This window comes from Methylobacterium brachiatum (genome assembly GCF_900113845.1).
Lineage (GTDB): Bacteria > Pseudomonadota > Alphaproteobacteria > Rhizobiales > Beijerinckiaceae > Methylobacterium > Methylobacterium brachiatum.
Window position 1 is genome coordinate 56608 of record NZ_FOQW01000014.1, and the last position, 108632, is coordinate 165239.

A 108632-nucleotide genomic window follows, 5' to 3' on the forward strand; every position below is an offset into this window, starting at 1 on the left:
CCTCGACGGGCTCGGCGTGCTGCGCCGGCTGCGGGTGGCCGAGGTGGCGCTGCCGGTCCTGATCCTCACCGCCCGGGACGGGTGGCGCGAGCGGGTCGAGGGCATCGATGCCGGCGCCGACGATTATCTGGTCAAACCGTTCCGCATGGAGGAGCTGGTCGCGCGCCTGCGGGCGATCCTGCGGCGCACCGCCGGCCACGCCTCGCCGGTGCTGCGGGCCGGGGATGTGGAGCTCGACACCCGCAGCCGGGCGGTGAGCGTCGCGGGACGGCCGACCGAGTTGACCGCCCTCGAATACCGGCTCCTGGCCTTCCTGCTGCACCGGCAGGGCCAGGTCGTGCCGGCGGGCGAGGTTCTGGACCATCTCCACGGGGTCGGCACCGAGCGGGAGGCCAACGCGCTGGAGGCGCTCCTGACCCGCCTGCGCCGCAAGCTCGGGCCCGGGGTGATCGAGACCCGCCGGGGCCAGGGCTACCGCGTCGCGGACGCGCCGTGAGGCGCGACTCCCTGCGGCTGCGGCTGGGGCTCGCGGCGGCGGCGCTGATCGCGCTCGCCCTGCTGCTCGCCGGCATCGGCCTCACCGTGATCCTCGACCAGGTGCTCGATGCCCGCACCGTCGACGAGCTCGACCGGACCGCCAAGCTGATCGCCGGACGGGTTGGAATCGCGCCGGACGGGCGCCCGACCATCTCCCGGGAGCCGCCGGACTCCCGGTTCTCCACGCCCTATGGCGGCCTGTACTGGCAGGTCGAGGCGGGAAGCGAGGTCCTGCGCTCGCGCTCGCTCTGGGACAAGCGCCTCGATCTGGGGCCGGGCGCCGGCGACGCCCCCGCCACCGTCGAGGCCACCGGCCCGGATGGCGGCCGGCTGATCGCCGTCATCCGCCCCCTCGCGATCGGCCCGCAGGGTGCCGAGACCGGGCTGCGGGTGATCGTGGCCGAGGACCGGCGCGGCCTGGCCGCCAGCCGAGCCACGTTCCTGCGCCTGCTGGTCCCGGCGCTCGCCGCCCTGTTCGTGGTGCTGACCCTCGCCCTGTGGCTGTTCGTGCACCGGGCTTTGGCGCCGTTCCGGGTGCTGCAGCAGGATCTCGGCGCCGTCCATGCCGGGACGCGGACCCGGCTGCCGGAGCAGTTCCCCGACGAGGTCCGGCCGCTGGTGGCCGACCTCAACCGGCTGCTCGACGCGCAGGAGCGCGCCCTGGTCCGGGCCCGGGCCGCGGCCGCCGACATGGCCCACGGCCTCAAGACCCCGCTCGCGGTGCTCGACGCCCTGGCGCGCCGGACCGGGCCGGCCGATCCCGGCCTGTCGGGGGAGATCGCCGAGCAGGCCCGGGCGATGGCGGGCCAGGTCGAGCGCGCGCTCGCCCGGGCCCGGATCGCGGCGGCCGGCGACCTGCGGCGGCGGACCTGCCGGGTCGCCCCGGTGGCCGAGCGCCTGGTCGCCACCATGCGCCGGCTGCCGGAGGGGGATTCGCTGGCCTGGGAGGTGGCCGTGCCGGACGGGCTCGCCTATCCAGGCGACGAGGGCGAGCTGATGGAGGTCCTGGGCAACCTCCTCGACAACGCCCGCAAATGGGCCCACCGGCGGGTCCGGGTGGCCGGGATCACGGGGCCCGGGGGCTCGCGGCTCACGGTCGAGGACGATGGTCCCGGCATGAGCGACGCGGCGATCGCCGGGATCGGCCGCGGCCAGCGCTGGGACGAGAGCCGCCCGGGCACCGGCTTCGGCATCGCCATCGCCCGGGACGTCGCCGAGGCCGCGGGCGCCCAGCTCGCCTTCGGGCGCTCGGAGCGGGGCGGGCTGCGGGCCGCGCTGACCTGGACGGAATCGGCGGAGGCCGGAAAGCCGGGGCGCTAATCCGCCCCGCGCCGGAGCAGGAACACGCCCTGCGCGCCGAACAGGTTCCAGACCCACCAGGGCATGGAGAAGCGCATCGGCCGGCCGCTGGCGTCGAGCGCCGTGGCGGTCTCGATCCGGGCGCCGATCAGGCGGCACAGGCCGACGAAGTCCCGGATCGTGCAATGGTGGATGTTGGGGGTCTCCCACCAGGCATCCGGCATGATCTCGGTGACCGGCATCCGGCCGCGCAGGGCGAGCTCCGACCGGACCCGCCAATGCCCGAAATTCGGGAACGAGATGATCACCTGCCGGCCGATGCGCAGCAGGTGCTCCAGAACGATCCGGGGATTGCGGGTCGCCTGGATGGTCTGGGACAGCACGACCACGTCGAAGGCGTCGTCGGGGTAGTTCGCCAGGTCGGTGTCGGCATCGCCCTGGATCACCGACAGGCCCCGGGCCAGGCAGGCATTCACCCCGTCGCGCGACAGCTCGATGCCCCGGCCGTCGATGCCGCGCCGGTCGCGCAGCAGCGCCAGCAGCGAGCCGTCGCCGCAGCCGATATCGAGCACCCGGGCGCTCGGCGGCACGAGGCCCAGGACGACGATGTGGTCGACCCGGGCGCCGTTGCCCTCGGCGGTGCGGGGCAGAGCGTCCGTGGTGTCCCAGGGCGCGCCGTGGGTCCGGCGGAGGGTGGGGTTGCTCACAGGCCGCGGGCCCGGGCGGCGGCGTCGATGAAGCCGCGGGCGGCGGAGAACATCGCCGGCTCGTCGAGCAGGAAGGCGTCGTGGCCCTTGTCGGTCTCGACCTCCACGAAGGCGACGGGCGCCGCGGCGGCGTTCAGCGCGTGCACGATCACCCGGGAATCGGCGGTGGGGAACAGCCAGTCGGAGGTGAACGAGATCACGCAGAACCGGGTCTTGATGCCCCGGAAGGCGTTGGCCAGCGCGCCGCCATGGTCCTCGGCGAGGTCGAAGTAATCCATCGCCCGGGTCAGGTAGAGATAGGCGTTGGCATCGAACCGCTCGACGAAGCTGAGGCCCTGGTGGCGCAGGTAGCTCTCGATCTGGAAGTCGGCGTTGAACGAGAAGGTCGGCGCCGAGCCGCCCTGGAACCGCCGGCCGAACTTCCGGTGCAAAGCCGGCTCGGACAGGTAGGTGATGTGCGCGCCCATCCGGGCGACGCCGAGCCCCTTTGACGGCCGCGTGCCCTCCTCGAGGTAGCGCCCGTCGGCCCAGGCCGGATCGGCCATGATCGCCTGCCGGCCGACCTCGTGGAACGCGATGTTCTGGGCCGAGTGGCGGGGGCCGGTGGCGATCGGCATCGCGGCGAAGACCCGCTCCGGGTACAGCGCCGCCCATTGCAGCACCTGCATCCCGCCCATCGAGCCGCCGATGCAGAGGAACAGGTCGCGCACGCCGAGCCTCTCCAGCAGCATCGCCTGGGCCCGGACCATGTCGCGGATCGTCACCAGCGGGAAGTTCAGCCCGTAGGGCCGCCCGGTGGCGGGATCGATCGAGGCCGGGCCGGTGGAGCCCATGCACGAGCCGATCACGTTCGAGCAGACGACGAAGTAGCGGTCGGTGTCCACCGGCTTGCCGGGGCCGACCAGGGTCTCCCACCAGCCCGGCTTGCCGGTGACCGGATGCGGATGGGCGAAATACTGGTCGCCGGTGAGCGCGTGGCAGATCAGCACCGCGTTGGTGCCCGCGGCGTTCAGGGTGCCGGCGGTCTGGTAGGCGATCTGGAAGGGGGCGAGCTCGACGCCGGCATCGGTCAGAAGCGGCGTGTCCGCGCCGAAGCGCATGACCAGGCTCTTGGGGTCGAGCGCCTGCGACGGCTCCGCCAGGCGCCCGGCCGTCTCGTCGATCGGGTCCGGCCGCAGCGCGGTCTCGGGTTGGGTATCCATGCGGGACTTGACGACCGTGTGTCGGCGATCCCGGTCCGCGGCAGGGAAGCGCGGGATCGCGTGACGCGCCGCACTCGCCCGACGCGGCCAGCGAGACCGGGAGGTAATGCTCAAGGGGACGAGCGTCAACGCAGGGACCGGTGCAAGAATGCCCAGTCCGCCCGGCTTGGGCCGGCCTGTCCGGCCTCGGGCCTGCGCTCCGCGGATCGCCCTACGGCGTGTCGCTCCGCGCGGGCGCCGCGGCAGGGGCTGTCCCGGTGGGCCCGAGAACGTCGCCCGCCGCCGTCACCACGGCTTCCACCGCGGAACCGGTCAGCTCCAGCCCGGTCTGGGCGGGTACGGCCTGCAGCACGCCTTCAAGCGCCGCATGCGCGGCCCAGGCCGCGCCTTCCAGGATGACACCAGCGATGAAGTCCATGATCCGTCCTCGGTTCTCGATGACGGGATCTAGGTCGATCAACCACGCTTCGCGGTGCGCCGAGGCACGTCCCCGGGGCTCGGCCCGGCTCAGGCGATCGGGGCCGCCATCAAGGCCAGCCCGAGGGCCGGGAGCCCGAGCGCCAGGGCGGCGCGGGCGTCGAGCCGGTCGGCGCGGACGCCGCCCCGCCAGCTCCGGCTCGCGAGATTCTCGACGCAGAGCCCGGACAGGACGAGCGCGCAGCCGACGATCGCCTGGATCGAAATCATGGAAACCTCACCGAGCCGGCCGCACCACGGAATGCGGCCCAGGATCACGGCTGGGGAAGTGCGTATCGGGGCCGCAGGTTCCTCCGGAGGCCCATCCGGGACGCGGGTTGTGGCTTCCGGGCGTTCAGCGGATCGCGACGGCGCAGGCGACGAACACCATGGCGGCCCCGACGGCGGTGATGCAGCCGTTCGACCAGGCCGAGGCCTCGGCCCGGCGCATCCGGCAATCCGCGGCCACGGAGGTGAGGATCCCGATCAGGAACAGGCTGCAGGGGATCAGGTCACCGGGCATATGGATCCGTCCAGGGGCATGCGGGGCGCGACGCGCCCGACGCGGCCCCTTCTCCGGATCAACAGGCCGAAACGTGGCGAGTGCCCCGCGGCATTTGCGCGTCGCCGCGGGGCGGGAGCTTGCCCCTCAGAGCGTGGCCGCGCCCGGCGGCGTCGTGAAATCCTCCGGGCCCATGTCGAGCAGGTCGTTGGGCGTCGCGGTCTTGTCGTAGGCGGCGCTGGCGGCGGCCTCGATCGCCGCCTGGTTTTTCGCGAACAGGTCGAGGGGGGCGAGGTCGGCCCCGCCGAAATGCTGGCGCAGCACCGGGATCGGCACGTCGATCCCGATCACCCGCTCGCCGTTGGTCATGGCGAACCGGATCAGGCTGTCGTCGGCGGGCAGGATATGGGCGCCGCCATCCAGGTAGCGTGTGAGGGGCATAGGATCCGTCCTTGTCGCAAGCGGGATCCGGGGGAACATAGCGAAGCTCCCCCGACCAACCAGGGCGTGTCCAATCCCGGCAGGCACTTAAACCTCGAGGCGCAGCCCCTGCCCTCCGGCTTCACCCAAGGAGGAAATGCTGTAGACGGACCCGGCAAACGAAACTCCCGCCCGCGCATCCGAGTCGCAGAGCCATGTCCGCCCCCAAACCCGTCCGCCCGGAACCGCGCCCCGGAATCCTGGCGATCGACACCTACGTGCCCGGCAAGAGCGGGCGGCCCGGCGGCGGCAAGGTCCACAAGCTCTCGTCCAACGAGACGCCGCTGGGGCCGAGCCCGGCGGCGCTGGCGGCGCTCCACGAGGCCACCGCCAAGCTGGAGACCTACCCGGACGGGCGGGCGACGGTTCTGCGCACGGCCATCGCCAAGCGCTACGGGCTCGATCCTGAGCGGATCGTCTGCGGCGCCGGCTCCGACGAGCTGCTCTCGCTGCTGGCCTACGCCTATGGCGGCCCCGGCACCGAGGGCATCTATTCCGAGCACGGGTTCCTAGTCTACCGGATCGCGATCCTGGCCTCCGGCGCGACGCCCGTGGTGGCGCCCGAGCGCGACTACACCACCGATGTCGACGCGATCCTGGCCCGGGTCACCGAGCGGACCCGGATCGTCTACGTCACCAACCCGAGCAACCCGACCGGCACCTACCTGCCGTTCGACGAGATCCGCCGCCTGCACGCCGCCCTGCCGGCGAACGTGCTGCTGGTGATCGACGGCGCCTATGCCGAATACGTGCGGGCGAACGACTACTCGGCCGGGCTCGAACTCGCGCTCGAAGCCGAGAACGTGGTGATGACCCGGACCTTCTCGAAGATCTACGGGCTGGCCGCCGTGCGGATCGGCTGGATGCTCGCCCCTTCCCACGTGGCGGATTCGGTCAACCGCATCCGGGGGCCGTTCAACGTCTCCGGCCCGGCCATCGCGGCGGGCGCGGCCGCCATCGCCGACGAGGCGCACATGGCGGCGGCCGCCGCCCACAACGCCGAGTGGCTGCCGAAACTCACCGACGGCGCCCGGGCGCTCGGCCTGAAAGTGACGCCGAGCGTCGCCAATTTCGTGCTGATCCACTTCCCCGACGAACCGGGGCGCTCGGCCGCCGACGCCGACGCCTTCCTCACCGAGCGCGGGCTGATCACCCGCCGGGTCAGCGCCTACGGCCTGCCCAACGCCCTGCGGGTGACGGTGGCGGGGGCCGAGGCGAACACCGCCTTCCTGGCGGCGCTCGGCGACTTCGTGCGGGGCGCGCATGCCGGAGGGGATTTTGCCTGAGGCCGCGACCCCGCCCATCGGGCGCCTCACCATCGTCGGGCTCGGTCTGATCGGCTCCTCGATCGCCCGGGCCGCCCGCCGCTACAATCTCGCCGGCACGATCGTCGCCCTGGACCGGGACGCGGCCGTGCGCGAACGGGTCGCCGAGCTCGGCATCGCCGATGTCGTCACCGGCGATCCGCGGGAGGGCGCCTCCGAGACCGACCTGGTGATCCTGTGCGTGCCGGTCGGCGCCATCGGGGCGGCGGCGGCCGAGCTGGCGCCGTACCTGAAGCCCGGTGCGATCGTGTCGGATGTCGGCTCGGTCAAGGGCGCCGTGGTGGCCGCGATCCGGCCGCACCTGCCGGAGGGCGTCGCTTTGGTTCCCGGCCACCCGATCGCCGGCACCGAGTTCTCGGGGCCGGATGCGGGCTTCGCGACCCTGTTCCAGAACCGCTGGTGCATCCTGACGCCTCCCGAGGGCACCGCCCCCGCGGCGGTGGAGCGGGTCCGGGCCCTGTGGGAGGGCATGGGCGCCAATGTCGAGACCATGAGCGCCGAGCACCACGACCACGTTCTGGCGATCACCAGCCACCTGCCGCACCTGATCGCCTACAACATCGTCGGCACCGCCGCGGACCTCGAAGAGGCGACGCAATCCGAGGTGATCAAGTTCTCGGCCAGCGGATTTCGCGATTTCACCCGCATCGCCGCCTCCGACCCGACCATGTGGCGGGACATCTTCCTGAACAACCGCGAGGCGGTGCTGGAGATGCTCGGCCGGTTCAACGAGGACCTCTCGGCGCTGGCCAAGGCGGTCCGCTGGGGCGATGGCGACGCGCTCCACGCGATGTTCACCCGCACCCGGGCGATCCGGCGCAGCATCGTGGCCCAGGGCCAGGAGACCGCCGCCCCCGATTTCGGCCGCCCGCGGCCGCCGGAGGAGTAGGGCGACAGAGGGCTTCTCCAATTCACCCCCTCATCCTGAGGCGCCGCAGCGCAGCGGAAGCCTCGAAGGAGCCCTTCAGGGATCGCGCGGTCGGCTGGAGGCCTCCTTCGAGGCTCGCTCGCGCTCGCACCTCAGGATGAGGGTGTTGGTGGGATGGACGGTGCCGGAGGCCGGTTCACCAGCACCGGCTGCGGCACCGTCCGCTCCGGAAACAGCTGCTTCAGCGCCTCCAGCTTCGGCGCGTCGTTGACGGCGCTGTAGGGATGGCCCGGGTGCTGGGCCATGAAGTCCTGGTGGTAGGCTTCCGCCGGGTAGAACGCCGCGCCCGGCTCGATCCGGGTGACGATCGGCCGGGCTTCGGGATGGGGGTTGAGCCCGGGCGCGATGCCGAACGGTCCAGTGTCGGGGCCGAGCAGCCCCGGCTCGTGGGGCGACTGCCGGGACGATGATGCAAGCTATCGCGCACAGATCGGACGGCGCGGGCGGTAGTCCTTAGAAACCTATAAAGTTAGCAGGATTGATTTTTTATACAATTTTCTGCATTATAAAACTGGTTCGATTATACCGTATACCGGTACAGGGATTGTCCCTCATGAGCGGCACCAGGAAGCCGGGGACCCAGACCTTGCTGACGCTCGCCGACATTCTCGGCATCCCGGTCGACCGCTTCTTCGACGGCGAGAACGGCTCGCCCGCCACCGCCGACATGCAGGAATGCCTGCGCCTCTGGTCCTGTATCAGGACCGACGCGGGCCGGGAACGCGCCCTCACCGCCCTGCGCGCCATCATCGCGAGCGAGCAGCGGTAAGCGGTGCGAGCGCTGGTCGAGCGCGCGGTTCCGTCTGCGGATGAGGGCCGCGACTGACGCGCGCCTTCCCTCCCCCGGAGAGGAGGGAGATGCGCCGGCATCGGATGCGTGACCATCGCACCCCGCGCCGCGAACGCCCGGCTCCCTACCGCGCGCCGCGGTGCAGATCCCCGTCGATCAGCAGGGCGCTGCGGCCGTCCAGGCGGGAGCGGTAGACCTGCAGGTTCTCCATCACCCGCTGCACGTAGTTGCGGGTCTCGGTGAACGGGATGCGCTCGACCCAGTCGATCACGTCCACGTCGCCCTTGCGCGGGTCGCCGTAGGCGTCGATCCACTTCTTCACGTTGCCGCCGCCGGCATTGTAGGAGGCGAAGGCGAGGACGTAGGAGCCGCGCCAATCCTCCATCAGCTCGCCGAGATGGGCCTGGCCGAGCTTGGCGCAATAGGCCGGGTCGCTGGTCAGGCGGTCGACGTCGAAGGACGTGGCGACCCGGCGGGCGGTGCGCTGGGCGGTGGCCGGCATCATCTGCATCAGCCCGCGGGCGCCGACCCCGGACTGGGCCCGGGGGTCGAACTGGCTCTCCTGCCGGGCGATGGCGTAGACCATGGCCCGCTCGACCTGGGGCACCGCCGTGAAGGTCTCGTAGGCCGGGATCCCGATGGTCGGGTAGGCGTGGGCGTCGAGCGGCAGGCCGCGCTGCACCGCGAGCTTGCCGATCGCCACCAGGGCGCGGGCATCCTTCATCTCGGTGGCGAGGTCGCCGAGCGCCTGGATCTCGCGCGGGTCGGTGAGGTCCCGGGCGGCGTCGATGTAGAGCGGCAGCGCCAGGTCCTTGAGCCCGGCCTCGCCGAGCATGCGCAGCGCCCGGATGTAGAGCCTGTCCTCGAAGGCCTGCCGCTCGACGCCCTCGAGATCGGCCGGCGCGCGCAGCGGCAGGCTGGTCTGGCCGAGCCGGGCCCGGGCGACCTGGCCGTAATAGGCGATCGGCTGCAGGGCGGCCCGCTCGTAGAAGCCCTTGGCCGCCTCGCGCTGGCCCAGCGCCTCGGCCGCCCGGCCCTGCCAATAGGCGGCCCGCGCCAGCGAGACCGGGCTCTCCGCGATGGTCGCCATCTGGGCGAAATGCTGCGCGGCGCTCGCCGGGTCGCCGGCGAACCGCAGGGCGATCCAGCCGGCGTGGAACTCGGCCTCGAGGCGCTTCTCCGGGGTACGCGCGGCATGGCCGCTCGCCACCGTGAAGGCGGTCTTGGCGTTGCCGAGGTCGAGGAGCTTGCGCGCCACGATCCGGCGCTCGATCCACCACTCGTCGCCGTCGACCAGCACGTCCGGGTTGGTGGGCGCCGCGGCCAGGATCGCGGCGGCCTCCTCGGGCTTGTCGGCCCGGCGGAAATACTGCGCCCGGGAGAAGATGTAGGAGGCGTCGCCCCGCAGGGAGGGCGGCACCGCGGCGAGCGCGGCCGGCGCGCCGGTCTTGTCCTCCACGGCCCGGCGGGCGCGCACGAGGCTGGCATACGCGCCCCCCGCATAGCCCGCCGCCCGGCCGGCGCTCTCCCAATCGTCCTTCAGGAGCGCCCGCTCCATCCGGTAACGGTGGTCGATCCGGGTGAGCACGCCCGGGAAGGCATCCTGGACCTTGGCCTCGAGACTCTTGCCGAAGGTCTCGGTGCGCCACAGGTCGCGCACGATCTCGGCGGCGTCGGTGTCGTATCCGTCGGCCCGGAGCGCCAGCGCCAGGGCGAACTTGCCCGGCGCGCTCACCGGCTTGGCGGTGGCAAAATAGGCCCGGACCACGGCCGGGGGCTTGCGCTCGGAGAGCAGCGCCTCCTCGGCCCGGCGGCGCAGCAGCGGCCCGGCCGGCCAAGTCGGGTTGGCGCGGGTGAAGGCGACCGTTCGGGCGAAGCCGATGCCGGCGCCCGCGCGGATCGCCACCCATTCGAGCAGCGCCCTCGCGGCGGGATCGGTGAAGCCGTCGCGCATCCGGTCGCCGTCGGCGACCCGGCCCTTGCGGTAGAGGTCGATGGCGCCGCGCAGCAGCGTCGGATCGGTGTCGCCCGAGATCTTGGGCTTGCCCGGGTCCGGGACCTCGGGCACCGGCGCGGCCGGCGTCAGCGCGGCGTCGGGCAGCGGGAAGACCACGGGGGCGTCGGGATCGGCCGAGGCGTAGGCGGTGGCCGCCGCCGGGATCTTGCCCGCGGCCTCCTCGCCCCGGTCGGAGCCCTTGGCGGTCTGGGCCGGGTCGAGCTTGAGGGCGTCGGCGGTGACCGGATCGGCGACCGCCTCGGCCTCGGTGCTCCGGGTCTGGGCCGGGGACAGGGCGGCGTCGCTCGCGGGCGGCGTCGGCTGCGAGGCCGGCGCGTCGGTGCCGACCTGGCCGGCGAGCGCGACCCCGAGGGTCGTGACCAGAGCCGCCGCCGCCAGGGGCGTGCGCGTCGAGGCCAGCGCGCGGATCACGGGACCTCGGATCGACTGGGCTCGGATCACGTTTCCCCCCTTCTCGCGACCGGAGTGGAAAGAAATGAAGATCGGCGCGGGGGCATTAAGAACCCGTAAACCCTCGCCACGATCTGTTTGCGCACCGTGGCGCGACCGCCTATGTCTGCCCGTCCGCGGCCGAACGGCGCGCGGGACGCACGGCGCCGAGAGCGCCGGGACCAGCCCATCCGCCGAGACCCCAGCTGAGCCTCTTTGGGACGCCTGAGATGACCGAGATGACCGGGAGCCGCCTGCGGGGCTCGCTCACCGCGCTTGTGACGCCGTTCCGCGACGGCGCCTTCGACGAGGCCGCGTTCCGGAAATTCGTACGCTGGCAGATCGAGCAGGGCAGCCACGGCCTCGTGCCGACCGGCACCACCGGCGAGAGCCCGACCCTGACCCATTCCGAGCACGACCGGGTGGTCGAGGCCTGCATCGACGAGGCCGGCGGGCGCGTGCCCGTGGTGGCGGGGGCGGGCTCCAACTCCACCGCCGAGGCGGTGGCCCGGGCGCGCCACGCCGAGCGGGCCGGCGCCGACGCCGTGCTGGTGGTCACGCCCTATTACAACAAGCCGACGCAAGAGGGACTCTACGCCCACTTCAAGGCCGTCAACGACGCGGTCGGCATTCCGATCATCATCTACAACATCCCGCCGCGCTCCGTCGTCGACATGAGTGTCGAGACGATGGCCCGGCTCTTCGAATTGAAGAACATCGCCGGCGTGAAGGACGCGACCGCCAAGATCGACCGCGTCAGCCAGCAGCGACAGGCCATGGGGGCGAACTTCCTCCAGCTTTCGGGCGAAGATGCGACGGCGCTCGGCTACAATGCCCAGGGCGGCCACGGCTGCATCTCGGTGGTGGCCAACGTGGCGCCGCGCCTCTGCGCCGACCTGCAGGAGGCCTCGCTCGCCGGCGACTACGCCAAGGCGCTGGCCCTGCAGGACCGGCTGTTCCCGCTCCAGAGCGGGCTGTTCGCCGAGGCCAATCCGGGCCCGACCAAGTACGCGCTGGCCAAGCTCGGCCATATGACCGAGGACCTGCGCCTGCCGCTGGTGCCGGTCTCGAACGCGACCCGGGCGATCGTCGACGCGGCCTTGCGCCACGCCGGTCTGCTCGAAGGCTGAGGAGAGTCACACACACATGGCCCCGAAACCGGAGCCCAGTCGGCGCGTCGTCGCCGACAACCGTGCCGCGCGCTTCCACTACACGATCGAGGACACGCTCGAGGCCGGCATCGCCCTGACCGGCACCGAGGTGAAGTCCCTGCGCGGCGGCAAGGCGACGATCGGCGAGGCCTATGCCGGCCCCTCCGGCACCGACCTGATGCTGTTCAACGCCTATATCCCTGAATATCTGGAGGCGAACCGCTTCAACCACGAGCCCAAGCGCCCGCGCCGCCTGCTGCTGCATCGCCGCCAGATCAACAAGCTGATCGGCGCCACCCAGCGCCAGGGCTATACGGTGGTGCCGCTGAAGATCTACTTCAACGACAAGGGCCGGGCGAAGATCGAGCTCGGCCTGGGCAAGGGCAAGCAGGCCCACGACAAGCGCGAGGCCGCCAAGGAGCGCGACTGGCAGCGCGACCGGGCGCGGCTGCTGCGGGACCGGGGGTAGATCGGTTCACGGCCCTTCCGTCATTGCGAGCGCAGTGAAGCAACCCAGGGCAGCGCGCGATCTCCGGATGTCGCGCTGCCCCGGGCTCACGTCGCTCCGCGCGCGATGACTGACAAGGCGAAGTCCAAAACTGGCGATTCACCTTCGGCCCGCGGCGCTCTAGGCTCGCGCGATCCGAGGAGCCGCCCATGCAGCCCAGTCCCGACGCCTTGCCCGCCGACCTCCCCGCCCCCGTGGATGACGGCGCTGCCGATCACCTGCGCGGGATGACGCTGCCCGACGTGGCGCTGACGGCGACCGACGGCACGACCGTGTCGCTCGCGCGCCTGACCGGTCGCACGGTCGCTTATGCCTACCCCCGCACCGGCGAGCCGGGACAGCCGGCCCTGACGCCGGATTGGGACGCGATTCCGGGCGCCCGGGGCTGCACCCCGCAGGCCTGCGATTTCCGGGATCACCACGCCGCCCTGCGCGAGCGCGGCGTCGCCCAGGTCTACGGCCTCTCGACCCAGACCAGCGCTTACCAGCGGGAGGCGGCCGAGCGGCTGCGCCTCACCTTCCCGCTGCTGGCCGATCCGCATCGGGCCTTCGCGATGGCCGCGCGCCTGCCGGTCTTCGAGGCGGGCGGGCAGGTGCTGCTGCGCCGCCTCACCCTGGTGATCGACGACGGCGTCGTCAGCCAGGTGTTCTACCCGGTCTTCCCCGCCGATCGCGGCGCGCAACAGGTGATCGACTGGCTCGACGGCGGCGCCTGACGTTTGGCCCCGGTCTCAGCCCTCTTCGGATTCCGGCTGGCGGATGCCGTAGCGGTTCTCGAGGGCCGGGCTCGGGCGGGCTTCGCCGCGGTAGCGGCTGGCGGTCTCGCCGGCAGCCCGGACCGGGCGCTCGCTCGGCTCGCGGCCGATGCGGTTCGAGAGGCTCGCGAGATCCACGAACTCGTCGGCCTGCCGCCGCAGCTCGTCTGAGATCATCGCCGGCTGGGTCTGGATGGTGGAGATCACCGTCACCTTGACGCCGCGCCGCTGCATCGCCTCGACCAGCGAGCGGAAATCGCCGTCGCCGGAGAACAGCACCATGTGGTCGATATGCGGGCTGAGCTCGAGGGCGTCGATCGCCAGCTCGATATCCATGTTGCCCTTGTACTTGCGCCGGCCCATCGAGTCCGTGAACTCCTTCACGGGCTTGGTCACGACGCGGTAGCCGTTGTAATCCAGCCAATCGATCAGCGGCCGGATCGAGGAATATTCCTGATCCTCGATCATTGCGGTGTAGTAGAACGCGCGCAGCAGGTTGTCGCGAGCCTGAAATTCCTTGAGCAGCTTCTTGTAGTCAATATCGAAGCCGAGGGCTTTGGTGGTCGCGTAGAGGTTGGCGCCGTCGATGAAGAGGGCGCTGCGCTGCGGTGCTGCCATGGATGAGTCGAATCCTGAAAGAATATGGGTTGCCGGAAATCGTGTGCTGAAACGGCTGCTCGAAATCCGGGCGGAAAACCCAGGCCGTATCGTCGTGAACGAATGACGAGATAGAAAGAAATCCGGGACGGAAAAGCGTGGTCCCCTTCCGGGGTGACCGTCGCCCGGGCGTTTCAACCATTCGGGCGAAACACATCCCTGTCAAGTCAACCGGAAGGAATGCGGCTCCCGATAGCGCGGTTTCCCTGGGACGTCGAGAAAAAAGTCGTATCGCGACGTATCGCGCCGCGTCCTTGGGATGAAAGACCTGAGTTGATCCGATAAACCTTAGGTCTATTGCGTGTTCGAGCGACCGGTCATCTTGCGCGCGCCCGATCGCCTCGCTGCCGGGCCCTAAAGATCAGGCGGGCTGGCGCCGTCCCGGGATCCGATCCGGCGGCCGGGCACCCTAGCCGTTCACGCGCTCGACGCTGTTGACCGGGCGCTTGCCGCGCAGCTCCGCAATGATCGCGGTCAGGTGCTGGAGATCCCAGACCGACAGGTCGATGGTGATGTCGGTGAAGTCCTGGGTGCGGCGCTTCATCGAGATGTTGTCGATATTGCCGTCGTGGTCGGCGATCACCTGGGCGATCTGGGCGAACACGCCGGGCTCGTTGATCGACTTCAGCGCCAGCCGGGCCGGGAACCGCTCGCTGCCCGAGGCCTCGGTGTCCCAGCGGACGTCGAGCCAGCGCTCGGGCTCGTTGTCGAAGGCCGCGAGCGCCGCCGACTGGATCGGGTAGACGGTGACACCGACGCCCGGGGTCAGGATGCCGACGATCCGATCGCCCGGGACGGCGCCGCCGTTCGGCGCGAAGGTCACCGGCAGGTCGCCTGTGAGGCCGCGGATCGGGATCGCGTCGCTGCGGTCCTCGGCCTTGCCCTCGGCGCCCGGGAAGGTCAGCCGCATGGTCTGGTCGGCCGAGCGCACGAGGCGGCCGGCGCCGTTCAGCGCGCCCTGCGGCGTGGACGGCCGGCGCTCGTCGCGATGGTCGGGATAGACCGCCCGCACCACGTCGCCGGAGAACATCTCGCCGCGCCCGACCGCCGCGAACACGTCCTCGGTGGTGGCCCGGGCGAGCCGCGGCAGGGCGCCCCGCAGCTTGTCCTCGGAGAAGGTTTTGGCGGCGCGCTCGAAGGCCCGGTCCAGGATCTGGCGGCCGAGCCCGGCATATTGCCGCCGCACCGCCGCCCGGGTCGCCCGCCGGATCGCCGCCCGGGCCTTGCCGGTCACCACCAGGGATTCCCAGGCGGCCGGCGGCGAGGCGCCGTCCGAGCGGCTGATCTCGACCTCGTCGCCGTTGGCGAGCTCGTGCAGCAGCGGCGCCATCCGGCCGTTGATCTTGGCGCCCACCGCCGAGTTGCCGACATCGGTGTGCACCGCGTAGGCGAAGTCGATCGGCGTCGCCCCCCGCGGCAGGGCGATCAGCCGGCCCTTCGGGGTGAAGCAGAACACCTGGTCCTGGAACAGCTCCAGCTTGGTGTGCTCCAGGAACTCCTCCGGGCTGTCGCCCTCGGCCAGGAGCTCGATGGTCCGGCGCAGCCATTGATAGGCGCCGCTCTCGGCCGCGAGCTTGGGATGCACGCTGCCCTCGCGGGCCGCCTCCTTGGCCGAATCGATCCCGAGCTCCTTGTAATGGGCGTGGGCAGCGATGCCGTACTCGGCGATGTCGTCCATCGCCCGGGTGCGGATCTGCAACTCGACGCGCTGGCTCTTTGGCCCGATCACCGTGGTGTGGATCGAGCGGTAATCGTTCTGCTTCGGGGTCGAGATGTAGTCCTTGTACCGGCCCGGCACCATCGGCCAGCTGGTATGGACGATCCCCAGCGCGGCGTAGCAATCCTGGACCGTATCCACGATCACCCGGAAGCCGAAGATGTCGGACAGCTGCTCGAAGGCGACCGACTTCCGCTCCATCTTCGACCAGATCGAGAATGGCCGCTTCTGCCGGCCGCTGACCTCGGCGGTGATGCCCTGGGCGGAGAGTTTTTCGGTCAACACCTGCGCGATGGTCTCGACCACCCGCTCGGACTTGGCGGTGAGGCGGGCGAGCCGCTGGGTGATGGTGGCGTAGACCTCCGGCTCGATGTTGCGGAAGGCCAGGTCCTCCAGCTCCTCGCGCAGCTCCTGCATGCCCATCCGGCCGGCGAGCGGCGCGTAGATGTCCAGGGTCTCCTGGGCGATGCGGTGGCGCTTGTCCTCCCGCATGTGCTGGAGCGTGCGCATGTTGTGCAGGCGGTCGGCCAGCTTGACCAGCAGCACGCGCACATCCGCAGCGACAGCAAGCAGCAGCTTGCGGAAATTCTCGCCCTGGGCGGCCTGCTTGGAGACGAGGTCGAGCCGCTTCAGCTTGGTCAGGCCGTCGACCAGCGCGCCGATCTCCGGCCCGAACAGCCGGCGGATCTCCTCCAGCGTCGCCTCGGTATCCTCCACGGTGTCGTGCAGGACCGCGGCCACGATGGTGGCGTCGTCGAGATGCAGGTCGGTGAGGATCGCGGCGACTTCGAGGGGATGGGCGAAGAACGGATCGCCCGAGGCGCGCTTCTGCGTGCCGTGCGCCTGCATGGCGTAGACATAGGCCCGGTTGAGCAAGGCCTCGTCGGCGGCCGGGTTGTACCGCTTGACCCGCTCGACGAGCTCGTACTGGCGCATCATCCGCCGGGCCGTCGTCGGTTCCTGGATGGCGCGCGGGGTCGGGGTCACGTCCGACTCTCCCGCAACGGGCGTGCCCGCGCCAGCCCCCGGCGGCGGAAAAGCGCCGGTTGCGACCGTATCGCCGTCCGAACGAGAGAACCCGGCGTCTCCGCCGGGTCCGGTCTCGTTCAAGTCGTGATCATCCAGACCCACGTCGTGCGGCTCGCTCGGTGGCTTACTCGCCCTCGTCGTCGGTCTCGACCGGCGGAGCGAGGTTCTCGAGGCCGCGCAGCAGGTCCTCCTCGCTCATGCGGTCGAACTGGACCGCCGAATCATCGCTGGAGGATTGCGGGGCCACGGCGGCGGCGGCCGGCGAGCTCGACAGCAGGGGCACGGTCTCGGCCTCCGGCTCGTCCACCTCGACGTATTTCTGCATCGAGTGGATCAGCTGCTCCTTGAGGTCGTCGGCCGTGATCGTCTCGTCGCCGATCTCGCGCAGGGCCACGACCGGGTTCTTGTCGCGGTCGCGGTCGATGGTGAGCGGGGCGCCCGCGGCCAGCAGGCGCGCCCGGTGGCTCGCCAGCAGCACCAGCTCGAACCGGTTCTCGACCTTCTCGATGCAGTCTTCGACGGTGACGCGCGCCATGCGGGGCGGCTCCTCAGCTTAAGCGACGGGTGATGTCGGGTGTGGCACCACTCTACACGGAATGCCGTTGTGCAACAAGCACAGCGGGTTGCGCCCGGCGCGCGTCTGGCGGGCGGTGACCGGGGCGGCGGGCCTCGCGGATTGTGCGACGCATTGTTGACACTCGCGCCCTCGGGTGCGAGTGCGCGCCGCGCAATCCAGAATTCCGGCCGACAGGGGCCGCGTGTCGCACGGCGACCGCGACGAGACGAGAGCGACAGGACCGACCATGCGCGCACTCATCTTTCCCGGCCAGGGCAGCCAGGCGGTCGGCATGGCCAAGGGGCTGGCGGAGGAATTCCCCCAGGCGAAGGCCGTGCTCGACGAGGTCGACGACGCCCTGTCCCAGCCGCTGTCGCGGCTGATGGCCGAGGGGCCGGTGGAGGAGCTGACCCTCACGGCCAACGCCCAGCCGGCGCTGATGGCGGCGAGCCTCGCGGCCCTGCGGGTGCTCGAGGCCGAGCGCGGCCTGGACCTCGCCCGGGACGTGTCCTGCGTGGCCGGGCATTCGCTCGGCGAATACGCGGCGCTCGCGGCCGCCGGCAGCCTGTCGATCGCGGACGCGGCCCGGCTGCTGCGCCTGCGCGGCGAGGCCATGCAGGCGGCGGTGGCCCCGGGCGTCGGCGCGATGGCGGCCCTGATCGGCACCGATGTCGAGGCCGCGCGCGGCATCGCCGAGGCGGCCTCGCTCGAATCCGGCGGCGCGGTCTGCGATGTCGCCAACGACAATGGTGGCGGCCAGGTGGTGCTGTCGGGGGACCGGGCGGCGGTGGAGCGCGCGGTCGGCATCGCCACGGAGCGCGGGGTCAAGCGCGCCGTGATGCTCAACGTCTCCGCCCCGTTCCATTGCCGGCTGATGGCGCCTGCCGCCGACGCGATGGCGGCGGCCCTGGCCAAGGTCGACCTGAAGGCGCCCCGGGTGACGCTCTACGCCAACGTCACGGCCGCCCCGGTGGCCGAGCCCGAGGCGATCCGGGCGGCCCTGGTCGAGCAGGTCACCGGCACCGTGCGCTGGCGCGAGAGCGTCGCCGCCATGGCGGGCGCGGGGGTGGACCAGTTCTACGAGCTCGGCGCCGGCAAGGTGCTCACCGGCCTGGTCAAGCGCATCGCGCCCCAGGCGCGGGCCACGGCGATCGGTACGCCCGCGGACGTGGCGGCCTTCGCGCTCTAACGTATAAGGGATACCCGCATGTTCGATCTCACCGGCCGGAAAGCCCTCGTGACTGGCGCCACCGGCGGCCTCGGCCAGGCGATCGCCCGGGCTTTGCACGCCCAGGGCGCCACGGTGGCGCTCTCGGGCACGAAGCCGGCGGCGCTCGAGGCCTTCGCGGCGGAACTCGGCGAGCGGGCGAGCCCGGTTGCGGCCGACCTCTCCGACAAGGATTCGGTCGAGGGCCTGGTCCCGGCCGCCGAGGCGGCGATCGGCCCCCTCGACATCCTGGTCAACAATGCCGGCATCACCCGGGACAACCTGTTCATGCGGATGAAGGACGACGAGTGGGAGCAGGTGCTCGCCGTCAACCTCACCGCGGCCTTCCGGCTCTCGCGGGCGGCCGTGAAGGGCATGATGCGCCGCCGCTCCGGGCGGATCGTCAATATCGGCTCGGTGGTGGGCTCGACCGGCAATCCCGGCCAGGGCAACTACGCCGCCGCCAAGGCGGGGCTGGTCGGCATGACCAAGGCGCTCGCCGCCGAGGTCGCCTCGCGCGGGATCACGGTCAACTGCATCGCGCCAGGCTTCATCAGCTCGCCCATGACCGACGCGCTCAACGAGAAGCAGCGCGAGGGCATCCTGGCCCGGGTGCCGGCCGGGCGGCTCGGCGAGGGCGCGGAGGTCGCCGCCGCCTGCATCTACCTGTCGTCGGCGGAGGCCGCCTACGTCACCGGCCACACCCTGCACGTGAACGGCGGCATGGCGATGTTCTAGGCCCCGACACCCCCGTCCGACACGCGCGTGCCACACCCGTGAAGGGAATCTGAACGGCTCTCGCCAGGGCGGGAACCCTGTGCTACCACGCCCCGCAGCCGTACAGGGGGTTGACGGTTCAGCGGGTTTTCAGTCCAAGGCCCCCCGGCGGGGCCGTCCCGGTTCACCTCGAAACACGCGCGATCGACACCGGCCCGCCAACAAGCCCGAAGGGGCGCGGCGCGGCCACGGCACCACCCCGAGACGACTGACAGACCAAAAGGACGAGGACGGAAGACCGATGAGCGATATCGCTGAGCGCGTGAAGAAGATCGTCGTCGAGCACCTGGGCGTCGAGCCCGAGAAGGTGGTCGAGAGCGCCAACTTCATCGACGACCTCGGTGCCGACAGCCTCGACACGGTCGAGCTGGTCATGGCCTTCGAGGAGGAATTCAACGTCGAGATCCCGGACGACGCCGCCGAGACCATCCAGACGGTCGGCGACGCGGTGAAGTTCCTGGAGAAGAACTCGGCCGCCTGAGGCGCCGGATTCGGTTTCACGCGGCGCGGGTGAGGCGAAGCAGCCCCCGCGCCGTTCTGCGTTTCGCGGTCGGGCGGGCACGGATCCGGCCGCAATCGGTTGTTCAAGATGCGCTCCGGTGGCAAGCCGGCGTCGATGGCGGCGGGGCGCGCTTCCCAAGACGGTCTTGAGACGGGACAGGTAGCATGCGGCGGGTGGTGGTCACGGGTCTGGGGATGGTCACGCCGCTCGGCAGCGGGGTGCAGCACACCTGGAGCCGGCTGATCGCGGGCGACAGCGGCGCCGGCCCGATCCGGGGCTTTGAATCCGCCGACCTGCCCTGCCGGGTCGCCGCCCAGGTCCCGTTCGGCGACGGCACCGGCGGCACCTTCAACCCCGACGCGGTGATGGAGCCCAAGGAGCAGCGCAAGGTCGATCCGTTCATCGTCTACGCGATGGCGGCGGCCGACGAGGCCCTGAAGGACGCGAACTGGCTGCCTAAGAGCCACGAGGACCAGTGCGCCACCGGCGTGCTGATCGGCTCCGGCATCGGCGGCATCGGCGGCATCTACGACGCCTCGGTCACCCTTCACGAGAAGGGCCCGCGCCGGATCTCGCCGTTCTTCATCCCGGGCCGGATCATCAACCTCGCCTCCGGCCAGGTCTCGATCGCCTACGGGCTCAAGGGCCCGAACAACGCCGTGGTCACGGCCTGCTCCACCGGCGCCCACGCCATCGGCGATGCGAGCCGCCTCGTGGCGCTGGGCGATGCCGACGTGATGGTGGCGGGCGGGGCCGAATCGCCGGTCAACCGCCTCTCGATCGCCGGCTTCTCCGCCTGCCGGGCGCTGACCACCGGCTTCAACGACACCCCGGAAAAGGCCTCCCGCCCCTACGACCGCGACCGCGACGGCTTCCTCATGGGCGAGGGTGCCGGCATCGTCGTGCTCGAGGAATACGAGCACGCCAAGGCCCGCGGCGCCAAGATCTACGCCGAGGTGGTCGGCTACGGCCTCTCGGGCGACGCCTACCACATCACCTCCCCGTCCCCGGACGGCGACGGCGCCTTCCGCTGCATGAGCGCCGCGGTGAAGCGCGCCGGCATCTCCCCGGCCGAGATCGGCTACATCAACGCCCACGGCACCTCGACGCCCATGGGCGACGAGCTGGAGCTGAAGGCCGTGGAGCGCCTGCTGGGCGACGCCGCCGCCAACGCGACCATGTCGTCGACCAAGAGCTCGATCGGCCACCTGCTCGGCGCCGCCGGCTCGGTCGAGGCGATCTTTTCGATCCTCGTCCTGCGCGACGGCGTGATCCCGCCGACCCTCAACCTCGACAACCCCTCCGTCCAGACCAAGATCGACCTCGTGCCGTTCGAGGCGAAGCGCAAGCAAGTGGACGTGGTGCTGTCGAATTCGTTCGGGTTTGGCGGGACGAATGCCAGCTTGGTGATGCGGCGGGTCGCCTGACAGGCGAAGACTTTTTCCATCTTTCGCAAGCCACGGTCTGATGTGCTGATCGTGGAAGACTGTTAGGCGGCGCGCGTCCAACGCTCCACCTAATGAGGGCGCGGGTGGGAAACATCGGTGTAAAGAGGCTTTCAGGAGCCTAATAGCCTTCAGCCTGATCTTCGGAAACGGGGCGGTTGCGCAATCCCGGCGCGCGCCTATCATGCCGCCATGACGCTGGAATTCGCCTACCAGTTTCGGCAGGACGCAGCGCGGTCGGATCTGCGGGATCTCGACCGGGTCGCGTTGATGACGGCTGCGACCAGCGATGACGGCGATGTGCTGGCGCCCGGCACGGAAGGGACGATCGTCAGCGTCTATCGCGGCGGTGAGGCCTACGTGGTCGAGTTTCCGACACCTGTCGGCGCGCTGGCGACGGTTCGGCCCGGGGACATCAGACTGGTCGAGCGCGCGCCGGTGTGACCGACGACGTCGAAGCGATCGTCTGGACCGTCGCGTGGCCCAAGATCGTCAGCTACCTGCTCAATCCGGCGCACACGGATGGCGCATCGAAAGCCAAGTATCTGCTGGCCTTCGGGTATGCGGCGGCGGAGCCGGAACGGCTCGCCGGTGATCTGGTGAAACACGCGGTCGATCATTGGCCGGGGCGTGCCGTGGTGCTTCCGCTCGGTCTACCGCGTCGCGTGTTCGAAGGACCCGTGGAAGCGCCGGATCGACGCGTCATGTCGCTTCGCAGCGTTTGGGAAGTCACGAACAACACCCATTTGCGGTTCCTGACCGCTTACCCTTGGAAATCCTGATGGGCGATGCGTCTCTTGCAGGACAATGACTGCCGAGCACGCAGCAAAGACGTTGAACAATGCTCCTGCCCTACCCCTCATCCTGAGGTGCCGAAGCGTAGCGGAGGCTCCGAAGGAGCCCTCCAGGGATCTACTGTGACCTCTGGAGGGCTCCTTCGAGGCTGCTGCGCAGCACCTCGGGATGAGGGAGAGTCGACGAAGTCTACTGGTAAGACTTGCTATTCGATCAAGATACCAGATCGAAGAGCTTGCAGCCTTTGAGTTACGGTGCTTGGACGCCGCGGTTCACCACCCCCGCCGCTCCTCAGCCCCCGGCAACCGTCCCTGAGGCGTGAGCGCGTGCACCACCTCCGGCAGGGCCTGGGCCAGTTGCGAGAGCAGCGCCTCGCGGTCCATGCCGGTCTGGCTCTGGAGGGTGTCGAGCGTGTCGGGGCCCAGCGCCTGGGCGAGCTGGGCCGGGGCCACGGGGCGGTTGCTGCCAGGGCCGATCCAGGATTCGATCACGTCGCCGAGGCCCCCCTGGCGGAACCGGTCGACCAGGCCGTCGAGGCCGCCGAGATCGCCCGCCCCCGGATCGTTCTGGCGCTCGGGGGCGGCGCGGCTCTGGGCCGGGCCGGGCTCGCCCGGGCCGTCGAGCATGCCGGACAGGTCCGAGAAATCGCCGGGCGGCAGGGTCGGGTCGGACGGGCCGGCCTCGCGGCGCTGGCCGGACTGGTCCCAGCCGCCGATATCGCCCGGATCGCCGCGCCCGCCGGCATCGGCCGGGTGGTGCCCCGGATCGCGCCCGTAGGGGCCGGCGCCGCCGGACCGGTCGGCCTCGGGGCCGGGCTCACGCCCGCGTCCCTGCCCGAAGATGTCGCCGAAGCCGCCGCTCGCGCCCTTGGCCAGCAGAAGCATCAGCAGGGCCTTCACCAGGGGCGACATCCCCCCGGATCCCTGCTTCTGGCCGCCGAACACCTGACCGAGCACGCCGCCGATCGCCGATTCGAGCAAACCCATGCGCATCCCTCCGGGGCGGACGCCGCCCGGCGTGACAACGGCGGGTGGGGGATGGGGGTTGCAGCGGGTGATGTGCCGTCGTGGGGCGCGCTGCTTCATCCCTTGGCGGATGCGGCGCGGATCCCCCCTCCCGTGCGGGAGAGAGACAGGGTCTTCCGGAAACGTCGCCTCCCTCACCCCAACGCCCTCCCGCACCGGGGAGGAGAGCACGTCGGGGTGGCATGACGGGCGGTCGCATGTCCGGCCCGCCCTCCCCCGCCGAGCCTCAGCGTTCCAGCGAGGCCTGGGCGGTGCTGGCGGTGGTCGGCTCGACCAGCGGGACCGTCGCGGCGGACAGCGCCAGGGCGGCCAGGAACAGGCCGGTGGCGGCGGCGCCGGCCCGGGGGCGCGGCAGGCGGAGGGCGTAGCGGCGGGCGGAGCGCGTCAGGTTCGGCATCGGATCGCCTCTTCTGGTTGTAGGCCGCGGGGGCCATTCTCGCAGAAGCAACGTCGCCGGGGGGAGGATCGGTTCCCGTCTGGATGCGGGCCGCAGCCCTAGGGACGGGCGACCCGATGGCGCGCCAGGGCGCCGAGCGCGCAGCCCAGGAGATAGGCCGGCAGGAGCAGGCCGGCGCCCTCCAGCCAGAGGCCGAGCAGGCCCGGCACGATCCCCGCCAGGGCCACGGCCGCCAGCAGGGCCGCGAGCCCGCACAGGGCCAGCGGCACGGCCGGCCGGGCCGGCCAGCCGGCGAGCCCTCCGACCACCAGGCCGAGCGCCCCCGCCCCGGCGAGCCCCGGCCAGAATCCGGTGAGCAGCAGCATCACGACCGTCCGGCCTCCCTGGCGGCGCTTCGGCGGTGCTGTCCCACCCGCGCCCTCATCCTGAGCGGCGCTGGACGCATCAGGGTCTGTGTCGGTTTCATACGGGTTCCGTTTCGGGTTCCGTTTGCTTGGCCCGGCCTGTCACCCCGCGCCGTGATCGCGCGCGCAGCGCAGCGACCCGGGGATCCGCCGCGTTCCGCGATCGTGCGCTGCCCTGAGTTGCTTCGCTGCGCGCGCAATGACGGGAGGGCGGCGACCATAGACCCAAAACGGCGCGGGCGCGCGGCCCGGGCCTCACGGCAGCAGCGCGAAGGCGATGGGGCCGGCCGGCGCGTCCGGCCCGGCGCTGACCTGGTCCGGCCGCATGCCGGCCTGGAGCAGATACTCGATGACCGCCTGCGCGCGCAGGCGCGGCAGGTCGAGGGGCGATTCGTCGGCGGCCTCCTTCGGCTTTTTTTCGGCTTTTTGGGTGGGGGGCGTCTTGGTGCCGGCGGGTTTCGCGGCCGCGGGCTTGGCGGGCTCGGCCTTCTTCGCCGCGGCGTGGGGCTCGGGCGCCGGAGGCAGCTTCGCGGCGGGCTTGGCGGACGATTCCTGGGGATCGGGCTTGGGGTTGGGCTTCGGGGCCGAGCCGGTGGCGGCGGGCGCCTCGTGCGGGGCGGCCATCGCGGTCGGCGGGGTCTCGGTGGGTGCGGCGCCCTCCCCCGGGGCCGGCTTCGGCTTGGCCGGGTCGGCGGGGGCCGAGACCGCGATGCGCAGGGTCGGGCAGGCCTTGGCCAGGGCCGCCAGGGCATCGAGCACCGGGTAGAAGGCCGGCGCCAGCGTCGCGCTGCCGGCCGGGAAGCGCAGGGACGCCCGGTCCAGCGTCGCGGCGGCCTCGGCCCGGCAGGCGGCCGGGTCGCGGGTCTCGGCGGGCTGGCGCGCGGAAACCGCGGCCTGCCCGGTCCAGCCGGCGGGCAGCACCTCGGCCAGCCTGTCCGGCAGCCGGGCGGCGGCCTCGCGGTAGAGGCTCTCGCCGGTGAGCGTCAGCGCCCGGTCGGACACCGTGACTTCCCCGATGGCGAGGTTCACCACCAGGGGGGCGGCCGCGGCCAGCGCCGTGCCGAGATCCGGCGGGGCGCCGTCGGCCAGCCGGGTGCGGTCCACCACCGGCTCGCGGAACAGGCGCGGCCGTAAGGCAGCGAGCACCCGCTCCCGGGTCGCGTCGTCGGGCAGGTGGCCGGTCAGCGTCACCGCCTCCGGGGTCCGGCGGATCGCCACCCGGTAGGGCGAGAGCGGCCGGGCCGCGAGCGCCACCCGCCCGGCCTTCACCCCGGCGGGCCGGGCCTCGCGCATCAGCGCGGCGGCGTCGGGAATCGCCTGGGCGTCGATGGCGTCGCCGGTGACCGCGATGGTGTCCTCCGCGAAGGTGACGGTGCCCGCCTGGATCAGCTCGGCCAGCTTGAACGCGAAGCCGATCAGGGCCTTCGGGTCGATCGCCGGGTCGAGCCCCCGTGCGGTGAGCAGCCGGTCCTGCACGGTGCCGCCGGGCACGGCCTCCGCGGCGGCGCGCAGGGCCGTCTCCCGGTCCGCCGCGGAGGGCGCGAAGCCGTCGAGCACGATCCCCCGGGCCGATTTCTCCACCGCGAACCGGAACTGCGCCACCGCGGGCGGCACGATCTCGATCCGCCCGATGCTGAACCCCGCGGGCGGGTTCGCCAGGGCGGCCCGCAACGCCTCGTAGGCCGGCACGTCCAGGGCCTCGCCGGACAGGTTGAGCACGGTGTCGCTCACCGCCGCCCGCCCCCCCTTGGCGAGCCCCGACAGCCGGGCCGCCAGGAACGCCGCCGCGCTGGCGAAGTCCGGGGGCGCGCCCCGCGCCGCCCGGGCGGTGTCGTCGAGATAGGTCCCAGGCGCCAGCGCCCCGGTGATCCGCGCCTCCAGGGCCCGCCGTCCGATCTCCACCGGGCGGCTGCCCTCCAGCGCCACCCGGGTGGTCCCGGTGCGGATCGCCGCCCATTGGAACGGCGTGGCCGTCTCAACCAGCCCGACCTCCGAGACGATCCGCCGGGGCCCCTCCAGGGCGGCGAGCTTCGCCAGCACGGTCTCGCGCTCGCCGACATCGGGCGCCTCGCCCTCCGCCGCCAGGTCGCGCCCCCGCGCCTCCAGCCGCAGCCAGGGCTCGCCGGTGGTGGTGGCGGTGCCGGCGGCGACGCGCGCCCCGGCAGCCTCGATGGTCTCGGCGATCTGCGGGGCGGCGTAGAGGGTCGCGCTCGCCCAGATCAGCGCGAGCGCCGGCAGCCCGGCGAGCCAGCCGGCGCTGCGCAAGCCTTGAGCGAACACATCTGGCAAGGGCACAATCGTTGGTTAAAGCGGATCCGGACCGCGAGACCATACCGTCAATCCGGCAGGATGAAGGCCGATTCTTCGGCGGGACGGGGCCGAATTCTTCGCAGGAACGCCGATCCGGTCGCCGAAAAAGCCGCTGCCTTCGCGGGATCCGCCTCAAAAATGCACGGCGCTTGCATCATCCCCGCAACCACCGCGAGACTACGCCATGGAGTTCGTCGCTTGGCCCGGACCGTCTGCCCGCATGATTGCCCCTCCGCCTGCGGCCTCGACGTGCAGGTGGCGGACGGCCGCGTCGTCTCGGTGAAGGGCGGCGACAACCCCTACACCGCCGGGGTGATCTGCGCGAAGGTCAGCCGCTACGGCGAGCGGGTCCATCATCCGGACCGGATTCTGCAGCCGCTGGAACGGGTTGGCCCCAAGGGCAGCGGCCGGTGGCGCCCGATCGCCTGGGACGCCGCCCTCGACCGCCTGGCCGGCGCCTTCACGGAGGCCGCCGAACGCCACGGTCCGGAGGCGGTCTGGCCGTACAATTCCGGCGGCACGATGGGGCTCGTCCAGCGCGACAGCATCCACCGGTTGACCCACGTGATGGGGTATTCCCGGCGCAAGCGCACCATCTGCACGTCGATCGCCATCGCCGGCTGGTGCGCCGGTGTCGGCCGCGTCGCCGGCCCGGACCCGCGGGAAATGGCGCTCTCCGACCTGATCGTGGTCTGGGGCGGAAACCCGGTGAGCACCCAGGTCAACGCGATGAGCCACATCAGCCGGGCCCGCAAGACGCGGGGCGCCAAGCTGGTGGTGATCGATCCCTATCGCACCGGCACCGCGGCGGCGGCCGACCTCCACCTCGCGCCGCGGCCCGGCACCGACGGCGCCCTGGCCTGCGCGGTGCTCCACGTGCTGTTCCGCGATGGCTACGCGGACCGGACCTATCTCGCGGCCCATGCCGAGGACACGGCGGCCCTGGAGGCCCATCTCGCGACCCGAACCCCGGACTGGGCGGCGGCGATCACCGGCCTCACGGTCGCCGAGATCGAGGCCTTCGCGGCGCTCTACGGCGCGACGCCGCGCAGCTACATCCGCTGCGGCTTCGGCTTCACCCGGACGCGCAACGGCGCGGTCAACCTCCACGCGGTGACCTGCCTGCCGACGGTGACCGGCGCCTGGCAGCACGAGGGCGGCGGCGCCCTCTGGCAGAACGCCGCGATCTTCAACTGGGACAAGACCCTGACCGAGGGTCTCGACGCCAAGGCCCCGGGGGTGCGCGAGCTCGACATGAGCCGGATCGGCGCGATCCTGGCCGACGATCCGGACGCCCTCCAGGGCGGGCCGCCGGTGCGGGCCATGCTGATCCAGTCGGCCAACCCGGCGGCCTCCGCCCCGGACAGCAATCGCGTGCGCGCCGGCCTGATGCGGCCGGACGTGTTCGTGGCCGTGCACGAGCAGTTCATGACCGAGACGGCGGCGCTCGCCGACCTCGTGCTGCCGGCCACGACCTTCCTGGAGCATGACGACATCTACGGGGCCGGCGGCCACAGCCACATCCAGTCCGGGCCGGCGCTGCTGGAGCCGCCGGGGGAATGCCGCTCCAACCACGATGTGATCGCCGCCCTCGCCGGCCGGCTCGGGGCCGCCCATGCGGGCTTCGCCTTGAGCGCCCGGGGCCTCGCCGACGCGACCCTGGCCCGATCCGGCTGGGGCGGCCTCGACAGGCTGGAGCAGGAGCGCTGGATCGACGCGCAGCCGAGCTTCGCCGAGAGCCACTTCCTCACCGGCTTCGGCCATCCGGACGGGCGCTTCCGGTTCAGCCCGGACTGGTCGGCACTGGGGCCGCGCGCCGCCGGCATGCCGGCCCTGCCCGACCATTGGGCGGTGTCCGAGCCCGGCGATGCCGAGCGTCCATTCCGGATGGTGGCGCCGCCGGCCCGCCAGTTCCTCAACACCACCTTCACCAACAGCCCGGAATCGATCCGGCGCGAGGGCCGCCCGACCTGCCTGCTCCATCCGGCGGACGGCGCCCGCCTCGGGATCGCCACCGGCGACGCGGTGGAGATCGGCAACACCCGCGGCCGGGTCCGGCTGCATGCCCGCCTCGCCGAGGGGCAGCCGCCCGGGATCGTCATCGTGGAGAGCCTGTGGCCGTCCGCCGCCTTCTCGGGCGGGCGCGGCATCAACGCGCTGATCGGCGACACCCCGGCCGCCCCCAACGACGGCGCCACCTTCCACGACACCGCGGTGTGGGTCCGGGCGGCCTGAACCGGTCGGAACCCGCCAGAGGCGCCAGGGTTGGCCACGGACACACCGTCTCGTGGAAGCCGTCAGCCATGCGCGCCCTCCTCACCGCCGCCATGCTGCTCCCGTTCGCCACGTCGGCCTGGGCGCAGAACCTGTCCGCCACCGCGACCGCACCCTCGGCGGCCTCGCTGGAGCCGGTCACGGTGATCGCCAATCCGGGGCAGCTCAGCCTCGGCGGCGGATCGACCACAGGCCCGTTCCCGAGGCTCTCGGCGCAGGGCGGCGGCCTGGCGAATGCCGGACAGCTCAGCTTCGGCGGTGGCGGCTCGGGGGGCGGCAGCATCGCGCCGCCGACCAGCGCGAGCACCAGCACGCGTCAGCTCGGCCTCACGGGATCCGGAACGACCGGTGGCGCCGGCATCACCGGTACGACCTCCCGGTCGGGCGGGACCGCGAGCACGATCGGGGCGACCGGGGCGCGCAGCGGCCTCAACACCGCCTCGCGTTCGGCCTCCGGGTCGATCTCGGGCAATGCCGTCTCGTCTTTCGGTCTGGGCGGGATCGGCGGGGGGGCGGCCATCGCCACCGGTCTCAACACCAACGCCAATGCGGCCGCGTCGGTGGCGTCGTCCGGGACGGGCGGCTTCGGCTTCGCCAGCGGCGCCGGGATCGGTGCCAGCGCGACGGGCCTCAACGTCGATCCGGCTGCGTCCGCGACGGCCATCGCCGGCGCGGGCGGAGCTGCTGGCGGCGGCGCCGGCATCGCTGGCAGCGCGAGCGCGGCGACGGGCCGGGATCTCGACGCGGTCGACGCCGCCGGGGTGGCCCGCGGTGGCGGCGGGGCGGTCGGAGGCGCCGGGATCGCGGCCGGTGCCGGGCAGGTCGATACGGCCTGCAACGGGCCCCTGGCAGTGGCCTGTCTCGGCGGGGCGAACATCTTCTGACGGCCCTGCCGAAGCGGGCGGAACCGGGTTGGAGCGGTGCCGTTCCTTGTGTTCCGGCACCTCGGCCGGGGCAGGAGGCGACGATGCAGAGAGCCATGAGACCCGTCATGCTGGGCCGCGTTTCGCTCGCGGCTGTTCTGTTCGTGGGGCTGTCGAGCGCGGCTCTGGCGCGCGATGCGGGCGCACCGGCGCAGGGCGCCAAGGGCCGCGCGGGGAGCCTTCACGGCATCGGGTTCAACGCGCCGAAATTCGGCGCCGATATCCGGACCGGCAAGGACCAGCCCTATACCTGGCCGGTGAGCGACCGCTATCACCCGGTATCGAAGCCGTTCTACGGCCGGGCCTACTAGAGCGCTTGCCGCCGAAGTCGGTACTGGTCCGACGGAAGCGGGCACGTCACTCTGAGAGCCCACACGGTCGGCGCGGGACGGCGCGCCGGCTGCCATCGAGCGGAGAGCCGCGGAGAGAGCGTCATGCCGGTGCGGTGTCGGCCGATCGTCTTAGCCCTGGTCTGCATGCCCCTGCAGGTTCAGGCGGGCGAATTCGCTCAAGTCCCGCCGGCTCAGGGGATGGTGATGCCCCTCCCCGATCCCGGCATGGCGAACAGCGCGCCCAGTCCGGCTCAGGAGCCCGAAGCGGCCCCGCCCGCTGCGCCGCCTCCGGTCGTCGATCCGGCCGGCGGTCGGCGTCGGTATCAGGCGCTCGGCAGTGGCTTCCCGTCGACCGATGGCCGGCTGCCGAACCAGCGGACCGGTCCCCGCCGGGAGCATGTGGTGCACGACATCTGCATCGGGTGCTGAGCGGGCCGCCCCGAAGCGGCGGGCAGGCCGGACCTTCCGATCACTGCAGCGCGTGGGACTCGGTGTTCGCCCGGATCCAGCGCGGCGACAGCACGTCACCCGCCTCGGTGATGATCCAGGGCTGCGCGTCGTCGGCGGCGATCGCCTCGGCTGCGGCGGCGAGCGCCTCCCGCAGCGTCGCGAACGGACGTCCCTGGGCGGATCGACCGAGCGAGCGGCTCGGCCACACGGTCAACTCGGCACGCTTGTCGAGGTCGGCGGGCGTCATGGTCGCGCTCCGGGCATTTGAAGATTGGATTCCGTCTAACCCACCTATGTGACGTGGGGCTGGCGATCGTGTTGCTGATTCGTGTCAGCGGGCTCGCGCGGTCGATCCGGGGGCGTCGGCCGCTTCGGCGAGGCGCCAGCCGCCCTTGCGATCGCATAGAGGCGGCTACGGACCTTCGGCGCAGTCGTCAGGCCGGTTTTACCGCCGGGGTGGAAAATTAAATCTCGATGCAGCGCAATTTATATTTGAGAGTTCATCGGATGAAATTTAGTTCATTTGCTGGGAACGCATAGCGCAAATCGTGGCGGGACTGTTTTTTCCCTGCGCAGCACGCGCGAGAACTGCAAAACTTTGCCGACGTAGCGGTATGTTGCAATGCGCAATCAGCATGCCGCAGCGCACAAATCCATGGTCTCATGCGCTCAGCGATTGCATCCCGCGATCGAACCGGAGTCGCACCATGCGCACGATCCTCATCCTCGCGTCGGCGGCGCTCACCTCCGCCGCCATCTTCACCGGCCCCGCCGCCGCCGACGACAGCCTGCACCTGACGCCGCCGCTGTACCGGGAGCAGGCCCGCGCGACCACGCAGGCCCGCGCCGTCGGCGACCTGACGACCACGCCCCAGCCGGTCTCGGCCGCCCGTCCCGGCAGCCGCCCGGTTGCGGCCCTTCCGCGCTCGATCGTCCAGGCATCCGCCGACACGACCCGCTGAAGCCCGATAGCGGCGCTACGGTCGGCCCCCTCTCTCGGGGCCGTTTCAGACGATGTGCAATTCCTGGGCGGCGACGCTCGGGGAGACGCCGCGCTGGATCAGGCGGCGGGTCCGGGCCTGGTGCCCGAGTTCGCTGCTCACCGCAGCGCCCGTCGCGCGATAGCCTTCAAGGTACAGGTCCAGCCAGGCGTATTGCACCGCGACTGCGAGAAGGGCGGCATTCTCCGCCTGGCGGATGCTCAGCCGGATGGTCTCGTCCATTAGACGGCCCACCTCGCCGTACATCATCGGCAACTCCACATCCCGGCTGGGCCGGCGGCACCAGGACACGTCGCCGGCCCAGGACCGGAGGCACCGGCTCCGAAGAACCCGCGCCTCAGGTCCGTGCGCTCAGTGCGACGCCTGATCGGCGGCGTGCTGCGTCTCCTGACCCATCTGCTGGGCCGCGTCCTGGCCCTGTTTTACCGCCTTGCGGGTCTCCTCGACACCCTGCTGCATCGCGGCCTTGGCGCGCTCGGCACCCTGCTGGAACGCGCCCTGGGTGAGGCCGCCGAGATCCTTGGCCTGCGCCTGCATGGCGGCGAAGCGCTCGCGCACGTATTCGGCCTGAAGCTGCATCGCCTCCGGGAAGGACTTGGCCGCGGCGAGCTTCTGCGCCAAGTCGAACGCCGCGCGGACGTTCTGCTCCGCATAGTCCAGGCTGCGCGCGTAGATGTCCTGCGCATTGGTCCGGGCCACGTCCGTCGAGCCCTGGAGGGTATCGGTCGCGCGGCGGGCGGAGCCGATGAAGGTTCCGAACGCCTTGCGGGCCTGCTCGACGCTGGTTTCGGCCAGATCGCGCATCTGCGGCGGGACCTCGAAGCTGGGAATATTCGCCATGACTGGTCTCCTTCGGCCGCACGTCTGGCCGCGGCCATCGCCGTTGTGCACTGCACAAGCGAGAAGGTCCAGGGATCGACGGGTGACGGGAACCCGTCTCTGTCAGATCTCGGTCTCGCGCCGGATGATCGCATCCTCATCGCTGCCCTTTTGCGACAGGCCGACCTCCGGCTCGTCCTCTCCGGTCGGCAGTGGCTTGGTGGAGGGTCTCGACGCGATGTCCGCCAGCCCGGCCTCCGAAACCCGATCGATCGGAGCAAGGGGCGGTTCCGGAACAGTCCTGGGCTCGCGCGACTCTGTCATTCGAGGCCTCCCTGTCCCAGAGCAACGCGGCGCCAGCCCTGCGGGTCCAGGGGGCTCAGTATCGGTAGAGCGCGATCGCCTGCGCCGCGCTATATGCGGGCGTGAAAGCTAAGGAGAGCGTCGTGTTCACCGTTAAGGGGATCGATCCGTCCGGCCGCGTCATGACCTTCGCGTGCGGGACCGACGAGCAGGCCATGGAGAAGACCTGGGAGCTCGCCCGCCGCGGGTTCCGGGAGATCATGGTGGCCGATCCCAAGGGCAAGGAGATGTCCGCGGCCGCGTTCGAGCGGTCGCTGGACATCGATTGGGGCGAGTGAGCCGCAGCCGGGTTCGTCGCAGTCGACTGATGATTCGGCGCCCTCGCCCGCGCCGAATCGGTATTCGCGCCCGCAGCGTGCGCTTTAGCGGTTGCCGAGCGCCGGACCGCCCGCGGTGCCGCCGGTGCCGGGCGGCCCGCTCGTCGGGGTGCCGCCGATATTGACCCCCGGCGTCGTCCCCGGGACGGAGGAGTTGCTGGGGTTGGCCGTCGTGCCCGTGGTGATCTGGGCGTTCGGGCCGTTGCCCACGGTGCCGGCTCCGACGCCGCCCGTGGTGGGCGGTGCGGTCACGCCGGTATTGCCGGCGCCGCCGGTGGTCACCTGCGCGGTGGCCGAGCCGGCCAGCAGGAGGGTCAGGGCGCCCGAGAGCACCAGCGTCATGCGTGTCATGGATCCGTCCGTTGTCGGGAGTCGGACGCCAACGGATGCGAGCCGGCGAAGTTCACGGCGGCACGGCCGCGAACGAGCTCAGTGCAGTGCGTAGCAATTCGTGATGACGCGCGGGTTGCGCGTCACGTCGTACAGGATCGAGCACTGGACGAGGTATTTGGTGTCCTTCTTCCGAAACAGGATCAGGGAGGACCGATTGTCGAACGTGCCGGTATAGCCGGCGATCTCCCAGCCATCGGCGCTCAGCCGTTCGATGGTGAGCGGCTCGGCGGCGGAGGCCGCCAGGACCGCGCCCAGGGGGAGCGCGAAACCAAGGCTCCAGCGCACGGCCTTCACGGACCCGGCACCGCGGCGATGTCCGGTGCGGGGTCGGGCTGCGGCGACCCGGAATCGTCCTCGGGCGGGGACGGGAGTCGCGGCGGCGGCATCTCGCCGGTGTTCGGCGGCGTCGGCAGGCCCTGGGGCAGATCGGGCACGGGCGCGTCGTCGGCGCTGGGCGATCGTTGATCCGGCATGGATGTCCCTCGCAGCGGCGCCGCAACCGGGATGGAGCGGGCCCGGCACGGGAAGAACACGCGGTGCGGTCGAAGGTGCCCCATCGGCCGCCGCAACCGTTCGACGGCTACGCGGTTCTGTCCCCACGTGGCCGATCCCGGCTACGCCAGCATGAGAGCCCCCGTGACCCGCTGCCTCGTTCCGTTCCTGACCGCCACCCTGATCGTGGGTGTCCTCTCGCCAGCCGCTGCGGTCACCCGGAAGGTGAAGGTGCCGAACCGCTACGACGGCGCCTGGACCATCGTGGCCACCACGTCCGAGGGGCCCTGCGCGGCGCAGACGAGCTACCAGGTCCAGATCAAGGACAGCGACGCCTCGATCCCCGGGGACGAGGTCGATATCGACGGCGGCGTGTCGTCGAGCGGCAGCGTGCAGGCCACGATCACCAGCGGCTCGAACACGGTTCCGATCGCCGGCAGCCTCGACACCCAGGGTGCCGGCAGCGGCACCTGGCGGACGACCGGCGGCGCGATCAGCTGCAGCGGCCGGTGGAGCGCGCGGCGCTCGAGCTGAGTCGCGGCGGGCGCGTCAGGCCGAGGTGATGCCGCGCCGGATCCGCGATCGGGCCGACCGGTCGGCCTCCGGCTCGTTCGTCGCCGCGCCGATCTCCTCCGCCTTGCGCCAGACCGAGCGGCAGACCAGGATCTCGTTGCTCGCATCGAGGCTGAGGACAAACCTGTCCGGCACGATCTCGGCGTCCGGCAGGGCGACCCGAACGCCGCCCAGGGAGCGATCGTAGACGATGCAGGGCAGGCTGCGATGCTCGTCGATCGAGATGCTGCCGGTCTCGTTCAGGACCGTGCGCGGCGCATTCCGTCGATCAAGCATCGCCGTCTCGTGAACCTCGAAGCGCACAGCTTCGGCGTTGCGGGTTCAGATGACGTGTCGGAAACCCATCGGATTGTCCGCAATCCGGGCCTGCAGGCCGGCGCGCTATCCGGTGACCACCTCGACCAAGGTCGCGAGAAAGCCGAGCGCGACGGCGCCGATCCCGCTCATGAACATCACGTCCCAGCCCGCGAAGTCCTTCGACCGGGGGGCGCGGGTGAAGGCGAAGGCCGTGAGCGCAGCACCGCACACGACGAGCGCGACGGCGATGGTGATCGGTGTCGACATGGCGCAATCCTCCGACGCCGGTCTTCTGGCCCTTGGGGCTCTTGTCGGAACGATCACAGCCGGCGTGATCTGCTTTCACTCGTCCGCGCTCGAAACATGACAGACGTTCCCAGTGCGAACAAGGAGATAATCTGTTCTGCACTGCAGAACGGATGTTGAGGCCGGCACCGATATCTCGTCTTCGGCGCAACTCTGTCTCGGGCCCGTCTCGGATATCTCGAACCGTGCGTTGCGACGGCCGGAGAGCATTGGGCGCCTCAATCGACGAACACCCGGACGCCGTCGGTGTTGAGGATGTCCCGCTGGTCCGCGCACCATTGGTCCGCGCCGACCTCAGCGATCGTCCTGGCGACGCGCTGGCCTTCCTCGGCGATGGCGGCCTTCGCCTGACGACGGCCGATGGCGGAATCGAGCGCCCGTCGGACGGTCCGGGACAGGCCTTCGGAGACCGTGTCGTCCACGGCGTAGAGCTTGCGGCAATAGAGGACGATGCCGGCCTGGGCGCCAACGATCCGGACCAGCCCGTCGATCGTCTCGGTCCGCTTCGCGTCCTGCGCGGTCGCAGCTCCCGGAACCAGGATCGAGGCGGCCAGCGCGGCGGCGAGCAGGGCGCGTCTCATGGGCGGGCGGATCCTCTGTGCTGGGGCCGGACCCGCGCCTGCCGGCACCGGTCCGCGACAGAGAGATAGGGCCGACAGCCCCGGATGCCGCCCCGGTCGAGGGCCCGGCGAAGCGACATCGGATCGCGGTTCGGCCGCTGCGCCGCGCGAGGCCCGTCGCGCCCGACCATGGCCACGGCCCGCGGGGGCGATCGCAACAGGCGGTCGCTTACTTGCGGGCCGACATCATGTCGTGGGTGAGCACGGTCAGCTTGCCGATCAGGCTGGTGATGTCGGCGCCCTTACACGACCATTGCGTGCCGATCGCCTCGCCATCCGTGGAAACCGAGACGACGGCCACCGAGCGCAGACGTCCCTCGCGGGCGAGGGCCAGTTGCTCCTGCAGCACCGCGATCACCGATGCGGTGTCCTCGTCGGTCACGGTCGGGGCGATATGCGCCGGAAAGGCCACGACGGAGTTCGGGTTCGTCTGCTCACGCTTCATCATGCTTCGATCCCGCGCCTGTCACTCTCGGGATCCGGCGTGGGCATCTGCTTTGTGCAGAGTGTGGCAGCTTGTCCGTGTCACGCCACGTGCCGGACGTGTGTGGCCGCGCGGCAACGTTCGGGGGCGTCGGCAGGGTCGGGTTATCCACCGCGGCGGTTCATCGGCAGGGACGGCGGCACGCGGTCGACGAATGAGGGGGCCGGATTGCGTGCGCGCCGGTCCAAGCGCGCGGCGGAACGACCTCGGCGGCGCCTGCCGCCGGAGGCGTTCAGGTGGTTCAGGCGGCCTTGCGGCCCTTGCGCTCGCGCTCGGCCATGGCACCGGGCTGACCCAACCCGATCGCCTTGGCGAGGGCGGAGCGCTGCTCGGCATAGCTCGGTGCGACCATCGGATAGTCGGCCGGCAGGCCGTAGCGCTCGCGGTAGCTCTGCGGGCTCAGACCGTTCGCGGTCAGGTGCCGCTTCAAGGTCTTGTAAGTCTTGCCGTCGATGAAGCTGACGATCCCGTCCTGCTGCACCGACTTGCGGATCTGGGCCGGGCTCGGCTTGTCGACCGTCTCGCGCGGCGCCGTACCGGCCGGAGCCGTGCCCGTACCGGAGGCGAGACCGGCGATCGCACCGTGCACGCGGGCGATCAGTGCCGGCAGCTCGGAGGCCGGAACGGGGTTGTTCGACACGTAAGCGGCGACGACGTCGCCGGCCAGCCCGATCAGATCTGGCGTGTGCACAATCGTTTCTTCTGTCACTTCATGGTTCCCAATGTGCCCCTCACGCGCGATTTGCTACCTCTCAGGGCCGAATGCAAGTTACAAAACCCTACAACGGGGTGCATCTCGGTCATGATCGCTGCGCATGCTCAAGCGCCGAGTCGGGAAATTCTGGCACAACCGCCAGGTGAACTGTCCTGATAGGCGGAGGTTTTGATAACCACTGCGCCAGTGTTTCCAGATCGTGGCCGCGGGCTCGCCGGTTCGTGGATCGAACCAGACGCCGGCACGGCGGGTGATTCGGCCCGTGCGCGGGTACGTACACGCGGCGACGATCTAGCGGAGCATCGCATAATTTGGCGACGCATGCGCCGTTCTTCGACATGAAATAGTGTGTTCGTCCGGTTTAAGACAGATATCGCCGACGGTGCGACACATTTGTTCCGTGTTGTTCCAGTCCTCGACCGAGAGCCACGGTGGAGGCCGGGCGGTCGTCGTCGAGCGTGCCGCGGAAAACCGAATCCTGACACGCCGTCGGAGGCTGCGATCGCGATCGGCAGCCCGATCAAGACTTTGATCCGTCAGCGGATCTCGATCCTGCCCGAACTCGGAACATGCGTAACCGGGTAACGGGGCTGTCCCCAAGTTCTCAACTTTCGAGCGAATAGCTTGGGCGGGTCGTGCCCCGCGCGCGGTGACGCGCGGGCGCGGCCATGGCATTGCGCGCGGATGCTGCTGCTCGCTCTCCTTCTCGCCCTTCTGGTCGTCCTGGCCGTCATGATCATTACGCGGCGCTGGACCGGCCGACTGGCCTCGCTCGCCACCTTGATCGCAGGGGCGATCATGGCGCTGTGGCTGGCCCAGGTCGGGCTGTTGCCGGGCTCCACCGGACCGCTGACGCCGGACCGGCCCCGTGTCCCGGGGCTCGACCGGTAACGCGCCGGTAACCGTCCCGGCGCGAGCATGGGCCATGCCCACGCTGTCAGCCCCGCGCCTGCTCACCTTCCTGGTCTCGGCCGTCCTCATCGGCCTGGCCATCGCGAGCCTCTACACCCGCATCCCCATGGTCGGACGGACCGTGGTGGCGCACCGGCAATGGTTCTTCATCGGCGCCTACGCGCTGCTGGCGCTCGGGGTCACGACGCGCAGCCTGTGACCGACGCGGCGCCGTGAAGCCGGCCCGCCTTCGAGATGCCGGCGGCCTTTGATCGCACGGCATCGGTTTCCGAATGCCGGCCACCACCTCTTGCGGTGATGCTCTATCGCAACCGTGCGGCGTGCTTCAGAGGTGGCGGTATGGCGATGAAGACGACATTCGTGGTGCAGCCGTTCGAGCTGCACCGGAAGCGGCTGCGGCCGGCTCGACAGGAGCCCGCCCAGAGCGAGTTCGGCGCCCTCAAGAAGGCCGAGGCCTTGGCCGGACGCATGCCGGGCGCGGCGGCCTTGAAGGTGGTCGCCGACGACGAGACCGGCGAGCTCGAGGGCGTGACGATCCTGGGCCAGTTCGGCGAGGTGCCGGAAGACTTCGCCGAGAGCCTCCAGGGCGGCTGAGGCGATCGGGCGCTCGCGCCCGGGTGCGACACAGGCGACGCCGGCTGGACACTACGTAGAAACAACGTAGCACGAAGCTGGCGAGCGAACGCGCGTCCAGAGCCACAATCCGTGCCCCGATACTTTATCGATCTCCATGACGGCACCAATCTGGTTCGTGATCAGACGGGTGTCGACCTGCCCGATCTCGCCGCCGCGCGTGACCAGGCGGTTCGTATGATGACCCGGATCGCGCAGGGGCTCTCGGATCCGCAGGTGCGGCAGGATTACGTGATCGCCGTCCGGGACGAGCAGGGAACCGTCCGCCTGCGGCTGCGCCTGTCCTACGATGTCGAGCCCGGTTGAAAGCCGGGGCGCCGGATCGCGACGGAAGCAATCCTGCGCGCGTTGGTGCCGTATCGGTTCGCTCACGATCAGGAGGCTGTATGGGACGCTCGAGGATCACGACCGGAGCGGCCCTGGCGGCCCTCGTCCTGCTGGTGTCCGCCGCCGGGCCGGCCGCGGCCCAGACGACGCCGCCACCGCAGGCCGGCTCGGCCGTGGCGACGCCCGACAACGGGATCCTGCTGACGGTCTTCCTGCGGCACGACCAGTCGCGGCCCCTGGCCGAGCTGAACGAGCAGCTCGCCAAGCAGGGCTTCTACAAGGCCTTCCCGCCGCCCGGCATCGAGGTCGTCTCGTGGAACGTCGTCATGGGGATCGGGCAGATCATCACCCTGCGGCTGCCCGCCACCCGGCTGCGCGAGATCAATCGCGTCCTAGAGGACACCGCCTGGGGCGCCTACCGGACCGAGTTCTACCCGACCTACGATTACAAGGCGGTGGGCCTCGCGGAGCACGACAAGGCCCGCTGAGCCGCATCGCCGGCGTTCACACCACCCCTTCGGCAACCCGGACCGAGCCGGAGGCCAGCGCGTCGCTCCACAGGCAGGGATGGCCGAGCCGCTTGGCCCGGTACATCGCCGCGTCGGCCTGCTCGAACAGCGCCTGCGCCTGGCAGGCGTGCTGCGGCGCGCGGGCAATGCCGATCGCGGCCCCGATCAGCACCGGCTGCCCGGCGCCGACATCGTAGGGTTCGGTGAGACGTGCGTGGAGACGCTGCGCCCGATCGAGCACGGTGGAGGCCGGAGCCTCGTCCAGGAGCAGGACGAACTCGTCGCCGCCGAGGCGTGCGGCGGTATCCCGGTCGCCGAGACCCTCCTGGAGCCGCCCGGCCATCTGCCGGAGCAGCGCGTCGCCGGCGGCGTGGCCGTAGAGGTCGTTGACCGGCTTGAACCCGTCGAGGTCGATGCACAGCAGGGCGCAGCCCCGGCCGGTGGGCTCGGCCGTGGCCTGGTCGAGCCGCGCCTCGAACAGGTAGCGGTTGGGCAGGCCGGTCAGGGGGTCGTGATGGGCCCTGTGGCGCAGCAGCGACTCCGCTTTTCGGCGCTCGGTGACGTCCTCGTAGAGGGCGAGCCAGCCCCCGCCCGGTTGCGGCTGAAGCGCCAGGGCGATCTGGCGCCCGTCCGTGAGCGTCTGCAACTCTGTGCCGGGGTCGCGCCGGGCCAGGGCCCGGGACCGCTCCGCCCAGATCTGCGCCGGATCCCGCTCGGCCTTCAGGCCCTTGGCGGCGTTGAGCGCGATGAGCGTCCGGGCGTGCATGCCGGGACGGAGCTGCCCGGCGGGCTGGCCGAAGATACGCCGGTAGCCGTCATTGGCGAAGAGCAGGCGGTCTCCGGCATCGAACAGGCAGAAGCCGTGCGGCAGGCTGTCCAGGGCCCGCATGATCCGGGTGCCGAGCCGCCGGTCCCGGCAGAGCCCGTAGGGACGGGGGATGACGATCGCCTCCCGCTCGCGCCGTGGCAGCCGCGCCGAAACCCTGTTCGCTCGCGCCATGATGGCGAACCCCCTTCAGGCGCCCGGCCGAGCCCAAGCCCCGCTCACGGCCGAACGCCCCGCCGAAGACTGCTCCTGCGCGGTCATAGAATGGGATTCCTTTCGCCAACCTTGACGAGATTGTGTTTCGCTCAAGGAAGCTCGGTCATCGAGGCAGCCTCGTCCATCGCGGCACGAATTCCTGCCGGCCTCGGGAAGTTCGCTCCAAAGAAAACCCCGCGGTTCGGCACCGCGGGGCTGGGGTCGTCTCTATCGGCGCGCCGCCTCCTCTCGGTGCGGCGGCGACCGTCGGCGTCTGTAGCCTTAAGGGGCGTCGTGGACGCCGTGATGCCCGTCGAGGACGGTGTCGCTGGTCGGGACCGTGTCGGCCACGGCTTCCGCCCGGCGGCGATCCGGGGCGGTGGCCTCGTCGACGAAGGCTGCCACCGCCTCCGTGAGCGGCAACGTCCGGGTCTGCTGGCTCCCGAGCCGGCGGATCGAGACCGTGCGCTCCTCGGCCTCGCGGCGGCCCAGCGCCAGCAGCACCGGCACCTTGGCGAGGGAGTGCTCCCGGACCTTGTAGTTGATCTTCTCGTTGCGCAGATCGGCCTCGACCCGCAGGCCGGCCCGTTCCAGGGCACGCACGACATCCCGGGCATAGGCATCGGCCTCGCCGGTGATCGTCGCCACCACCACCTGGACCGGCGACAGCCAGAGCGGGAAATGCCCGGCGAAATGCTCGATCAGGATGCCGGTGAACCGCTCCATCGAGCCGCAGATCGCCCGGTGCACCATCACGGGCGGCTTCCGGGCGCCGTCGGCATCGATGTAGAAGGCGCCGAACCGCTCGGGCAGGTTGAAATCCACCTGCGTGGTCCCGCATTGCCAGTCGCGGCCGATGGCGTCGCGCAGGACGTACTCGAATTTGGGCCCGTAGAACGCGCCCTCCCCCGGATTGACCTCCGTGCGGATCCGGCCGGCCGACTGCGCCTCGATCTGCGTCAGCACCCGGGTCATCACGTCCTCGGCGTGGTCCCAGAGCGCGTCCGAGCCGACGCGCTTCTCCGGCCGCGTCGAGAGCTTCACGACGATCTGGTCGAAGCCGAAATCCGCGTAGGTCGAGAGGATCAGGTCGTTGATCTTCAGGCACTCGTCCGCGAGCTGGTCCTCGGTACAGAAGACGTGGGCGTCGTCCTGGGTGAAGCCGCGCACCCGCATCAGCCCGTGCATGGCGCCGGACGGCTCGTAGCGATGCACCACGCCGAATTCGGCGAGCCGCAGGGGCAGGTCGCGGTAGGACTTCAGGCCGTGCTTGAAGATCTGCACGTGGCCCGGACAGTTCATCGGCTTGAGGGCGAACCAGCGCTTGTCCTCGGCCTCATCGCCCGCCGATTGCGCGGCGAACATGTTCTCCCGGTACCAGCCCCAGTGGCCGGAAGTCTCCCACAGGGCCTTGTCGAGGATCTGCGGGGCGTTGACCTCGGCGTAGTCGCCCCGCAGCCGCCGGCGCATATAGGCGATCAGCTCCTGGAAGATCGTCCAGCCCTTGGCGTGCCAGAAGACGACGCCCGGCCCCTCCTCCTGGAAGTGGAACAGGTCCATCTCCCGGCCGAGCCGGCGGTGGTCCCGGCGCTCGGCCTCCTCGAGCCGGTGCAGGTAGCCGTCGAGATCGGCCTGGTTCGCCCAGGCCGTGCCGTAGATGCGGGTGAGCATCGGGTTGTTCGAATCACCGCGCCAATAGGCGCCCGCGACCTTCATGAGCTTGAAGGCGGTGCCGACCTTCCCGGTGGAGGTCATGTGCGGGCCACGGCACAGGTCGAACCATTCGCCCTGCCGGTAGATCTTGAGATCCTCGCCGGGCGGGATCGCGTCGACCAGCTCGACCTTGAACTTCTCCTGCTTGCCCTCGAACAGCCCGCGCACGTCCTCGCGCGTCCAGACCTCCTTGGTGAAGGGCGCGTCGCGAGAAATGATCTCGCGCATCTTCGCCTCGATCTTCGGGAAGTCCTCCGGCGTGAACGGGGTCTCGCGATAGAAATCGTAGTAGAAGCCGTTCTCGATCACCGGGCCGATCGTCACCTGCGTCTCCGGCCACAGGCTCTGGACGGCCTCGGCCAGCACGTGCGCGCAATCGTGGCGGATCAGTTCCAGGCTGCGCGGGTCGGTCCGATCCAGGAACTCGATGCGGGCATCCTGGGCGATCGGATCGTCGAGGTCGGTGACGGTGCCGTCGAGCGCCATGGCCACGGTACGCTTGGCCAGCGACTTGGCGATGCCCTCGACCACGCTGCGGCCGGTGGTGCCGGCGGCGACCTCCCGCGTGTTGCCATCGGGGAAGGTGAGAATCGGCATGGCTCAGGCTCTCCAGGCTCAGTCCTGCATACGCAGCAGGTAAGCGTCGTCAGGGTCCGTCTTCGGGGAGCGGCCGTGTAGACCGAATTTTTTTCCTTGGCGAGGGAATGGCGCGTAGTGCAGCCTCCCCTGTGGACGCCATCCTCCGGCGTCGTCCGGGGCGGGCCAAGCCGGCCCTCAACCGAGACGGCTCCAAAGCCCCATTCAGCGCCGTGCTCTTACAATCGGCCGCCGCATCGTCCTGGACGGGCCGGCGCGGGACCGTCTTCCCGTGTGATCACGCGAGCGGCATCGGTAAGCGGATCACGGCGGGCACGGACAAATCCGGAACCTTGTCCAGGTTGGGCGTGGGGGATTTGCGCGAACATCCGGATCCCCGCCCGCCGATACCGTGGCTGCGCTGCAAAGCTCGGGACCCCGAAAGCGCCCACGGATCAAAATCTTGGACGCCCTGTGGCTTCGAAGTACGGGCGGGCCTGCTGCACCTCGAACTGACACGGCGTTTTGTCCTGCGGCCGTGACAGCGCGGATCGGCGATGGGACGCGGCAACGCCGGCTTCGGTAACGCCCCTCGGCTTCCCTAGAGGCCGGCCCACCTCACCCCACGCGTTCGAGCCGGCTCGCGAAGAAGCCGTCCAGGCCGCCGCGGGCGCCCGGGACGTCCGGCAGGTGGCACGGCAGGGTGCGCAGGTCGCCGTTGCCGTTGATCATCTCGGCCGCGCCGCCGACCTCCTCCGGCTGGACCGGCACACGCCGGTATCGGGCGTCGCGGGCCAGGAAGGCCGCGATCTGGGCCTCGCCTTCCTCGGGTTCCAGCGAGCAGGTGCAGTAGACGAGCCGTCCGCCCGGGCGGACCAGTCCGGACGCGTGGTCGAGGAGCTTCGCCTGGAGCGTCGCCAGCCGGGCGATGTCGGCCTCGGACTTGGTCCAGGCCACGTCCGGGTGGCGCCGGATCGTGCCGGTGGCCGAGCAGGGCGCGTCGAGCAGCACGGCGTCGTGGTCCTGCGCCTCCAGGGCCAGGGCGTCGGCCACCGCGACGGTGACGTCGAGGCCGAGCCGGGCGACGTTCTCGCGCAGGCGCTCCAGCCGGGGCGCCGAGCGGTCGACGGCCGTGACCTGTGCGCCGGTGGCGGCGAGCTGCATCGTCTTGCCGCCGGGGGCGGCGCAGAGGTCGAGGACGCGGGTGCCGGGCTGCGGGGCGAGCAACCGGGCCGGGATCGCCGCGGCGGCGTCCTGCACCCACCAGGCGCCCTCCTGGAATCCCGGCAGGTCGGGGATTGCCGGGCCGTTCTCCGGCAGCCGCAGGGAGCCGGTCGGCAGCCGCACCGCGCGGAGCGGCTCGACCCAGGCGGCGGCGTCCCCGCGCGGGGTCAGGTCGATCGCCGCGCCCGTGAGATGCGCCCGCGCGATGGCGGCAGCCCGCTCCGGCCCGTAGGCCGCGGCCCAGCGGCGGGCGAGCCAATCGGGCGTGTTGACGGCGAGCGCGTCGGCGGAATCGGCCAGGATCGCGTCGCGCTCCCGGGCGACCCGGCGCAGGACCGCGTTGACCAGTCCGGCGAGATGGGTGGTGCGATTGTCCCCCTTGGCGAGCCGCACGGCGCAATCGACGGCGGCATGATCGGGGACCGCAAGGTCGAGGATCTGAGCGGTGGCGGTGGCGAGCAGCGCCGTGAGCCGCGGCTTCTCGACCGGCAGGCCGCGCTCCAGCCGGGCCGCTAGGGCGGCGCGGATCAGCCCGTAGCGCCGGAAGGTCGCCACCGCGATGGCTCGGGCCAGGGCCGCGTCGGCCGGGCTCAGGGTCTCCGCCCGGATCGCCAACGCCAGCGTCTCCTCCAGGGCCGGGGGGCGCTCCTGGCCGATGATCTCGGCCACCGCCTGCAGGGCGGCCCGGCGCGCGCCGAGGCCCGCCGTGTCGGGCGCGCTCGTGCCCGTCGATGTCTCGCCCCGCGTGTTGCGACCTGTGTCCCGCGATGCCACTTCTACTCCTGACCCGATTGCCTTCAGACTCACGCCCTCACACCCGAGCGACCGCGATGCAAGACCCGAACGGACATGACGTGACCGAAGACGCGGCCACCCCGCGCACGCTCAGCCCCGCGGCGGAGCGCGCGCTGGCCGAGGCGGCCGAGCGCCGCGCCGCGATCGACGCCCGCGCGGCCGAGATCCGCGCGACCCCGGAGCGCCTGGGTCGCGGCGGCCTGGAGCCGGTCCGCTACCAGGATTGGGAAGTGAAGGGCCTCGCGGTCGATTTCTGAGGCCGCCGGCCGCCCTACTCGGCCGCGACGCCGCCATAGACCACCGGCGGCGGCTCGGGCCGGGCCTCCGCGGCGCCCGCCCCGAACCGTCGGTACCAGAGCCCGGTCAGGATCGGCACGAGGATCGAGGTGACGATGATGCAGATCGTCACCAGCACGGTGGCGGTCTGCGCCACCGGAGCGAATTGCGGTGCCACGGCCGCGATCGCCAGCGGGTTGGCGGCGGCCGCGCCCGCCGTGGACGAGGCCGCGAGCCCCGCCGTCCCGGTGCCGCCGCCGATGGCCTTGTCGGCCAGGATCAGCGGGATGCCGGTGAGCACGATGACGGCCAGCGCCAGGACGATCCCGAGCCCGGCCAGCGGCGAGAGCAGGTTGTTGAGATCGACCGTGTTGCCGAGCGCGAAGGCGAAGAACGGGATCATCAGCTGGCTGCCCGGCGCGAAGAAGGCGCGCAGCTTCGGGTCGAGATTGCCCAGCAGGAAGCCGACGAGGAACGGCAGCACCGCGCCGATGAAGATCTGCGGCTCGAAATGCGCCGCTCCGGAGGCGCCGAGGATGATCATGCTCATCAGCGGCCCGGACTCGATCGAGGTCAGGATGAAGGCGCCGGCCTCCTCGCGGCTGCCGTAGGTCTGCATCAGCGAGGCGTAGAGGCCGCCATTGGTCATATCCATCGCGCACACGATCGCGAGGATCGACAGGCCCGCGAAGAACCCGGTCTGGATGCCCTCGGGCGGGATGAACAGCGACGCGACCAGCACGATCACCCAGGCGGAGAGCAGCTTGGTCACCACCAGGGTGCCGGATTTGCGCAGGACCGTGCCGGTGGCCTTCAGGCTGACCGACGCCCCCATGCAGAAGAACCAGACCGCCAGGATCGGGATCACGCCGGTCATGATGCCCTGCGTGAAGCCCTTGAAATAGGCCGGGGCACCCGGCGTGAACGTCTTGCACAGGGCGCCGAGCAGGAGTGGGACCAGCATCAGGCCGCCGGGAATCCTGTCGATCGCCGCCTTGATCTGCATGGCGCGTTCCCTCCGGTTGGTTCGCCGACGCGCCGGATCCTGGGCGTCGCGCCGGCCCACGCCTCTGTCGGGCGCCTGTTTGGGCCGGTGCGACATCCTGTTGCTGCGAGCCGCAGGCCGTCAAGCGGCGGTCCGGGCCGTGGCCGCGACACCGGGCGCGGAACGTCGCGCGGCGGGCGCCGTTGGGCTCGTTCATCACCAGGAGGCTCAGATGGCGACGAAGGTATCGGCTCACGGCGCGGCCGCGGGACCGCATGGCGAGATCGCGCTCGCCCGCGGCGAGCGGCTCGGGATGCGGATGTGGCGGGCCGAGGAGCCGAACGCCGACAAGCCGATGACGTCCTCGCCGCACGAGACCGTTGGCTACGTCATCAGCGGCCGGGCCGAGCTGGTGGTCGGCGGCGAGACGGTCGCGCTCGCGGCGGGCGATTCCTACTGCGTGCCGGCCGGCGCGGAGCACACCTATCGGATTTTGGAGACCTTCACGGCCGTGGAGGCGACTGCGCCGCCGGCCAAGTAGGGCGCAGCGGCCGCCCGATCTGCGCGCGCCGTGGCCCGGGCGTCGGCGCGCGCCTGCGCATCGGCGCCGCAAGTCGTACATCACGCATCATGAGCTGCGCCCTTGCCCGGGACAGGCTGTCGAGGCCGCTCGCCGCGGCGAGCGCGTGATCCTCTGTTCGGAAGCCGGGCGCGCGGGGACCATGACGCGGACGGCGACTGGGATCTGTGCGTCCTGCTGAACGACGACATCCCGCCGGGCCGCTATACGCCGGGCTTCCTGTGGGAGGCCGTGCGCGACCTCGGCGCGTCGATCCAGGTGTGCCGATGCGCAGGAACGTATTCGAGGCCACCCGTCGCGACGTCAACGCGCTCGGCGCGACGCCTGCTGCTCGATCCGCCCGAACTCGAGGGCGTCGCGTTCCACGTCCATCAGGCCGTCGAGAAGGCCGCCGAAGCGGTCTTGCGGCGGAGGGCATTCGGTATCCGCGCGGCCGTGGGGCCGGCCCTGATCCCGACGCTCCGACCAGGCTGATACCGATCGCCAATCCGTTCCATGAACAGGCGAGGCCGCTCGCGGGTCTGACGCCGTGGGCGACCGCCTTCCGTTACCCGACGGATGATCGCCTCGCGGCCGAGCCGCTACCCTCCAAGGCGGACCTCGAACGCCATCTCGACGGTGCGGAGGCTCTCGTGGAAGCCGTGGCGCGCCATGTCACCGCGGCGACCTGATCACGCCGTTGCTCCGATCCTCACTGGGTCACGTAGACCTGCGCGCCGACATCGACCCGGGCGTAGAGATCGACCACGTCCTGATTGTACATCCGGATGCAGCCGTAGGAGGCGTAGGTGCCGACCGAGCTCGGCCGGTTGGTGCCGTGGATCGCGTATTCGCCGCCGGCCAGCGTCATGGCGGCGGCGCCCATCGGGTTGTTCGGCGAGCCGCCGGCGATGAGGTTCGGCAGCCGCGGGTTGTCGCGCTTCACTTCGGCCGGCGGCGACCAGGCCGGGGCGACGTACTTGCCGTCGATGGACGCCGTGCCGAACCATTGCTTGCCGGGCCGGCCCACCGCCACGGGATAGCGGATCGCGGTGCCGTCGCCGTTCACCAGGTAGAGCTTGCGCTGGGACACGCTGATCACCACCGAGCCCGGTGCGACGCCGTTCTGGAACGGCACCACCTCCCGGGCCTGTGCCGTCCCGAAGCACCCCGCCAGCATCGCGCCGGCCATCCCGAATAAAGCCGCCACCCGACCCGACATCACCGACTTCCTCGACAAGCAAGAGATCATGCGGGCCAGTAATCCACGGTCGCGCTTGCCGTTCCACGAAAAGCTATGGTTGATGCGGCGTTGATCCCGGGAAGTCTTGGGGAGGGTAAAGGAGTAGCGTAAATCCGGGATCTCGACGGATCAGCGCTCAATCAACGCTGCGCCGCGTGGGTCTTCGACCTGCCAGCCGTGCCGCTCCAGTTCCGGATCCAGATGCTCCTCGACCGGGTGGCCGACGCAGAGATAGGCGACGAGCCGCCAGGTCGCCGGCACGGCCAGGATCTCGGTGACGCAAGCGGGCTCCAGGATCGAGACCCAGCCGACGCCGAGCCCGCGCGCCCGCGCCGCCAGCCAGAAGCACTGCACCGCCCCGACCACTGAATAGGCCAAGGTCTCCGGCATGCTGGCCCGGCCGAGACCCAGGCCGGTCTCGGTGGAATCGTCGCAGAACACCGCGAGATGCTCCGGTGCCTCGTTCAGCCCGGCGAGCTTGAGCGTCCGGTAGCGCGCCGCCCGCGCGGCGTCGTAAACCGCGGCGGCGGCGGCGTTGCAGCGGGAGAAGTTCTGCGCGACGGCGGCGCGCCGGGCCGGGTCCGATACGCGGACGAAGCGCCAGGGGCGGCTGTTGCCCACCGAGGGCGCCCGATGGGCCGCGGCCAGGCAGGCGTGCAGATGATCCGGATCGACCGCGTCCGGCCGAAAACGGCGCACGTCGCGGCGCCACGCGAACAGCGTGTCGAGAGTCTCGATGAAGGCGTCGTCGAAGGCGGGCGGACCCATGATGCGGCTCGCCATACCTGTATCCCGCGGTCAACGGGAGACGGAAAGACGGCCATCCGGTCCGGCGGCCGGGAGAATCATAAAAAAGGCCGCCCGGAGGGGCGGCCTGAAGTCATTGGGTCTCGAAACCTCGGAGTGCCGAATTCTGGGATCCCGACCGGTGACCGAAGGCTGGGGAGCTGGGTTACGGTCGCCGGCCGGGCAAAACCCGGCGAGGTTCAGCGATTGTTGTGCCGCCGCAACGCGGCTCGCAAAAGGCACAAATCGGGCGGAACCGTGTTTTTTGCCGCTGGCCTGTGTCTCACGCGACACGGAGACCCGCCGCGACCACCCTTGCGGGGCGCGGCGGCGGGGGCCATCATCCGGCAAAGCATGAGCGCCACGGAGTGATGATGACGGAGCGGACGAGCGCGGGGTCGCGGCCCGACGATGCGGCGGGCCATGTCATTCCGTTTCCCGCCCGTGCGGAACCCCCGCAGATCGCCTTCAACCGGGACGAGCTGCGCACGATCTTCAACCTCTACGGCCGGCAGGTCGCCGCCGGCGAGTGGCGCGACTACGCGATGGATTTCCGCCGGGACAAGGCGGTGTTCTCGATCTACCGCCGCAGCTCCGAGATGCCGCTCTACCGAATCGAGAAGGATCCGAAGCTCGCCCGCCGCCAGGGCGCCTACGCGGTCATCGCCGCCAGCGGCTTGGTCATGAAGCGCGGGACCGAGCTGGCCCGGGTCCTCGCCGTGCTGGAGCCGCCGCCGCGCGCCGTCTGAGGTCTCACGCGAGGTTCAAGGTCCGGACGGTGGCGACGATCTCGTCCCGGATCGCGAGCGCCAGCGGCAGGATCGGCCGCGGCGGCTCGGCCCGGCACAGGCCGAGGGACTCGGCGAGCGCATAGGCCACCCGCAGGCTCGAATGGGTCTGGAACAGCGCCCAGAGCGGCGCGAGTTCCGCGTTCAGCGTCCGGGCCTGCGCGATGTCGCCGGCCTGGACCGCGCGCGTAATCGCCAGGCAGGTCTTGGGGAACAGGCCGCCCGCCACGCTGAACCAGGCCGTGCCGCCGGCGATCAAAGCCGCGGTCGCATTCCAGTCGCCGCTGACCCCGAGGGGAAAACCGGCTGGAACCGCGTCCCTGAGAGCCTTAACCCCGGCCGCGGCAGCTTCCGGCGCCGGCGCGGGACATTTGGCCGCCACGACACCGGGCAGGCGCGCGATCCGGCCGATCAGGTCCGGGGAGAAACGGAAATGCGTGGTCGCCGGGTTGTCGTAGATCACCAGAGGCAGGCCGCCCTCGCCTGCCACGGCCTCGAAATGCCGGAACACCTCGTCGTCGGTGAGCGGCGTGTAGGAGACCGGGGCCAGCAGCCCGGCATCGGCGCCGGCTGCCCGGGCGTCCCGGGCCAAGCGGATCGACTCGTCGGTGCGCAGAGCCCCGATTCCCACCAGGATCGGCACCCGGCCGCCGACCACCTCGGCGGCGATGGTCACGGCGCGGCGGCGCTCGTCCCGGGACAGGTAGGCGTAGGTGCCGGTGCTGCCGAGCAGCCCGACCGAATCGACCTGCGCCTCCGCGAGCCGCTCTAAAAGCCGGCGCAGGCCCGTTTCATCGACGCGGCCCTCGGCGTCGCTGGGGGTGATCGGGAAGGCGGAGAGGCCGGAGATCGACAGCATGCCGGCACGTTAGCGGCTGGCGACTGGCAGTACAGATAAAAAGAAACCCCGGCGGTTTCCCGCCGGGGTTTCCGATCAAGTCCGGTCTCTGTCAGGGCCTAGCGGCGGTCGCCCATCAGGCTCAGCAGGAACTGGAACATGTTGATGAAGTCGAGATAGAGGGTCAGGGCGCCGTTCACCGACATCTTGGCCGCCATCTCGCCGTCGAAGCCGCCGTAGAGATACATCTCCTTGAGCTTCTGCGTGTCGTAGGCGGTGAGGCCCGCGAAGATCAGCACGCCGAGCACCGAGATGGCGAACTGCAGGGCCGACGACGCGAAGAAGATGTTCACGAGCGACGCCAGGATGATGCCGATCAGGCCCATCATCAGGAACGAGCCCATGCCCGACAGGCTACGCTGGGTCGTGTAGCCGTACAGGCTCAGCGAGCCGAAGGCCGCCGCCGTGATGAAGAACACCTGGATCACGCTCGCCCCGGTGAAGACCAGGAGAAGCGAGGACATCGAGGCGCCCATCACCGCCGCGAAAGCCCAGAACATCGTCCGGGCCGACGAGGCCGACATCCGGTCCATCCGCATCGAGAAGACGAAGATGAACGCGAGCGGAGCGAGCATCAGGACCCACTTGAGCGGGCTGTTGTAGAGGGTCTGACCGAAGGGGGTCAGGATCGGGCGCGTACCCTGGTAGGCCGCGACCGACGCCATGTTCAGGCCGAGGGCAACGAGACCGGAGATCCCGAGCCCGACGACCATGTTGTTGTAGACGCCGAGCATGAAGGTCCGCAGGCCCTGATCGACCTGGACCTGGCTGCCCGCGCCAGCGTAGCCGGACGGCTGCTGGGCGCCGTACCGGAAGGGAGAGTTCTCGAATGCCATGGGAGTTTCCTTGCGGAGGCTCTCTCAGCGTGGTGTTTCGGGCGAGGCCCACGCAGGACCTCTGGCGCCAGGCTGGCGCCTCGGACAGGAATATGTTGCGCGGCCGTCCCCCGCACAAGTCCCCGGCCACGGTTGCCGGGCCGCTTTTCAGGTCCCGGACGATGTATTTTTGTCCATGACCGCAGGGATTAAAATGGATTCCCGTGATCACGGTCGCCGGTTCGACTGACGGTTGCCCGGGTCACACCGTTTCGATGACTCGCGGTGAAGTCTTAACCACCCGCCGCGACCGGCTGGCCGGCCACGAAAACCGGCTCCTAGATCTGCCGAAGATAGGGCGCCGGCTTCTGGCCGAGGATGCGCCAGGTGCCGGCCAGGCCGAGAAGGATCGCCAGTGCCACCGCGGCCGTGGCGGCGACCAGCGCGCCCCACAGGTCGAGCCGGAAGTCGAGATGCATGACCTTCGCGACGATGACCCAGCCGGCGACGCTGCCGGCGGCGAGGCCGAACAGGGCGGTGGCGAGGCCGAGCGCCGCGTATTCGATGGCGTAGGCGGTGAGCAGCCGGGCCCGGCTGGCGCCGAGCACCTTGAGCACCACGGCGTCGTAGAGGCGGGCCCGATGGCCCGCCGCGATGGCGCCCGCCAGCACGAACAGGCTCGCCAGAACCGCCACCGCGCTGGCCCCGCGGATCGCCAGGACCAGGCGTCCGACGAGGTCGCCGATCGCGTCGAGCGCGTCCTTCACCCGCACGGCGCTCACCGACGGAAACGCCTTGGCGACATCGCGCAGGATGTGGTTCTCAGCCCCCGCATCGGTGCCCCCCGGAAGCGACAGGGTGGCGAGGTCCGAATGCGGTGCGCCGCGAAAGGTGCCGGGCGAGAACACCATCACGAAGTTGATGCCGAGATTGCGCCACTCGACCCGGCGCAGGTTGAAGATCGTCGCGGTCAGGTCGCGGCCGAGCACGTTGACGGTGACGCTGTCGCCGACCTTGAGCCCGAGCTGGCGCGCGAGCTCGGCCTCGAACGAGACCAGGGGCTTGGCGCCCTGCTCGGCGCTCCACCAGGCGCCTTCGGTGAGGGTCGAGCCCTCCGGCACGGTGTCGGCGTAGGTGATGCCCCGGTCGCCGTCGAGGACCCAGGCGGCGTCCTCCGGGGGCCGGATCTTGTTGGCCGGCACGCCGTTCAGGGCGACGATCCGGCCGCGCATCATCGGCACGTCCTCGATCTTGCCGTTGGGGGCCGAGCGCGCCAGGAACGCCCGGAACTCGGCCGCGTCGCGGGACGGGATGTCGAGGAAGAACAGGTTCGGCGCCCGCGCCGGCAGCGTCGCGCTGATCGTCCGGCGGACATTGGCGTCGATCAGGCTGAGGGTGACCAGCAGGGTCACCCCAAGACCCAGCGACAGCACGATGGCCGGCGTCAGGGCGCCGGGCCGATGGAGATTGGCCAGCGCCATCCGGGGCGCCGGCCAGCGCGGATGCGGCAGGCGGCGGGCGAGCGCCATCAGGCCGAGCGCCACCCCGTGCAGCAGCGCGAAGGCGATCGCCGCGGCGGCGATGAAGATCAGCGCCACCCGCCGGTCGAAGGCCGTGGCGACCGACAGGCCGACGAGCGCCGCCAGACTCAGGGCGAGCCACACCCGGTAGCGCCAGCGCGCGCTGACCCGGGCCGGGTCGACCGTGTCGCGGAACAGGCCGGAGACCGGCACGTCATGGGCGCGGCCAAGCGGGGTGATCGCGAACGCGAAGGCGGTAAGCAGCCCGTAGGCGGCGGCGAGCACGAGTTCGAGTGGTGCGAGGGTCGGGTTCAGCGGCAGGGGCAGGTCGGCGGAGAACAGCGCGTCCAGCACGAACGGCAGGCTCGCCCCGATCACGAGCCCGATCAGCGTGCCGATCCCGGCGATCAGCATCACCTGGGTCAGGTAGAGGGCGACCACCTGCGAGCCCGGCGCACCGACGCTCTTGAGCGTGGCGATCGACGGCCGCTTGCGCTCCACGAAGGCGTGGACGGCGTTGCCGACGCCCACCCCGCCGACGATCAGAGCGGTCAGACCGACCAGGGTCAGGAACTGGGTGAAGCGCTCGATGCTCTTGGCGAAGCGGGGATCGGCGTTGGTGCGCGACCGGATCTCCCAGCCCGCCTCCGGGGTCGCGGCGCGGATCCGCGCCTGCGCGGCGTCGATGTCCGAATCCCGGGCGGCGTCCTTGGGCAGGACGATGCGGTAGCTCCAGCGGTTGAGGCTGCCCGGCTGGACGAGGCCGGTCGCCCGCAGCGCCGGCTCCGAGATTAGCAGCCGCGGGCCGAAGCCGATGCCGCCGGCGATCTTGTCGGGCTCGGATGTCAGCGTGCCGCGGATCGTCACCGGGTGGCCGGCCAGGGTGATCCGGTCGCCGACCTTCACGTCGAGGCGGGTGAGCAGGGCCGGGTCCGCCAGGGCCCCCGGTGCACCGTCGCGCTCCGCCAGAAGGTCGACGAGCCGGCCCGGCGGGTCGGTGACGAGCTCGCCCGCCGCCGGGTAGGCCGCGGGGTCGACCGCCTTCAGCTCGACCAGCGCGGCGTCGCCGCTGCCCGCCACCGCCATGGCCCGCAGGGAGGCCACCGCATCGATCCGGCCCTCCCGGGCCAGGGCCTGCCGCTCCGGGTCGGTCGCCTCGCGGTTGATGAGGTTGTAGGCGAGATCGCCGCCGAGGATCCGGCGCCCCTCCCGGCCGAGACCGTCGGAGAGCGAGCGCGAGATCGAGGCCACGCCGGCGATCGCCGCGACGCCGAGCGCGATGCAGGCCAGGAACACGCCGAAGCCGGACAAGCCGGCGCGCAGCTCGCGGAGCGCGAGGCGCAGGGTCAGCGGGATGCGCCGGGGCGCGGGTTCGGGACGCGGGATCGTGCCGTGCATCAGGCGGTCACCGCCTCCTCGATCCGGCCCGAGCGCAGGCGCACGGTGCGGTCGCACAGGCGCGCGAGGCCGTTGTCGTGGGTGACGAGGACGAGGGTGGCGCCGCGGTCGCGCTTGAGCCGGAACAGCAGGTCGACGATCTGGCGGCCGGTGGCCTCGTCGAGATTGCCGGTGGGCTCGTCCGCCACCAGGATCGCCGGATCGGGGGCGACGGCCCGGGCGATGGCGACGCGCTGCTGCTCGCCGCCCGAGAGCTGGGCCGGGTAATGATGCAGCCGGTGGCCGAGGCCGACCGCCTCCAGCTCGGCGCGGGCCCGCTCCAGCGCGCCGGGCCGGTCCGCGAGTTCCAGCGGCAGCGCGACATTCTCGAGGGCCGTCATGGTCGGGACCAGGTGGAAGGCCTGGAACACGATGCCGATGCGCCGGCCCCGGAAGCGGGCGAGCGCGTCCTCGTCGAGGCGGGCGAGGTCGGTCTCCTCGATCACGACACCGCCGGAATCGGGCCGTTCCAGCCCGGCCATGACCATCAGCAGGGTCGACTTGCCCGAACCCGAGGGGCCGACCAGCCCCACCGCCTCGCCGCGATCGACGCTGAGCGAGATGCCGCGCAGGACGTGGACCCGCGCGGCGCCGCGGCCGAGGCTGAGATCGATGTCGGACAACGCGATCGCCGGCTCGCGCAGCACCTTGTCGTGGCTCACGAGGCGGCCGATCTGTGGACGATGACGAGCATGGCGCGCGAGGTCCTGACTTGGCTTCGAACTTGGCTGCGAACTTGGCTGCACGGGCCGTTGATGCACCGCGATATGGGGGGCGCATTGGGGCCGCGCCATGACGGCACCCGCCGCGCCCGACGGGCGGCCCTGTTTGTCGCAGCGCTAGCGGGTCTGGTGTTCCCTTTCATGACAGAGAGTCACGCGGCATCACCCGGCCCGATCAAGCTCGTGGCGCTCGGCGACAGCCTCACGGCCGGCTACCGCCTGCCGTCGGACGCCGCCTTCCCGACCGTGCTGGAGCGCCTGCTCAAGGCCAAGGGCGCGGATGTGACGGTGGCCAATGCCGGCGTCTCCGGCGACACCGCCACGGGCGGACTCGACCGGGTCGACTGGTCGGTGCCGGACGGGACCGCCGGGGTGATCCTGGAACTCGGCGCCAACGACATGCTGCGCGGCACCGACCCGAAGGTCACCGAGGGGGCGCTCGCGGCGATCATCGAGCGGCTGAAGGCCCGCGGCATCCCGGTTCTGCTGGCCGGCATGCAGGCCGCGCCCAATCTCGGGCCGGACTACAAGGCGCGGTTCGACGCGATCTACCCGACGCTGGCCAAGCGCTACGACCTGATCCTGTATCCGTTCTTCCTGGACGGGATCATCGGCGACCGCGCCCAGCACCTCGATGACGGGCTGCACCCGAACGCCCGGGGCGTCGAGACCATCGCGGCCCAGATCCTCCCCACGGTCGAGACTTTTCTCCGGGGCCTCCGGCAGGGGGCGCCGCGCTGATGCCGCGGCTGTTCACCGGGCTCGCCGTGCCGCCCGAGATCGCGGACGCGCTCCGGGTTTTCCGGGGCGGCCTGCCGGGTGCGCGCTGGATCGAGCCCGGCGATTACCACGTCACCCTGCGGTTCCTCGGCGATGTCGAGATCCCGGTGGCCGAGGACGTGCTCGAGGCGCTGGCCGAGATGCGCCTGCGCGCCACCCTGACGGTGACGCTCGACGGGCTCGGCATCTTCGGCGGCGACCGGCCGCGGGCGCTCTACGCCTCGGTGGCGCCGAGCCCGGACCTGATCGACCTCCAGGCCGAGCAGGAGCGGCTGGTGCGCCGGGCGGGCGTCGAGCCGGAGCGCCGAAAGTTCACCCCACACGTGACGCTGGCCCGCCTGCGGCGCGACGCCAGCCCGGAGGCGGTGGCGATGTACCTCTCGCAAGGACCGGCCTTCGCGTCGCTGACCTTCACCGCCGACCGGGTGACGCTGTTCTCGGCGAAGGAATCGACCGGGGGCGGACCCTACTTGGCGGAGGCCGAATTCCCGTTCGTGTGAGCGGTTACAACCGCCGCAGCGCGACGCTCTCGATCCGGTGGCTCGCGCCCTTGGTCAGGATCAGGCTCGCGCGCTGGCGGGTGGGTAAAATGTTCTCGCGCAGGTTCGGCAGGTTGATCGAGGTCCAGAGCCGATCGGCGATGTCGAGCGCCTCGTGCTCGGGCACCTCGGCGTATTTGCGGAAGTAGGAGCGCGGGTCGCGGAAGGCGGTCTGGCGCAGGCGCATGAACCGGGTGACGTACCAGCGGTGCAGGTCGTCCTCGTGGCCGTCGAGATAGATCGAGAAGTCGAAGAAGTCGGAGACGAACGGGATCGCGGTGCCGTCCCGCGGCAGGCGGGCCGGCTGGAGCACGTTCAGGCCCTCGACGATCAGGATGTCGGGGCTCTCCACCACCCGCTCCTCGCCGGGCACCCGGTCGTAGACCAGGTGGGAGTAGAGCGGCGCCGTCACCCGCTTGTGGCCGGCCTTCACGTCGTGGAGGAAGCGCAGCAGCGAGGCGGTGTCGTAGCTCTCCGGAAAGCCCTTGCGCTCCATCAGGCCGTGCTGGGCCAGCTCGGCATTGGGCAGCAGGAAGCCGTCGGTGGTGACGAGATCGACCTTCGGGGTGTTGGGCCAGCGCGCGAGCAGCGCGGCCAGGATGCGCGCGGTGGTCGACTTGCCCACCGCCACCGAGCCGGCCAGGCCGATGATGTAGGGCGCCTTGGTCTCGCGCTCGGCCAGCAGGAAGCGCTGGGTCGCCTTGAACAGCCCCTGCGTGGCCGCGACGTAGAGCGAGAGCAGCCGGGACAATGGCAGGTAGATCGCCACCACCTCCTCGACCGAGATCGGGTCGTTGATCGATTGCAGCCGCTCGATATCCTCGGCCTTGAGGGTCAGCGGCGTGTCGGCGCGCAGCTGCGCCCATTCCTCGCGGCTGAAGCGACGATAGGGCGAGAGCCGATCCGATTCGTCGAGGATCGCCTCGACCGAGCCCGGCAGCGCGGCCGCGTTCACGCGGGGCGCCTCGCGGCCTTCTCGGCGAGCCCGCTCTGGGCGGTGCGGCGCTCCAGCTCCGCCATCACGGCGTCGAGCTCGACGCCGCCCGCCCGCAGCAGCACGACCAGGTGATAGAGCACGTCCGCGGCCTCGTTCCGGAGCCCGGTCTTGTCGCCCTGCACCGCCGCGATGGCCGCCTCCACGGCCTCCTCGCCGAGCTTCTTCGCCGCCTTGGCGGGCCCCTCGGACAGCAGCTTGGCCGTGTAGGAGGTCTCGGGATCGGTCCCGGCGCGGCTCGCGACGAGCTTGGCGAGGTCGGCGAGCGTGTAGGCGGTCATGAAGCGATCTGCATGTGAGGTCGGCCTTGCGGGTTCGGCCGAGGCCGTATTCGGCAGGAAACTGCGCTACGGCCGCCCTGTGGGCAAGCCACGCGGGTGAAGGCGTCCCGGCTTTGTCCGACTTAAGCTTGATTTCGATCGGGTCGGACGGCGGGCTCAGCTGTTCGGCAGGTGCCGGGCCAGCGCCTCCAGCACGGCCATGCGCACGGCCACCCCCATCTCGACCTGCTCGCGGATCAGCGACTGCGCGCCGTCGGCGATCTCGGAAGAAATCTCGACGCCGCGATTCATCGGGCCGGGATGCATCACCAGGGCGTCGGGCTTGGCGAGCGCCAGCTTCTCGCCATCGAGGCCGAAATAGTGGAAATACTCTTTCACAGAGGGCACGAACGAGCCGTTCATGCGCTCGCGCTGGAGGCGCAGCATCATGACGATGTCGCAGCCCTCCAGGCCCTTGCGCATATTCGTGAAGGTCTCGACGCCGAAGCGCGCGATCCCGGCGGGCAGCAAGGTCGAGGGCGCGATCAGGCGCACGCGCGCGCCCATCGCCTGCAGCAGGATGATGTTCGAGCGCGCCACCCGCGAATGCAGGACGTCGCCGCAGATCGCCACCTGAAGGCCCTCGATCCGGCCCTTGTTGCGGCGGATCGTCAGCGCGTCGAGCAGCGCCTGGGTCGGGTGCTCGTGGGCGCCGTCGCCGGCATTGACCACCGCGCAATCGACCTTGCGGGCGAGCAGGTGGACCGCACCGGCCGATTCGTGGCGCACCACGATGATGTCCGGCCGCATCGCGTTGAGGGTCGCAGCGGTGTCGATCAGGGTCTCGCCCTTCTTCACCGAGGACGAGGCGACCGACATGTTCATCACGTCGGCGCCGAGCCGTTTGCCGGCGAGCTCGAACGAGGATTGCGTCCGGGTCGAGGGCTCGAAGAACAGGTTGATCTGTGTGCGGCCTCGCAGCGTCGTGCGCTTCTTCTCGACCTGCCTTGAGATGTCGACGGCGGCATCGGCCGCGTCGAGCAGCGCCTCGATATCGGGCCGGGTCAGCCCCTCGATGCCGAGGAGGTGCCGGTGCGGGAAGGCCGGGGGCGCGGAGGTCGTCATGATGAGTCCGGGGTGTAGGTCCGGCACGCTCTCCGGGCAAGGCGCGCCAGCCCCTGCGGCCTTTTTTCATCGGTTGGTAACTTGAGCATCCGCGCCACGTATCAGCCGGATCGGACGGAACCCGTACCGTCGCCACCCCCGCGAGACGCACGCTTGAGACCCGACAGCCTGAGAGCCGAACCTTTGGCCGGCGCCCCCGCGCTCGCAGCGCCCGAGACCGTCGACGCCTCCGGGCGCCGCTGGTTCTACCGGCATCCCGTGGTGATCCGGGTGGCGCACTGGATCAACGCCGGGGTGCTGCTGGTGCTGCTGATGAGCGGCCTGCAGATCTTCAACGCCCACCCGGCTTTGTACTGGGGGGCGGTCTCGACCTTCGACGATCCCGCTCTGGCGATCACCAGCGAGCAGGGGCGCGACGGCACGAATCGCGGCGTCGTGACGATCGGCGCGCACAGCTTCGAGACGACCGGCGTGCTCGGCCTGTCCCGCGAGGGCGGCACCGCGGTGGACCGGGCCTTCCCGGCCTGGGCGACCCTCCCGGCGGACCAGGACCTCACCACGGGGCGGCGCTGGCACTTCCTGTTCGCGTGGTTCCTGGTGATCAACGGCGCGGTCTATCTCCTCTACGGGCTGTTCAGCGGCCAGCTCCGGCGCCGCCTGATCCCGGACGGCGACCAGATCCGCGACTTCGGCGGCTCCGTGAAGGAGCACCTGCTGCTGCGCTTCCCCGAGGGCGAGGAGGCCAAGCGCTACAACGTGATCCAGAAGCTCACCTATCTCGTCGTCGTGCTGGGTCTCCTGCCCGCCATGGTCCTGGCCGGCCTCGCCATGTCGCCGGGCGTCGACGCGGCCTGGCACTGGCTGCCGGAGCTGTTCGGCGGCCGCCAATCGGCCCGCACCATTCACTTCATCGCCGCAGGGCTGCTGGTGCTGTTCGTGGTGGTCCACGTGGTGCTGGTTCTGGTCTCCGGCTTCGTCAACAACATGCGCGGCATGCTCACCGGCTGGTTCAGCCTCGGCCGTCCCGAGAAGGAAACCGCGCGATGATCCTGCACCGCCGCAAGCTGCTCACCGCCGGCGCCGGCCTCGCCGGGACCGCCCTGCTCGGCGGCTGCGACCGCTTCGCCGGGACGGAGGCCGGGCGCAGGACCCTCAAGGCCGGCGAGGACGCCAACCTGTTCGTCCAGCGCCTGCTGATGTCGCCTGCAACGCTCGCCCGGGAATACCCGGCCGCGATGATCTCGCCCTTGTTCAAGCCGAACGGCACCATCGACCCGCCGGACCGGGCGTTCCGCGCCCTGGCGGCGAAGAAGTTTTCGGAGTTCAAGCTCACGGTCGACGGACTGGTGCAGACGCCGCTGTCGCTCAGCCTGGCGGATCTGCGCGGGTTGCCGGGCCGCACCCAGGTGACCCGCCACGATTGCGTCGAGGGCTGGTCCTGCATCGGCCAATGGTCCGGCGTGCCGCTCGCCGAACTCCTGAACCGGGCCGGGCTGAAGCCCCAGGCGCGCTACGCCGTGTTCCACTGCGCCGACACGCTGGAATATGCCGGCGGCGGCCTCGAAGGCGGTGACGGCGCCTCCTTGTGGCGGCCCGAACATCCGGGCTCGGTCCGCGACGGCTATATTCAGCTCGCCGCCGCCGAGGATTGGGGCGGCGCGCCGACCGCCACCGACGCGCCCAAGGACGATTGGGGCCAGGGCGCCCCGGAGCCCGAGCCGCCCGAGGATAAGCGCACGCCGATCCGCTACTACGAGAGCATCGACCTGTTCGACGCCTTCAACCCGCAGACGATCCTGGCCTACGACCTCAACGGCAAGCCGCTGCCGGTCTCGAACGGCGCCCCCTTGCGCCTGCGCGTCGAGCGCCAGCTCGGCTACAAGCAGGCCAAATACGTGATGCGGGTCGAGCTGGTGGAGTCGCTCGCTGGCTTGGGCGAGGGCAAGGGCGGCTACTGGGAAGATCGCGGCTACGAGTGGTACGCGGGGATCTGAGGCTTCAGCGACGCTTGAGTGCGCGCTCGCGCTCGACCACCTCCATCAGAAGGGCGTTGACGCGGGCCTGCCAGCCCGGGCCCTGGGCCTGGAAATGCTCGGCGATGGACGGAAGGAGATGGACCGAAACCGCCGCGTCGGAGCCCTCCGAAGGCTCGCGCCGCACGAACCGGTCGCCGACGTGAAACTCGGCACGCTGCAGCATCTCGTCGGTCAGCTCGGGGATCTCATCGTATTCCTCCGCCGTGATCTCGTGCGCGTCCACTTTCGCCAGATCGCTCTTGATCGAGGCCTCAGCGGATGAGCGGTGCGTAGCGCTTCTGCTCTCTGACATTGGCCTTCCTCATCGAGAAGACGTGGCGGTCCCGGCCGCGTGGGGTCCAGATCACGATCACCATCCGGCCCGCCAGGAAGCCGACTGTGACGATGCGATGCTCGCCGTAATCGCGGCGGATGTCCTCGAACGTGAAGCCCGGCCCTGCGAAAACGAGCTCTGCGTCCTCGAAATCGAGCCCTCGCTCGGCCAAGGTTCGGTCGCGTTTGGCCGGATCGAAGGTGATCGCCATCGATCGGCTATCATATCGGATTCGCGTGCTGCGTACGATGGCCCCAGTTGGCCGCTCGGCCGCGACTGCCATTTGACAACCCGCCGCCCGTAACCCACTTGTCCCCGGCGCGCGGCCCCGGCCCGACGGCGGGCACTCGTCCCACGCGAATTTCGAACAGAATTCGTCCGTCGCGCCCAGGCTCCGTCGAGGGGCAGAGGTCTGAATGAAAGTCGTCGTCGTCGAGTCGCCGGCCAAAGCCAAGACGATCAATAAGTATCTTGGCCGCGACTATGAGGTGATCGCCTCCTTCGGGCACATCCGCGACCTGCCGGCCAAGGACGGCTCGGTCGATCCCGAGCAGGATTTCCACATGGTCTGGGAGCTCGCGGACCGGGGCGCCAGCCGGGTCAGCGAGATCGCCAAGGCGGTCAAGGGCGCGGACAAGCTGATCCTGGCCACCGACCCGGATCGCGAGGGCGAGGCGATCTCCTGGCACGTCCTGGAGGCGCTGAACGCCCGCAAGGCGCTCAAGGGCATCCCGGTCGAGCGCGTGACCTTCAACGCCATCACCAAGGCCTCCGTCGAGGCCGCGATGCGCAAGCCGCGCGAGATCGACCAGGCGCTGGTCGACGCCTACCTGGCGCGCCGGGCGCTCGATTACCTCGTCGGCTTCAACCTCTCGCCGGTGCTGTGGCGCAAGCTCCCCGGCGCCCGTTCGGCCGGCCGCGTGCAGTCGGTGGCACTCCGGCTCGTGGTCGAGCGCGAGATGGAGATCGAGAGCTTCAAGCCGCGCGAGTACTGGTCGATCGTCGCGACCCTGACCACCACGGACGGCGCGACCTTCGAGGCGCGCCTGGTCGGGGCCGACGGCAAGCGGATCCAGCGCCTCGATGTCGGCACCGGCGACGCGGCGGCCGCGTTCAAGCGCGACCTCGAACTCGCGACCTTCCAGGTGGCGAGCGTCGAGGCGAAGCCGGCCAAGCGCCACCCGCAGCCGCCCTTCACCACCTCCACGTTGCAGCAGGAGGCCTCGCGCAAGCTCGGGATGGCGCCGGCGCAGACCATGCGGGTCGCGCAGCGCCTCTACGAGGGCGTCGATGTCGGCGGCGAGACGGTGGGCATCATCACCTACATGCGGACCGACGGCGTCGACATGGCGCCGGAGGCGATCCAGGACACCCGCAAGGTGATCGGCAAGGAGTTCGGCGACCGCTACGTGCCGGACGTGCCGCGCAAGTACAGCGTCAAGGCCAAGAACGCGCAGGAGGCCCACGAGGCCGTGCGCCCGACCGACATGAGCCGCCTGCCCAAGATGGTGGCCCGCCACCTCGAGCCGGAGCAGGCCAAGCTCTACGACCTGATCTGGACCCGCACGATGGCGAGCCAGATGGAATCGGCCGAGCTGGAGCGCACCACCGTGGACGTCACGGCCAATGTCGGCCCGCGCCGGATCGACCTGCGCGCCACCGGCCAGGTCGTGAAGTTCGACGGCTTCCTGGCCCTCTACCAGGAGGGCAAGGACGACGAGGAGGACGAGGAGAGCAAGCGGCTTCCGCCGATGAAGGCCGGCGACCCGCTCACCCGCGAGCGCATCACCGCGACCCAGCACTTCACCGAGCCGCCGCCCCGCTATTCCGAGGCGAGCCTGGTCAAGCGCATGGAGGAGCTCGGCATCGGCCGGCCCTCGACCTACGCGGCCGTTCTTCAAACGCTGCGCGACCGCGAATACGTGAAAATCGAAAAAAAGCGGCTTCAGCCGGAGGACAAGGGACGCCTCGTCACGGGCTTCTTGGAAAGCTTCTTCCGGCGCTACGTCGAGTACGATTTCACCGCCGACCTCGAAGGTCAGCTCGACCGGGTGTCCAACGCCGAGATCGACTGGCGGGCGGTGCTGCGCGACTTCTGGAAGGACTTTTCCGCGGCGATCGGCGAGACCAAGGAGCTGCGCGTCACCGACGTGCTGGAGGCGCTCAACGGTCTGCTCGGCCCGCACATCTTCCCCGACAAGGGCGACGGCTCGAATCCGCGCACCTGCACGGTCTGCGGCACCGGCCAGCTCTCGCTGAAGCTCGGCAAGTTCGGCGCCTTCATCGGCTGCTCGAACTATCCCGAGTGCAAGTACACCCGCCAGCTCTCGGCCTCCGGGATCGACGGCGACGGTGACGGTTCCTCGGCCGAGGGCGGCCAGCCGGGCGTCCGGGTGCTGGGCAACGACCCGGTGACCGGGATGCCGGTGACGATCCGGGACGGGCGGTTCGGGCCGTTCGTCCAGCTCGGCGAGGCCTCCACCGAGAAGGATGCGGCGAAGCCGAAGCGTTCCTCGCTGCCGAAGGGGCTCTCCCCCTCCTCGGTCGATCTGGACAAGGCCCTGGCGCTGCTGTCGCTGCCGCGCGAGGTGGCGCGCCATCCCGAGACCGGCGAACCGATCCTGGCCAATCTCGGCCGGTTCGGACCCTACGTGCAGCACGGGAAGACCTACGCCAATCTCGGCAAGGATGACGACGTGCTGGAGGTCGGGGCGAACCGCGCTATCGACCTGATCGTCGCCAAGGAGCAGGGCGGCGGCCGGGGCCGGCCGGCGGCCGATCCGGGCCGGCCGCTGGGCAAGGACGAGACGAGCGGGCGCGACCTCGTGGTCAAGGCCGGCAAGTACGGCCCCTACGTCACCGACGGCGAGGTCAACGCGACGCTGCCGAAGACGATGAATGCCGAGGCGCTGACCCTCGACGAGGCGATCGCGCTGGTGAATGCCAAGCGGGCGTCGGGTGGCGGCAAGCCGGCCAAGCGGACATCGGCCCGGAAGGCGCCGGCACGGGCGGCGGCCGCGGACAAGAAGCCGGCGGCCAAGAAGGCCCCCGCGAAGAAACCGGCGGCCAAGAAGAGCCCGGCGAAGAAATCGGGTGCCGGCTGAGAGCCGCGCCCGATCCCTTTGACGACTGGGCGCGAACGCTTCGGGCTAAGCCAGATAGGTGATGGTCGCGGCCAGGGCGGTGGCGACCGTCGCCAGCGCGATGGTCAGGCCGTTCACCAGGAAGCGGGCGGGCGGCACGGAGGCCGTCTCCTCGTCGCACCCGAAGACGGTGCCGGCGGCGCGCTCGAAACGGATCAGGGTGAGGCGGCGGGCCTCGATCGCGGCGTTGCTCATCGACGGCGGCTCCCTGACCACGGTCAAGCTCTTTCCCGGACAAACGCGGCCGGAGCCGCGCGGTTCCGATCCGGGCGGCAGCTGAGGAAGCCTTAACCCACGATTGTGCAACGTCGCGATGACGGCTCCGTCGCGCCAGGCCGGCCGCGCCCCTCGCTCGCGGCGGCGCAGCATGCGATGGTAAGGCCGTTCGGCGACGCACCGAACGCTCTGGATGTTTCTGTTTTGTTCCGCTATGATGCGGGGATGAAGGCGCATGCTGCACGATCCGACGCCCGTCTGCCCAACACCGAGCCGGCCGATGCGCCGCGTTCGCGGAGGCCGCGCGTGAGCGATCCGGCGCGCGACCTGTTCGGGCCCGGCGGCAAGCCCTCGGCCCTGCGTCCGGCGGAGCCGCGGCGGCGGCTCGCGGAATCCGCTTCGGTGCCGACCATCGCGGCGGCTGAGCCCGAGGCCGGCTACACCGCCTCCGACATCGAGGTGCTGGAGGGGTTGGAGCCGGTCCGGCGCCGGCCCGGCATGTATATCGGCGGCACCGACGAGCGGGCGCTGCACCACCTCTTCGCCGAGGTGATCGACAATTCCATGGATGAGGCGGTGGCCGGCCATGCCAGCTTCATCGAGGTCGAGCTCGAGGAAACCGGCTCGCTGGTGATCACCGACAATGGCCGCGGCATCCCGGTGGACCCGCACCCGAAATTTCCGGGCAAGTCGGCGCTCGAAGTCATCATGACGACGCTGCACGCGGGCGGGAAGTTCGACTCGAAGGTCTACGAGACCTCGGGCGGCCTGCACGGCGTCGGCATCTCGGTGGTGAACGCCCTGTCCGACCTCCTCGAGGTCGAGGTCGCCCGCAACCAGACCCTCTACCGCCAGACCTTCTCCCGCGGCCACGCGCAGGGGGCGCTGGAGCTGGTCGGCCGGGTGCAGAACCGGCGCGGCACCCGGGTGCGTTTCCACCCCGATGCTGAGATCTTCGGCTCGCTGAAGTTCGACCCGCGCCGCCTGTTCAAGATGGCGCGCTCGAAAGCCTACCTGTTCGGCGGCGTCGAGATCCGCTGGCGCTGCGCCCCTGCCCTGCTCGAGGGCCTGGAGGACGTGCCGGCCGAGGCGGTGCACCGGTTCCCGGCCGGGCTGCGCGACTATCTCGCCCGGGACATCGAGGGCAAGGAGCTGGTCACCGAGGCGATGTTCACCGGCAAGGTGACCAAGCCCGGCTCGCACGGCTCGCTCGAATGGGCGGTGGCCTGGATGGTCGCCGAGGACGGCTTCTCGCATTCCTACTGCAACACGATTCCCACCCCGGAGGGCGGCACCCACGAGGCGGGCTTAAGGGTCGCGCTGCTGCGGGGCCTGCGCGAGCATGCCGAGCGGGTGAACCAGGCCAAGCGCATGACGGCGGTGACCACCGACGACGTCATGGCGACCTGCGCGTCCATGCTCTCGGTGTTCATCCGCGAGCCGGAATTCCAGGGCCAGACCAAGGACAAGCTCGCCACCGTCGAGGCGCAGCGCATCGTCGAGACGGCGGTGCGCGACGCCTTCGACCATTGGCTGGCCGCCTCCCCGGCCCAGGCCAACAAGCTGCTCGACTGGGTGATCGACCGGGCCGAGGAGCGGCTGCGCCGGCGCCAGGAGAAGGAGGTCGCCCGCAAGAGCGCGACCCGCAAGCTGCGCCTGCCCGGCAAGCTGGCGGATTGCTCGGCCGCCGGCACGGCGGGCTCCGAGATCTTCATCGTCGAGGGCGATTCGGCCGGCGGCTCGGCCAAGCAGGCCCGGGACCGGACCACCCAGGCGATCCTGCCCCTGCGCGGCAAGATCCTCAACGTCGCCTCGGCCTCCCGGGACAAGCTCGGCGCCAACCAGCTGATCTCGGACCTGACCCTGGCGCTTGGCTGCGGCACCGGCGCGGCCTTCCGCGAGACGGATCTGCGCTACGACAAGGTGATCATCATGACGGACGCTGACGTGGACGGCGCCCACATCGCGTCGCTGCTGATCACGTTCTTCTACCGGCAGATGCCGAAGCTGATCGACCGTGGCCATCTCTACCTGGCGATCCCGCCGCTCTACCGGCTGCAGCAGGGCTCCAAGGTCGCTTATGCCCGGGACGATGCCGACCGGGAGCGGATCACCAAGACGGTGTTCAAGGGCGGCAAGGTCGAGATCGGGCGCTTCAAGGGCCTGGGCGAGATGATGCCGGCCCAGCTCAAGGAGACCACCATGGACCCGAAGAAGCGCACGCTCCTGCGGGTCGCGGTGCTCGACGAGGCACGGGAATCCACCGGCGACACGGTGGAGCGCCTGATGGGCAACAAGCCCGAGGCCCGCTTCGCCTTCATCAGCGAGCGCGCGGCCTTCGCCGACGGAGTCGATCTGGATATTTGAAGCGACGGGGCGCCCACGGGACGGCGCCCCGTCACTGCGCGCGCAGTGACGCAACCCAGGGTCGCGTGACCTGGAAAAACGTAGCGCCGCGCTGGGTTGCTTCGCTACGCCCGCAATGACGGCGAGGGAATCGCGGATTGACTTTGAAGCGGCGCGCCTGGATCGCAACCGCATCCAGTCCGGTGCCGGTCAAGCTACTCCGCCGCCGTCGCCTTGACCGGGTCGAAGGGTTGGGCGGCCGCGACCGTGTCAGTGCTCATGTGGAGCACGGCCGAGAATCGCTCCCCGCCCGGGCGCAGCACCAGGGCACCGGGCTCCACGGCGATGCGCTTGCTGCCGAGCCCCAGGGGGCCGCCGACATCCAGCACCACTGCCTTGAGGGCCCCGCCATCGGCGATCAGCAGGTCGTCGACCGTCCCGACCTTGTCGCCGGCCGCGTTGCGCACCGTGACGCCGATCAGGTGAGAGGCCAGGATGGTGGCCGGCTTGACGCCCTGCCGCTTGACCGCCGCTTCTGCGCTGGCCGCAATCGTCAATAGGCCGCCGCCAGCGCCGCCGGTCGATGTTCCCGGCCCGGTGCCCGGCAGCACCGTCTTGTTGCCGATCACGCTGGCATCCTGGGCCCGGGCCGGGAGCCCGGCGAGGCTGAGGAGAGCCAACGGTAGCAGGAGAAGGGATTTGCGCATCGGGGATCGCTCCGGCGCAGCCGAGCCATCCGCGCGCCGTCGGTGAAAAGCGGCCGCGGCGGCGGCTGTTCCCGTCGTCCCTGTCGCAGCGCGCATCCGGAAACGACGAAGGGCCCGACCTTGCGGTCGGGCCCCGTTGAGACGGCGCCGGCTGGGCCGGCGCCGATCGTCGATCTTAGTACGAGCCGAACTTGTAGTTCAGGCCGGCGCGGACGACGGCGAACTCGGTGTTGGCGGCGGCGCCGTTGAGGTACGCCACGCCGTTCGGGGCCAGCAGGTTGCCGTAGAACACGCCACCGGCGGTGTTCTTCTGGCGGTCGAGGTTCACGTACAGGCCTTCGATCTTCAGGGTCACGGCCGAGGACTTGAAGAAGTTCAGGAACGAGTCGGTGGGCAGGGCGTACTCGATGCCGCCGCCGACGGCGTAGCCGGAGCGGAAGCTGTCGCGGAAGCGGTTGCCAGCGAAGTTCTGGTCGTCCTGGCCCGAGCCGTAGGCGTAACCGCCGGTGGCGTACACGAGGGTCCGGTCGAAGGCGTAGCCGAGGCGGCCGCGCACGGTGCCGAAATAGTCGAGGCCGTTGCCGCTGGTGGCGACGAAGGCGCGGGGGGCCGAGAACGCGGTGCCCGGAACGCCGGTGACGCCGTAGTTCAGGGTGCCGTTGGCGCGGCGGGCGAAGTCGACATACTGGGCGTCAGCCTCGATACCGACCACGACGCCCGAGCCCGGCGTGAACTGGTAGTTGTAGCCGATCTGCGCGCCGCCGGTGAAACCGTCGTTGTTGCTGCGGTCGTTGACGCTGACGACGGCGTTCGTGTTGGCCGAGTTGATCAGCGAGCCGGACGGCAGGGCGTAGTTGGTGGTGTTGCGGCTGCTAGCGTCGAAGCCGTAGCCCGCGTTCACACCCACGTAGAAGCCGGTCCAGGTGAACACCGGCACCGGCGTGAACACCGGCGGCGGCGCAGCGCGACGCGGCAGGTCGGCCGCGGAAGCGGCGACGGTCATGCCGGCGAGAACGGTCGATGCAAGAAGAACTTTTTTCATGGTGCCATTGGTCCTGGGGTTGGCTTGAGCCGGCTGCCTTCTAGGCGCTCTCGGTCAGCGGGTCTGTCGCTTTCCTGCAACAAGCTTGGCCAGACTAGCGTGGTCTCGTCAACGAAAGGTGAAGGTTACGCGCACAGATTCCCCGTCCTGGCGTGAAACTGTGTATCAGAAGCTGCATCGACGCCCCGGCAAACCCTGAACATTAGTCGGTCGGTCGGATCGGGTGGCGATGGTATCTAGGCAGTCTGCGGGCCGTCATTGATCCGGGTGGCACAAACCGCGTTCGGCGACGCTGTTTTATTGCGGTCCGCCCGGCGCTCCAAAGCACGGTCTTGTGTCAACAGGCGGTTAACCCTGCCGGCTTTAGCATCCGCTTCAACCGTCGCCGGCTTCTCGGGCGGCGGAGAGGAATGCCCATGCTGCCGCCCGTCGAACGGCCGACGAAACCGTTCGGGACCCGCCGGCCGGCCGCGTTCGACGCGGCACCGGGCGCGACGCCGGAGCCCAGGGCGGGCGGCTCGACCCGGCCCGCGGGGTCCCTGGCCTGGGCGCTGCGCATCTCGGGCCTAGTCGGGCTGCTCGCCCTCGTGGCGACCCATCAGCTCGCCCGGCTCGGTCAGACCATCCCGGCGCCCACTCAGCTCGCTCTCGGCGGGCGCGCCGTTCCGGCCGATCCCGAGACGACCGGCTCGATCACCGCCGCCGGTGCCGCGCGCGCGACCCGCCTCGACCCCTGCCTGTTGCCCGCCCTGGACCGCCCGCACCCCTGATCGGCTGTGCGTGGGACCCGGATGCGCGCATTGCGAGATTGACAAGCAGCGCCAAGGCCCTAACTGACTGGCCCATGCGCCCCGCGGCCACGGGAGCGTTCGTGCGCCCTATCAGAGCCTTTCCGAGCCGTTGCCGCGACGGTGTCCACCGCGCCGGCCGGGCGCGCAACGGTTCCTGAACGCAGATGCCTTTTTCCGACCTGGGACTGAGCGAGAAAGTCCTCAACGCCGTCGAAGCGGCGGGTTACACCGAGCCGACGCCGATCCAGGCTCAGGCCATCCCCCATGTGCTGGCGCGCCGGGACGTCCTCGGCATCGCCCAGACCGGCACCGGCAAGACCGCGGCGTTCACGCTGCCGATGCTGACGCTGCTGGAGAACGGCCGCGCCCGGGCCCGGATGCCCCGCACGCTGATCCTGGAGCCGACCCGCGAGCTGGCGGCCCAGGTGGTCGAGAATTTCGACCGCTACGGCACCAACCACAAGCTCAACGTCGCCCTGATCATCGGCGGCGTCTCCTTCGCCGACCAGGATGCCAAGCTCACCCGCGGCACCGACGTGCTGATCGCCACGCCGGGCCGGCTCCTCGACCATTTCGAGCGCGGCAAGCTGCTGCTCACCGGGGTCGAGCTGCTGGTGATCGACGAGGCCGACCGGATGCTCGACATGGGGTTCATCCCCGATATCGAGCGCATCGTAAAGATGGTGCCGTTCACCCGGCAGACGCTGTTCTTCTCGGCGACCATGCCGCCGGAGATCGAGCGGCTGGCCGACATGTTCCTGCACAACCCGCAGCGGATCGAGGTGGCGCGGCCGGCTTCCACGGCCTCGACCATCACGCAGCGGCTGGTGGCGGTGGGCTCCGACGGCCATGCCAAGCGCGAGCGCCTGCGCAGCCTGATCCGGGGCGAGGCCGAGCTCAACAACGGCATCATCTTCTGCAACCGCAAGCGCGACGTCGCGCTGCTCCAGAAGTCGCTGGTGAGCCACGGCTTCGACGCCGCGGCGTTGCACGGCGACATGGACCAGCGTGCCCGCACCACGGCGCTCGACGCCTTCCGCAACGGCGAGACCGCGCTTCTGGTCGCCAGCGACGTGGCGGCCCGCGGCCTCGACATCCCGGCGGTCAGCCACGTCTTCAACTTCGACATCCCGCACCACCCGGAGGATTACGTCCACCGGATCGGCCGCACCGGCCGCGCGGGCCGCAGCGGCACCGCCTACACCCTGGTCGCCCCCGGGGACGACCGCTCCCTCGGCGCCATCGAGGCGCTGATCGGGCAGCCGATCCCGTGGTTCGACGGCGACCTGTCCACCGTGGCCGACCCGTCGGCCGATACCGGCACGCGCCATCGCGGCCGGTCGGGCGAGGGTCGCGGCGGGCGGCGTTCGGGCAAGTCCGAGGGCCGATCGTCCGAGAAGCGCGGCTCCGAGGGCCGCTCCTCCGAGGCCAAGGCGGTTGAGGAGAAGCCCGAGGTTCGGGCCGAACCCGCGCGGGCGGAGGCCAAGTCCAACGGGCGCGGCGAGGCCAGCGGTCGTCAGCGCTCGCGCGGAGATTCGTCCAGCCGGCGCGGCGAGGCGCGTCCGGCCCCGCGTCCCGAGCCGGTGCGCGAGGAGCGGTCGCGCGAGGAGCGTGGACGCCGCAACGATCCCGACGGCGATACGCCGATCGGTCTCGGGTCACATGTTCCGGCCTTCTTGCTTCGACCAGTCTTGGCAAAGAAAGATAAGTAACGTCCGGACATCCTAGCTTAACGTTCCTGCTACCAACCCGCCCTAGATTGGGATTCGGGCCGTGATGTCGCATTTCACCGGCGGCCTCGTACGGCGGGATGCGGATGAGCCAGGAGACCTATTCGGATCGTGACCGCAGCTTCGCGCTGGCGAAGCGCGCGCACGATCTGATCCGCGATTACGGTCCCTCGGCCACGCCGCGGGCCTACGCGGTCTGGTACGCCTACGTCTCGGGCGAGCTGCCGCTGCTCGGCGATTCGATCAAGCGCCTGACCACGCAGAACGGCAGCCTGACCGAATCCGATATCGACGACCTGCACGAGACCTATCTCGACGGACGCCAGCTCACGAGCACCACCGGCGATGTCAGCCGCGGCATGCTCGACGAGATCGCGGCGGTGACCGAGATCCTCGACCTGTCGCTCGGCTCGACCGCGCAATACGGCGAGGCCCTGCGCGGGCTCGCCCAGGACCTGGCCCAGGGCATGCCGACCCGGGCCCGGCTCGGCGAGATCGTGTCGACCCTGGTCTCCACCACCCGCGAGGTCGCGGTGAACAACCGGGTGCTGGAAGCGCGGATGCGCGAGACCCGCAGCGAGATCGAGACCCTGCGCGAGAAGCTCGAGGCCAGCCGGCTGGAGAGCCTCACCGACGCGCTGACTGGCCTGTCGAACCGCAAGCATTTCGAGGAGACCCTGAAGGCGTCCCTCGAGGCCGCGCGGCTGGGGGCCACCCCGATGAGCCTGATCGTCCTCGACATCGACTTCTTCAAGCGGTTCAACGACCTCTACGGCCATCTCACGGGCGATCAGGTGCTGCGCCTCGTGGCGATCGTCATGCGCGAGAATGCCGGCAAGCAGGCGCTGCTCGCCCGGTTCGGAGGCGAGGAATTCGGCATCGTGCTGCCGGGCGCCGACCGGACCCTGGCCCGGCAGGTGGCCGAGCAGGTCCGGGCCAGCGTCATGGGCCGGGAGCTGGTGAAGCGCTCCACCGGCGAATCGCTCGGCAAGGTCACGATCTCGCTCGGCATCGCGGTGCTGCATGCCGAGGATACGCCGGCCTCGCTGCTCGAGCGGGCCGATCTGTGCATGTTCGCGGCCAAGCGCGCCGGCCGCAACCGCGTCGTGGACGACGCGGCCGACTCGCTTTCTCAGGTCGCCTGAGAGCCGGCTTCAGGCCCGGGCCGGGATCCGGTCCTCGGAGACCGGCGTGATCGCCACCGATTCGCCGCAGCCGCAGGCGGAGGTCTGGTTCGGGTTGTTGAACACGAACTGCGAGGCGAGCTTGGTGGTGGTGAAGTCCATCTCGGTGCCGAGCAGGAACAGCACCGCCTTCGGATCGACGAACACCCGGACGCCGCGATCCTCGACCACGTCCTCGCCGGGCTTGGGCGCCTCGGCGTATTCCATCGTGTAGGACATGCCGGCGCAGCCGCCGTTCCGCACGCCGACCCGCAGGCCGGCGATCGGCCGGTCGGCATCCGCCATGATCGCCTTGATCCGCTCGGCCGCCCGATCGGTCAGCGACAGAACCTTGAACCCTGAAAACATCGTCACCCTCCCGCCCATCCGGGTTCAAGGCCCGGGAGCGCGCATTCTGACGGACATAAGATAAGCATCCGCCCCCGCCCGGTCCACCGGGGCGGAGACACAGGGCCGCGGCATTCGGCGCGTCAGGCGGTTTCGCCCACGAGCCGCGCGAAGGTGGCGAGATCGACGTTGCCGCCGCTGATCACCACGCCGACGCGCTTGTCCTTCACGTCCACCAGCCCGTGCAGCACGGCCGCCGCCGCCAGGCAGCCGGTCGGCTCGACCAGAAGCTTCATCCGCTCGGCGAAGAACCGCATGGTCTCGATTAGCTGCGGGTCCGAGACGGTGAGGATGTCGGCGACCTCGCGCTGGATGATCGCGAAGGTCAGGTCGCCGAGCGCCGTCGATTGCGCCCCGTCCGCGATGGTCCGGGGCACCGGGATGGTCACGATCCGGCCCGTGCGGAACGATTGCTGCCCGTCATTGCCGGCCTCCGGCTCGACGCCGATCACCCGGCAGCCGGGCGACAGGGCGGCGGCGGCGAGCGCGCAGCCCGCGAGCTGGCCGCCGCCGCCGAGGCAGGCCACCAGCACGTCGAGCGGCCCGGCCTCCTCGATCAGCTCCTGGGCCAGGGTCCCCTGCCCGGCGATCACGTCCGGGTGGTTGAACGGCGGGATCAGCGTCATGCCCTTGGGCTCGGCGAGCTCGCGGCCCAGCGCCTCGCGATCCTGGGTGTAGCGGTCGTACAGCACGACCTCGGCGCCGTAGCCCCTTGTCGCGGCGATCTTGGCCGCCGGTGCGTCGCCCGGCATGACGATGGTTGCCGGGATGCCGAGCAGCTGGCTCGCCAGGGCGATGGCCTGGGCGTGGTTGCCAGAGGAGAACGACAGCACGCCGCGGGCGCGGACCGCCTCCGGCAGGGCGCTGATCGCGTTGTAGGCCCCGCGGAACTTGAAGGCCCCGCCCCGCTGCAGGTTCTCGGCCTTGAAGAACAGTTTCGCGCCGGTCCGCGCATCGGCGGTGCGCGACGTCAGCACGGGGGTGCGATGGGCGATGCCGGCGATGCGTTCCGCCGCCCGGGCGACATCCGCGAAGGTCGGCGCGCCGCTCCGGGCCGCCATCGTCGTCTCTGCTTGCTCGGGCATCGTATCCTGCATCGCTCCTGGGCTCGTCCGCGCCGCCATCGGGCGCGGTTGCGCTGTCCCGACCGGACATGCGCGCCTGCCGAAACCGCGATTCCCGTCGCCACCGCGCTCCGAGCCGAGGCGAGTCATAGGCAGGATTTGCGCCCGGCGCATCCGGCGCATTCACAGGCCAAGCGGAGCCATTCGCTGGCCCGCCACTTGTATCTCCGGACCGGTTCGGGAGTAGCGTTGCCATGATCGTGGAATCGAGGATCCGTATCGCCCCTCCGGCCGGCCTGAAGCGCGCTTTCGCGGAGGTCCGATGAGCGACAGGACGCGCGACCGACGCGCCGGCGATGAGGCCACAGAGGTCACGTTCCGGGGCCGCGGGCTCGCCCTGCGCTCCGGCGGCCGGCTGATCCTGCTCGTCTGCCCGCTCTGCTCGCAGCGCAATGCCAGCCGCGGCGCCGAGCGCGGTATCTGCGAGTGGTGCGCCTACGTGCCGTCGCAGGACCAGGCCGAGCCGGTGGAGCGCGGGAACGGCTGAGCCGTGCGGGGCGCGTGGGCCCGGTCCGTCTCCGGACCGCATCGCGGACTGCGGCGTCCAGGGACCCTTGCTGTGCGAGCGGAACCTGTTTCCGCGATCGCAGCCTCGGCCGACGGGGCCGCTGGCATCGCATGCGAAGCGAGGGCGGAAAACGCGCTCCCCCCGGAGGACGACGCCGCAGCGAGCGGTTGCGCTACCCGTCTCCCGCGAATGCCCGCAATGCGTACTATTAACGGTTGCAAAAATCCTTAAGATTTCGATTATAGGTCAGGGGGGCTGCCGACCGGGAGGTTTCATGCAACCGTCGGAATGCTGCATCTTTCGCATGATCATCGCGTCCGTGATCGGAAGCGGTGTGACGTTGCTCGTGGTCCGGGGCTTCGACCCCTGGGCCCTCGTGCTGATCCCCATCGGCGGCAGCCTGGCGACCGTGTTCGTGATCGCACTGTTCCAGGGCATCAGCCTCGCCCTGACCGCCCGGTCGAACGGGAATTCCGAGTCGCCGACCTAGGGGCGTTTCCGCGCTCCTGTGACGGGCTTTCGCAAGGCGAAAGCCGCACGTTTTCCGGGTTCTCGCTCCCCGATGGACGATGCAGCGTCCGGAGAGCCGGTCCCGAACGAGCCGACCGCTTCTTCCCTTGCGCGCTACCATGTTCGCACTTCGGGGCTTGAAGCGAGCCGCGTGCCCCCTCTCCCGTGTGGTAGCGGGAACCCCTGCCTCACCGAATCGACGATGTCTGAATCCGTCCGCCCACCCGGAGAGCGGACCCGAGTCCCGTCCTGAGGCGCACCGCGGGCCGCCCGCGGCGCGAGGCGCCAGAGCCGCCCCGCGCCGTACGCCCGCTCAGGTGTGGATCACCTTGCCGTAGGCATCGAGCACGCTCTCGTGCATCATCTCGCTGAGCGTCGGGTGCGGGAACACCGTGTGCATCAGCTCCTCCTCGGTGCTCTCCAGGTTCATCGCCACAACGTAGCCCTGGATCAGCTCGGTCACCTCGGCGCCGACCATGTGGGCGCCGAGCAGCTGGCCGGTCTTGGCGTCGAACACGGTCTTGACCAGACCGTCCGGCTCGCCGAGCGCGATCGCCTTGCCGTTGCCCGCGAACGGGAAGCGGCCGACCTTCACGGCGAAGCCCAGCTCCTTGGCCTTGGCCTCGGTGAGCCCGACGCTGGCGATCTGCGGCTGGCAATAGGTGCAGCCCGGGATCTTGGCCTTGTCCATCGGGTGGGTGTCCAGGCCCTTGATGGTCTCGACGCAGATGACGCCCTCGTGCTCGGCCTTGTGGGCGAGCATCGGCGGGCCGGCGACGTCGCCGATCGCGTAGAGGCCGGGCACGTTGGTCCGGCCGAGCCCGTCGGTGACGACGATGCCCCGGTCGATCTTCACCCCCAGCTTTTCGAGGCCGATATTCTCGATGTTGCCGACCACGCCCACCGCCGAGATCAGCTTCTCCGCGGTGATCTGCTGGGTTTTGCCGTCGCCGCCCTCGATCGTGGCGGTGACCGAATCCGCGCCCTTCTCGACCTTGGTCACCTTGGCGCCGGTGAGGATCTTGATGCCCTGCTTCTCGAAGCGCTTGCGGGCGATGCCGGCGATCTCCGCATCCTCAACCGGCAGGATCTGCGGCAGCAGCTCCACCACGGTCACCTCGGCGCCCATGGTCCGGTAGAACGAGGCGAACTCGATCCCGATCGCACCCGAGCCCATGACGAGCAGGCTCTTGGGCATCGTCTCGGGGACCATGGCCTCGTAATAGGTCCAGATCTGCTTCTTGTCGGGCTCGATCCCGGGGATCGCCCGGGGCCGGGCGCCGGTGGCCACGATGATGTGCTTGGCCTGGTAGGTCCCGGCGCCCTTGGCGCCCTTGGGCGGCTCGGCGCGCTTGGACTCCTTGACGGTGACCTGGCCGGGCTGGTTGCCCTTGGCCACGCTGTCGACCGCGGCCTCGCCCCAGATCACGTCGACCTTGTTCTTCTTGAGCAGCATGCCGACGCCGCCGTTGAGCCGGCCCGAGACGCCCCGCGAGCGCTTCACGATGGCGGCGGTGTCGAACGACACCTCCTTGGCCGACAGGCCGTAATCGGAGGCGTGCTGCATGTAGTGGTAGATCTCGGCTGAGCGCAGCAGCGCCTTGGTGGGGATGCAGCCCCAGTTCAGGCAGATGCCGCCCAGGTGCTCCCGGTCGACCACGGCGGTCTTGTAGCCGAGCTGCGCCGCCCGGATCGCCGTGACGTAGCCGCCGGGCCCGGCGCCGATGATGAGGATGTCGTAGGTGTCGGACATTGCGTGCTCCGGCTCAGACCAACATGCCCATCGGGTTCTCGATCAGCCCCTTGAAGGCCGCGATCAGCTCCGCGCCGAGCGCGCCGTCGAGGACGCGGTGGTCGCAGGACAGGGTGCAGGTCATCACCTGGACCACGGCCGGCGCGCCGTCCTTCACGACCACGCGCTTCTCGCCGGCGCCCACCGCCAGGATGCTCGATTGCGGCGGGTTGATTACCGCCGTGAAGTGCTTGATCCCGAACATGCCGAGATTCGACACCGAGGTGACGCCGCCCTGGTACTCCTCGGGCTTCAGCTTCTTGGCCCGGGCGCGGGCCGCGAAGTCCTTCATCTCCTTGGAGATGGTGGAGAGCGTCTTCTCGTCGGCCCGACGGATCACCGGGGTGAACAGCCCGCCATCGATCGCCACAGCGACGCCGACCTCGGCCTGCTTGAAGCGTAGTACCCGGTCCTCGGCCCAGACCGCGTTGGCGGCGGGCACGCGGGTGAGCGCCAGGCCCATCGCCTTGATGACGAAGTCGTTCACCGAGAGCTTGAAGGCCGGCTTGCCGTCCTTGTCCTTGCCCGCTGAGGCATTGAGCGTCTCGCGCAGCTTCATCAGCGCGTCGAGCTCGCAATCGACCGTGAGGTAGAAGTGCGGGGCCACCTGCATCGCCTCCGTGAGGCGCTTGGCGATGGTCTTGCGCATGCCGTCGAGCGGCACCTCCTCGTAGGAATCCTTGGCGTAGAAACCCCGGACCTGATCGAGGGTGAGGCCGGCCGGCGCGCCGCCGGCGGGCGCGGCCTTCGGCGCGGGGGCGGCCGCCTTGGGGGCCTCGGCGGCGGCCTGCGGCGCCGGCGCCTTGGTGCCGCCGGAGGCCTTGGCGGCCTGGACGTCCCGGGCGATGATGCGGCCGTGCGGCCCGCTGCCTTCTACGGCGGCGAGGTCGACGCCCTCCTGCTTGGCGATCCGGCGCGCGAGCGGCGAGGCGAACACCCGGCCGCCTGCACCGGCCTGCTGCTGCGGCGCGGTCCCGCCGGGCTGGGCGCCCTCCGGCGCCTCGTTCACCCGCTCGTAGGACATGTGCCCGCCGCCGGGCGTGGTGTTCTGATCGGCCGGGGCCGGCGCCGCGGCGGATGTCGGCTCGGACTTCGCCTCGGCCTTGGCCTCCGGCGCAGCCTTGCCGCCGCCGCCCGCGGCCTGGACGCTCGACGGATCCTCGCCCTCCGCGGCGATCACCGCGATCAGGTCGTTGACCGGCACGTCCGCGGTTCCCTCGGGCACGACGATCTTGGCGAGCACGCCCTCGTCGATGGCCTCGACCTCCATGGTCGCCTTGTCGGTCTCGATCTCGGCGAGGACATCGCCGGATTTCACGGCGTCGCCCTCCTTCTTCAGCCATTTGGCGAGGTTGCCCTTCTCCATGGTCGGCGAGAGGGCGGGCATGAGCACGTTGATCGGCATGGCATCAGGTCTCGGGCAAGGCCGGGGCGGCCGGATCGTCGAAGGGAAACAGATCGTCGAGGGGGAACGGGACGGCGTCGAACGGCGGGATGGCTACCGTCTCACCGCGCAGGACGGTGTCCAGCAGCAGCCAGCGCCCGTCCGTGAGGGCAAAACCTTCCAGGACGCCCGCGGCCGGATCGAGCAGCCAGAGAAAGTCGACTCCGGCCTCCCCGTAGATGCGGCGCTTGCGGCCGCGATCGAGGCGGATCGTGGAGGGCGAGAGGATCTCGCACACCCAGTCCGGCGACGTCTCGATGCAGGCAGCCGTCGGTTCGGTCGGCATCCGCTGGCGACGCCAGCCGGCGAGATCGGGCACCACCACCTGAGGGCCGAAGCGAAGCTCAGGCTTGCTCATGTAGATCCAGGCATCTGGATCGTCGCGTCTGCGGGGCGTGTGCGAACCCAGGATCGCCGCCAGCGAGAAGGCAGCTGCGCCCTGCACGGGTGGCAGGGGCCCGTGAGTCTCCAGAACCCCATCGATGATCTCCGCCACCAGATGGTCCGGGACCGCTTCGAGATCCGCGTAGGTCGCCCGCCGGACAGCCGCCTCAGCCATGGTCGGAAGCCGCCATCGCTAGTTGAAGCCGCCGGGGTCGAGCCCCTCGGCCTCCCAGCCGGCGCGGATGCGCTCGAACGCCTCCTCCTCCGACATGTCGGTCTCCAGCGCGTAGGCACGGGCCGCCTGCCGGCCGAGATCGATCAGCAGCCGGCCCCAGGTCGCGGGGTCGTCGAAGGAGCGGCGCAGGGCGACGCTGACGGCGCCGTCCACCACGGACGCGCGCAGCACCTCGATGCCGCCCTGCGCGCGGGCGTCCGGCGGGATGGCGAGTTCGACGAAGTCCTGTTTGGGATCCTGGCTCATGACGCGCCGGCTGGTTTCCGAACCCGGACGGGGCGGAGGGACGGGGCTGCGGGGCCGCCCGCGAATCCCGTCACTTGTAGCAGACGCTCTTGGCCGCCTCGACGACCTCGGCCACGTTCGGCAGGGCGAGCTTCTCGAGGTTCGCCGCGTAGGGCATCGGCACATCCTTGCCGGTGATGCGCAGGACCGGGGCGTCGAGATAGTCGAAGGCGTCGACCATCAGGCGGGCCACGATCTCGGCGCCGATGCCGGATTGCGGGAACCCCTCCTCCACGGTGATGCAGCGGCCGGTCTTCTTGACCGAGCGCACCACCGTCTCGGAATCCATCGGCCGGATCGTGCGCAGGTCGATGACCTCGGCCTCGATCCCCTCCTCGGCCAGGATCTGCGCGGCCTTGAGCGCGTAGGTCATGCCAATCGCGAAGGACACGATGGTTACGTCCTTGCCGGTCCGGTGGACCCGCGCCTTGCCGATCGGCAGCACGAAGTCGTCGAACTGCGGCACCGGGAAGGACTGACCGTAGAGGATCTCGTTCTCGAGGAAGATGATCGGGTTCGGGTCGCGGATCGCGGCCTTGAGCAGGCCCTTGGCGTCCGAGGCCGTGTAGGGGGCGATCACCTTCAGGCCCGGCACGTTCGAGTACCAGGCGGCGTAATCGTGGCTGTGCTGGGCGCCGACCCGCGCGGCGGCGCCGTTGGGGCCGCGGAACACGATCGGGCAGCCGAGCTGGCCGCCGGACATGTAGAGGGTCTTGGCCGCCGAGTTGATGATGTGGTCGATCGCCTGCATGGCGAAGTTGAAGGTCATGAACTCGACGATCGGCTTCAGGCCGGACAGCGCCGCGCCGACGCCGATGCCGGCGAAGCCGTGCTCGGTGATCGGGGTGTCGACCACGCGCTTGGCGCCGAATTCCTGCAGCAGCCCCTGGGTGATCTTGTAGGCGCCCTGATACTCGGCGACTTCCTCGCCCATGACGAAGACGTCGCCGTCCCGGCGCATCTCCTCGGCCATGGCGTCGCGCAGGGCCTCGCGCACCGTGGTGGTGACCATCGGGGTGTTGGCCGGGAATTCCTCCATCACCGGCTCGTCGGCCTTGTTGGTGATGATCGCCGGCGCCGCGGGCGCCTTCGGGGCGTCGGAGCCGGTCTTCGCGGCGGGGGCCGGCTTCTCGGCCATGCCCTCGGCCTGCATGTCCGGGGTCGGGGCCGGGTGGCCGCCGGCGCCGTTGGGCTTCGGCTTGCCGCCGCTGGCCGCGGCCTCCGACACGTCCTCGCCCTCGCCGGCGATGATCGCGATCGGGGTGTTGACCGCGACGCCCTCGGTGCCTTCCTCGATGAGGATCTTGGCGAGCACGCCCTCGTCGATGGCCTCGACCTCCATGGTCGCCTTGTCGGTCTCGATCTCGGCCAGAACGTCGCCGGATTTGACCGGATCGCCCTCTTTCTTCAGCCACTTGGCGAGCTTGCCCTCCTCCATGGTCGGGGAGAGGGCGGGCATCAGGATGTCGGTCGCCATGCTCAGCTCTGCGGTCGTCTTTTCGGTAGGGGCGGCCAGGGGTTCGGGGACGCGCTAGGCGTGCGCATCCAGCAGGATGTCGGTCCAGAGCTCGGCGGGATCCGGCTCGGGATCGTTGGTGGCGAACTCGGCCGCCGCGTTCACGGTCTCGCGGACCTTGGCGTCGGTCGCCTTGATCTCCGCCTCCGGCACCCCGTGCAGCTCGAGCAGGCGCTTGCGCACCATCTCGATCGGGTCGTGCTCGTCGCGCATCTTCGAGACCTCGTCCTTGGTCCGGTACTTGGCCGGATCGGACATGGAGTGGCCGCGATAGCGGTAGGTCTGCATCTCGAGGATGTAGGGGCCCTGGCCGGAGCGGGCGTGCTCGACCGCCCGGGTCGCCGCCTCGCGCACGGTGCGGACATCCATGCCGTCGACCTGCTCGCCCGGGATGCCGAAGGAGAGGCCGCGCTTGGAGAAGTCGGTCTGCGCCGAGGCCCGGGCCACCGAGGTGCCCATGGCGTAGCGGTTGTTCTCGATGACGTACACGACCGGCAGCTTCCAGAGCGCGGCCATGTTGAAGCTCTCGTAGACCTGGCCCTGGTTGGCCGCGCCGTCGCCCATATAGGTGAGGCTGACCTTGCCGTTCTCCCGGTAACGGTCCGCGAAGGCGAGGCCGGTGCCCAGCGAGACCTGGGCGCCGACGATGCCGTGGCCGCCGAAGAACTGCTTCTCGCGGCTGAACATGTGCATGGAGCCGCCCTTGCCGCGGCTGTAGCCACCCCGGCGGCCGGTCAGCTCGGCCATGACGCCCTTCGGGTCCATGCCGCAGGCCAGCATGTGGCCGTGGTCGCGGTAGCCGGTGATGACCTGATCGCCCTCGATCGAGGCCATCTGCATGCCGATCACCACGGCTTCCTGGCCGATATAGAGGTGGCAAAAGCCGCCGATCAGGCCCATGCCGTAGAGCTGGCCGGCCTTCTCCTCGAAACGCCGGATCAGCAGCATCTCGTGATAGGCGTGGAGGTCTTCCTCGCGGGTGAATTGCGGCATGTTCGGCGCGGGCTTGTGCGCCTCGACGGCCTGGGAGCTTCCAGCCTCCGGGCTCGCGACCTGCGGTTGCGAGGACGAAGCGTCCTTCGCAGGCTCCTTGGCGGCGTCCATCGGCGCTCTCCCCGTGATTCCACGCGACTGGAACGGGGTGTAGGACAGCACCGTTTGGAAAGCGAGGGTGGACGCTCTGACAGGTCGCCGCTCTTGTCAGAGTGGATCTCAGGCATCGTCCCGAACGGTGGCTGCCGGCTTTCGGGATGCGACGATGGTGATCTCAGGTCGCGGCCGCGCCGGTCCCCCGGTGACCTCAGGGCGTGATGATGACCACGTCGTTGGCGTGGACGCGGCCGAGCACGATCCGGGCGCGCTCCTCGAGGAGGTCGCGGTCGATCTGGTCGCTCTTCAGCAGCGCGACCCGGTGCTCCCAGGTGGCGCGCTCCGCCCGCACGGCGGCGAGTTCCTGGGTGAGGCCGTAGGCGCGGATCTTGAGCACCTTCTTGGCCTCGAGGCCGCGATTGCCGCTCTCGGCCTGCCACACGAAGAAGCCGACCACGAGCGCCGACAGGGTCCAGAGACCCAGGGGCAAGAGGACCATTCTGACGCGGCGGCGGACGACCATGGCGGGAGCCTCGCGCGGAAAGGTTAACGGAGCTTTTCGGAGCTGGCGGATCGCGCCCGCCGGTTATGATTGTGGGCAGGCCGGACAGGTGGAGCGAAACCGCGCAGATGGATATGACCGACCTGACACGCTGGATCGCCGAGCACGCCACCGCGACCGATGACCACGACACGATGCTCGCGCGGGTCTGCGAGGCCCTGTGCGATGCCGGCGTCCCGCTCTGGCGGGTCAGCGTCATGACGCCGGCCATCGATCCGCTCGTGCGCGGGGTCAGCCTGAACTGGCATCTCGGCCAGGGGCTCAGCTTCGTGCCCAATCCGCACGGCGCCGAGCAGGAGGCGGATTGGCTGCGCAGCCCGATCTTCGCGATGCTGGAGCGGGAGGAGGTTTTCGGGCGCTGGCGCCTCGACCGCCCCGGCCCGGAGACCGACTACCCGGTCCTGCACGACCTGCGCGCCGAGGGCGGGACCGAATATGCGGTCCATATCGTCGGCTTCGCGCCCGGCACCGCGCTGCGCGGCGTCGCGATCTCGTTCTGCACCCGGGCCCGGTCCGGCTTCTCCCGGACAGACCTCGCGGCGGTCGCGGCGGTCCTGCCGGTCCTCGCGCTCGCGGTGGCCAAGCTCGGTCTCGGGCACACCCTGCGCGAGGTCTCGGCGACCTATCTCGGGCGTTCCACCGCCGAGCGGATCCTCGACGGCCAGATCCGGCGCGGCCAGGGGCGGGCCATCCCGGCCGCGATCCTGTTGACCGACCTGCGCGGCTTCACGGCCCTGTCCGACCGGGCCGACCCCTACGACATGGTCACTTGGCTCAACGAGCATTTCGACGCGCTGGGCGATCCCGTGGCGCGACACGGCGGCGAGATCCTGAAATTTTTGGGCGACGGCTTCCTGGCGATCTTCCCGGTGGCCGATGCCGGCACCCTGCCGTGCCCGGTCTGCAGCAGCGCCCTCGAGGCGGCCGCGGACGGGCTGGCGGCCAACGCTGCGCTCAATCGCCGGCGCCGCGAGGCGGGGCTGCCGGAGCTGACGGCCGATTGCGTCGTGCATTTCGGCACGGTGGTCTACGGCAATGTCGGCACCGAGCGCCGCCTCGACTTCACGGTGATCGGGCGGGCGGTGAACGAGGCCAGCCGGATCGAGAGCCAGTGCGAGGCCCTCGGCCACACGCTGCTGGTCTCGGATTCCTTCGCCCAGCGATGCAGCCGGACGCTGGACCCGGTGGGCGTCATCGAGTTGCGCGGCCTGGCGCGGCCGCAGAAGGTCTGGACACTGCCGGCGGGGTAACCGCTGTGGCAGGAGCGCCGGGATACCCACCCCGTCATTCCGGGGCGCCGCTGCGCGTCCCCGGAATGACACGGCGATTTATCTGATCGCCGTACCGATCCAAGGATCGGTCTGAGGCGTCACGCGGACTCCTCTGACCGATCGTCTTCCTTGCGCGAGCAAACAGGGCTCAGCCCCGAGCCAGGTGCTTGATCGCCGAGGGGCCGGCGTAGAGCGCCTGCGGGCCGAGGCCCTCTTCGATGCGGATCAGCTGGTTGTACTTGGCCAGTCTGTCCGAGCGGGCGAGGGAGCCGGTCTTGATCTGCCCGCAATTGGTGGCGACCGCGAGGTCCGCGATGGTCGAATCCTCGGTCTCGCCGGAGCGGTGCGACATCACCGCGGTGTAGCCGGCGCGCTGGGCCATATCGACGGCCGCCAGGGTCTCGGTGAGCGAGCCGATCTGGTTGACCTTGATCAGGATCGAGTTGGCGGTGCGCTCGGCGATGCCCCGGGACAGGCGCTCGACATTGGTGACGAACAGGTCGTCGCCCACGAGCTGGCACTGCGCACCGATCTTGTCGGTCAGGAGCTTCCAGCCGGCCCAATCGTCCTCGGACATGCCGTCCTCGATCGACAGGATCGGGTAGTTCGCCACCAGCTGCGCCAGGTAATCGACCTGGGCCTCGATCGACCGGTTCGTGCCCTCGCCCTCGTAGGCGTAGGCGCCGTCCTTGAAGAACTCGGTGGCGGCGCAGTCGAGCGCCAGAGCGATGTCCTGGCCCGGCTTGAAGCCCGCGGCGCTGATCGCGTCCATCACGAAGTCGAGGGCGGCCTCGGCCGAGGGCAGGTTCGGGGCGAAGCCGCCCTCGTCGCCGACATTGGTGTTGTGGCCGGCCTTCTTCAGCTTGCCCTTGAGGGTGTGGAACACCTCGGAGCCCATGCGCACGGCGTCGGCGAGCGAGTCCGCGCCCACCGGCATGATCATGAATTCCTGGAAATCGATCGGGTTGTCGGCGTGCGCCCCGCCGTTGATGATGTTCATCATCGGCACCGGCAGGACCCGGCCCTGCACGCCGCCGACATAACGGTAGAGCGGCAGGCCCGAGGCCTCGGCCGCCGCCTTGGCGACCGCCAGCGACACGCCCAGGATCGCGTTCGCCCCGAGGCGCGCCTTGTTGGGCGTGCCGTCGAGCTCGATCATCGCCTCGTCGACGGCGACCTGATCCTCGGCCTCCATGCCGCCGATCGCGTCGAGGATCTCGGTCTGCGCGGCCTCGACCGCCTTCAGCACGCCCTTGCCGAGGAAGCGGCTCTGGTCGCCGTCGCGCAGCTCGACCGCCTCGTGGGCGCCCGTGGACGCTCCCGACGGGACCGCGGCGCGGCCGAACGAGCCGTCCTCCAGCAGGACATCGACCTCGACCGTGGGGTTGCCGCGGCTGTCGAGGATCTCGCGGGCGCTGATATTGGTGATCGCGGTCATGGAACGTCCTCTCGCGGGGCCGCTTGTCGGCGGCGGCAGCCCCGATCCGGGGTGCGGCGCATCGCGGCGGCTTATCCGTCAAGCCGCGTTCGGCGGCAAGCACCGGCGTAGGTCGCGCCTGTGCACGTGTCGTGACACCCCTCACGTGCCGGCAGTCTAAATACAGGATCACAAAGGGCTCAGCCCTTTGGCGGGGTGTGGGGCGGCGCCCCATGAACAGGGCTCCGCCCTGGTCCCGCAAAAGGGCTCTGCCCTTTTGAATCCCGGACTGTCCGGATCTATAGGGGCGCCATGACCGCATCTGAGACGCTCCAACTCGGCCAGGCCACGTCCCTGCCCGCCTCGCCGGACGAGGCCCGCCTCGACCGCGTGCCGAACCCCCATGCCGATACCGACTACGTGGCGCGCTTCACCGCGCCCGAGTTCACCTCGATCTGTCCGGTCACGGGCCAGCCTGATTTCGCGATCCTGGTGATCGATTACGTGCCTGGCGACTGGCTCGTGGAGTCGAAGTCGCTGAAGCTCTACCTCGGCGCCTTCCGCAATCACGGGGCGTTCCACGAGGATTGCACGGTGGCGATCGGCAAGCGGCTGCGCGACCTGCTCGAGCCGCGCTACCTGCGCATCGGCGGCTACTGGTACCCGCGCGGCGGCATCCCGATCGACGTGTTCTGGCAGACCGGCGAGCCGCCCAAGACCATCTGGCTGCCGGAGACCGGCGTCGCGCCCTATCGCGGGCGCTGAAGCGCATACGAAAAGGGCGACCGGCTCGCGCCGGTCGCCCTCTGATCCGTGGGATCGCTGCCCTTAGTAGGGCGAGCCGTAGTAGCCATAGGCCGGGGCGCCGTAGCCGTAAGCCGGAGCGCCGTAGGCCGGAGCGTAGCCGTAACCGCCGCCGTAGCCACCGTTGTAGTAGTTGTTGGCCGCACCGGCGGCGACCGCACCGGCGGCGAGGCCGGCGATGCCGAGACCGATGGCCGCACCGGTGCCGATGCCGCGACGGCCGCCGCGGTAGCCGTAGCCGTGACCATAGCCATGGCCGTAGCCGCCGTGGAAGCCGTACGGACGGGCTTCGGCGCCGGTCGTGGCAGCGACGCTGCCGAGAGCCAGAGCGGCGGCGGTGGCGATGATACCAATCTTGCGCATAATGTTCCTTCTCGATCCGCGATCGAACATGCCCATTAACGTGGCCGCTCGGCGGTCGGTTCCAAGTTTTCAGAACCGATTTCAGGGGGAGGTTGGCTGCCTGAACAGCGGTTCATCTGCGCGGCCCGCCGTGGAGTCGGTTTCCAAGGGTCGGGTTTGCAGAACTGTCCGTCGCTGGTCTTGTGAATAGTTTCCGCACCGTTGCGGCGTCCGCCCTAAGGGCGCTGCGCATCGGGCGGGCTGGCGGGGCCGGACAGTCTTCCAGCGGGAATGACGCCGCGCGACGCATCCCGTTCCAACCGGGACTGTGCTTAGCTGCGTGCGCGCCCCTGACCGGCGCCAGTCCGGAGAGCCCCGCCATGGATGCCCTGACGCTGATCCGCGAGACCTTCGCGCCGCTCCCGGGCAAACGCCTCCTCGATATCGGCTGCGGGCCCGGGACCCTGGCCAAGCGGCTCATCGCGGACGGCGCGGCGGTGACCGGCATCGATCCGGGCGTTGCGGCTCTGGAGACGGCGCGGGCCGCCGTGCCTGGGGCGCGGTTCGAGGCCGCCTCGGCCGAAGCGCTGCCCTTTCCCGCGGCGCACTTCGACGGGGCCGTGATGTTCAATGCCCTGCACCATGTCCCCGACCCGGCCGCGGCGCTTGCCGAGGCGGCGCGGGTGCTAGTGCCGGGCGGCCTGCTGGTTGTGGTCGAGCCCCTGGCGGAGGGCAGCTTCTTCGACGCCCTGCGCCCCATCGAGGACGAGACCGCGGTCCGGGCCGCCGCGCAGGACGCCATCGCGGCGGCGCTAGATGCCGGCGCCTTCCTGTGCCGACAGGACGTGACGGTGATGCGCCGCGAGAGCTTCGCCTCCCTCGACGCCTTCCTGGCGCGGGTCAGCGCGGTCGATCCGGCCCGCGCCGCGACGATCGAGGCGCGGCGCCCGGTGGTGGAGGCGGCGTTCCACGAGGCGGCCGAGCGTGAGGCCGACGGGCGCTACGCCCTGGTCCAGCCCCTGCGCATCCACGTCCTCCAGCCAGCCTGACGTCGGATCAGGCGTGGCGCTTCTTGGCGAGCCGGTCGAAGGCGATCAGCTCTTCGAGCAGCGCCGGCATATCCCGAAGAGCCACCATGTTGGGGCCATCCGAGGGGGCCCGGTCCGGATCGGGGTGGGTCTCGATGAACACGCCGGCGACGCCGACCGCCACCGCGGCCCGGGCCAGCACGGCGACGAATTCCCGCTGGCCGCCGGAGCTGGCGCCCTGCCCGCCCGGCTCCTGCACGGAATGGGTGGCGTCGAACACCACCGGCGCCCCGTGGGTCACCTGCGCCATGATCGGCAGGCTGCGCATGTCCGAGACCAGGGTGTTGTAACCGAAGGAGGCGCCGCGCTCGGTGACGATGACGTTCGGGTTGCCGGCCTCGGTCACCTTGGCGGCGACGTGCTTCATGTCCCAGGGCGCCAGGAACTGGCCCTTCTTGATGTTGACCGCCCGGCCGGTGGCGGCGGCGGCCAGGAGCAGGTCGGTCTGGCGGCACAGGAAGGCCGGGATCTGAAGCACGTCCACCGCCTCGGCCGCCGGCGCGCATTGCTCGGCGGCGTGCACGTCGGTGAGGACCGGCAGGCTCAAGGTCTCGCGGATCTCGGCGAAGACCGGCAGGGCGCCTTCGAGGCCGATGCCCCGGGCCGCGGTGCCGGAGGTCCGGTTGGCCTTGTCGAACGAGGTCTTGAACACGAGGCCGATCCCGAGGCCCGCCGCCATCTCCTTGAGCGCAGCGGCGATCTCCAGGGCGTGGTTGCGCCCTTCGAGCTGGCAGGGCCCGGCGATCAGCGTGAGCGGCAGGTGGTTGGCGAAGCGTGCTTCGCCGACCTGGACGACGGGGCCGGGTGTTTCGCGTGTCGACATGGGCTGGGCTCTACCCCGCGCGGCGGATTCGCGAAACCCCGACCCGGGGTGCGACGCGGCAGACTGTGAGGTCGTCTCGGAGCGCGTCCGTCCGCGGTCCGGTCTCGCACAGCATCAGCGCCCGGGCGGTGCCGCCTCGCTGCGGCGCGTCGGCGAACAGGCTGTCCTGATGGAGGTTGAGCGCCAGCACCTCGGCGCCGGGGACGTCCGTCCCGGTGAGGGCTCGGGCGGCGAGCCCCACCAGGGTGAAATAGGCGCGCGGCGGCTCCCGGTCGCGGGAGGCGATCGTGATCCGGGCCGGCGCCCGGCAATCGAGGCTCATCCGCTCGGCATCCTGCGCGCGGAACAACGCGAACGGGCCTTCCCGCCCGGCGAGCGAGGCGCCCGTGATCCGGATCACCTTAGCCGCGAGAGCGTCGCAGGCATCCGCGGCCTGGGCCGGCGCTGCGGCAAGGACCAGGGCGCCGGCGAGGGCGGCCAGGATGGGGAGGCGCATCGGTGTGGGCTCCTGCGCGCCGGGCCAGGAGCCGGCGGGACGCTCCGAGAGATAGCGCGGGCGCATGCAACCGCGAAGATCCGCTGGGCCGGCGATTGGACAGGACGGCGTCGATGCCCGATTTGGGCGGGCGAACGCGCGCTCCCGCCGTCGCAGATCCAGGCAGCCCATGCTCCGATCCGTCCTCGCCGCCCTTTTGGCTTTGATGCTCCCCGGCGCCGCTCTGGCCGCGCCCGCCTACGGGCCCGAACTCGAAGGGTTCGACTACCCCTTCCCGGTGGAGCGCTACGCCTTCACGTCGCAGCGCCAACCCCTGCAGATGGCCTATCTCGACGTCCGGCCGGAAAAGCCGAACGGGCGCACCGTCGTGCTGCTCCACGGCAAGAATTTCTGCGCGGCGACCTGGGAGAGTCAGATCCGGGCGCTCACCGGGGCCGGCTACCGGGTGATCGCCCCGGACCAGATCGGGTTCTGCAAGTCGAGCAAGCCGGCCGCCTACCAGTTCACGTTCCGCCAGCTCGCCGAGAACACCCGCGCCCTGCTGGACAAGCTGGGGATCGCGCGGCCGATCCTGGTCGGGCACTCCACCGGCGGCATGCTGGCCGCGCATTACGCCCTGCTCTACCCGAAGGATGTGGCCCAGCTGGTGCTGGTCAACCCGATCGGTCTGGAAGATTGGAGCGCCAAGGGCGTGCCCCCGACCTCGGTGGAGCAATGGTACCAGCGCGAGTTGAAGGTCTCGGCGGAGTCGATTCGCGCCTACGAGACCGCGACCTATTACGCCGGCCAGTGGGAGCCGCGCTACGAGCCCTGGGTGACGATGCTGGCGGGGCTCAACGCCGGCCCGGGCAAGGAGGCGGTCGCCTGGGACTCGGCGCTCCTCTACGACATGATCCTGACCCAGCCCGTGGTCTACTGGCTGCCGCAGATCGCGGTGCCGACCCTGCTGATGATTGGCCAGAAGGACAACACGGCGATCGGCAAGGATCTCGCCCCGCCGGAGGTGCGGGCCTCGCTCGGCAACTACCCGGAGCTCGGCAAGGCGGCCGCGAAGGCGATTCCCGGCGCCAAGCTGGTGGAGTTCCCGGCGCTCGGCCACGCGCCGCAGATGTCCGACCCCGAGGGATTCAACAGGGCGCTGATCGCGGGGATTTCGGTGCCGTGAATGTTCGGTCGTCTGCTTCCCGGAGCGGACGCATCGGAAGGCATGCTCGACTTGTCTATCCCATCCTCGGCGTCATCCTGAGGTGGCGACGCGCAGCGTCGACCTCGAAGGAGCCCTCCAGAAGTCGCGGTGGATCCTGGAGGGCTCCTTCCGAGGCCGAGCGATCTTCGATCGCCCGGCACCTCAGGATGAGGGGAGAGGTTTGGATGTCCGGTGTTCGCCGACGACCCGCGATGGCGGTCGTCGGAGCGAGCGGATCCTGACCCTAGAAATACGACTTCAGCACGCCGCGGCGGCGGACGTCGAGGGTGGCACAGTGGAACGAGCCGCCGAACGGGCCGTAGCTCAGGAACGGCGCCGGGATCGGATCGAAGCCCCAATCCTTGAGGGCCTTGATCAAGGTCGGCTGGCTCTGGTCGACGACGATCTTCTTCTCGGTGATCGCGAGCACGTTGATCGAGGTCCAGGGCGAGCACATCGAGATCTTGCTCATGAAGCCCTCGACCGGGTCGGGGCGCGGGGCGATCAGCACGTCCCACTTCTTGAGCACGGCGGGCAGCTTCTCGACGTCGATGTAGTCCGGGTTCACCAGCACCTTGCCGGGGGCCAGCGGCATGAACGACGAGTCGATGTGCATCGGCTGCGGGCAGCGGCTCTCGATCTCGTGGATGCGGAAGCCCGGGCCGAGATGGCGGCGCAGCCACTCGATGCCCATCAGGTTGGTCACGTTCGAGCGGGTCACGAACAGGTCGCGGCCGCAGCGGACGAAATCGGCGGCGTCGAAGACCGGCTCGAACTCGTTAACCGTGAACTGCATCGGCTCGCCGGCCTTCAGGTTCGGCACCCGGTAATCGTAATTGTAGAGGTCGTCGGTGAGCTGCGGCCGCGGGGCCGAGGTCCAGCGGGCGCCGGCGCGGAAATATTCCTTGAACAGCGACCGGTAGGCGTCGCCCTCGAAGTAGCGCGAGCGCCAGCACATCGGGCTCTCGATGATCTCGTCGCCGATGACCAGATACGGGTCGCGCGGGCAGGCGACGCAGAAGCCCCGGGAGGTCCAGCGCGGCGCCTTGAACTTGCGCGAGAAATCCACCGCGTCGGGGCGGCGGATCTTCACGCCCTCGCCGGCCAGGATCTTGATGAAGTTGTCGAGCTCCTGCTGCGCCAGCTTCTTCATGAACTTCGGATATTTCCAGCCGCTGGCGAAGCGGTAGAACGGCTGGGCCGCCCGCGGCAGATTGAAGATCACCGTGAGATGGTGAGTCGGGATGGTGGCGCCGTCGAGGGATCCGACGATCACCTCCTCCAGCGGGTCCCACTCGTTCCAGGCCATGACCGGGGAGTGAGGCGCCGGCACGCCCGGCGCCATTCCGCCCTGGGGACCGCCGGCATGCGTGTCGTCGCTCACGGCCTCGACGGCCGTGATCGGTGATTCGCGCTCCATGACGTGTGCCCCTTCTGCGACGTGCCGCGGTCTTCTGCGTAGGCGCCTTCGCCCCGCCACCGCTTTGGCTCCCGGTGTGTCAAACGGGTGATAGACACCGGTAATCCGTGCTGCAACGTGGCAGAAACGTTCTTGGTCGCCCGGACCTATTTCTGCCGCGACCGTGACCGATTTCCCGCATCAAGCCATTTGCGAGCTTGAAAGACCATTATGAAGCGCCTGACGACCTTGGCCTCGATCGCCGGTCTCTGCACAGTCGTCGGCCTGTTCATGTCTTCCGGCCTGGAGGACGTGTCGGCCGCCGTCATGAGCGCCGGCTGGGGCGCCGCCCTCGTGGTGGTCGCCCGCCTTGCGGCCGTCGCCTGGGCGGGGCTCGGCTGGCACGTGGTGTTCCCGGCGGGCGCGGCCCGGCTGGTCGACTGCGTCTCGCTGCGGTTCGTGCGTGAGGGAATCAACACGCTGCTGCCGGTGGCGACCGTGGGCGGCGATTTCGTCGGCGCACGGCTGATGTCCAAGCGCGGCGTCCCGGGCGCGATGGCCGGCGCCAGCATGTTCGTGGACCTGATGACGCAGGCGCTGACGCAGCTCCTGTTCACCGTCATCGGCCTCGGCCTGCTGGTCCTGATCGCCGGCGACGGCCCGATCGCCCGGACGGTGGCGGGCGGCCTGGCCGTGGCCGTGCCGGCGCTGGGCGCCTTCTATCTCATCCAGCGGCGGGCCGGGCACCGGATCATCCAGGGCCTGATGAGCCGCTTCGCCTCGGGCCGCGAGTGGCGCGCTTTCGGCGCCATCGACCAGCTCTACGACAGCCTGCGGAGGATGTACGGCAACCACGGCCGCTTCGTCGCCGCGCTGGCGATCCACCTCGTGGGCTGGGTCATCGGCACCCTCGAAGTCTATGTCTGCCTGCATTTCATGGGCTACCCGGTCGATTTCGCCCAGGCCCTGGTGATCGAGAGCCTGGCTCAGGCGGTCCGCGGCGCCGCCTTCGCGGTGCCGGGCGCGCTCGGCGCCCAGGAGGGCGGCCTGATCGCCCTGTGCGGCCTGTTCAACATTCCCGCCGAGGCGGCCCTGGCCCTGTCGCTGGTCAAGCGCTTCGCCGATCTCGGGGTCGGCGTGCCGGGCCTCCTGCTCTGGCACCGGATCGAGGCCAAGCTCGCGGCCGAGACCGCGGTGGAGACCGATCGCGAGCCGGACGTCGCCATCGGCCGCACGGCCAAGCTGGTGCCGCAGCCGGCGACGCTCGGCCCGTTCTACAGCTACGCCCCGCCCCGCATGGGTTCGCGGATCGGCGATGGCGAGGAGTTGAAGAAGTGCGCCTGACCCGTCGGCTCGCGGCCGCTGCCTTGCTGGCCGCCCCCCTCCTCGCTCCCGTCTCCGCCTGGGCCGCGGACGATCCCGCGGTGCAGACCGTGCGCGATCTCTACGCCGCCTTCACCGACGCCTTGAAGGATGGCCCGAGCCCCCTGCCCGCCCGGGTCGCGGCCGTGGGGCCGGCGCTCGAGAAGGCGTTCGACTTCCCGGCCATGACCCGCGTCGCGGTCGGCTCGAAATGGTCGGGCTTCACCCCGGAACAGCAGGCGGCGGTCACCGACGCATTCAAGCGCAGCCTGACCGTCACCTACGCCAATCGCCTCGCCCGGGCCGCCGGCGGCAAGTTCGAGGTGACCCCGAAGGTCGAGGAGCGCGGCAGCCAGCGCGTCGTGCCGACCCGGGTCACCGCGGCCGACGGCGACGATTCCGCGGTCGATTTCGTGGTGAATGCCGAGAACCGCATCCAGGACGTGCTGCTCAACGGCGACGTCAGCGAGATCGCCGCGCAGCGCAACGCGCTGTCCGCCCCGTTGAAGTCGGGCGGCGCCGACGCGGTGGTGAAGTTCCTCCGTCAGCGCGCCGACGGCATGCTCGCCGCAAAACCGACACCGTGACTACCGACGCCGTGCGTGCCGCCCTGATCGGGCCGCACGCGGCCATCGCCGCCTGAGGCGGCCGGACGACCGCACGGACCCGACCGGATGGATTTCACCGCCCTGGCGCTCACCGCATTGTCGTGGCTCTCGCTGCTCTGCCTCCTGCTGGCGGTCGCGGGCTGCCTCTATGCGCTGGCGGCCGCCTACCTGGCCGGCCGCTTCGCCGCCCGGCCCGTGCCGGCGCTGGCGGCGGACGCGCCCCGCCCGTCCGTGACGGTGCTCAAGCCGCTCTGCGGCCTGGAGCCCAACCTGTACGAGAATCTCGAGACCGTGCTGCGCCAGGATTATGCCGGCCCGGTCCAGGTGGTGTTCGGTGTCCAGAAGGCCGCGGACCCGGCCATCGGCGTGGTGGAGCGGCTCAAGCAGGCCTATCCGGCCGCCCGCATCGACCTGGTGATCGACGGCCGGCAGCACGGCTCGAACCGCAAGGTCTCGAACCTGATCAACATGGCCGAGCGGATCGCCCACGACGTGATCGTCCTGGCCGACAGCGACATGGTGGTCCGGCCGGATTACCTTGAGCGGCTGGTCGCCGAGCTGTCGCAGGACGGCGTCTCCGGCGTCACCTGCCTGTATCACGGCGTCCCGGCCTTCCGGGGCCTCTACGACCAGCTCTCGGCGCTGGCGATCGACGTCCAGTTCCTGCCCAACGTGGTGATGGGCCTGAGCCTCGGGCTCGCCAAGCCGTGCTTCGGCTCGACCATCGCGTTCACCCGGGCGAACCTGGAGGCGGTGGGCGGCTTCCGCCGCTTCCGCAACGACCTCGCCGACGATTACGCGATCGGCGCCGCCCTGCGCGGCCTCGGCGGCCGGGTGGTGATCCCGAGCTTCACCATCGGCCATACCAGCGTCGACACCGACCTCTCCGGCCTGTGGCGGCACGAGCTGCGCTGGAACCGCACGATCCGCAACGTCGACCCGGCAGGCTATGCCGGCTCGATCGTGACCCACGCCTTCCCGCTGGCCCTGGTGGGCGCGCTCCTGCCTGGCGCCGGCACCGGCGCGCTGGTGGTGGCGGGCCTGGCGCTCGCCGGCCGGATCGTCCTGTGCCGGCAGCTCGAGCGGGCCTTCGGCCTCGCCCCGCACCCCTACGGACTGTTGCCGATCCGCGACATCCTCTCCTTCCTGAACTTCTCCTGGGCCTTCGTGTCGGGGGCGGTGACATGGAAAGGTCATGATTATCACGTGGTTGCGGACGGTACTCTGATCCCGGACGCCGACCTCGGTCACGACGCCGGCGCGCCCACCCGCTGATCCCGGCTTTCGCTTCCTCACCCCTCCCCCGGCAACGCCCTGAGGCCTTGAACCCCATGCGCACGCTCTTCCTCCAGGCCCCCACCTTCGACGGTTTCGACGGCGGTGCCGGCTCCCGTTACCAGGCCAAGCGCGAGATCAAGTCGTTCTGGTACCCGACCTGGCTGGCCCAGCCGGCCGCCCTGGTGCCGAACTCGAAGCTGATCGACGCCCCCCCGCACAACATCAAGCTTCCCGAGATCGTGGCCCAGGCCAAGGATTTCGACCTCGTCGTGCTCCACACCTCGGTGCCGTCGTTCAAGTCCGACGTGAAGACGATCGAGGCGCTCAAGGCCGCGAACCCGAAGCTGATCGCCGGCCTGATCGGCGCCAAGGTCGCGGTCGACGCCGCCGGCGCGATGGCTCAGGCCCCGGTGGTTGATTTCTGCGCCCGCAACGAGTTCGACTTCACCGTCAAGGAAGTCGCCGACGGCGTCCCGATGGCCCAGATCAAGGGTCTGTCCTATCGCGATGCGAACGGCGTCGTGGTCCATAACGAGGACCGCGAGATCATGACCGACATGGACCAGCTGCCCTTCGTCACCAGCGTCTACAAGCGCGACCTGGAGATGGAGAAGTACTTCATCGGCTACCTGAAGCACCCCTACATCTCGTTCTACTCGGGCCGCGGCTGCAAGAGCCGCTGCACCTTCTGCCTCTGGCCCCAGACGGTCGGCGGGCACACCTACCGCACCCGCTCGGTCGCCCACGTGATCGAGGAGATCAAGTACTGCCTGAAGGAGTTCCCGCAGACCAAGGAGTTCTTCTTCGACGACGACACCTTCACCGACAACCTGCCGCGCGCGGAGGAGATCGCCCGCGAGCTCGGCAAGCTCGGCGTCACCTGGTCGTGCAACGCCAAGGCGAACGTGCCGCGTGAGACCCTGAAGGTGCTCAAGGAGAACGGCCTGCGCCTGCTGCTGGTCGGCTACGAGTCCGGCAACCAGACCATCCTGCACAACATCAAGAAGGGCATGCGGGTCGAGGTCGCCGAGAAGTTCACCAAGGATTGCCACGAGCTGGGCATCGCCATCCACGGCACCTTCATCCTCGGCCTGCCGGGCGAGACCAAGGAGACGATCCAGGAGACGATCGCCTTCGCCAAGCGGATCAACCCGCACACGATCCAGGTCTCGCTGGCGGCGCCCTATCCGGGCACCTTCCTGTACAAGCAGGCGGTGGAGAACGGCTGGCTCGACATCGAGAACGCCGAGCTCGTCGACGAGAACGGCGTGCAGGTCGCGCCGCTGCACTACCCGCACCTGTCGCACACCGAGATCTTCACCTCGGTGGAGGAGTTCTACAAGAAGTTCTACTTCCGGGCCCCGAAGATCGCCTCGATCGTCGGCGAGATGGTGCGCTCCCCCGACATGATGAAGCGTCGCCTGCGCGAGGGCGTGGAGTTCTACCGCTTCCTCAAGGAGCGTCAGGGCACCGCCAAGGCGGCGTAAGTCAGGGATCCGGGGCCTGCGGCCCCGGCGGGGAGCGGGGCGGAGCCCCGCCCCTACCCAGGGCTCCGCCCTGGACCCGCGAGAGGGCTCGCCCTCTCGACACCCCTTACGAGGTCGTTGTGAAGCGTCTTGTCGTTACGGCCGATGATTTCGGGCTGAGTCTCGAGGTCAACGAGGCCGTCGAGCAGGCTCACCGGGAGGGGATCCTCACCGCGGCGAGCCTGATGGTCTCGGCGCCTGCCGCCGCCGATGCCGTGGCCCGGGCGAAGCGGATGCCGTCCCTGCGGGTCGGCCTCCACCTCGTGCTCGTCGAAGCTTGGCCGACCCTGCCGGCGGCGCAGCTGCCCGACCTGACCGATGCCGACGGCCTGATGCGCGCCGATATGGCCCGGGTCGGCCTCGACCTCGCCCGCAAGCCCGCCGCCCGGCGCCAGCTCGCCGCCGAGATCACGGCGCAGTTCGAGGCCTACCGGGCGACCGGCCTGCCCCTCGACCACGTCAACGCCCATAAGCATTTCCACGTCCATCCGCTGATCGCCGGCGCGGTGCTGCGTATCGGCCGCGACTACGGCATGCGGGCGATCCGCGTCCCCCGGGAGCCACGCCAGCTGCTCCGCCGGGCCGAGTCCAGCGCCCGGCCCCGGCCGGCCCTCGACATCGCCCCCTGGTCGGCCCTGCTCGCCGTGCGCGCCCGTCAGGCCGGCCTGCTGATCCCCGACCGGACCCTCGGGCTCGCCTGGTCCGGCGCCATGACCCCGCTGCGCGTGGCGGCGCTCCTGGCGCAGCTTCCGGACGGCCTCACCGAGCTCTACACGCACCCGGCCACGGCCGGCGGCTTCCCCGGCGAGGCGCCGGGCTACCTCTACGCCGCCGAGCGCGACGCGCTGATCGCCCACGCCTCCCGGGCGGCGGCGGATGCGTCGGGTGCGGTCAGGGGCGGGTTTTCGGACTTTTCGGGTTAGGGGCGTCCGAAGTTGCTGCGAAGCGAGCCGCTAGAGGGTGGTCTCGCAAGGCATGGTCAACCGTAACGAGGCAGCGGCCTTCTATGAGGCACTGCGCCAGCAACATCCTGTCGAACGGGTCACGCGTCGGCGGCATCGGTTCGATGGCCGCGACGGCGTGCGAAGCCGTGATTGGCAGCATACCGATGCCGACCGCCTCGAAGAACTCTGCCAACATCCCGAGCGGCATGCCGGGATCCAGTTTACCGAGACGCGCCTTGATTGCGATCTCCCAGAGGCTCGCGGCGCTGGCCGCAAGATCCATATCAGGTTGAGCAAGTGCCCGCGATCGACGGACTGACTGCATCGAGCCGCTTCAGCGCGATGGCGAGAAGAATGTGGCTGTCGAGCAGCAGCCTCACGAGCCGGACGACGGCTGAATGAGGAAATCCTCGGCTAAGGGTTCGTCGAAATCGTCCGCGATGAAACCTGAACCGCGTGCAATTCCGTGGGCGCGCAAGAACGCCTCGCCAGCCTCGATGTCGAGTCCACGTCCCCGGCGATGGGGCACCAGGTCGAACACCGGCTTGCCGTTCCGCGTCACAACGATGATCTCGCCGCCTTCGACGCGCGCGGCGAGCTCCACCAGGGCCGTTGCTGCTTTCTCCAACGCGATCGTCGTCATGCAGCGAGGTTAGAGCGCGTCGCATTCGCTGGGAAGATGCTCGTTTAAACGTGCCCTCAACGGACGCGCAGACGCGTTCCGGTGCTGCCAGCTCGCCCCTCTTTGGTTGACCGCCCATAATGTCTGACTAAGGTCAGCTATTATGGCATCCGATTCGATCGCCCGCTTTCGCCGCTTCGCCCGTGCCGTCACCGCGGAGGTCGGCGCCCTCGACAGCTCGTTCCTCGGCCGGGGCCGGCCCCTCGGGGCGGCCCGGGTGGTGAACGCGATTGGCGCCGGGCGCATGGACGTGGCCGAGATCCGCGCCTACCTGAATCTCGATTCCGGGCTGATGAGCCGACTGCTGCGCAGCCTCGAGGACGAGGGCCTGGTCACCACCGAGCCGCATCCGGACGACGCCCGCCGTCGAGTCGCGCGCCTCACGGAGGCGGGGCAGCGCGAGTTTTCGGCCTACGAGGGCCTGTCCGACGCGCGCGCCTCGGCCCTGCTGGAGCGCGCGCCGCGCGCCGAGGAGCTCCTGCGCGCGATGGATCTGGTTGCCCTGACGCTCGGCCGCGACCGGATCACCATCGCGGAATCCGACCCGCGCGGCGAGGCCGCCCTGTCCTGTCTGGAGGCGTATTATGCCGAATTGGCGCGCCGGCTGGAGACCGGGTTCGACGTCAGGCTCTCGTGCGATCCCGAGGCCGAGGCGATGGTCCGGCCGCGCGGGGCGTTCCTGCTCGCGATGGCGGACGGCCTGCCGGTGGGATGCGTCGGGCTGAAGGGCAGCGGCGGCCCGGTCGCCGAGGTCAAGCGGCTCTGGATCGACCCCGCAGCCCGGGGCTTCGGCCTCGCCCGCCGGCTGATGCACGCCGTCGAGACGGCAGCTCGCGAGCTCTCGGTCGCGGTGCTGCGCCTCGACACCAACAGCGCGCTGCCGGAGGCCCTGGCGCTCTACCGCAAGACCGGCTGGGTCGCGATCGATCGCTTCAACGACGACCCCTACCCCGACCACTTCTTCGAGAAAACGCTCTGAGCGCTCCGGAGCCGACCTACTTGGCCGGCACCGGATCCGACGGGGCGGTGCTCTTGCGCAGCGCGGCCGCGGCGGCCTTCTCCCCCTCCGGGCGGTCGTCGTCGCCCTGCGCGGGCGGCTCGCCCAGGGTCGCCGGCACCACGAAGAACGCCGCGATCAGGGTGAAGAACAGCGACAGCGCCAGCAACTTGCCCATGCTGGCCGTGCCCGGATGGCTCGACAGGACCAGGGAGCCGAAGGCGCTGCCGGTGGTCAGCGCCGAAAAGAAGATCGCCCGGGTCAGGCTCGAAGCCAGCATGTCGGTCACGCCCGCCCGCCACGCGATCACGTAATAGATGTGGAACGCGACGCCGACCGCGAGCATCAGCGGCAGGGCGATGATGTTGGCGAAGTTCAGCGGCATGTCGATCAGGCGCAGGGCCATCAGGGTCCACAGGGTCGCGATGACCAGCGGGCCCAGGGTCATCGCCACGTCCCAGGGCTTGCGCAGGGCCACCGACAGGATGACGAAGATCAGCACGAACGCCGTGATGGCCGCCTGCACAAAGGCGCCGAGGATCGTGTAGGTCGACCGCGTCGTGGCCACGGGGGCGCCGGTCGCGTGCGGGGCGACCTTCAGCACCTCGTCCGAGAAGGTGCGCAGCACCTCGTCGTCGTTCGAATCACCCCTGGGATGAACCTCGATGCGCGCGCGCCCGTCCGCCGCGACCCAATCGGCCTTCAGCTGCGGCGGCAGGTTGTCCAGCGTGATCTTCTCCGGATGGAGCAGGTCGCGCAGGCGCTGGAGCAGCGGCACGAGATCCTTGGTCAGGGCGACCGAGGCCGCCTCGCGCATCTGCACCGGGCTGCCGGCGAGCGTGTCGAGGGTGCCGGCGAGCTGCTTGGCATTCTGGGCGCCCGCGGCCTCCTTGCCGTCGCCCGCGACGCCGTTGAGCGCCGCGGCGGCGTCCTTGAGCGCCTTGACGTTCTCGGCATCGGTCGGCGGCGGCGGCTTGCGGCCGGGATTGAGCACCGGATCCAGGAGCTGCGCCGTGTCAGCGATCGCCGCGAGCTTCTTGTCCTGGTCCCGCGGCACGAAGGTGTCGATACTGTTGACCGACGAGGTCACCGGCAGCGCCGCAAGGGTCTTCGACAGGGCTGGGACCGCGTCGACATTGGGGGCCAGCACGTCGATCAGGTTCGGGCTGGTCTCGGGGTTCTTGATCAGGTCGAGATAGGTCGCGATCGATTCCGTCTTCGCGCTGCGCAGGTGCATCGGATTGGAATCGAAGGGCAGGTGCCAGAGCAGCGGCGCCCCGGCCAGGGTCACGACGCCGACCGCGATCAGGATCGGCTTGCGCTTGCGGATGATCCACGGATCGACGCCGACCAGCCACGCGGTCTGCACCGCTTCCTTCTCGCCCTTGGGCTCGAACACCGCGATCAGCGCCGGCAGCAAGGTCAGGGAGAACAGGTAGGCCACGACCATGCCGACGCCGGCGATCAGGCCCAGCTCCGAGACGCCCCGGAAGGCGGTGGGCAGGAAGGCGAAGAAGCCGGCGACCAGCGACACGGCGGCCAGCGTCAGCGACCAGCCGACCCCGCGGGCGGCGGCCCGGATCGCGCTCTGGAGTGTCGGCTGCTCGTAGCGGTCCGCCCGGTAGCGCACCGAGAACTGGATGCCGAAATCGATGCCGAGCCCGACGAAAAGGGCCGCGAAGGCCACCGAGATCGGGTTCAGCTCCTTGACCATGATCAGGCCGAGGGCGGCGGTGACGATGAGGCCCGCGAAGGTGGTGATCAGCACCGCGCCGACGAGCTTGCCGGAGCGCAGCGCGAGCCACAGGAACAGGACGATCGCGCCGACGATGATGCTGTTGTTGAGGGCCGCATCCTCCGAGAGCGTGGCGAATTCCTCGTCCGCCACCGCGACCGTGCCGGTGAGCCGCATGCGCAGGCCGTGCTCGGAATCGATCTTGAGATCCTGCGCGACGTTGCGGATCAGCTTGGTCGCCTGGTAGCCGGGCTCCAGGGCGTTGAAGTCCAGCACCGGCTGGATGATCACGAACTTCATCTTGTCCGTGACACTGCTCTGGCCGTTGGCCAGCAGCTCCTGCCACGACATCCGCGCGGGCTTGCCCGCCAGCACCTTCTGCAGGGTGGCGTCGATCTGGCCCATGGGCTTGTCGAGGTCTTCGAGCTTGGCGTCGCCGGACTTCACGCCGCGCGCGCCGAGCGACAGCACCCGCATGACGCCGCGCAGGGACGGGTCGGCAGCCAGCGGCCCGAGCAGCCCCTGCTGCTGGGTCAGCTCCTCCAGCGTCTTGTCGAGCTGGGCCTGGGGCATCAGCAGCAGGCCGTTCTTGTCGAAGAACGGGCCGCCATCGGGCCGGTAGACGGTCTCGATCAGGTTTTTGTGGGCGGTCAGCGCCTTGGCCAGGTTGGCGGCCGCCTCTTCGGTCTCCTCGGGCGTCTCGCCGTTGATGACCGCCACGATGGTGTTGCCGCGCTGCGGGAACGCCTTCTCGAAATTGATCTCGTCCTGGCGCCAGGGCTCCTTCGGGTCGATCAGCCGCTCGACATCGGTGTTGATGCGGAACAGATGCGCCGCGACTCCCAGGCTCGCGACCGTGATGAACGCCATCAGGGCGATCACGATCCACCGATACCGCACCGAGAACGCGACGAGACCTTCGATCACGAGCACCCTGCCTGTTCGCCCCGGACGCGCCCCATGCGCGACCGGCTATTCCCAACCGTCCCGGCCGGATCGGCGCGACCGGCCCTGCCGGATTCGAGCGCCCACATGAAGGCCGCCGCGCGATCCGCGCGAGCGCCCTTCGCATTCGGGGGACGCCGCACCGCCCAATCTGGTCGCGCGAAGCGCGGGTGCAAGCCGGGCCTGTCCCGGACGGGACGCTGCGCAGCCGCTCGCCGCGGGCCACCCCTTGCAACGCGGCCACAGGGCTCAGTAAAGAGGGCGTCCCCAGATTGCAACGCGATCGCCGCGGCGCGGTCCTTGCCTCGCCCGATGTGCGGTAGCGCACTGCAATCCTGGGATGGGGACAAGAATCTTGGGATTACGGTCGCATTGCCGACGCAATGCACGTGCTGTCCTCAACCGTCAGGCGACCCGACCCGCCGATACCTCCGCGTCAAGCGCGTGTGGCTCGGTTGCGTCAGGAGCAGAATAAGTCGTTATGGCCTCGCCGAAACGGGGTCGTTTCAGATTAGTTCCAAGCTACATCGCTGGAATTCGAGTTTTTTTCGCGGTAAGCACCCCGACGCCCCGGGGCCGACGCAGTAAGGAGCCGCAATCTTGGGTATCCCCCTCCGGTACGTCGCGAAGATCGGCGGCTACATCCTCAAGCAGCACCTCACGGGCCGCAAGCGCTACCCGCTGGTGATGATGATGGAACCCCTGTTCCGCTGCAATCTCGCCTGCGCCGGCTGCGGTAAGATCGATTACCCGGACGAGATTCTGAACAAGCGGCTTCCGGTCGCCGACGCGCTCGAATCCGTGCGCGAGTGCGGCGCCCCCGTGGTGGTGATCGCCGGCGGCGAGCCGCTGCTGCACAAGGATCTGCCGCAGATCGTCCAGGGCATCATCGATCAGAAGAAGTTCGCGATCGTCTGCACGAACGCGCTTCTGCTCGAGAAGAAGATCAAGGACTACAAGCCGAGCCCGTACTTCACCTGGTCGATCCATCTGGATGGCGACAAGGAGATGCACGACCAGTCGGTGTGCCAGCGCGGCGTTTACGACAAGGCGGTCTCGGCCATCGCCAAGGCGAAGGAGATGGGCTTCCGGGTCACCATCAACTGCACCTTCTTCAACAATTCCTCGCCCGAGAAGATCGCCGACTTCTTCGACAGCGTGACCCGGATGGGCATCGACGGCATTACCGTCTCCCCCGGCTACGCCTACGAGCGCGCCCCCGACCAGAAGCACTTCCTGAACCGCAAGGCGACCAAGGAGCTGTTCCGCGGCGTGTTCCGGCACGGCAAGGAGAAGGGCCGCGAGAAGTGGACCTTCCAGCAGTCGGGCCTGTTCCTCGATTTCCTGGCCGGCAACCAGACCTACCATTGCACCCCCTGGGGTAACCCGACCCGCACCGTGTTCGGCTGGCAGAAGCCCTGCTACCTGCTCGGCGAGGGCTACGCGGCGACCTTCAAGGAGCTGATGGAAGAGACCGACTGGGACGCCTACGGCACCGGCAACTACGAGAAGTGCGCCGACTGCATGGTCCATTCGGGCTACGAGGCCTCCTCGGTGGTCGATTCGGTCCGCAAGCCCTGGAAGCCGCTGGTGCACGCGATCCGCGGCATCAAGACCGACGGCGCCATGGCGCCGGAGGTCAGCCTGGAGAACCAGCGCCCCGCCGAGTTCGTGTTCTCGCGCAACGTCGCCCAGAAGCTCTCCGAGATCAAAGCGGCCGGCGTCGACACCAAGCAGGAAGCCCGCAAGCGCACGGCTGCCTGATCGGCACGCACTATCGCGTTCAAGAGGCCGCCGCGGGGTTCCGCGGCGGCCTTTTTCGTTCGTGCCGCCCACCAGAGGAATGACCGGTCAAAGCAGACATACAGGTGTCATCCGAGTTTCCTAGCTGCGGCCAAGCTTGGGGGCGAGATGATGGCACGAGGAACGCGCGCGGCGCAGGTTGCGGGGGCGATCGGACTGTTGGTGGCAGCGGCCAGTTCAGCCGCCGCTCAGTCGCAGGCGGTCAGGACGCCGAACCTGATCTATGCCGACGGCCCGGTCGCGGTCGATCTCAACGGTTCGACCTTCGTCAATCACGGTCTTCAGGGTGTCGGGCGGATCTCCGCCTCGACGCGCGACTTCCTGGGCGACACGCTCGGCTCGTTCTCGTCGCTCGCGATCGATCCGAGCACGTGGCGGCGCACCGGCGCCGGCTATAGCGGCACGCTCTACACCTTGCCGGACCGGGGCTATAACGATCCGAGCGGCGGCCTGTTCTCCGACTATGCCGGCCGCCTGAACCGGTTCACGTTCACCCTCGTGCCCGAGCCGGGCGTGAATCTCCCGCAATCGACGGCCTCCCAACGGCAGATCACGCTGACGCCGAGCGGTGGGATCGTCCTGACCGACGCCAACGGCCAGCGCTTCAGCGGGCTCGACCCGAGCACGGGCACCACCGTGCAGCTCGGTCGGGTCCTGCCTTCGGCCGCCACCGGTCCGAGCGCCGGCCGGATCAGCCTGGACGCCGAGGGTTTGGCCCGGCGGCTCGACGGATCGTTCTACGTCAGCGACGAGTACGGCCCGAACATCTACTATTTCAACGCGAGCGGCCGGCTTCAGGGCGTGCTCGGCATTCCCGACGCGTTCCGGCCGGTCACGAACGGTCAGGTGAACTTCAATTCCGTGACCCCGCCCGATACGGGGCGGCGCAACAATCAGGGATTCGAGGCGCTCTCGCTGACGCCGGACGGCCGCAGCCTCGTCACCATCCTGCAGAGCGCCACGCTGCAGGATTCGGGGCCGGGCCAGCAGCAGCGCGCCAACACCCGGATCCTGGTCTACGACATCTCGACCAATCCGACCCCGGCGGCGCCGGTGCGGGGGTATGCCCTGCAATTGCCGGTCTACCGGGACAACGGCGATGGCGGCGCGCCGAACCGCACGGCGGCGCAGAGCGAGATGCTCGCCCTCAACGACACCCAGTTCCTCGTCCTCTCACGCGACGCGAACGGCCTCGGCACCGGCAACACCACGCCGATCGTGTTCAAGAGCGTGCTGCTCGTCGATATCGGCGGGGCGACCAACCTCGCGGGCACGGTCTTCGACGGGACGACCCCGATGGCGCCCGGCGGCGTCCTGCGCTCCGACATCCGGCCGGCCCAGGCGACCGAGCTGGTGAACATGCTGAACCCGGTCGAGCTCGGCCGGTTCGGCATGAACCTCAACACCAACCCGGCGACGCGCACGACCCTGTCGGAGAAGATCGAGGCGATGGGCCTCGTCCCGGTCCTCAGCGAGCTGGCCCCCAACGATTACTTCCTGCTGGTCGGCAACGACAACGATTTCCTCACCCGCCGGGGCGTCGTGAACGGCGAAGCCTACGATGCCGGGATCGAGAACGATTCGATCCTCCTCGCCTACCGGCTGACGCTGCCGACCTATGTGGATCCCTACTCCCTCGCGGTGATGAAGCGGACCGCACCCATCGTCCTGCAGGGGCTGGGCAGCGCGACGCTGGGCTACGCGGCGTCGGCGACGCAGGGCGTCCAGGACCATCTCTCCGCCCTGCGCCGGGGCACGGGCCTCGCCGGCCCGTGGAGCCAGGCCGGCGGCGTCTGGGTCGGCGGCAACTTCCTGTTCGCCGATCAGCCGCGGAACGGCGATCTCACCCTCGACCGGACGATCCTCCAGGGCAGCGCCGGTCTCGACCTGCCCCTCGACGGTCCCTGGCGGGCCGGCGTCGCCCTGGGCGGCGGAGGCGGCACGCTCAGCCGTCCGGGCGGGTTCCGGCAGGAGCACAGCGCCTTCACGATCTCGGGCTATGCCGGCTATTACGCGCCCGACTTCTACGTGCAGGGCATCGTCGGCGGCGCCCCCGATATCGCCCTCGACCGGATCACCCGCCCGGCGGCCTACGGGCTGACCGCCAGCGCCCGGACCTCCGCCAGCGCCCTGGCGCTCGACATCGAGGCGGGACGCCCGTTCCGGATCGGCGATTTCGGCCTGACGCCGTTCGTCGGGCTGACCCATCTGGCCGGTCACGTCGACGGCTTCACCGAGACCGGCGCGGCCGGCAACAACGTCGCCTATCGCGGGCTCAACGTCTTCCAGACCACCACCCGTCTCGGGGCCGAGCTGGCCTTCTACGGCTTTGGCGACGTGATCCCGTCGTTGCGGGTCGCCTACAACCTCGCCACCGGCCCGCAGGGCAGCACCGGCTTCGCCCGGCTCGCCAGCGTCCAGAACCCGCTGGCCGGGGCCTCGATCCCGGTGCCGTTCCTGCGCGACGATTTCGTGAGCGCCGGGGCCGGCCTGCAGGGCAGCCTGACCGAGCAGCTGGGCTGGCGCGTCGACTACCTCGCCTCGGTCGGCACGCGCGCCGGTATCGGCCACGGCGTGACGGTGGGCCTGCGCTATCAGTGGTGAGCGGGGGACGCAGCGGGGGGAATCGCCCTGCCCCCGCTGGCCTCAGCCTGCCGCCCGAATGCGGCGTCCGACGAACAGCCACGGCAGCACGCAGGCCGCCGACAGGGCGATCGAGACCGCGTAGGCGGTGACCATGTCGGTCCGGCCGAGCAGCAGGTGGATGCAGACGTAGAAGGCCAGCACTCCGAACGCCCCCTGGGCGCTGCCGCGGACCACGTCGAGGGAGGCGCGCACGCCGTCCTGAAAGCGGGCGAAGGCGATGAGCGGCCAGGAGATGATCGGGATCGGCGCCAGCAGGCCGCTCAGGCCGGAGCCGAGATAGGGCGCGAGCGTCGAGACCAGCAGCACCAGCGCGGTCGCCGCAGCCAAGCGCGCCGGCATGTCCCAGCGCGGCGGCCGCGGACGGCAGGCCGGCGCATCTGGCCCTGCCGCCTGCGGGCACAGCGCCACCACGAGCGCCATGATCGGCACGTCGATCGCGGTGGCGAGCCATAGACCGGGCCGGATCAGCCCGTGCAGCAGGAGGCCGCCGAGTATGAAGGCCGACAGGGCGGCGCAGAGGGAGGCGACCGGCCCCATCCGCGGGGCGCACACGGCGTAGGCGAGATAGCAGAGCGTCACCGCCCCGAGCCCCTCCACCGAGCCGATCGCGGCCTCGGCGGCGAAGCCCGCGCCCTGCTCGAGGGCGAGGTAGATCGAGATCGGCGCCGAGGTGAGCGGCAGGCCGGACAGCACCCCGCCGACCAGGCTGCCCCAGCGGCGTGACGCCGCCGACACGGCCCACATCAGCGTCGGGGTGATGGCGATCTTGGCGGCGATCAGGCTCATCGCGGGCTCCCGGCGCCCGCCCCGCTCACGCCGCGTCCGGCGGCTCCCCATCGTCCGGCACGGCCGGCGAATTCAAGATATCCTCCAGCTCGTCCACCAGCCGGTCGATCTGATCCTCGGTGGCGAGCACCTTCAGGACCTCGCCGGATTCGGTCTCCACGGCCAGCTCGATATGCGGCCCGACCCGGGTCGTCAGGACCCGGGCCAGGATCTTGATGGCGCTCATGCGAATGTATCCTCCGAGGCGATGAGGCCGACCGCGACGGCCGGCCCGCAGGTCGAGATCCAGTCGGGCTCGCCGGCGACGCGCTCGCGCAGCAGGTCCACCAGCAGGCGGGCCGGACGCCCGAGCCGCTCGGCCAGGCGTGGTCCGAGGAACGCACCGGCGCCGCAGACGATCAGGGGGGCATCCGTCGGCAGGTCCGGCCGGGAAAGCAGGGTCGCGGCTGCATCGTGCAGCAGCCGCAGCTGCGCCTCGGCGAAATGCGCTGCCAGCAGCGCCCAGGCTTCGGGCGTGCCCTCCCCCCGGTCGCGCCCGACGATCCGGGCGAGCCGGGTCTGGCTCTCGGGGATGGACTTGCCCTTGCGGTCGCCGCTGGCCTGCTGGTCGGCGCCTTCCGGGAGCAGGCCGAGGATCCGGTACACGTCCGCCATATGGGCGAAGGTCTCGGTCATCAGCCGGGTGCGGCGGCCCGCGAACGGGGCATCGTGGGCGAGCGCGATCACCGGGGTGCGGACGATCCCGGTATAGACGAGTTCCCCCGTCTCCAGCCGCTCGGCGTCGCTGTAGCCGGCGGCGGCCGGGCGGCCGCCGACGATGGGGATCAGGTCGGCGGTGGTGGAGCCGATATCGACGAGGAGCGCGTCCGGGGCGTGCCGCCCGGCCAAGGCCGCGGTGGCGTGCCAATTGGCCGAGGCCACGTCGGCGAACAGGTCGGCCGCCGCCTCCGGGGCGACCAGGCCGGAGCGCCCGGCATAGATCCGCACGCGGCCGGACAGGTGCTTGCCCGCCCAGTTCGACAGCGCCGCGACGCCCTCGCGCCGGTCGGCGAAGCAATCCGTCAGCTCCCCGGTCATGGTCACGGCGTGACGCGCCTCGCCGCGGGCCCAGTCGGGCAAGGCCGCCAGGGAGCCGTCGAGGGCCGCGACGCCCTGCCAGAGCGGGCACGGGACCTGGGACGCCGCGACCACCCGGCCCGCCTCGACCAGGGCGGCCTTGACGTGGACCCCGCCGAGGTCCCACCCGATCTGCTTTGCGACTGGCATGGGCATATGACCGCGACGCGCGCCTCAACGGATGATGGATTCGGGCATCCCGGCTTCGCGGTGATCCCGGTGCTCGACCTGCGCGGCGGCCGCGTGGTGCGGGCGCGCCGGGGCGAGCGCTCCTCCTATGCCCCGATCGAGACGCCCTTGGCAAAGGGCTCCGAACCCGCCGCCGTGGCGCGCGGGCTGCTCGCTGCGTGGCCGGCCCGGACCCTCTACGTCGCCGATCTCGACGCGATCATCGACGCGGCCGCTCCGGATCTCGCTACTCTCGACGCCATCGCCCGGGCCTGCCCGGGGATCGGCCTGTGGGTGGATGCGGGCTTCGCCGCGTTCGAGGGCGTCGCGGCGTTCCTGGCCGCCGGCCTGGGACGGCCGGTGATCGGCAGCGAGAGCCAGTCGGATGCCGGGCTCGTGGCACGCCTCGGCGACCGCGCCGTTCTGTCCCTCGACACCCGAGGGACCGAGCGTCTCGGCCCGGCGGCGCTGCACGACGATCCTGCGCTCTGGCCGCCCGACGTGATCGCGATGACCCTCGCCCGGGTCGGGGCCGGGGCCGGTCCCGATCTCGAAGCCCTCCAGGCCCTGCGGACGCCGGGCCGCCGGGTCTACGCGGCCGGCGGCGTGCGCGGGCCGGACGATCTGCGGGCGTTGCGGGAGGCCGGGATCGCCGGAGCTCTGGTCGCCTCCGCGCTCCACGACGGCACCCTGCGGTACGCCGAGGCCGGGGACCTGGCCTGACGCTTCCGGGCGGCCCCCGAGGCTGCTAAACCGCCCCCAGACCCAGCCTTCAAGAGCCTGCAGACGATGGAAAAATTCACCACGCTGGAGGGCGTCGCGGCGCCCATGCGGATCATCAACGTCGACACCGACCGGATCATCCCCAAGCAGTACCTGAAGACGATCAAGCGCACCGGTCTCGGCAAGGGCCTGTTCGCCGAGATGCGCTACAAGGACGACGGCTCCGAGAATCCGGATTTCGTGCTCAACAAGCCGGCCTACCGGAACGCCAAGATCCTGGTCTGCGGCGACAATTTCGGCTGCGGCTCCTCCCGGGAGCACGCCCCCTGGGCGCTCGCCGATTTCGGCATCCGCTGCGTGATCTCCACGAGCTTCGCCGACATCTTCTTCAACAATTGCGCGAAGAACGGCATTCTGGCGATCACGGTCTCGCCGGAGGATCTGGAGAAACTCTTCGAAGACGCCGAGCGCGGCTCGAACGCGACCCTGTCGGTGGACCTCGAGGCCCAGACCATCAAGGGGCCGGACGGCGGCACTCTGCATTTCGACATCGACAGCGGCCGCAAGCACAGCTTGCTGAACGGCCTCGACGAGATCGGCCTCACCCTGCAGCGCGGCGCCGCGATCGACGCCTACGAGCAGAAGCTCGCCGCGCGGGAATGGGCCTGATCGGTCAGCTCCTGGAATGCCGGATCTGCGCCCGATCGCAACGGGATCGGGCGCAGCCTTGAGGTCGTGACGAGCCCTCCGCTCAGGCCGCCTTCACGTCCGCCAGGAAGGTGGCGACGGCGCGGCTGAGGTCGTTCGAGTTCTGCGAGAGGCCCTGGGCTGCGCCGAGGACCTGGGACGCCGCCGAGCCGGTCTCGCCGGCGGCGCGCTTGACCTCGACGATGTTGCCGGTCACCCGATCCGTCCCCGAGGCGGCCTGCTGGACGTTGCGGGCGATCTCCTGAGTCGCCGCACCCTGCTCCTCGATCGCCGCCGCGATCGCGGTCGAGCTGGTGGCGATCTCGCCGACGATGCGGGCGATCGACCGGATGGCCGAGACCGCGTCGCCGGTCGCCGTCTGGATCGCGCCGATCTGCGCCCCGATCTCCTCGGTGGCGCGGGTCGTCTGCCCGGCCAGCTCCTTGACCTCGCTCGCGACGACGGCGAAGCCGCGCCCCGCATCGCCGGCGCGGGCCGCCTCGATCGTGGCGTTGAGCGCCAGCAGGTTGGTCTGCCCGGCGATCTGCGAGATCAGGGCGATCACGCTGCCGATCTTCTCGGCGCTCTCGGCCAGCACCTGCACGGCGCCGTCGGTCTGGATCGCCTCGTCCGAGGCCGCGCTCGCGGCCTGGGCCGCCCGGGTCACCTGACTGTTGATCTCCCGGATCGAGATCGACAGCTCCTCCGTGGCCGCGGCCACGGTGTTCACGTTCGAGGAGGCCTGCTCGGCGG

At 70.3% G+C, this 108632-nt stretch carries 118 protein-coding genes and 1 pseudogene (2 of these 119 only partly in view); 54 read left to right on the top strand and 65 right to left on the bottom strand.

Annotation, left to right across the window (positions count from 1 at the left end; translation table 11 throughout):
• Positions 1-496, top strand: partial view of a response regulator transcription factor gene (locus BMZ47_RS18925; RefSeq protein ID WP_091863786.1) — the 3' portion only. 167 nt of this gene lie to the left of the window's left edge; 496 of the gene's 663 nt are visible here — the last part of the coding sequence; its start codon lies off the left edge, out of view; the stop codon is at positions 494-496.
• Positions 493-1857: a sensor histidine kinase gene (locus BMZ47_RS18930; RefSeq protein WP_091863787.1), complete on the top strand. Its 1365-nt coding sequence runs from the start codon at positions 493-495 to the stop codon at positions 1855-1857. Before BMZ47_RS18925 ends, BMZ47_RS18930 begins: the two co-directional genes overlap by 4 nt.
• Here BMZ47_RS18930 and metW read toward each other — a convergent pair.
• The 6 genes from metW to BMZ47_RS18955 form a co-directional block, all read right to left on the bottom strand.
• A complete protein-coding gene (metW, locus tag BMZ47_RS18935) occupies positions 1854-2543 on the bottom strand; it encodes a methionine biosynthesis protein MetW (protein ID WP_091863788.1) in 690 nt (229 codons plus the stop codon). The two genes, BMZ47_RS18930 and metW, sit on opposite strands and share 4 nt — an antisense overlap.
• Positions 2540-3745, bottom strand: coding sequence for a homoserine O-acetyltransferase MetX (gene metX / locus BMZ47_RS18940; RefSeq protein WP_091863789.1), 1206 nt, complete (start codon positions 3743-3745; stop codon positions 2540-2542). Before metX ends, metW begins: the two co-directional genes overlap by 4 nt.
• A 211-nt stretch (positions 3746-3956) precedes the next feature.
• Positions 3957-4205 (bottom strand): hypothetical protein, encoded by a 249-nt coding sequence (locus tag BMZ47_RS18945; RefSeq protein WP_139221022.1) that lies wholly within the window; start codon positions 4203-4205, stop codon positions 3957-3959.
• A 47-nt stretch (positions 4206-4252) separates the two neighbouring features.
• Positions 4253-4432, bottom strand: coding sequence for a hypothetical protein (locus BMZ47_RS18950; RefSeq protein WP_007559051.1), 180 nt, complete (start codon positions 4430-4432; stop codon positions 4253-4255).
• Between the two features lie 124 nt (positions 4433-4556).
• Complete coding sequence (locus BMZ47_RS28645; protein ID WP_007559053.1) at positions 4557-4724, bottom strand: hypothetical protein; 168 nt, start codon at positions 4722-4724, stop codon at positions 4557-4559.
• A gap of 126 nt (positions 4725-4850) precedes the next feature.
• The gene (locus BMZ47_RS18955) at positions 4851-5144 is read right to left on the bottom strand and encodes a hypothetical protein (RefSeq protein WP_091863791.1); all 294 of its coding nucleotides are present in this window, start codon (positions 5142-5144) and stop codon (positions 4851-4853) included.
• Between the two features lie 194 nt (positions 5145-5338).
• On the opposite strand from BMZ47_RS18955, the gene BMZ47_RS18960 reads away from it, so the two are divergent.
• Together BMZ47_RS18960 and BMZ47_RS18965 are read left to right on the top strand one after the other, a co-directional pair.
• Positions 5339-6469 carry a pyridoxal phosphate-dependent aminotransferase gene (locus BMZ47_RS18960; RefSeq protein WP_091863792.1) on the top strand — a complete coding sequence of 377 codons (1131 nt, stop codon included), beginning with the start codon at positions 5339-5341 and terminating at the stop codon, positions 6467-6469.
• A complete protein-coding gene (locus BMZ47_RS18965; RefSeq protein ID WP_091863793.1) occupies positions 6447-7397 on the top strand; it encodes a prephenate/arogenate dehydrogenase family protein in 951 nt (316 codons plus the stop codon). Before BMZ47_RS18960 ends, BMZ47_RS18965 begins: the two co-directional genes overlap by 23 nt.
• A 131-nt stretch (positions 7398-7528) precedes the next feature.
• Here the strand turns inward: BMZ47_RS18965 and BMZ47_RS18975 are convergent.
• Positions 7529-7753, bottom strand: a pseudogene (locus BMZ47_RS18975) (peptide-methionine (S)-S-oxide reductase); the annotation flags it as partial.
• A gap of 236 nt (positions 7754-7989) precedes the next feature.
• Here BMZ47_RS18975 and BMZ47_RS18980 point away from each other — a divergent pair.
• The gene (locus BMZ47_RS18980; protein WP_091863794.1) at positions 7990-8205 is read left to right on the top strand and encodes a hypothetical protein; all 216 of its coding nucleotides are present in this window, start codon (positions 7990-7992) and stop codon (positions 8203-8205) included.
• A 145-nt stretch (positions 8206-8350) separates the two neighbouring features.
• Here BMZ47_RS18980 and BMZ47_RS18985 read toward each other — a convergent pair whose 3' ends face one another.
• Positions 8351-10606: a lytic transglycosylase domain-containing protein gene (locus BMZ47_RS18985; protein WP_244536875.1), complete on the bottom strand. Its 2256-nt coding sequence runs from the start codon at positions 10604-10606 to the stop codon at positions 8351-8353.
• 296 nt (positions 10607-10902) lie between these two features.
• Here BMZ47_RS18985 and dapA point away from each other — a divergent pair, with 296 nt between their 5' ends.
• From dapA to BMZ47_RS19000, 3 genes are all read left to right on the top strand, one after another.
• Positions 10903-11802, top strand: a complete 900-nt coding sequence (gene dapA, locus BMZ47_RS18990; RefSeq protein ID WP_007559060.1) for a 4-hydroxy-tetrahydrodipicolinate synthase — start codon at positions 10903-10905, stop codon at positions 11800-11802.
• A gap of 16 nt (positions 11803-11818) precedes the next feature.
• Entirely contained in the window at positions 11819-12292 is a 474-nt protein-coding gene (gene smpB, locus BMZ47_RS18995; protein WP_007559061.1) for an SsrA-binding protein SmpB, read from the top strand.
• A 188-nt stretch (positions 12293-12480) separates the two neighbouring features.
• Positions 12481-13047, top strand: a complete 567-nt coding sequence (locus BMZ47_RS19000; RefSeq protein WP_091863796.1) for a peroxiredoxin — start codon at positions 12481-12483, stop codon at positions 13045-13047.
• A 15-nt stretch (positions 13048-13062) separates the two neighbouring features.
• Here BMZ47_RS19000 and BMZ47_RS19005 read toward each other — a convergent pair whose 3' ends face one another.
• From BMZ47_RS19005 to rpoZ, 3 genes are all read right to left on the bottom strand, one after another.
• On the bottom strand, positions 13063-13704 hold the full coding sequence (locus BMZ47_RS19005; RefSeq protein ID WP_007559065.1) for a LabA-like NYN domain-containing protein: 642 nt from the start codon (positions 13702-13704) through the stop codon (positions 13063-13065).
• Positions 13705-14152: 448 nt separating this feature from the next.
• Complete coding sequence (locus BMZ47_RS19010) at positions 14153-16399, bottom strand: RelA/SpoT family protein (RefSeq protein WP_091863856.1); 2247 nt, start codon at positions 16397-16399, stop codon at positions 14153-14155.
• A 214-nt stretch (positions 16400-16613) separates the two neighbouring features.
• Positions 16614-17024: a DNA-directed RNA polymerase subunit omega gene (rpoZ, locus tag BMZ47_RS19015; RefSeq protein ID WP_007559067.1), complete on the bottom strand. Its 411-nt coding sequence runs from the start codon at positions 17022-17024 to the stop codon at positions 16614-16616.
• Between the two features lie 268 nt (positions 17025-17292).
• Here rpoZ and fabD point away from each other — a divergent pair, with 268 nt between their 5' ends.
• From fabD to BMZ47_RS19045, 6 genes are all read left to right on the top strand, one after another.
• Entirely contained in the window at positions 17293-18234 is a 942-nt protein-coding gene (gene fabD, locus BMZ47_RS19020) for an ACP S-malonyltransferase (protein WP_007559068.1), read from the top strand.
• An 18-nt stretch (positions 18235-18252) separates the two neighbouring features.
• Positions 18253-18990, top strand: a complete 738-nt coding sequence (gene fabG, locus BMZ47_RS19025; RefSeq protein ID WP_007559069.1) for a 3-oxoacyl-[acyl-carrier-protein] reductase — start codon at positions 18253-18255, stop codon at positions 18988-18990.
• 280 nt (positions 18991-19270) lie between these two features.
• Positions 19271-19510 (top strand): acyl carrier protein, encoded by a 240-nt coding sequence (locus BMZ47_RS19030; RefSeq protein ID WP_007559070.1) that lies wholly within the window; start codon positions 19271-19273, stop codon positions 19508-19510.
• A 185-nt stretch (positions 19511-19695) separates the two neighbouring features.
• A complete protein-coding gene (fabF, locus tag BMZ47_RS19035; RefSeq protein WP_091863797.1) occupies positions 19696-20958 on the top strand; it encodes a beta-ketoacyl-ACP synthase II in 1263 nt (420 codons plus the stop codon).
• Positions 20959-21168: 210 nt separating this feature from the next.
• On the top strand, positions 21169-21420 hold the full coding sequence (locus BMZ47_RS19040) for a DUF4926 domain-containing protein (protein ID WP_091863798.1): 252 nt from the start codon (positions 21169-21171) through the stop codon (positions 21418-21420).
• On the top strand, positions 21417-21758 hold the full coding sequence (locus BMZ47_RS19045; protein WP_091863799.1) for a DUF6883 domain-containing protein: 342 nt from the start codon (positions 21417-21419) through the stop codon (positions 21756-21758). The genes BMZ47_RS19040 and BMZ47_RS19045 overlap by 4 nt, the downstream gene beginning before the upstream one ends.
• 285 nt (positions 21759-22043) lie before the next feature.
• On the opposite strand, the gene BMZ47_RS19050 is transcribed toward BMZ47_RS19045, so the two are convergent.
• From BMZ47_RS19050 to BMZ47_RS19060, 4 genes are all read right to left on the bottom strand, one after another.
• Positions 22044-22757 (bottom strand): YidB family protein, encoded by a 714-nt coding sequence (locus tag BMZ47_RS19050; protein ID WP_091863800.1) that lies wholly within the window; start codon positions 22755-22757, stop codon positions 22044-22046.
• Between the two features lie 265 nt (positions 22758-23022).
• Positions 23023-23193 (bottom strand): hypothetical protein, encoded by a 171-nt coding sequence (locus BMZ47_RS28650; protein ID WP_007559075.1) that lies wholly within the window; start codon positions 23191-23193, stop codon positions 23023-23025.
• Between the two features lie 98 nt (positions 23194-23291).
• Positions 23292-23558, bottom strand: a complete 267-nt coding sequence (locus BMZ47_RS19055; RefSeq protein WP_208601070.1) for a hypothetical protein — start codon at positions 23556-23558, stop codon at positions 23292-23294.
• A 294-nt stretch (positions 23559-23852) separates the two neighbouring features.
• On the bottom strand, positions 23853-25892 hold the full coding sequence (locus tag BMZ47_RS19060; RefSeq protein ID WP_244536866.1) for a hypothetical protein: 2040 nt from the start codon (positions 25890-25892) through the stop codon (positions 23853-23855).
• A gap of 213 nt (positions 25893-26105) precedes the next feature.
• Between BMZ47_RS19060 and BMZ47_RS19065 the strand changes: the two genes are divergently transcribed.
• The 3 genes from BMZ47_RS19065 to BMZ47_RS19075 all read left to right on the top strand — a co-directional run bounded on the left by BMZ47_RS19065 (position 26106) and on the right by BMZ47_RS19075 (position 29415).
• Positions 26106-28142, top strand: a complete 2037-nt coding sequence (locus BMZ47_RS19065; RefSeq protein ID WP_091863803.1) for a molybdopterin-containing oxidoreductase family protein — start codon at positions 26106-26108, stop codon at positions 28140-28142.
• 68 nt (positions 28143-28210) lie between these two features.
• The gene (locus BMZ47_RS19070; protein WP_091863804.1) at positions 28211-29065 is read left to right on the top strand and encodes a hypothetical protein; all 855 of its coding nucleotides are present in this window, start codon (positions 28211-28213) and stop codon (positions 29063-29065) included.
• Positions 29066-29172: 107 nt separating this feature from the next.
• The gene (locus tag BMZ47_RS19075) at positions 29173-29415 is read left to right on the top strand and encodes a hypothetical protein (RefSeq protein ID WP_244424243.1); all 243 of its coding nucleotides are present in this window, start codon (positions 29173-29175) and stop codon (positions 29413-29415) included.
• 490 nt (positions 29416-29905) lie between these two features.
• Here the strand turns inward: BMZ47_RS19075 and BMZ47_RS19085 are convergent, their stop codons facing one another.
• Entirely contained in the window at positions 29906-30133 is a 228-nt protein-coding gene (locus BMZ47_RS19085; RefSeq protein ID WP_007566086.1) for a hypothetical protein, read from the bottom strand.
• A 460-nt stretch (positions 30134-30593) separates the two neighbouring features.
• Between BMZ47_RS19085 and BMZ47_RS19090 the strand changes: the two genes are divergently transcribed.
• On the top strand, positions 30594-30848 hold the full coding sequence (locus BMZ47_RS19090) for a hypothetical protein (RefSeq protein ID WP_091863806.1): 255 nt from the start codon (positions 30594-30596) through the stop codon (positions 30846-30848).
• 45 nt (positions 30849-30893) lie between these two features.
• Here BMZ47_RS19090 and BMZ47_RS19095 read toward each other — a convergent pair whose 3' ends face one another.
• Positions 30894-31136: a hypothetical protein gene (locus BMZ47_RS19095; RefSeq protein ID WP_007566090.1), complete on the bottom strand. Its 243-nt coding sequence runs from the start codon at positions 31134-31136 to the stop codon at positions 30894-30896.
• 102 nt (positions 31137-31238) lie between these two features.
• Positions 31239-31727: a phasin gene (locus BMZ47_RS19100; protein ID WP_007566092.1), complete on the bottom strand. Its 489-nt coding sequence runs from the start codon at positions 31725-31727 to the stop codon at positions 31239-31241.
• Between the two features lie 425 nt (positions 31728-32152).
• On the opposite strand from BMZ47_RS19100, the gene BMZ47_RS19110 reads away from it, so the two are divergent.
• A complete protein-coding gene (locus tag BMZ47_RS19110) occupies positions 32153-32347 on the top strand; it encodes a hypothetical protein (RefSeq protein ID WP_007566096.1) in 195 nt (64 codons plus the stop codon).
• A gap of 84 nt (positions 32348-32431) precedes the next feature.
• On the opposite strand, the gene BMZ47_RS19115 is transcribed toward BMZ47_RS19110, so the two are convergent.
• The 3 genes from BMZ47_RS19115 to BMZ47_RS19125 all read right to left on the bottom strand — a co-directional run bounded on the left by BMZ47_RS19115 (position 32432) and on the right by BMZ47_RS19125 (position 33252).
• Entirely contained in the window at positions 32432-32737 is a 306-nt protein-coding gene (locus tag BMZ47_RS19115; RefSeq protein ID WP_091863808.1) for a hypothetical protein, read from the bottom strand.
• A gap of 78 nt (positions 32738-32815) precedes the next feature.
• Positions 32816-33073 (bottom strand): hypothetical protein, encoded by a 258-nt coding sequence (locus BMZ47_RS19120; protein ID WP_244536867.1) that lies wholly within the window; start codon positions 33071-33073, stop codon positions 32816-32818.
• Positions 33070-33252 (bottom strand): hypothetical protein, encoded by a 183-nt coding sequence (locus BMZ47_RS19125; protein ID WP_091863809.1) that lies wholly within the window; start codon positions 33250-33252, stop codon positions 33070-33072. The genes BMZ47_RS19120 and BMZ47_RS19125 overlap by 4 nt, the downstream gene beginning before the upstream one ends.
• 163 nt (positions 33253-33415) lie before the next feature.
• Here BMZ47_RS19125 and BMZ47_RS19130 point away from each other — a divergent pair, with 163 nt between their 5' ends.
• Positions 33416-33805 carry a heme utilization protein gene (locus BMZ47_RS19130; RefSeq protein WP_230365981.1) on the top strand — a complete coding sequence of 130 codons (390 nt, stop codon included), beginning with the start codon at positions 33416-33418 and terminating at the stop codon, positions 33803-33805.
• Positions 33806-33820: 15 nt separating this feature from the next.
• Here the strand turns inward: BMZ47_RS19130 and BMZ47_RS19135 are convergent, their stop codons facing one another.
• From BMZ47_RS19135 to BMZ47_RS19155, 5 genes are all read right to left on the bottom strand, one after another.
• Entirely contained in the window at positions 33821-34120 is a 300-nt protein-coding gene (locus BMZ47_RS19135; protein WP_091863858.1) for a PilZ domain-containing protein, read from the bottom strand.
• Between the two features lie 105 nt (positions 34121-34225).
• Complete coding sequence (locus BMZ47_RS19140) at positions 34226-34408, bottom strand: hypothetical protein (protein ID WP_007566108.1); 183 nt, start codon at positions 34406-34408, stop codon at positions 34226-34228.
• 257 nt (positions 34409-34665) lie between these two features.
• A complete protein-coding gene (locus tag BMZ47_RS19145; protein WP_091863810.1) occupies positions 34666-35028 on the bottom strand; it encodes a hypothetical protein in 363 nt (120 codons plus the stop codon).
• 208 nt (positions 35029-35236) lie between these two features.
• Complete coding sequence (locus tag BMZ47_RS19150; RefSeq protein WP_425285076.1) at positions 35237-35512, bottom strand: hypothetical protein; 276 nt, start codon at positions 35510-35512, stop codon at positions 35237-35239.
• 280 nt (positions 35513-35792) lie between these two features.
• Positions 35793-36260, bottom strand: a complete 468-nt coding sequence (locus BMZ47_RS19155; protein WP_007566115.1) for a Ros/MucR family transcriptional regulator — start codon at positions 36258-36260, stop codon at positions 35793-35795.
• 690 nt (positions 36261-36950) lie between these two features.
• Between BMZ47_RS19155 and BMZ47_RS19160 the strand changes: the two genes are divergently transcribed.
• From BMZ47_RS19160 to BMZ47_RS19180, 5 genes are all read left to right on the top strand, one after another.
• A complete protein-coding gene (locus BMZ47_RS19160; protein WP_007566117.1) occupies positions 36951-37157 on the top strand; it encodes a hypothetical protein in 207 nt (68 codons plus the stop codon).
• A gap of 34 nt (positions 37158-37191) precedes the next feature.
• The gene (locus BMZ47_RS19165; protein ID WP_007566119.1) at positions 37192-37377 is read left to right on the top strand and encodes a hypothetical protein; all 186 of its coding nucleotides are present in this window, start codon (positions 37192-37194) and stop codon (positions 37375-37377) included.
• A gap of 140 nt (positions 37378-37517) precedes the next feature.
• A complete protein-coding gene (locus tag BMZ47_RS19170; protein ID WP_007566121.1) occupies positions 37518-37772 on the top strand; it encodes a hypothetical protein in 255 nt (84 codons plus the stop codon).
• 111 nt (positions 37773-37883) lie between these two features.
• Positions 37884-38117, top strand: a complete 234-nt coding sequence (locus BMZ47_RS19175; RefSeq protein WP_007566123.1) for a DUF6894 family protein — start codon at positions 37884-37886, stop codon at positions 38115-38117.
• Between the two features lie 80 nt (positions 38118-38197).
• Positions 38198-38626 (top strand): hypothetical protein, encoded by a 429-nt coding sequence (locus BMZ47_RS19180; RefSeq protein ID WP_007566125.1) that lies wholly within the window; start codon positions 38198-38200, stop codon positions 38624-38626.
• 16 nt (positions 38627-38642) lie between these two features.
• Here BMZ47_RS19180 and BMZ47_RS19185 read toward each other — a convergent pair whose 3' ends face one another.
• From BMZ47_RS19185 to BMZ47_RS19195, 3 genes are all read right to left on the bottom strand, one after another.
• A complete protein-coding gene (locus BMZ47_RS19185) occupies positions 38643-39647 on the bottom strand; it encodes a diguanylate cyclase domain-containing protein (RefSeq protein WP_091863812.1) in 1005 nt (334 codons plus the stop codon).
• A 303-nt stretch (positions 39648-39950) separates the two neighbouring features.
• Positions 39951-41978: a threonine--tRNA ligase gene (gene thrS / locus BMZ47_RS19190; protein WP_007566129.1), complete on the bottom strand. Its 2028-nt coding sequence runs from the start codon at positions 41976-41978 to the stop codon at positions 39951-39953.
• Between the two features lie 597 nt (positions 41979-42575).
• Complete coding sequence (locus tag BMZ47_RS19195) at positions 42576-43955, bottom strand: RsmB/NOP family class I SAM-dependent RNA methyltransferase (protein ID WP_208601071.1); 1380 nt, start codon at positions 43953-43955, stop codon at positions 42576-42578.
• Positions 43956-44011: 56 nt separating this feature from the next.
• On the opposite strand from BMZ47_RS19195, the gene BMZ47_RS19200 reads away from it, so the two are divergent.
• A complete protein-coding gene (locus BMZ47_RS19200; protein ID WP_007566133.1) occupies positions 44012-44233 on the top strand; it encodes a DUF1674 domain-containing protein in 222 nt (73 codons plus the stop codon).
• Positions 44234-44247: 14 nt separating this feature from the next.
• On the opposite strand, the gene BMZ47_RS19205 is transcribed toward BMZ47_RS19200, so the two are convergent.
• Positions 44248-45258 carry a 2-keto-3-deoxygluconate permease gene (locus BMZ47_RS19205; RefSeq protein WP_091863813.1) on the bottom strand — a complete coding sequence of 337 codons (1011 nt, stop codon included), beginning with the start codon at positions 45256-45258 and terminating at the stop codon, positions 44248-44250.
• 211 nt (positions 45259-45469) lie between these two features.
• Here BMZ47_RS19205 and BMZ47_RS19210 point away from each other — a divergent pair, with 211 nt between their 5' ends.
• Positions 45470-45778: a cupin domain-containing protein gene (locus BMZ47_RS19210; protein WP_091863814.1), complete on the top strand. Its 309-nt coding sequence runs from the start codon at positions 45470-45472 to the stop codon at positions 45776-45778.
• Between the two features lie 102 nt (positions 45779-45880).
• Positions 45881-46291, top strand: a complete 411-nt coding sequence (locus tag BMZ47_RS28125; protein ID WP_244536868.1) for a nucleotidyltransferase domain-containing protein — start codon at positions 45881-45883, stop codon at positions 46289-46291.
• 217 nt (positions 46292-46508) lie between these two features.
• Here BMZ47_RS28125 and BMZ47_RS19215 read toward each other — a convergent pair whose 3' ends face one another.
• Both BMZ47_RS19215 and bluB read right to left on the bottom strand, forming a co-directional pair.
• Positions 46509-47018 carry a L,D-transpeptidase gene (locus BMZ47_RS19215; RefSeq protein ID WP_007566141.1) on the bottom strand — a complete coding sequence of 170 codons (510 nt, stop codon included), beginning with the start codon at positions 47016-47018 and terminating at the stop codon, positions 46509-46511.
• Between the two features lie 150 nt (positions 47019-47168).
• A complete protein-coding gene (bluB, locus tag BMZ47_RS19220) occupies positions 47169-47822 on the bottom strand; it encodes a 5,6-dimethylbenzimidazole synthase (RefSeq protein WP_244536869.1) in 654 nt (217 codons plus the stop codon).
• Positions 47823-48199: 377 nt separating this feature from the next.
• Between bluB and BMZ47_RS19225 the strand changes: the two genes are divergently transcribed.
• Complete coding sequence (locus BMZ47_RS19225; RefSeq protein ID WP_007566144.1) at positions 48200-48574, top strand: DUF2794 domain-containing protein; 375 nt, start codon at positions 48200-48202, stop codon at positions 48572-48574.
• A gap of 4 nt (positions 48575-48578) precedes the next feature.
• Here the strand turns inward: BMZ47_RS19225 and BMZ47_RS19230 are convergent, their stop codons facing one another.
• From BMZ47_RS19230 to BMZ47_RS19245, 4 genes are all read right to left on the bottom strand, one after another.
• Complete coding sequence (locus tag BMZ47_RS19230) at positions 48579-49472, bottom strand: dihydrodipicolinate synthase family protein (RefSeq protein ID WP_091863815.1); 894 nt, start codon at positions 49470-49472, stop codon at positions 48579-48581.
• A gap of 98 nt (positions 49473-49570) precedes the next feature.
• Complete coding sequence (locus tag BMZ47_RS19235; RefSeq protein WP_007566149.1) at positions 49571-50347, bottom strand: Bax inhibitor-1/YccA family protein; 777 nt, start codon at positions 50345-50347, stop codon at positions 49571-49573.
• Between the two features lie 317 nt (positions 50348-50664).
• Positions 50665-53244, bottom strand: coding sequence for an ABC transporter permease (locus tag BMZ47_RS19240; RefSeq protein ID WP_091863816.1), 2580 nt, complete (start codon positions 53242-53244; stop codon positions 50665-50667).
• Complete coding sequence (locus BMZ47_RS19245) at positions 53244-53945, bottom strand: ABC transporter ATP-binding protein (RefSeq protein WP_370881357.1); 702 nt, start codon at positions 53943-53945, stop codon at positions 53244-53246. The genes BMZ47_RS19240 and BMZ47_RS19245 overlap by 1 nt, the downstream gene beginning before the upstream one ends.
• A 201-nt stretch (positions 53946-54146) precedes the next feature.
• Here BMZ47_RS19245 and BMZ47_RS19250 point away from each other — a divergent pair, with 201 nt between their 5' ends.
• Together BMZ47_RS19250 and thpR are read left to right on the top strand one after the other, a co-directional pair.
• Positions 54147-54746: an arylesterase gene (locus BMZ47_RS19250; protein WP_091863861.1), complete on the top strand. Its 600-nt coding sequence runs from the start codon at positions 54147-54149 to the stop codon at positions 54744-54746.
• On the top strand, positions 54746-55285 hold the full coding sequence (gene thpR / locus BMZ47_RS19255) for an RNA 2',3'-cyclic phosphodiesterase (RefSeq protein WP_091863817.1): 540 nt from the start codon (positions 54746-54748) through the stop codon (positions 55283-55285). Before BMZ47_RS19250 ends, thpR begins: the two co-directional genes overlap by 1 nt.
• A 4-nt stretch (positions 55286-55289) precedes the next feature.
• Here the strand turns inward: thpR and coaA are convergent, their stop codons facing one another.
• The 3 genes from coaA to BMZ47_RS19270 all read right to left on the bottom strand — a co-directional run bounded on the left by coaA (position 55290) and on the right by BMZ47_RS19270 (position 57703).
• Positions 55290-56279: a type I pantothenate kinase gene (gene coaA, locus BMZ47_RS19260; RefSeq protein WP_007566159.1), complete on the bottom strand. Its 990-nt coding sequence runs from the start codon at positions 56277-56279 to the stop codon at positions 55290-55292.
• The gene (locus BMZ47_RS19265) at positions 56276-56599 is read right to left on the bottom strand and encodes a phosphoribosyl-ATP diphosphatase (RefSeq protein WP_007566161.1); all 324 of its coding nucleotides are present in this window, start codon (positions 56597-56599) and stop codon (positions 56276-56278) included. The genes coaA and BMZ47_RS19265 overlap by 4 nt, the downstream gene beginning before the upstream one ends.
• A 156-nt stretch (positions 56600-56755) precedes the next feature.
• On the bottom strand, positions 56756-57703 hold the full coding sequence (locus tag BMZ47_RS19270; RefSeq protein WP_091863818.1) for an aspartate carbamoyltransferase catalytic subunit: 948 nt from the start codon (positions 57701-57703) through the stop codon (positions 56756-56758).
• Between the two features lie 183 nt (positions 57704-57886).
• On the opposite strand from BMZ47_RS19270, the gene BMZ47_RS19275 reads away from it, so the two are divergent.
• Together BMZ47_RS19275 and BMZ47_RS19280 are read left to right on the top strand one after the other, a co-directional pair.
• Entirely contained in the window at positions 57887-58750 is an 864-nt protein-coding gene (locus BMZ47_RS19275; RefSeq protein ID WP_091863819.1) for a cytochrome b/b6 domain-containing protein, read from the top strand.
• On the top strand, positions 58747-59697 hold the full coding sequence (locus tag BMZ47_RS19280) for a molybdopterin-dependent oxidoreductase (RefSeq protein ID WP_091863820.1): 951 nt from the start codon (positions 58747-58749) through the stop codon (positions 59695-59697). Before BMZ47_RS19275 ends, BMZ47_RS19280 begins: the two co-directional genes overlap by 4 nt.
• A gap of 4 nt (positions 59698-59701) precedes the next feature.
• Here BMZ47_RS19280 and BMZ47_RS19285 read toward each other — a convergent pair whose 3' ends face one another.
• Together BMZ47_RS19285 and BMZ47_RS19290 are read right to left on the bottom strand one after the other, a co-directional pair.
• Positions 59702-59962, bottom strand: a complete 261-nt coding sequence (locus BMZ47_RS19285) for a BrnA antitoxin family protein (protein WP_244536870.1) — start codon at positions 59960-59962, stop codon at positions 59702-59704.
• A 28-nt stretch (positions 59963-59990) separates the two neighbouring features.
• Entirely contained in the window at positions 59991-60263 is a 273-nt protein-coding gene (locus tag BMZ47_RS19290; RefSeq protein ID WP_091863822.1) for a BrnT family toxin, read from the bottom strand.
• Positions 60264-60468: 205 nt separating this feature from the next.
• Here BMZ47_RS19290 and topA point away from each other — a divergent pair, with 205 nt between their 5' ends.
• Positions 60469-63156: a type I DNA topoisomerase gene (gene topA, locus BMZ47_RS19295; protein ID WP_091863823.1), complete on the top strand. Its 2688-nt coding sequence runs from the start codon at positions 60469-60471 to the stop codon at positions 63154-63156.
• 45 nt (positions 63157-63201) lie between these two features.
• Here the strand turns inward: topA and BMZ47_RS19300 are convergent, their stop codons facing one another.
• Entirely contained in the window at positions 63202-63390 is a 189-nt protein-coding gene (locus BMZ47_RS19300; protein ID WP_091863824.1) for a hypothetical protein, read from the bottom strand.
• A gap of 327 nt (positions 63391-63717) precedes the next feature.
• On the opposite strand from BMZ47_RS19300, the gene parE reads away from it, so the two are divergent.
• Positions 63718-65778: a DNA topoisomerase IV subunit B gene (gene parE / locus BMZ47_RS19305; protein WP_091863862.1), complete on the top strand. Its 2061-nt coding sequence runs from the start codon at positions 63718-63720 to the stop codon at positions 65776-65778.
• A 194-nt stretch (positions 65779-65972) separates the two neighbouring features.
• Here parE and BMZ47_RS19310 read toward each other — a convergent pair whose 3' ends face one another.
• Both BMZ47_RS19310 and BMZ47_RS19315 read right to left on the bottom strand, forming a co-directional pair.
• Positions 65973-66464: a PRC-barrel domain-containing protein gene (locus tag BMZ47_RS19310; protein WP_091863825.1), complete on the bottom strand. Its 492-nt coding sequence runs from the start codon at positions 66462-66464 to the stop codon at positions 65973-65975.
• Positions 66465-66639: 175 nt separating this feature from the next.
• On the bottom strand, positions 66640-67506 hold the full coding sequence (locus BMZ47_RS19315; RefSeq protein WP_091863826.1) for an outer membrane protein: 867 nt from the start codon (positions 67504-67506) through the stop codon (positions 66640-66642).
• A 416-nt stretch (positions 67507-67922) separates the two neighbouring features.
• On the opposite strand from BMZ47_RS19315, the gene BMZ47_RS19320 reads away from it, so the two are divergent.
• The 3 genes from BMZ47_RS19320 (at position 67923) to BMZ47_RS19330 (ending at position 71172) form a co-directional block, all read left to right on the top strand.
• Positions 67923-68276, top strand: a complete 354-nt coding sequence (locus BMZ47_RS19320) for a hypothetical protein (protein WP_091863827.1) — start codon at positions 67923-67925, stop codon at positions 68274-68276.
• Positions 68277-68461: 185 nt separating this feature from the next.
• Positions 68462-70009, top strand: coding sequence for a DEAD/DEAH box helicase (locus BMZ47_RS19325; protein ID WP_091863828.1), 1548 nt, complete (start codon positions 68462-68464; stop codon positions 70007-70009).
• 104 nt (positions 70010-70113) lie between these two features.
• Complete coding sequence (locus BMZ47_RS19330) at positions 70114-71172, top strand: GGDEF domain-containing protein (RefSeq protein ID WP_091863829.1); 1059 nt, start codon at positions 70114-70116, stop codon at positions 71170-71172.
• A gap of 9 nt (positions 71173-71181) precedes the next feature.
• Here BMZ47_RS19330 and BMZ47_RS19335 read toward each other — a convergent pair whose 3' ends face one another.
• Positions 71182-71559 (bottom strand): HesB/IscA family protein, encoded by a 378-nt coding sequence (locus tag BMZ47_RS19335; RefSeq protein WP_007566183.1) that lies wholly within the window; start codon positions 71557-71559, stop codon positions 71182-71184.
• A gap of 122 nt (positions 71560-71681) precedes the next feature.
• Positions 71682-72695, bottom strand: coding sequence for a threo-3-hydroxy-L-aspartate ammonia-lyase (locus BMZ47_RS19340; RefSeq protein ID WP_091863830.1), 1014 nt, complete (start codon positions 72693-72695; stop codon positions 71682-71684).
• Between the two features lie 289 nt (positions 72696-72984).
• Between BMZ47_RS19340 and BMZ47_RS19345 the strand changes: the two genes are divergently transcribed.
• Positions 72985-73209 (top strand): hypothetical protein, encoded by a 225-nt coding sequence (locus tag BMZ47_RS19345; protein ID WP_007566185.1) that lies wholly within the window; start codon positions 72985-72987, stop codon positions 73207-73209.
• Positions 73210-73564: 355 nt separating this feature from the next.
• A complete protein-coding gene (locus BMZ47_RS19350; RefSeq protein WP_244471478.1) occupies positions 73565-73720 on the top strand; it encodes a hypothetical protein in 156 nt (51 codons plus the stop codon).
• A gap of 333 nt (positions 73721-74053) precedes the next feature.
• Here BMZ47_RS19350 and lpdA read toward each other — a convergent pair whose 3' ends face one another.
• From lpdA to BMZ47_RS19385, 7 genes are all read right to left on the bottom strand, one after another.
• Positions 74054-75493 carry a dihydrolipoyl dehydrogenase gene (gene lpdA, locus BMZ47_RS19355; RefSeq protein WP_007566188.1) on the bottom strand — a complete coding sequence of 480 codons (1440 nt, stop codon included), beginning with the start codon at positions 75491-75493 and terminating at the stop codon, positions 74054-74056.
• 13 nt (positions 75494-75506) lie between these two features.
• Positions 75507-76937 (bottom strand): pyruvate dehydrogenase complex dihydrolipoamide acetyltransferase, encoded by a 1431-nt coding sequence (locus tag BMZ47_RS19360; RefSeq protein ID WP_091863832.1) that lies wholly within the window; start codon positions 76935-76937, stop codon positions 75507-75509.
• A 4-nt stretch (positions 76938-76941) separates the two neighbouring features.
• Entirely contained in the window at positions 76942-77535 is a 594-nt protein-coding gene (locus BMZ47_RS19365) for a Uma2 family endonuclease (protein ID WP_091863833.1), read from the bottom strand.
• A gap of 18 nt (positions 77536-77553) precedes the next feature.
• Complete coding sequence (locus tag BMZ47_RS19370) at positions 77554-77841, bottom strand: DUF5076 domain-containing protein (protein ID WP_091863834.1); 288 nt, start codon at positions 77839-77841, stop codon at positions 77554-77556.
• A gap of 70 nt (positions 77842-77911) precedes the next feature.
• On the bottom strand, positions 77912-79357 hold the full coding sequence (locus tag BMZ47_RS19375) for a pyruvate dehydrogenase complex E1 component subunit beta (protein ID WP_091863835.1): 1446 nt from the start codon (positions 79355-79357) through the stop codon (positions 77912-77914).
• Positions 79358-79411: 54 nt separating this feature from the next.
• Positions 79412-80500, bottom strand: coding sequence for a pyruvate dehydrogenase (acetyl-transferring) E1 component subunit alpha (gene pdhA / locus BMZ47_RS19380; RefSeq protein WP_007566197.1), 1089 nt, complete (start codon positions 80498-80500; stop codon positions 79412-79414).
• A 196-nt stretch (positions 80501-80696) separates the two neighbouring features.
• Positions 80697-81008: an FtsB family cell division protein gene (locus BMZ47_RS19385; RefSeq protein WP_007566199.1), complete on the bottom strand. Its 312-nt coding sequence runs from the start codon at positions 81006-81008 to the stop codon at positions 80697-80699.
• 107 nt (positions 81009-81115) lie between these two features.
• Here BMZ47_RS19385 and BMZ47_RS19390 point away from each other — a divergent pair, with 107 nt between their 5' ends.
• The gene (locus BMZ47_RS19390; RefSeq protein ID WP_091863836.1) at positions 81116-82297 is read left to right on the top strand and encodes an adenylate/guanylate cyclase domain-containing protein; all 1182 of its coding nucleotides are present in this window, start codon (positions 81116-81118) and stop codon (positions 82295-82297) included.
• A 169-nt stretch (positions 82298-82466) separates the two neighbouring features.
• Here BMZ47_RS19390 and eno read toward each other — a convergent pair whose 3' ends face one another.
• Positions 82467-83756: a phosphopyruvate hydratase gene (eno, locus tag BMZ47_RS19395; RefSeq protein ID WP_007566202.1), complete on the bottom strand. Its 1290-nt coding sequence runs from the start codon at positions 83754-83756 to the stop codon at positions 82467-82469.
• A gap of 291 nt (positions 83757-84047) precedes the next feature.
• On the opposite strand from eno, the gene queF reads away from it, so the two are divergent.
• Complete coding sequence (gene queF / locus BMZ47_RS19400; protein WP_007566206.1) at positions 84048-84500, top strand: preQ(1) synthase; 453 nt, start codon at positions 84048-84050, stop codon at positions 84498-84500.
• 63 nt (positions 84501-84563) lie between these two features.
• On the opposite strand, the gene BMZ47_RS19405 is transcribed toward queF, so the two are convergent.
• Positions 84564-84902, bottom strand: coding sequence for a hypothetical protein (locus tag BMZ47_RS19405; RefSeq protein WP_050732171.1), 339 nt, complete (start codon positions 84900-84902; stop codon positions 84564-84566).
• Positions 84903-85261: 359 nt separating this feature from the next.
• On the opposite strand from BMZ47_RS19405, the gene BMZ47_RS19410 reads away from it, so the two are divergent.
• A complete protein-coding gene (locus BMZ47_RS19410; RefSeq protein ID WP_091863837.1) occupies positions 85262-85930 on the top strand; it encodes a class I SAM-dependent methyltransferase in 669 nt (222 codons plus the stop codon).
• Between the two features lie 7 nt (positions 85931-85937).
• On the opposite strand, the gene kdsA is transcribed toward BMZ47_RS19410, so the two are convergent.
• Both kdsA and BMZ47_RS19420 read right to left on the bottom strand, forming a co-directional pair.
• Positions 85938-86792, bottom strand: a complete 855-nt coding sequence (gene kdsA / locus BMZ47_RS19415; RefSeq protein WP_091863838.1) for a 3-deoxy-8-phosphooctulonate synthase — start codon at positions 86790-86792, stop codon at positions 85938-85940.
• Positions 86793-86802: 10 nt separating this feature from the next.
• Positions 86803-87288 carry a hypothetical protein gene (locus BMZ47_RS19420; protein ID WP_091863863.1) on the bottom strand — a complete coding sequence of 162 codons (486 nt, stop codon included), beginning with the start codon at positions 87286-87288 and terminating at the stop codon, positions 86803-86805.
• A 169-nt stretch (positions 87289-87457) separates the two neighbouring features.
• Here BMZ47_RS19420 and BMZ47_RS19425 point away from each other — a divergent pair, with 169 nt between their 5' ends.
• Positions 87458-88453 carry an alpha/beta fold hydrolase gene (locus tag BMZ47_RS19425; protein ID WP_091863839.1) on the top strand — a complete coding sequence of 332 codons (996 nt, stop codon included), beginning with the start codon at positions 87458-87460 and terminating at the stop codon, positions 88451-88453.
• 265 nt (positions 88454-88718) lie between these two features.
• Here BMZ47_RS19425 and BMZ47_RS19430 read toward each other — a convergent pair whose 3' ends face one another.
• Positions 88719-89894, bottom strand: coding sequence for a hypothetical protein (locus BMZ47_RS19430; RefSeq protein WP_007566217.1), 1176 nt, complete (start codon positions 89892-89894; stop codon positions 88719-88721).
• A gap of 210 nt (positions 89895-90104) precedes the next feature.
• Here BMZ47_RS19430 and BMZ47_RS19435 point away from each other — a divergent pair, with 210 nt between their 5' ends.
• From BMZ47_RS19435 to hpnK, 5 genes are all read left to right on the top strand, one after another.
• Positions 90105-91217 (top strand): flippase-like domain-containing protein, encoded by a 1113-nt coding sequence (locus tag BMZ47_RS19435; protein WP_091863840.1) that lies wholly within the window; start codon positions 90105-90107, stop codon positions 91215-91217.
• Positions 91208-91822: an MlaC/ttg2D family ABC transporter substrate-binding protein gene (locus BMZ47_RS19440; RefSeq protein ID WP_007566221.1), complete on the top strand. Its 615-nt coding sequence runs from the start codon at positions 91208-91210 to the stop codon at positions 91820-91822. The genes BMZ47_RS19435 and BMZ47_RS19440 overlap by 10 nt, the downstream gene beginning before the upstream one ends.
• A gap of 87 nt (positions 91823-91909) precedes the next feature.
• The gene (gene hpnI / locus BMZ47_RS19445; protein ID WP_091863841.1) at positions 91910-93118 is read left to right on the top strand and encodes a bacteriohopanetetrol glucosamine biosynthesis glycosyltransferase HpnI; all 1209 of its coding nucleotides are present in this window, start codon (positions 91910-91912) and stop codon (positions 93116-93118) included.
• Positions 93119-93174: 56 nt separating this feature from the next.
• Positions 93175-94608, top strand: coding sequence for a hopanoid biosynthesis associated radical SAM protein HpnJ (hpnJ, locus tag BMZ47_RS19450; RefSeq protein WP_007566224.1), 1434 nt, complete (start codon positions 93175-93177; stop codon positions 94606-94608).
• Positions 94609-94727: 119 nt separating this feature from the next.
• Positions 94728-95570: a hopanoid biosynthesis-associated protein HpnK gene (gene hpnK / locus BMZ47_RS19455; RefSeq protein ID WP_091863842.1), complete on the top strand. Its 843-nt coding sequence runs from the start codon at positions 94728-94730 to the stop codon at positions 95568-95570.
• Here hpnK and BMZ47_RS19460 read toward each other — a convergent pair.
• Positions 95539-95916 (bottom strand): type II toxin-antitoxin system VapC family toxin, encoded by a 378-nt coding sequence (locus BMZ47_RS19460; RefSeq protein WP_244536872.1) that lies wholly within the window; start codon positions 95914-95916, stop codon positions 95539-95541. The two genes, hpnK and BMZ47_RS19460, sit on opposite strands and share 32 nt — an antisense overlap.
• 51 nt (positions 95917-95967) lie before the next feature.
• Positions 95968-96234 (bottom strand): type II toxin-antitoxin system Phd/YefM family antitoxin, encoded by a 267-nt coding sequence (locus BMZ47_RS19465; protein ID WP_091863843.1) that lies wholly within the window; start codon positions 96232-96234, stop codon positions 95968-95970.
• Positions 96235-96376: 142 nt separating this feature from the next.
• On the opposite strand from BMZ47_RS19465, the gene BMZ47_RS19470 reads away from it, so the two are divergent.
• Positions 96377-97252, top strand: a complete 876-nt coding sequence (locus BMZ47_RS19470) for a helix-turn-helix domain-containing GNAT family N-acetyltransferase (RefSeq protein WP_091863844.1) — start codon at positions 96377-96379, stop codon at positions 97250-97252.
• A gap of 16 nt (positions 97253-97268) precedes the next feature.
• On the opposite strand, the gene BMZ47_RS19475 is transcribed toward BMZ47_RS19470, so the two are convergent.
• Positions 97269-99932, bottom strand: a complete 2664-nt coding sequence (locus tag BMZ47_RS19475; protein WP_091863864.1) for an MMPL family transporter — start codon at positions 99930-99932, stop codon at positions 97269-97271.
• 618 nt (positions 99933-100550) lie between these two features.
• Here BMZ47_RS19475 and hpnH point away from each other — a divergent pair.
• Complete coding sequence (gene hpnH, locus BMZ47_RS19480) at positions 100551-101714, top strand: adenosyl-hopene transferase HpnH (RefSeq protein WP_007566232.1); 1164 nt, start codon at positions 100551-100553, stop codon at positions 101712-101714.
• Between the two features lie 201 nt (positions 101715-101915).
• Positions 101916-104357: an esterase-like activity of phytase family protein gene (locus BMZ47_RS19485; protein ID WP_244536873.1), complete on the top strand. Its 2442-nt coding sequence runs from the start codon at positions 101916-101918 to the stop codon at positions 104355-104357.
• Positions 104358-104399: 42 nt separating this feature from the next.
• Here the strand turns inward: BMZ47_RS19485 and BMZ47_RS19490 are convergent, their stop codons facing one another.
• Genes BMZ47_RS19490 through BMZ47_RS19500 form a run of 3 tightly spaced genes read right to left on the bottom strand, consistent with a single transcriptional unit; the run spans position 104400 to position 106451 of the window.
• Positions 104400-105185, bottom strand: a complete 786-nt coding sequence (locus BMZ47_RS19490; RefSeq protein WP_091863865.1) for a hypothetical protein — start codon at positions 105183-105185, stop codon at positions 104400-104402.
• Between the two features lie 25 nt (positions 105186-105210).
• Positions 105211-105411: a hypothetical protein gene (locus BMZ47_RS19495; protein WP_007566240.1), complete on the bottom strand. Its 201-nt coding sequence runs from the start codon at positions 105409-105411 to the stop codon at positions 105211-105213.
• Positions 105408-106451, bottom strand: a complete 1044-nt coding sequence (locus BMZ47_RS19500) for a hydantoinase/oxoprolinase family protein (RefSeq protein WP_091863866.1) — start codon at positions 106449-106451, stop codon at positions 105408-105410. Before BMZ47_RS19500 ends, BMZ47_RS19495 begins: the two co-directional genes overlap by 4 nt.
• Before the next feature lie 6 nt (positions 106452-106457).
• On the opposite strand from BMZ47_RS19500, the gene BMZ47_RS19505 reads away from it, so the two are divergent.
• Together BMZ47_RS19505 and leuD are read left to right on the top strand one after the other, a co-directional pair.
• Entirely contained in the window at positions 106458-107192 is a 735-nt protein-coding gene (locus BMZ47_RS19505) for a HisA/HisF-related TIM barrel protein (protein ID WP_091863846.1), read from the top strand.
• A gap of 66 nt (positions 107193-107258) precedes the next feature.
• Entirely contained in the window at positions 107259-107861 is a 603-nt protein-coding gene (gene leuD, locus BMZ47_RS19510) for a 3-isopropylmalate dehydratase small subunit (RefSeq protein ID WP_007566245.1), read from the top strand.
• Between the two features lie 82 nt (positions 107862-107943).
• On the opposite strand, the gene BMZ47_RS19515 is transcribed toward leuD, so the two are convergent.
• Positions 107944-108632 carry the 3' portion of a methyl-accepting chemotaxis protein gene (locus tag BMZ47_RS19515; RefSeq protein ID WP_091863847.1) on the bottom strand. The gene runs 994 nt beyond the window's last position, so the window shows 689 of its 1683 coding nt (coding positions 995-1683); the start codon falls outside the window, past its right edge — the gene reads right to left on this strand; the stop codon is at positions 107944-107946.

Bases quoted from the DNA above. Each gene is read 5' to 3' on its own strand.
- metX (WP_091863789.1), bottom strand. From the start codon at position 3,745: ATGGATACCCAACCCGAGACCGCGCTGCGGCCGGACCCGATCGACGAG.
- BMZ47_RS18950 (WP_007559051.1), bottom strand. From the start codon at position 4,432: ATGATTTCGATCCAGGCGATCGTCGGCTGCGCGCTCGTCCTGTCCGGG.
- BMZ47_RS28645 (WP_007559053.1), bottom strand. From the start codon at position 4,724: ATGCCCGGTGACCTGATCCCCTGCAGCCTGTTCCTGATCGGGATCCTC.
- BMZ47_RS18955 (WP_091863791.1), bottom strand. From the start codon at position 5,144: ATGCCCCTCACACGCTACCTGGATGGCGGCGCCCATATCCTGCCCGCC.
- BMZ47_RS18960 (WP_091863792.1), top strand. From the start codon at position 5,339: ATGTCCGCCCCCAAACCCGTCCGCCCGGAACCGCGCCCCGGAATCCTG.
- BMZ47_RS18965 (WP_091863793.1), top strand. From the start codon at position 6,447: ATGCCGGAGGGGATTTTGCCTGAGGCCGCGACCCCGCCCATCGGGCGC.
- BMZ47_RS18980 (WP_091863794.1), top strand. From the start codon at position 7,990: ATGAGCGGCACCAGGAAGCCGGGGACCCAGACCTTGCTGACGCTCGCC.
- dapA (WP_007559060.1), top strand. From the start codon at position 10,903: ATGACCGAGATGACCGGGAGCCGCCTGCGGGGCTCGCTCACCGCGCTT.
- smpB (WP_007559061.1), top strand. From the start codon at position 11,819: ATGGCCCCGAAACCGGAGCCCAGTCGGCGCGTCGTCGCCGACAACCGT.
- BMZ47_RS19000 (WP_091863796.1), top strand. From the start codon at position 12,481: ATGCAGCCCAGTCCCGACGCCTTGCCCGCCGACCTCCCCGCCCCCGTG.
- BMZ47_RS19005 (WP_007559065.1), bottom strand. From the start codon at position 13,704: ATGGCAGCACCGCAGCGCAGCGCCCTCTTCATCGACGGCGCCAACCTC.
- BMZ47_RS19010 (WP_091863856.1), bottom strand. From the start codon at position 16,399: ATGATGCGCCAGTACGAGCTCGTCGAGCGGGTCAAGCGGTACAACCCG.
- rpoZ (WP_007559067.1), bottom strand. From the start codon at position 17,024: ATGGCGCGCGTCACCGTCGAAGACTGCATCGAGAAGGTCGAGAACCGG.
- fabD (WP_007559068.1), top strand. From the start codon at position 17,293: ATGCGCGCACTCATCTTTCCCGGCCAGGGCAGCCAGGCGGTCGGCATG.
- fabG (WP_007559069.1), top strand. From the start codon at position 18,253: ATGTTCGATCTCACCGGCCGGAAAGCCCTCGTGACTGGCGCCACCGGC.
- BMZ47_RS19030 (WP_007559070.1), top strand. From the start codon at position 19,271: ATGAGCGATATCGCTGAGCGCGTGAAGAAGATCGTCGTCGAGCACCTG.
- fabF (WP_091863797.1), top strand. From the start codon at position 19,696: ATGCGGCGGGTGGTGGTCACGGGTCTGGGGATGGTCACGCCGCTCGGC.
- BMZ47_RS19040 (WP_091863798.1), top strand. From the start codon at position 21,169: ATGACGCTGGAATTCGCCTACCAGTTTCGGCAGGACGCAGCGCGGTCG.
- BMZ47_RS19050 (WP_091863800.1), bottom strand. From the start codon at position 22,757: ATGGGTTTGCTCGAATCGGCGATCGGCGGCGTGCTCGGTCAGGTGTTC.
- BMZ47_RS28650 (WP_007559075.1), bottom strand. From the start codon at position 23,193: ATGCCGAACCTGACGCGCTCCGCCCGCCGCTACGCCCTCCGCCTGCCG.
- BMZ47_RS19055 (WP_208601070.1), bottom strand. From the start codon at position 23,558: ATGCTGCTGCTCACCGGATTCTGGCCGGGGCTCGCCGGGGCGGGGGCG.
- BMZ47_RS19070 (WP_091863804.1), top strand. From the start codon at position 28,211: ATGCGCGCCCTCCTCACCGCCGCCATGCTGCTCCCGTTCGCCACGTCG.
- BMZ47_RS19075 (WP_244424243.1), top strand. From the start codon at position 29,173: ATGCTGGGCCGCGTTTCGCTCGCGGCTGTTCTGTTCGTGGGGCTGTCG.
- BMZ47_RS19085 (WP_007566086.1), bottom strand. From the start codon at position 30,133: ATGACGCCCGCCGACCTCGACAAGCGTGCCGAGTTGACCGTGTGGCCG.
- BMZ47_RS19090 (WP_091863806.1), top strand. From the start codon at position 30,594: ATGCGCACGATCCTCATCCTCGCGTCGGCGGCGCTCACCTCCGCCGCC.
- BMZ47_RS19095 (WP_007566090.1), bottom strand. From the start codon at position 31,136: ATGATGTACGGCGAGGTGGGCCGTCTAATGGACGAGACCATCCGGCTG.
- BMZ47_RS19100 (WP_007566092.1), bottom strand. From the start codon at position 31,727: ATGGCGAATATTCCCAGCTTCGAGGTCCCGCCGCAGATGCGCGATCTG.
- BMZ47_RS19115 (WP_091863808.1), bottom strand. From the start codon at position 32,737: ATGACACGCATGACGCTGGTGCTCTCGGGCGCCCTGACCCTCCTGCTG.
- BMZ47_RS19125 (WP_091863809.1), bottom strand. From the start codon at position 33,252: ATGCCGGATCAACGATCGCCCAGCGCCGACGACGCGCCCGTGCCCGAT.
- BMZ47_RS19135 (WP_091863858.1), bottom strand. From the start codon at position 34,120: ATGCTTGATCGACGGAATGCGCCGCGCACGGTCCTGAACGAGACCGGC.
- BMZ47_RS19140 (WP_007566108.1), bottom strand. From the start codon at position 34,408: ATGTCGACACCGATCACCATCGCCGTCGCGCTCGTCGTGTGCGGTGCT.
- BMZ47_RS19145 (WP_091863810.1), bottom strand. From the start codon at position 35,028: ATGAGACGCGCCCTGCTCGCCGCCGCGCTGGCCGCCTCGATCCTGGTT.
- BMZ47_RS19150 (WP_425285076.1), bottom strand. From the start codon at position 35,512: ATGAAGCGTGAGCAGACGAACCCGAACTCCGTCGTGGCCTTTCCGGCG.
- BMZ47_RS19160 (WP_007566117.1), top strand. From the start codon at position 36,951: ATGCTGCTGCTCGCTCTCCTTCTCGCCCTTCTGGTCGTCCTGGCCGTC.
- BMZ47_RS19165 (WP_007566119.1), top strand. From the start codon at position 37,192: ATGCCCACGCTGTCAGCCCCGCGCCTGCTCACCTTCCTGGTCTCGGCC.
- BMZ47_RS19170 (WP_007566121.1), top strand. From the start codon at position 37,518: ATGGCGATGAAGACGACATTCGTGGTGCAGCCGTTCGAGCTGCACCGG.
- BMZ47_RS19180 (WP_007566125.1), top strand. From the start codon at position 38,198: ATGGGACGCTCGAGGATCACGACCGGAGCGGCCCTGGCGGCCCTCGTC.
- BMZ47_RS19185 (WP_091863812.1), bottom strand. From the start codon at position 39,647: ATGGCGCGAGCGAACAGGGTTTCGGCGCGGCTGCCACGGCGCGAGCGG.
- thrS (WP_007566129.1), bottom strand. From the start codon at position 41,978: ATGCCGATTCTCACCTTCCCCGATGGCAACACGCGGGAGGTCGCCGCC.
- BMZ47_RS19200 (WP_007566133.1), top strand. From the start codon at position 44,012: ATGCAAGACCCGAACGGACATGACGTGACCGAAGACGCGGCCACCCCG.
- BMZ47_RS19205 (WP_091863813.1), bottom strand. From the start codon at position 45,258: ATGCAGATCAAGGCGGCGATCGACAGGATTCCCGGCGGCCTGATGCTG.
- BMZ47_RS19210 (WP_091863814.1), top strand. From the start codon at position 45,470: ATGGCGACGAAGGTATCGGCTCACGGCGCGGCCGCGGGACCGCATGGC.
- BMZ47_RS19215 (WP_007566141.1), bottom strand. From the start codon at position 47,018: ATGTCGGGTCGGGTGGCGGCTTTATTCGGGATGGCCGGCGCGATGCTG.
- bluB (WP_244536869.1), bottom strand. From the start codon at position 47,822: ATGGCGAGCCGCATCATGGGTCCGCCCGCCTTCGACGACGCCTTCATC.
- BMZ47_RS19225 (WP_007566144.1), top strand. From the start codon at position 48,200: ATGACGGAGCGGACGAGCGCGGGGTCGCGGCCCGACGATGCGGCGGGC.
- BMZ47_RS19230 (WP_091863815.1), bottom strand. From the start codon at position 49,472: ATGCTGTCGATCTCCGGCCTCTCCGCCTTCCCGATCACCCCCAGCGAC.
- BMZ47_RS19235 (WP_007566149.1), bottom strand. From the start codon at position 50,347: ATGGCATTCGAGAACTCTCCCTTCCGGTACGGCGCCCAGCAGCCGTCC.
- BMZ47_RS19240 (WP_091863816.1), bottom strand. From the start codon at position 53,244: ATGCACGGCACGATCCCGCGTCCCGAACCCGCGCCCCGGCGCATCCCG.
- BMZ47_RS19250 (WP_091863861.1), top strand. From the start codon at position 54,147: ATGACAGAGAGTCACGCGGCATCACCCGGCCCGATCAAGCTCGTGGCG.
- thpR (WP_091863817.1), top strand. From the start codon at position 54,746: ATGCCGCGGCTGTTCACCGGGCTCGCCGTGCCGCCCGAGATCGCGGAC.
- BMZ47_RS19265 (WP_007566161.1), bottom strand. From the start codon at position 56,599: ATGACCGCCTACACGCTCGCCGACCTCGCCAAGCTCGTCGCGAGCCGC.
- BMZ47_RS19270 (WP_091863818.1), bottom strand. From the start codon at position 57,703: ATGACGACCTCCGCGCCCCCGGCCTTCCCGCACCGGCACCTCCTCGGC.
- BMZ47_RS19280 (WP_091863820.1), top strand. From the start codon at position 58,747: ATGATCCTGCACCGCCGCAAGCTGCTCACCGCCGGCGCCGGCCTCGCC.
- BMZ47_RS19290 (WP_091863822.1), bottom strand. From the start codon at position 60,263: ATGGCGATCACCTTCGATCCGGCCAAACGCGACCGAACCTTGGCCGAG.
- topA (WP_091863823.1), top strand. From the start codon at position 60,469: ATGAAAGTCGTCGTCGTCGAGTCGCCGGCCAAAGCCAAGACGATCAAT.
- BMZ47_RS19300 (WP_091863824.1), bottom strand. From the start codon at position 63,390: ATGAGCAACGCCGCGATCGAGGCCCGCCGCCTCACCCTGATCCGTTTC.
- BMZ47_RS19310 (WP_091863825.1), bottom strand. From the start codon at position 66,464: ATGCGCAAATCCCTTCTCCTGCTACCGTTGGCTCTCCTCAGCCTCGCC.
- BMZ47_RS19315 (WP_091863826.1), bottom strand. From the start codon at position 67,506: ATGAAAAAAGTTCTTCTTGCATCGACCGTTCTCGCCGGCATGACCGTC.
- BMZ47_RS19320 (WP_091863827.1), top strand. From the start codon at position 67,923: ATGCTGCCGCCCGTCGAACGGCCGACGAAACCGTTCGGGACCCGCCGG.
- BMZ47_RS19325 (WP_091863828.1), top strand. From the start codon at position 68,462: ATGCCTTTTTCCGACCTGGGACTGAGCGAGAAAGTCCTCAACGCCGTC.
- BMZ47_RS19330 (WP_091863829.1), top strand. From the start codon at position 70,114: ATGAGCCAGGAGACCTATTCGGATCGTGACCGCAGCTTCGCGCTGGCG.
- BMZ47_RS19335 (WP_007566183.1), bottom strand. From the start codon at position 71,559: ATGTTTTCAGGGTTCAAGGTTCTGTCGCTGACCGATCGGGCGGCCGAG.
- BMZ47_RS19340 (WP_091863830.1), bottom strand. From the start codon at position 72,695: ATGCAGGATACGATGCCCGAGCAAGCAGAGACGACGATGGCGGCCCGG.
- BMZ47_RS19345 (WP_007566185.1), top strand. From the start codon at position 72,985: ATGAGCGACAGGACGCGCGACCGACGCGCCGGCGATGAGGCCACAGAG.
- lpdA (WP_007566188.1), bottom strand. From the start codon at position 75,493: ATGTCCGACACCTACGACATCCTCATCATCGGCGCCGGGCCCGGCGGC.
- BMZ47_RS19360 (WP_091863832.1), bottom strand. From the start codon at position 76,937: ATGCCGATCAACGTGCTCATGCCCGCCCTCTCGCCGACCATGGAGAAG.
- BMZ47_RS19365 (WP_091863833.1), bottom strand. From the start codon at position 77,535: ATGGCTGAGGCGGCTGTCCGGCGGGCGACCTACGCGGATCTCGAAGCG.
- BMZ47_RS19370 (WP_091863834.1), bottom strand. From the start codon at position 77,841: ATGAGCCAGGATCCCAAACAGGACTTCGTCGAACTCGCCATCCCGCCG.
- BMZ47_RS19375 (WP_091863835.1), bottom strand. From the start codon at position 79,357: ATGGCGACCGACATCCTGATGCCCGCCCTCTCCCCGACCATGGAGGAG.
- pdhA (WP_007566197.1), bottom strand. From the start codon at position 80,500: ATGGACGCCGCCAAGGAGCCTGCGAAGGACGCTTCGTCCTCGCAACCG.
- BMZ47_RS19385 (WP_007566199.1), bottom strand. From the start codon at position 81,008: ATGGTCGTCCGCCGCCGCGTCAGAATGGTCCTCTTGCCCCTGGGTCTC.
- BMZ47_RS19390 (WP_091863836.1), top strand. From the start codon at position 81,116: ATGGATATGACCGACCTGACACGCTGGATCGCCGAGCACGCCACCGCG.
- eno (WP_007566202.1), bottom strand. From the start codon at position 83,756: ATGACCGCGATCACCAATATCAGCGCCCGCGAGATCCTCGACAGCCGC.
- queF (WP_007566206.1), top strand. From the start codon at position 84,048: ATGACCGCATCTGAGACGCTCCAACTCGGCCAGGCCACGTCCCTGCCC.
- BMZ47_RS19405 (WP_050732171.1), bottom strand. From the start codon at position 84,902: ATGCGCAAGATTGGTATCATCGCCACCGCCGCCGCTCTGGCTCTCGGC.
- BMZ47_RS19410 (WP_091863837.1), top strand. From the start codon at position 85,262: ATGGATGCCCTGACGCTGATCCGCGAGACCTTCGCGCCGCTCCCGGGC.
- kdsA (WP_091863838.1), bottom strand. From the start codon at position 86,792: ATGTCGACACGCGAAACACCCGGCCCCGTCGTCCAGGTCGGCGAAGCA.
- BMZ47_RS19420 (WP_091863863.1), bottom strand. From the start codon at position 87,288: ATGCGCCTCCCCATCCTGGCCGCCCTCGCCGGCGCCCTGGTCCTTGCC.
- BMZ47_RS19425 (WP_091863839.1), top strand. From the start codon at position 87,458: ATGCTCCGATCCGTCCTCGCCGCCCTTTTGGCTTTGATGCTCCCCGGC.
- BMZ47_RS19430 (WP_007566217.1), bottom strand. From the start codon at position 89,894: ATGGAGCGCGAATCACCGATCACGGCCGTCGAGGCCGTGAGCGACGAC.
- BMZ47_RS19435 (WP_091863840.1), top strand. From the start codon at position 90,105: ATGAAGCGCCTGACGACCTTGGCCTCGATCGCCGGTCTCTGCACAGTC.
- hpnI (WP_091863841.1), top strand. From the start codon at position 91,910: ATGGATTTCACCGCCCTGGCGCTCACCGCATTGTCGTGGCTCTCGCTG.
- hpnJ (WP_007566224.1), top strand. From the start codon at position 93,175: ATGCGCACGCTCTTCCTCCAGGCCCCCACCTTCGACGGTTTCGACGGC.
- BMZ47_RS19460 (WP_244536872.1), bottom strand. From the start codon at position 95,916: ATGCAGTCAGTCCGTCGATCGCGGGCACTTGCTCAACCTGATATGGAT.
- BMZ47_RS19465 (WP_091863843.1), bottom strand. From the start codon at position 96,234: ATGACGACGATCGCGTTGGAGAAAGCAGCAACGGCCCTGGTGGAGCTC.
- BMZ47_RS19470 (WP_091863844.1), top strand. From the start codon at position 96,377: ATGGCATCCGATTCGATCGCCCGCTTTCGCCGCTTCGCCCGTGCCGTC.
- BMZ47_RS19490 (WP_091863865.1), bottom strand. From the start codon at position 105,185: ATGAGCCTGATCGCCGCCAAGATCGCCATCACCCCGACGCTGATGTGG.
- BMZ47_RS19495 (WP_007566240.1), bottom strand. From the start codon at position 105,411: ATGAGCGCCATCAAGATCCTGGCCCGGGTCCTGACGACCCGGGTCGGG.
- BMZ47_RS19500 (WP_091863866.1), bottom strand. From the start codon at position 106,451: ATGCCAGTCGCAAAGCAGATCGGGTGGGACCTCGGCGGGGTCCACGTC.
- BMZ47_RS19505 (WP_091863846.1), top strand. From the start codon at position 106,458: ATGACCGCGACGCGCGCCTCAACGGATGATGGATTCGGGCATCCCGGC.
- leuD (WP_007566245.1), top strand. From the start codon at position 107,259: ATGGAAAAATTCACCACGCTGGAGGGCGTCGCGGCGCCCATGCGGATC.